Consider the following 114,453-nt stretch of genomic DNA (forward strand, 5'->3'; position numbering starts at 1 on the left):
TAGAAATACAATTATGAGTCGTTTAAAAAAACATGTTAATATTGAGTTCAATTTAGGAAATTCAGTACGTAAGTCTGCAAAATAAATACCTGAGAGTCTATGCTTTAACTTTACATAATATTTATTAATAACCTCAGGTTAAAAATATTAGAGGTAATAAATGCGAGAAACAATGCTCTTGGAATGTTCTACTGTTCATGAATATGATTTTGGAAAATTTAAAGAGTATGTAATATATGATGATGTAGATTATTGGAATTCAGAAGGAGTTTACAAGCGTTCATCCGGTAGGGTAGGGAAGAAAGCAGATGAAGTTACAAAAAGGGACAGAGGAATAGCCATTTCAAGAGCAAAGAAAACACTTCGAAGAATTGCGTTACATAACAAAATGTCTCGTTTAATGACGCTTACTACACAAGAGAATATATCAGATTTTGAGAAGCTGGACAAGCTTTTTAAAAAATTTGTTTTTAACCTCAGGTCTAAATACCCCGATTTTAAATACATAGGAACACGAGAAAGGCAAAGTAGGGGAGCAGTACATTATCATATTTTATACAATCGGTTTATCCCTTGGAAAGAAGCGATTGCAATCTGGCAAGAACTTATCAAAGGTAAAGGTACAGTTAATCTTGAAAAGATAGACGGCCTCAAAGCAATAAATTATGTTCTTGAATACGTTGGTAAATCTATGAAAAACCCTTTTGTAACTAAAAAAGGATTTAATGCAAAGTCATATCTTTGTAGTACAAATCTAGATCGTAATTACAAAATGTCTCGTTCAGTAAAAAAATTCTATGTGCAAATGGTTCAGGAATACCATGCATTGCAGAATTATTTAAAAAATCTTGAAAAGCAAATCAAAGATAAAGCAACAAAAGTAATTTTCGACAAAGTATTTCAGTTCGATTATCAGGGCGATATAAAATTCGGTCGTTCAATATTAATACAAACGGGGTGAAGAAATGTTGAATCCATCAGTATTAAAGACTGTAAAATCAAAAATTCATGTTTTGAGTGTTCCTGATTTTAAGTTTCAGCAATTTTTAAATGGTAACCATAATTATGATATTAGGGATAAAAATACTGGTTACCTGATCGGAGACTATATTCTCTATCAAGAAAAGAATATGAGTTTTAAGTACACAGGTCGCTCTTTATATAAAATCATTTCATCTGTCGTTGAGGATTCCAGAATTCTAAATGATGGTTGTGTGATTTTAGGATTTAGTCGGAGATTATGATTCCGTCAGTAAGGTAAACTTACTTTTAATAAAAAAAATGGATTAGGAGAGTGTTGAAATTATGGCAAGTGTAGCAACGTTCGGAAGCGTTAGCGGAAAAGTAGTAGGGGTTCAAGAAACCGAATACCAAGGAAAGAAAAGTGTTCAAATCACATTGTTACAGAACAAAGGAACTCGTGCCGGAATGGCGCTGGTGAAAATGCCGAATGATGGTCGAAAAGTTCCAGAAATGGGTACCGAACAAAAATATGATGGTGTAGTTTATGGCAATTCAAACGGCGTAATGTTTTTAGTGGATTAGCTGGAGGAAATTAAAACATGCCTACTGATGTGAATATTACAAATGAAGTTATCAAAACGATCGATCAATATGCAAACGTGATAAATACAGCTTCAGGAGGTCAATTCGCCGTGATCAAGTCAATTACATTCGGCGATATACTTACAGGATCATTGCTGATAATTGTTTCGATACTTCTGGTTTTTAATTTAATCTACAGCGGAATAAGACATTAAAACAAGGGGGTGAGTGAGTTGACAATTCTATCGTTAAACGATTTATTTCATAGATTTGGAAATTTACTCATCCCCTTTGTGGTCTTGATCGTGTTTAGCTGGCTTCCAATGCCTTTGTATTTTCTTCGTGGAAGGTGGCGAAGGTTTTGATAGATATGCAGATTATTAATGATTTTGGGGAATGTGCAAGAATGGTAATGTCTTTACCAAACTTGTTTAATATAACATTTGGTCTAGTTGGTTTCTTAGTTATCCTACTAGGAATAATTTCATTGATAAGGAGGGTATGACAATGACATTCACTTTCCCAGTGTCTCAAATGATGCAGTATGCCTATAACATTCTGTATTCGGGTTTGCCTGTTGTCGGTGTTTTTGTTGGCGTTGTAGTCGGATTGTTTTTGCTCGGTGGTTTAATACGAGTCTTGCGACATGAATAACCGGGGAGGGGTTTTAAATGGATTGGTCTGCATTTAACATACCGATAAATCTGACAGAATTGAAAGCTGGTTTTGTTGCTTTGTTCTCCGGTATTGCTCCAATTGTCGCATTGTTTCTCGGTATAGTCTTAGGATTTTTCATATTACGTGGATTGCTTTCCATGCACAGGTGATAAGGGTATAAGTCCCTTCACATAAAAAAAAACAGAGGAGGTATTTTAATTATGACTGGTGTTTTCACAGGTTTAACAATGGATTTGGGCGTTGAAATTTCCGATGTATTCGCAGGTGCCCAGCTATTTGTAGCTCAGTTCTGGCCTTTGATCGCTCTGGCCATTGCCATCCCTGTCGGATTCGGTCTTGGCAAAAGACTTATCCGTCTTGGCAAATCTGCACACTAATCCATTTTTTCTCAAAGCGGGGGAGGCAGGACAAATGCTTCCCCTGTCCCATTTTAGGGAATAAAAAGTAATGAATGTAATACAAAATCAGGGACGCATGACGCTGATCGGATCCAGCTGCAGCATAGTTGTGTATTACATCTGAAAGGGGCGAATGATTTTGAGAAGTAGAAACAAGAAAATATTAATTGTAGTGATAGCATTGATTTTAGTATTAACAATGGGTGTTTCTTCTGCTATGGCAACGTCTTATTACCCTCCGTGTTATGCGAATAGGTATCTTCAGGTATCGGAGACAGGTGCATTTGTTGGTGGTGGCTTTACATCAAGTGACGGAATAGATTCAGTAACAGTAAAATGGAAAAATTATAATGGTTCTTGTTGGTTTTTTGAGTACTATAATTATTCAGCTTTTGGTGAATGGCGTTATTTCGGTCATGGTTCATCGATTGATTCAAGTTCAGGTGAACAAACTTTTACGTTTACTTCAGAATACGGTTATAGGATACAAGGTGTAAAATTAGAGATGATTACACTCAGTGAACCTGATTTATCAAACCAATGGATGAGCTATGTATATATGGAAAATGCAGATACATCATTTGGAGATATGATTTTTGAAGTTCCTGATATGTCGGCTCCTGAATATCCACCAGTACCAACATTTACAAGTCCTTCTTTTAATGTCCCGGCAATTCCTAGTTTTGGTTCAGTTCCGGGAAATATTTCAGCACCTACGGATAATAGTCAGGGTGTAAGCGTCGGTATTCCGGTTTTATCTCCTGATACAGATATGCAAATACCTTCACCGGGGACATTGCCAGTTTTTAGCTCAATGGCAGATACTTTGAAAGATATATTCGGATTACCTTCAACTGAAAATACTCCTGATTCTCAAATGTCACATTCAAATGAAAATATGCCTGATTTAAGTTACGATTTGATAAACAATATTCAAGATACTGAAATGGTAAGGGATAATATTTTATCTCCGGATAATCAAATATCAGCAGATAATCAAATGATACCGGATAGCATTCCGGGAGTGAACGGAAATAATAATACCCCTGATTTTCAAATGTCACCAGATGAAGAATTAACACCCGATTAAGGAGGAAATTATGAGAAAAAAATGTTCAGTGTTATTTTTTGCTGTATTAATAACTATGTTCAGTTCATTTCCTGTTTATGCTGTAGTAACTACTGTCGGAACATTGCAATTTGATTGCAGTTCTATGACACGTAATAATGGTGCAACTGGTACTAATCAGCCTGCGATAATTGAACATAGTTCTACTTGGTATTTTTGTATTCCAACTTCGACAAGTTATTTGTTTAATGATCCTGGTTCTGCTTCGGGTAGTTATTATTATTTTAAAGTAACAAATACAGGTTCAGGTTCGTTAGTATATACCAGTGGGAATTTTGTTTATGTGAGTGGAAATAATGGTTTGTATGATATTCCTAAATCAACATTTGTATCAGGTAATTCTTATAAAGTAGAGTGGTTTAATAATTCATCCGTTTCATTAGGATATTTTACTGTTGCTGTAACTGGTGTTTCTGTTGTTCCTTCTGCTCCGTCCGGGGTTTCGTGTACTGTAACTGGTCATAGTGCTTCTTTGACATGGAATGCAAATGTTTCAGGTGAAAACGTAACATCATATAAAGTATATTTAGATTCTAATTTGTATGGTACTTATTTGAGTGTGCAGCAGGTTAATTTCTCAGCTTTGGCAACAGGTTCACATACTTTTGCTGTTTCGGCAGTTAATTCCACTGGTGAGGGGTTACAGACATCTGTAACGAAAACTGTATCCGCTGTTACTCCTTCGGTTGTTACTGGCTTGATTGGTACTGTTTCAGGTCATAATGTAACGCTTTCATGGAATGCAAATGTAAGTTCTGAGGGTGTAACAAGTTACAAAGTTTATCAGGGTGGAAATTATTTAGGTTCAACGAGTGGGACAAATTACAATGTTATAGATTTGGCTGTAGGTTCGTATTCTTTCAGTGTCAGAGCAGTAAATAGTGATGGTGAGGGAATTGCTGGTTCTTGTAATGTCACGGTTGAAAATGTAATCGGTTCTGTCCCTGTGAATGTTCAAGCGGTTTCAAGTTTTAAAACTGTAACAATAACATGGGATGTAATAGAAGATGTAACTGGTTATGTTGTCTATGTTGATAACGTTGCAGTTGGTAATGTTTCCACGAATCAATATATATTTAATGCTCCTGATTATGGAACATATAGCATACAGGTTTCTTCTGTCGGCCTTGATGGTGAGGGGAGTAAGTCTGTTCCGGTAACGGTAGAATGCACTCCTAATCTTGTAATGCCAGTTTTGAGTGTTACTGGGATTGGTGGAGATACAGCAAAAATCACATGGACTTATATACCTGAAGCAACAGGGTATAAAGTCTTTGATATAAATGGGAATTTGATACAAACTTTAGGACAAACAGCTACGTCATATAGCTTATCCAATCTTCAGTTTTTAACATCATATACCTATGGTGTTTGTGCTTTATATGATGATCTTCAGTCAGAAATAGTTAATGTAACATTCACAACGCTAGAAGAAGGTGCATCTGCTCCGATCGAGATTGATTTGGGTATAACTTCTTCTGATATTGTTCAGGGTGTTGGTGCATTCTTTAAATCTATATGGCCTGTGGTTGCATTGTCACTTGCGTTATTGGTTGCTTTCATATTATCCCGACACATGATCTCATTAGGTAAAAAAGGGGGGTATAGGTAGTGCCTTATGCTGGAAATAGCTCTACTTTGTTTAATGGCTTTGACATTGGTTTTGATGGTCAATCAATACTTGTAGGCGTAACAACTATTTTAATGAGAATTTCGCCGATACTTTTTCTTATTATTGGTTTGTTTGTGGCTGTTTTCATTGCTCATAAGCTGGTCGATTTGAGAAGGGGAGAAGCTGTCGAAGAATTAGACGGTTTACGCTCTTTATTTGATGGGTTAAAAGGTTTAGTTTCTGGTCGTTCATTTAATTCATCATCGAAACATACTGCCGATAAATATTCATTTGGTCTTACATCGAATTCCAGTGGTCGTAAACGTTCAAATACCAAAACAGGTCGTATAAATCGACGGTAGGAGGGGGAAAAGTGTCAGAAGCATTAAATGTATTGCAATCAATAATTTCATCGTGTTCATCGTCAATGGTCTTGATTATTTCTGTAGGTCTTTCGTTAGCTGTTGCATGTGGTCTGATTGACTTATTCCGGTATAGGTAGGTGGGTTATGGGTGATTTTCTTTTATCATTAATTACAAGCCTTGTAAATTTTCTCCGGGATACATTCGGCGGTTTATTTGATAGTATCACAACGTTTTTTTCTAACCTTATTCATGGGTTGGGACAGTTTATAGGAAATCTCTTTTCATGGCTTGGTAACACAATACAGACGTTATTCAGTCCAATTATAACCTTTTTTAGTGGTTTACTTTATTTTATTGGTCAGCTTTTGTTTGTGGTGGTCTTAGCCTTGCAGGTCATTCTTAAAATATTTGCTATTCCGTTTAGTTTGGTTGGTTCATTCTTTAACTTGATATTCAGTTTTCTTACATGGTCAGGCACTGGCGTGATGTATGATAGTTCATTCACCCCAGGAGTAACAATGGTTTTCACTGCTTTGAATGGTGTCGGTGGAAATGTCATAGCGGGATTATTAACGGTCATGATCTGGATAGCTTTTGTCATGACCATCATGAAAATAGCAAGGAGGACGTAAAGATGCATGCTCTTGCTGATACGATATTTGTGCCAGTAACAACCATGTTGCAAACAGTATTGAATAGTTTAAGTAATGTTCATTTTAATCTCGCCAGTGGTTTGAATATTAATAATTACTTAGGTCATTTCGTTGGTTTAGGCTCTTCATGGGTGTTTCTTATAAAAAGCCTTGTACTGTGCTTTGTCTGTATCTCCGTGTTTATGGTTGCGAAAACAGGATATTCTTTATATTTGCAGTTAAAACAGGGTGTGAAATGGTGGTAATGTAATACATATCTTGGTGTGGATCAGCTCGGCCGGTTCGTGCTGCTACTCGTTTCTGTATTACATTTAGCTATGATTTAAAAATATATGGAGGTTTGAAAGTGTTTGGATTAAAGAAAAAACAGATTAATCATGGTTCCGTAATTGCTCAAATTGAAGGTACTGAGAGAGTAGAAATTTATCCAATATTAGAGGAAAGGGATGGTTTAATTGATTGTGGTGACATGGCTTTTCCCATTGCTGTCTGTACTGAAAAATTTAGTTCTAGTGGTGAGCGGTTTTTACTGGTCAATCTGTCAAGGTTGGGTGTAGTCGAAGCACAAGAAATAAAGTCAATTCGTGAATCTCAGGTTATAAAAGGACTGTTTGAAAGTCCTGTGGAGAAAAGGTTACCGGATTACATTCCTATCGTTGTATGCGGTTTAGTTGCTCTTGTAGCATTAATTATTCGATAGGGGGGGTGTATGATCATGGAAAATTTACAGGATGTATTTGGAAAACTATTTAACGAAGAAGAAAATGCCAATACAGATTTTGGAAGTGTAGTAGCTGCTCTTGAACGTCATGGTTTTCCGCTTCACATGAAGCAGATCAGGGCGATTGCTTATGCTGAATCATTATGCCCTGATAGTATGACAGTTCGAGCATTAAAAAATAGTCTTTTGAATGGCGTAAATTATTGTATGAATCCAGAATTATTCTTGTCTGCTCTTGAGAAGTTCACCCTGGCGGATAAAGTCACAGGTAAAATTCCATTAAGCAGGGCATTTAACAACTCGGAAAATGGGGCGGTTCGTAGATGATAACATCAATACTTTTTTCCGGTCAATTAGGCTCTGGAAAGTCTGTCTCAGCCGTTTCCTGTGCTGTCTCTGCATCTGAATTATGTACACGTTCAACAGGTTACAAAGTTCCTATATTCTCAAATATAACATTGAAGCACCCGAATTTTATTCCACTTGAAAATGAGGATAGCTGGCGCCAGATTGTTCCGTATCGTGATCAAGGGGGTTCTATAGTACTTTTGGATGAAACGCAGTCCTTGCTTGATTCTCGGCTTTCTGGAAGTAAATCTAACATAAGGCTGACACAGTTCTTTTCATATCTTCGGAAATTAAAGTCTGTTTTGATTCTGACTACGCCAGCATATAACATGGTGGACGTAAGAGTGAGATTAATGCTTACGTATCATATTTACGTTCATAGGCAAAATAAAAGGGTAGCCTGGGATATTTTTCACGCTGTGGATGATTCTTTTGTGAAGTCTCGGTTGATTCCAGCTTCTTACACAGAATTCTTTAAATACTATGATACAAATGAATTGGTTATCCCGGTGTCAGTCCCAGAAAACTTACAGAGTTTTATGGAAGGTGTTATTTAAAATTAGTTGTAATAGGTCATTATCTTTTAAGATGTGACCTATTACTTTTTATACGTAATACAAAAACACGTTACCTGGTGAGTTGCTGCAGCGAAAATCGTATTACATTTTTTATTGACATTATATTCTATATGTAATACAATATCAATAGATAGTACGCTGCGGTTTAAAATATGTGTATTACACATAGAGTATTTAAAAGTTATTTTTGCGGGGAGGTATTTATGCAAATAGATTTGAATAATAAACGAGTTCAAGCATCGATGTACTATGTTAGACAATATGATGAGAAACGTTATGCAATTGGTTTTTATGATTCAATAGGAAATTGGCAGCACGTCTATGAATTTTGTTGTTTTCATGATGCAGTTTTTCAAGCTAATAAAATGAACGGATTTAGTAATTAGTAAAAGAAGCATTTTAGGAGGTTTTTGAATGGCTAAAGGACAACCAAAAACAATGCGGTTTGATGAAGAAGTTGAACTGTATATAGAAGCTTATCACGGTGAGAATTTTTCGGATAAGTTTCATAATCTTTGTAGGTATTTCATGAAAAAAGAGGAGGAACTTGATAAACAGATAAATCTATTGGAATGGCAGATTGCTTCTAAACAAATGTATCTAGAAGAATTAAAACAGGCTGTTATTAATCTATCTGGAATTAAGAATAGTATTGATGATTTTCAGCATTCGTTTAATTCTGTTGTGAAATCGGTTGATACTTATTTAGAAAAATGTAATACATGATATGGCTGCATTCGGCTCTGATCGGCTGGATTTCTCCCAGGTTTCGTATTACAAAGATTTTTTTTTAGTTGTATTTTATTTTCTGTGATATAATGATGTAGAGGAGTGATAGAAATGGCTGGTAATGAAATTTTGGAAGAAATTTTGATGGAGCTAAAAAAGCATACTGAGATTTTAAACGAACATAGTAAAGATATTAGGTCCATAAAAAAGTCTGTTGACTCGCTTGAACGTACTGTTAATAAGTGGGTTTTTGAAGAGCTTGAAAGGCTTGAGGTTAGACTAGTAAAACGTATTGAGGATATAGAGAGGAAAATAAGCTAATGGTGTATATGAGGTCTGAATAATGGCATACTTTATAGAATTACATATTATGGAATGCTCAAAATTTGAAAGGCTGGTGCGGTGAAATCGTACCAGCCTTTCAGCTTCAAAGCAAGACATACAAAAATAGTCACCTTGTTCATCTGACTCCCAGAGATCCCCCCGCAGGATTAGGAATACCCGGATTGGTTTCCCGGGTTTGGGGAGACGGGGGGACCCGGGCCCGGGAAACGCCTTGACCCGAAAACAATGCTTGCTACTAAACTTGTAAAGCTTATAAGGAATACTTATAATACAGTTATAATAATTAGTTCTAGTAATTATTATAAAAGGATGTTTCTTGGAGAAATATGTTATTTAATTTTCTTAAAAAATTATTGAAATTGAATTTTCGAAAGATTAAACCCTCAGGAAAAAAATCACTAGGTAATAAATCTATTCAAGTTTTTGGTAATGAATTATTAGGTAGTAATTCTATTTATATTGAAAACAGACGTAAATCTTTAAGAAAAGGAGAATTGGCTGAATATAAGATTCAACTTCAATTAGACAATCTTGGTTATAAAGTTTTTAATGACTTACTTGTTTTAAATCAAAAATCTTTATCCGGTTATTCTCAAATAGATCATGTTCTAGTAAGTCCGTATGGTATTTTTGTCATTGAAACAAAGAATTATTTTGGAAATATTTATGGTGTTAAGAATAATGAAAAATGGAACTGTGTTGGTTATAATAAGGAATATAAGTTTTATAATCCATTATGGCAAAACTTTGGTCATATACAGGCTTTAAAATTACTTTTGAAAGATTATGCGAATTTAAGTTATTATTCTATTGTTACTTTTACTAGAAGATGCTGTTTGTTTGTAGATTCTGAATTAAAAAACATAGCGTTAAATGAGCTTGTTATATTTGATACTGATTTGTCAGATTTCATTGAAAGAAAAATCAAATATATTTCGAGAAATATTTTAGTTTTAAATGAATTACAGATTAAACGGATTTGTGAAATTTTAAGCTTGGCAAATATTGAGAATAGGCAGGATTATCAGATTTTTATTGATATGCCAAATGTTTGTTCAGTTTGTAGTGCGAAAGTATCTCATAAAATTAAATCTTACTGTTTTGTAAATAGACGGCGTTTTGGTGGTAAGGTGTTTTGTTATGACCATCAAAAGCGTTTTTAATTTATAATTCTATTTTATTGGTTAAATTAAATCAAAATTTGTTCTTGACATGAGGTTAAAAATAAATTATATTTAATTTGTCCTATAGTAAATATTACCTGTAGATTTAAGGTATAGCTCTTAGTAGTATACTTTCTAAGGTGGTGTTTACGAATGGCTAGACCTCAGATCAGTTTAGATGAAAACTATTTGGTTAAAAGGTATTTGGATGGTGCTTCAAGTCGTGATTTGGCAAAAGAATTCAATGTTAATAGAAATACAATTATGAGTCGTTTAAAAAAACATGTTAATATTGAGTTCAATTTAGGAAATTCAGTACGTAAGTCTGCAAAATAAATACCTGAGAGTCTATGCTTTAACTTTACATAATATTTATTATCGGACTAATATGGATTTTATAAGACACATGGTGTAGCTTTACATATACATCGTCGTCAGCAATGTTTGTGGCGAACGGTATTCCTTATTATTAGGACAAAATACGATTGCCGATGTTGGCTGCGTGCTGATCGACTAGCTGTTTAGCGACTGTTATATTCCCAAACTTTTAACCAGGAATATGGATTGATCCATTTGCCATTCGGCAGTTCGATTCCGAAATGCAAATGATCAGGAGTTGTAATTGCGTCACCTGTGTTCCCCATTGTTCCGATCAGTTCTCCTTTGGAAATGCTGTTCCCGACAACCAATGCTTCATTGACCGTGTCCAGATGGGCATAGTAATAATAGTTTCCGTCCTGGCCTCTTACGCCCACCCTCTCTCCGCCAAGCCTATTCCATCCAATCCTTTCCAGTGTACCATTGCATACACTGAATATTAGCGTACCCTTTTGATTAAAAATATCTGTACCTTCATGCTTTCGCTGTCCCCCCTCCCTATCGGCACCATAGGTATCTGTATAATGCGAAGGTTCCTGAAGTGGGAACTGATATTCTCCCGGCGTAAAGAACAGATACTGATCAAGTAAATGATGGTAATATTTTACTTGTTTAAATTCTTCGCTATTTAGTCCGGACCAGTCAAGATTATTGAAGTTAATTCCATTATCCAGCTGCTGAACGAGGCGATTTGCTGTTGGATCGCAAACATGAATAATAGCTACATAGTCCTTCCATGAATCCAGTTTTACTTTCTGAAAATGAATAACAACTTCCGAGGATATATGTGAAAGATCGTTATAGGCATCTGATTTTGATTCATCATGGATGACTATTTGCTTGACAATAATGGCGGTGATAGCAATCATCACAAAAATGATCAATACGATAGAATCAGGCCATATTGTCTTTTTTAATTGTTTAATGAGTTTCATATAACAATAACCTCCATAGTTGTATATATGGAGGTTATATTAAAATATAGACTAAAATATAGACAATATAGAGACATAATTAAAGTTCGTAAGAATTGAAAGATCGTTATCGTTAATGATAAACTAAATTCTAAATTATGACCGAACCGGAATATAGATCACCTGTCCTGGTTCAATATACGTGCTGCGTAGGTTATTATAGCGCATGGTTTTGTCCACCAGTGCACTGATATCACTGCTGTAGTTGGATTCTGCAGCAAGTTCCCACAACGTATCTCCCTGTTGTATTGTGATCGCCTTATATGATGTAGGGTTGGAATTTTCAGCAGTTAGATAATTTATCACCAGAGATATTAAAAGTGCAGCAATAATTGTTAGGCACAGTCCCAATACAAATACAATTTTAGTTGAATTTCTTCTATAACGCATATAGGATCTGGATACTGCAATCATGATCATCAACCTCCATTAGATCAAACATATATTTATGTTTTGATTATAGTACGAACAAACGTTCGTGTCAAGAAAAATCACGAACATTTGTTTGCCTTTTTCCAATTTTTATGTTACGATTTAGCTAGACCAAATATTGATTCAAAATAAATAATCAGGAGGGATGTCATGACTTCGAATCTGTCCTCACGTCAGATGCAGATTTTGGATATTATCAAGAAGGAGATTGCCTTAAAAGGTTATCCCCCTTCGGTCCGTGAAATAGGCGAAGCTGTTGGGCTCTCATCAAGTTCGACTGTGCATAATCATCTGAACATTCTCGAAGAAAAAGGATATATCAGACGAGACCCTACGAAGCCAAGGGCCATAGAAGTCCTCGATTCCTTCGGCGAATATAATTCCAGAAAAATCGTTCACGTTCCAGTAGTTGGACATGTTGCCGCTGGTGAACCGATCCTAGCCATAGAAAACATTGAGGATTCCTTCCCTGTTCCGTATGATATGGTAAAATCAGACACGGTCTTTATGCTCAAGGTTCAGGGCGAAAGCATGATCGATGCCGGTATTTTTGACGATGATTTAATTCTGGTCAGACAACAGCAGAATGCCAGTAACGGTGATATTGTTGTTGCTTTAGTCTCAGACGGCCCGGAAGACGGAGCCACAGTCAAGCGTTTCTACAAAGAAAAGAACCAGATCCGGCTCCAGCCGGAGAATCAGTATATGGCGCCGATTTATTCCGATCACGTAACCATTCTCGGCAAAGTGATCGGACTGTTCCGAGATATCCACTGATACATAATACGGGGGAGAAAGCGAGGGCGCAGCAGAAATATTTATCTGCTGCGCCCTTTTTTGGCGGGTAAGACTTGAAGTATTATAAGAAGAAATTCTTGTTTGCGGTCACCTGATTAAGGATAGACTCACTTTTGGAGATGTGTTCAGGAAAGTCTTCTATCGGCATCATCCTTGAATTTTTCGAATCCAAGTCTGATCAGTTCATCAAGAAGCAGGCTGTAACTTAAGCCGCTGGCTTCCCACAGTTTCGGGTACATCGAAATTTGCGTAAAGCCAGGCATCGTATTGATTTCATTAATAAAGATTTGCTTGTCTTCAGTAACGAAGAAATCAACTCTGCTTAGCCCCGAAGCGCCGACGGCCTCAAAAGCAGTCACTGCATAGGACTGAAGCTGTTCAATCAATTTCTGGCTCAATATGGCTGGAATAATCAATTCTGAGCTATTATCCAGGTATTTAGCTTCATAATCATAAAAATCTTTGGCCGGTTTAATTTCACCGGGGATGGAGGCTTTGGCACTTTCATTGCCAAGGACGCTCAATTCAACTTCCCTTGCCTTCACACCTTTTTCGATCACAATTTTCCGGTCAAATTTTGCTGCGTAGATCAAAGCTTCCAGCAGTTGCTTATCGTCTTCAGCTTTGGAAATACCGACACTGGAACCAAGATTGGCTGGTTTGATAAAACATGGAAAACCAATGCTGTCTGAGATGCGTTTCACCGCTGCTTTGGGAGCAGCATTGATTTCACTTCGAAGCAAGGTAAGGTGCGGCACTATCGGCAGCCCGGCTTCTTTGAAAACGGCCTTCATCCGGTCTTTGTCCATTCCGAGAGAAGAACCCAGCACACCTGAACCAACATATGGGAACCCCGCCATTTCGAAAAGCCCCTGAATCGTACCATCTTCCCCTTTAGGGCCATGCATGACCGGGAAAATAATATCACATCTGCCCTGATGCGGTAGTTCGCTTCCGTCTATAGCCTGAAAGTAAGGTTTTTGCGGGCTCAAAACGACTGCGACCTGCTTGGCGCCGTTCGTGATATCGGCTTTAGCTTCCTTCCACGCTTCCGGTCTTGCCCCCCAATACCAGCTTCCTTCCTTGGTGATCCCGATGGTCTGAATCTCATACCGGTCAGCATGTAGCGCTTTGATGACTGACGCTGCAGAAATGACCGAAACTTCATGCTCCCCCGATTGACCGCCAAAGATAACAAGCACTTTCGTTTTGTTGTTCATTTTGATTGTACTCCCTTCAACTCATACCGTGTCTAAATTCCCGGTTATTTTTTTACGATAGATTACAGGTAAAATTAAGATTCCAGGTAAAATTACCCTTAATCATTCTTATTCATATGCTCCGTTCCTTACATCTTGTTAAGTAAAAATAGTACCTTGTCAATCTAAAATGATGGATCGACATGGCCCTACAACAGGATCTGAACACTGCTCAGCGGCCAGTAGCAGAATAGGGCTTTGCCTTCAATGCTCTGAACCGGAACACTGCCGAATGAACGGGAATCATTCTTACTCGCCCGATTGTCATTCAACGTAAAAACATGGTCTTCCGGCACAACAACCGTTGAAAATGTATATGTCTTTGGTGTATTGGCATAAGGTTCGTAAATTGGTTTGCTATTAATATACGTATAACCGTTTTTAATTTCTACTTTCTCACCTGGTAAGCCGATTACTCGTTTGATGCTTTCTACACCGTTATCTGAATAGAGAATGACATCTCCTCTGTCCAAAGCGTCAATGCTGCGGTAAAAATATTTTTCAACCAGCACCTGGCTGTCCAGCGAAAGTGACGGCATCATTTCCGCTCCTTCAAGATGGGCAAATCCGATCAGATAAGTTTTTAGCAGCCAGGACAAGGCAAAAACGATCAGGATAATCTCAATGATTTCCTGAAGAAATTGGCTATACGGATTGTTCATCATATCGCGTCTTATTCTTACCATATTGACTATCCCTGCTTCCGGCGCGTTATTAGCTTAGACCGTTATAACAGATGATTTTGTTCAAGCATTTGCGCAGCTGAAAGATTAGCGTTTTTCACATAGATATGAGAAATCGCGCCCTGCATATATATGGCATAAGGGGCTCTGATCGGACCATCGGCAGAAAATTCGCTCGTGGCCCCCTGAATGAAAGTTCCTCCAGCCATGATCACTTCGTCCGTATAGCCTGGCATCTCCGAAGGCAGCGGCAGAACATGTGAATCGATCGGCGAACCTTTCTGGAGACCCTGGCAAAAGGCCAGCATCTTTTCTTTGGAATTCAATTTTACCGCCTGAATGATATCCGTCCGCAGATCCTTCGGACCTGGATGGACTTCAAAACCCAGTCTTGACCAGAAGGCCGAGGAAAAAACTGCAGCTTTGATCGCTTCACTGACCGTCAGCGGGCTGAAATACAATCCCTGGTACATGAGCCGAAGATTATCGAGGGTTGCTCCGACATCGGCATTGATGCCGGGTGCGGTAAACCTGGCAGCGGCTTTCGTGACCAAATCTTCTCTGCCGGCGATGTAGCCGCCTGTCGGGGCCAGCGTGCCTCCGAGATTCTTGATTAGTGATCCTGCCAGCAGGTCTACCCCCACATGTCCGGGTTCCTGATCCTCAACAAGCTCGCCGTAGCAATTATCGACGAAGATATCGATCTCTGGAAAACGCGTTTTGGCATAGCCAACAAATTCACTGATCTGGGCAATTGAAACAGAATTTCTCCATTCATAACCCTTGGAACGCTGGATGATAAACAGCTTCGTTTGCGGAGTCACCATCGCAGCCAGTTTTTCCATTTGAATCTGACTATCAGCATCCAAAGGCAGGATATCAAAGGACACTCCCCAGTCAGCCAGGCTGCCGGAAATGTTGTTTTTGATTCCGATCACCTGCTGAAGCGTATCATACGGCATCCCGGTAACAGAAATAAAATGATCTCCAGGCCGGAGAACACCAAAGAGCGCGGATGCAATCGCATGGGTACCCGATACAAACTGGTGCCTGATGATGGCTTTTTCAGTACCCATGATGGATGCGGTCACCGTATCAAGTTTTTCTCTCCCGGAATCGCCAAGTCCGTAGCCGGTTGTTCCATTCAGATTATAGGCTGAGACTCTGGCCTCCTGGAAAGCTTTGAGGACACGTTGATGGTTCTTCTCAATGATTGGATTTATGATACAGGTTTGTTTTGCCAAAACCTGTTCAGCATAGCACAGCGCGTCTGTAATTTTCGCGGATAAATTCAAATCGGACAAAAAACTATCCTCCATTAAGTAAAGTTCTTCTAAAATACTACATCGAATTGGCTTACTTTTCAATATACGAAAAAATATAACTTAACGATCAAGGCAGAGACACATAAGACTTTATTTAGAAAAATCAAATGTATTAAAGGCTACTTTTATCTTTTCCGGCATTGGTTAAAGCTCTCCTTTATGCCTACGTGGCCAACCCTGCTGGTCATAAAATTTGTTTTTTAAGGCAAGCGCTGAATTCACTAGGCCAATCATGACTGGCACCTCCACCAACGGCCCAATAACGGCTGTAAAAGCTACGTCGGAGGCGATGCCAAATACTGCTACAGCTACCGCAATCGCCAGTTCAAAGTTATTGCTTGCTGCTGTAAAAGCCAGTGTTACCGTCTGGTCATATTGAAAGCCGCCTTTGTAAGACATAAAGAAGCTGACAAAAAACATGACTGCAAAATAGATCAATAAGGGAATGGCTATTCTTGCGACTCCCATTGGATTGGTGACAATCTCCTGCCCTTTGGTCATAAACATAATAACGATTGTATAGAGCAGGGCGATCAAAGCTAACGGTGAAATTTTAGGGATAAATACATTCTCGTACCATTCTCTTGTCTTAACTCGGATCAATCTAAAACGAGTAATAAAACCCGCTGCAAAAGGAATCCCCAAGTAAATCAGAACACTTTTAGCAACATCCCATATCGAAACATCCACGATTTGCCCACCCCAGGAAAGGCCAAGCCATTTCGGAATTAAAGTAACAAAAAGATAGATATAAACTGAATACAAGAGTATTTGGAATATGGAGTTCAGGGCCACGAGAGCGGCACAATACTCATTATCACCCTTCGCGAGCGTATTCCAGACAATGACCATGGCAATACAGCGGGCTAAACCGATCATGATCAAACCAATAGCATAACCTGGCATATCTCTCAAAAACACGATAGCCAGTATGAACATTAAAACCGGTCCGATAATCCAGTTCTGAAGCAGCGAAAAGCTGAAGACTTTTTTATTTTGTACGACTTTGCCGATCTCTTCATATTTTACCTTGGCCAGCGGAGGATACATCATTACAATGAGTCCGATGGCAATCGGCCAGGAAATCGTACCCGTGCTGAACTCACCCAACGATACAGCAAGGTTTGGGAACAGATAACCTCCAAAAACGCCAATAGCCATCGCAATAAAGATCCAAAACGTCAAAAACCGGTCTAAAAATGATAATCCTAATTGATTTGTCTTTCCCATTTTATTCCTCCGGATTTATGCGGTTATAGGCATATTGTATCTTCTTCTCGTTGATATGTAAAAGGGTAAATGCCCCCGATCAAGAAATATCCACTTCTTTGATACACATTAAATCTTCCCTGGACAGATTCGGCTGCCTGTAGAGTCTGACGGCCTGTCTGCGAATCGCTTTTTCCACAAAATTGCGCACCATCCGGGCATTACCGGAATAAGGCTGTATGGCATTCATATTCTGCAGGTTTCTTCGGAACACAATTTTTGCCTGCGGAGAAAATGTATATTGCCTACCTGTCAGCATCTGTTCACCTATAGACATCAGTTCATCTAGAGAGTAGTCCGGGAAATCGATATGGAGCGGAAAGCGCGACCGCAAACCGGGGTTTGTCTTTATGAATGCATCCATTTCAACTTTATATCCGGCAAGGATAAGGATGAGGTTATCCTTATGGTCTTCCATCGCTTTGACTAAGGCATCAATTGCTTCCTTGCCGAAATCCTTTTCCCCACCCCTTGCCAGAGAATAGGCTTCATCAATAAACAGGATCCCGCCGAGCGCCTTTTTAACCAATTCTCTGGTCTTGTTGGCTGTATGTCCGACATACTCCCCAACAAGATCTGCTCTTTCACATTCAATAATATGTCCTTTCGGCAAGACGCCCATTTCCTTGAACAATCTTCCGATCAGCCTTGCGACTGTGGTTTTTCCTGTACCCGGATTGCCGCTAAAAACGGTATGTAAGACTAAAGGCTCCGTATTCAGCTTCTCTTTTTCCCGTCGTTTGCAGATTTCTACAAAAGCATACAACTCATGAATCAGTTTTTTTACTGACTCTAAGCCAATTAAACTATCGAGTTCCGTAATGATTTCTTCAGTCTTTTTGTTACTGCTGCCGGCATAGTCCGGCAACTCAGGTTCTGATGTCATTGGCTGGGTTTGGAGTACCGGCGGAAGATTTGATCTGAAGGTTATCTTAATGGACATAAAAGAAGCACCCCCCATAAGAACGTCATTATATATATATAGCGAAGCGTGAAAAAGGTGAATCATTAATTTGGGAAAAATATAAATAATAAGAAAAATAAACATCGTGCTATGTAGGGTACACAACACGATGTTCTATTCATTTCTTTTCTTTTCTATGTCTCAGTGATATCTATCAGCTATATGGTCCCAGTCCAATTATGGCCCCAGCAGGAAATTATTCAGTCATTTCCCCGACTAAGGCATTTAAATTGACTTGTCTCATTGGCATTATGGTAGAAATGGCATGTTTATATACCATTTGTTGTTTGCCTTCGTAGTCCAGAACAACCGTGAAATTATCAAAGCCTTTGACTAATCCTTTAAGCTGGAATCCATTGACCAAATAGATCGTAACAGGTATGTTATCCTTACGGATTTGGTTCAAGAAAACATCCTGCAAGTTAATCGGTGATTTATTCATTTTATTTTTTACCTCCATCACCATTTTTCTTATTGTCTAATTTTACCTTAGTTTCCATCACTGCGCAAGTCAAGAGAATCGCAAATTTCGTCAAGAATTTGTTGAGACGAACATTCTGTCAAGTCATACCATTTGATTCTGGGATCCCTCCTAAACCAGGTTAATTGTCTTTTGGCAAAGTGCCTGGTATCTCTCTGAAGCAGACGCAGCATTTCTTTTTGAGTGACCAAACCTCTTAAAAAATAAACGACATGACGATAGCCGATGGTTTGAAGAGATTTTAGCCTTGGTGAATAACCCTCCTGAAGTAAACGTAGAGTCTCTTCGATTATACCACAATCTACCATTTTCCGGCAACGATCATTGATTCGTTCATAAATCACGTCTCTTGGAGCCGTCAGCCCTAAATAAATGACCGATTCATCCAATTCAGCATACATTTTTTCCATGTATGACCTTTGTTCAGATAATGGTTTACCGGTTAATTCAAAGATTTCCAGGGCTCTGACGATTCTTGCCGTATCGTTCACATGAAGTTTTTCGGCAGAAGCCCGATCACATTCCGCGAGTCTTAGATGCAGCTCCTTATTGCCATGCTGATTGGCATAAGCCAGCCACTTTTGCTTGATTGGGTCCGATCCTTCTTCCGGAAATTCAAATTCATCCAAAATTGAACGAATGTAAAGTCCAGTTCCGCCAACGATAATCGGGATTTTCCCTTTGGCTTGAATATTCTCAATCCATTCTCTGGCCTGAGACTGAAATCCTGCCACTGTAAACGGTTCAGCCGGATCAAGCAGATCGATCAGATGATGCGGTACACCCTTCTGTTCAGCCTTAGATGGTTTTGCTGATCCGATATCAAGCTTCCGGTAAACTTGAACGGAATCTCCGGAAATAATTTCTCCGTGCAGCCTGAGTGCCAGTTCGATGCCAAGAGCACTCTTGCCGACTGCTGTCGGTCCGATAATAACGATCAGGGGATTCATTGGAAACCCTCCCCCACCCTAGTTAAATCGATGATACCAAAATCCACAGGGCTGTATTTATTCTTCTCTTTAACATAAAAACCAAGCCGGGTAAATTCACTGCTGCCTTTTCGTTCTTTCAACACAACTCTTTTCCTGGACACGCGGCATGCCTCCCGGATCGTATCTTTATCCAAAGGATTCGGATCGGACCATTTCTTCAGCGGCCGGATCGAGGAAGATTCTTTAACCGTAACACGGAACATTGGGTCAAAATAGACGACATCTACAGATGCATCCGGCAGCCCTTCCAATATCCTGGTATGATCTGCCAAGACCGTTTTAATGCAGGAAGTGGCCTGGCTCAATTCCGCCCAGGCCTGGGCCTTTACCTGAGACAGTTTCTTGGCAGGTTTAAACTGCTTAACCTGATCCAGACCATCCTGAACCAAAAAATGGATCAGCGGTGAGCTTTCCACAGCAATCACGCTGCCTTTGCCACCTGCCGCATACGCAGCAATCAGCGTATCCGATGCAAGGCCCATGGTCGCATCAAGAAAAATGTCCCCGGCCTCAAGATTCACTGCCTGAAGAAAACGATCCGGTACGCCGCGCAGGATATTGATCATCCTTAATAACGCCATACTTGGATGGAAAAAGAGTCTTTCTCCATCATCTTCAAGACAGAGCTTCTGTTTAACGTAACGAAGTATCGGAAGACCATCAGCTTCTGATAAGGCATCCATCGGAACAATTTTTATCCCGGATTGCATACTGAGCTTTTCAAGCTGCAGTTTAAGTTTTTCATCTGACCGTTTATAGGCAATCACATTATCCATTTGATCCATGATCTTATCCGTTCTGCCATTATGTTATTTATTTGACTTATTCCCTCTCAAACTTATGATTGAGTTCTTTCTCGGATATCTGAATGATCGTAGGCCGGCCATGGGGACAGGAGTAAGGATTATCTGCTCTGCCCAATTTCTGTATGATTTCATCCATTTCCTGAACCATTAAGCGCTCTTTGCCTTTGACAGCCGACCTGCAGGCCAGCATCATGATCCACTCTTCCAGAAGTTTCTCCAAGGATGGAGAAAAAGATGTGTTCAGAATTTCATCGATAAAGACCTTGAACATCTTCCCCGGTGATTCCAGGCTATCTAGCAGCGGAATCCCCCGCAGAAAGTACGTCCTGTCTCCGAAGTGTTCAAAAATGAAGCCCATTCCATGCAGCTCGTCAAAATGCGCAAGCAGGATCTGCTCCTCCTGAACTGTAAGTTCTACCGTCTCCGGAATCAAAAGGAGCTGGCTTGCTGTCTCGCGTTGTCTGGCAAGCTGAAGCAGGCTTTCGTATCTGATGCGCTCATGGGCTGCATGCTGATCTATAATATACAGATTCTTATCGTCTGCAGCAAGAATATACATATGAAAAACTTGGCCGACAGCTTTCAATTCCAGGAATTCCGATACGGTTTCCTTATCCTGCTGCAAAGTTTGAGATACTTCAGCAATTTTGTCAGGGAGGCTATCCGTAATATTGTCCATGATGCGCTCAAGATTACGGTTCGGAGCAATCTCTGAATTACGATCAGAAATCATATCAGAAATACGCTCAGGAACCCGATCCGTTATACTTTCTCGTATACCCCCGGATAATCTGCCAGAAATGTATTCCGTCTGGTCTGGCTGCTGTTCAGACAGCTGTCCGTTAATGTATGGGTAATGATGTTCGTTTATCTTCTCTACATCTCTGAAAGACTGAGCTTTTGGGATGATTGGTTTATCAGGATCGTACGTCGGAGAGATTTGATCTGACCTATTCGGTTCCAGCGGCCGGTATAATATCTTAAGTTGTTCCCAGTGAGACGGACTGGATTCAGACGGAGCGGATTCCGATGTCCTTGTTTTTCCCGTAAAGGAATACTTTCGCATTGGAAAACTGTCCAGAAGGCTTTTTCGGATAACCTCCGCAATCTTTCTGCTTAAGTTTTTTTCTTCTTTAAATTTAATTTCCAGTTTGGAGGGATGGACATTCACGTCATAATCCGAAGGAGGCAGATTCAGCGAAATAACGCATACCGGATAGGTATTGGCGGGAATCAGCGTATGATAACCGTCTTTGATGGCCTGATTCATTAACTGGGAACGGATCACCCTACCGTTAACAAAAAAGGTAAGACCGCTGCGTGACGACCTGACATGCTCCGGCATACTGACATAACCGGAAATCTCAAGGCTTTCATCTCGGTAGGATATCGGCAGCATCTTACGGGCAGCATCATTGCCACTGACGGCTGCTATGGCCTCGAGAAGACTGCCGTTTCCGGGTGTATGCAGTAAGATAGTATTCGGGTGACGCAGGGAAAAAGCAACATCAGGTCTAGCCAGGGAAAGTCTGCCAACCATGTCGGAAATCCAGCCAAACTCCGTAACGGCTGAACGCAGGAATTTGTGTCTGGCCGGTGTATTATAAAACAAGTCTTTGACAGTTACGACTGTACCCGGCGGGCATCCGATTTCCGTCATGGAAAGAAACGTGCCGCCCTCAACTTTTAATTCCTGTCCTGCAACATCATCCGGTGTCCGCGTCATAATACTCAATTTGGATACCGAAGCGATGCTCGGCAGTGCTTCTCCGCGAAATCCTAATGTTCTGAGGTCATCGAGGTCTGTAATTGCCGATATTTTACTGGTAGCATGCGGAAGAACTGCTAGACGCAAATCTTCAGCCAGAATTCCAGCGCCGTCGTCTTTCACTCTGATTAGCGCCGTACCTCCGCCCTCTACACTGATATCTATTTTTCGGGCACCGGCATCCAGGGCATTTTCGACCAGTTCTTTGACTACGGAAAGAGGCCTTTCCACAACCTCGCCGGCTGCAATCTGGTTGATGCAATGCTCATCAAGGAGCTTAATTCTAGCCGCCAAATGGATTCACTTCCCTGCCGTCCGTCCATAAATGGACTTGATTTCTTAGTTGATTTTGCAGTAGAATGGTTTTTTCTGATTTCTGAAAAGTCTCTGCCAGATCGTATCCGGCCTGTTCGCAATCGGGACATGCTTCAAACGGAATTCTGACAAGCACCGCTTTCTGAAAAACCGACGGTTTTTGGGATATCATCAGCACCGTCCCCCCGCAATGACTGCATTTGCGGATGTATTCCCTGCGGTTCTCTTTAAATCCGTCCGTATCATAATAAATACTTTTCTCGGAATATACCCAGTCACCTGTCGGCAAAAACGGTTCTTTACGGAAAGCCCAGGAAGGCCGGACAGCCTCATTCGTTCTTTTCAGATCGGTCAGAAAAGAGCGGATCGTATCACCGCCAATTTCAGTATTCTGAGGTTTCTGCGACTCCACCACCCCGGAATAATCTTCTCCGGCCAGCGCCAAGAAAATAGCCATATTAATATAGGGCAGTGCGCCTTCAATCGCGTATCCGCCTTCCAGTACTGCAAGATCGGGCTTGATCATTTCAGTGATTTTGCCATAACCTCTGGCCGTCACATTCATCGAAGCCAACGGATCCGTGAAATGGTTGTCCTGTCCGGCGGAATTGATGATCAGATCCGGTTTAAAGACTTCCACTGCAGGCATAATCCAGTTTTCCAGCGCATAGAGAAAACCTTCATCACCGACTCCCGGCAGAAGCGGGATATTCAGCACCGATCCCCAGGCATTCGGTCCGCCTTTTTCTTCCGTAAATCCGGTTCCGGGAAATATGGTTCTGCCGTCCTGATGGATTGATATATATAAAACATTCGGATCATGATAAAAAATATCCTGCGTCCCGTCGCCGTGATGAACATCCGTATCAATGACGGCAATTTTTTTGATGCCGTATTTGGCCCGAAGGACATTAATTAAAATAGCTTCATTATTCAGGGTGCAGAATCCTCTATTTCCCCAGACTGTCGCTCCGGAATGATGGCCAGGCGGGCGCACCAGCGCAAAGCCGTTCGTAATTTCCTTTTTCATCAGCGCGTTGCCCAAAACCAGCGAACTTCCAACAGCGATCAGATGGGCATCGAGATTATGCTGTTGGAGATCCGGAAAAATCGCCTGGGTTCGTAAGACATCAAAAAGATCCGCCACCCCGGGAGAGTATTGCCTGACCTGGGGAAGGTCCATGATCCCTTCTTCAAAGATCTGTTCCTGGGTGTAAAGCAAGCGTTCTTCCCGCTCCGGATGAAATTCCCCAAGAGACCAGTCAAAAGCCGGAAAGAAGATAATTCCTGTCTTGTTCATGACCGTATCCCCCCAATGACTCCCGGCGAAACATGCATCGCACCTTTGACAATCTGGCCGACCGTATGATAATTCTCAACCAGCGGGAAATAATCAAAGATCTCTTTCTCCAGGTCGTCTGTTTCTATTCCAAGACCGACTGCCTGTTTTTGCGCTAATTTTTTCAAGAAATCTTCTACTTCTCGATGGGGTTTTTTAGGTCCGGTCCAAATGCCCTGCTCCCCGGTTTCCTCTATCCTGTAAATAGAGAACTTCGTATCCAGGTGGAGTGTCCAGGAAAAGGTTGGTTTAGCCATCGCGGCTCCGATGGCATTCGAGACTTCCGAGAATTCAGTCAGAACCGTCCGCAGCTTCATCCGGTTCTCCAGCACTGCTTCAAGCCCCGGTGCTCCTCCTCCGCTGAGCTGGATATAGAATTTAAAGTCATCATGATGATGGATGACTTCCCAGACCTTATAGGCCGGCTCGGTTTTCCATTCCTCTAGCAGCTGCTCAATGGCCCGGGCAATTTTTTCAACCATTTTCTCAACGATGATTTGTGCTGTCCGGCGCAGAGCAGATGCTGTTCTTTGGTTCTCGGGCAGGAGCATGCCAAGCGCTTCTTCAGCCCTCTGCAGATCACCGTAATCCGTCAGATTCAGGTAGCGCAGCGCATCCGTAGGTGTCGGGCTGATTCCTCCTATGCAGTAGGCAGGACCTAAGCGGTAGTCCGCCAGCATAACCTCTCCCTGCTCCAGACAGACAGCTGAATCCCCTCCAATAGAGACTGAACGTACAGCCAGCGAGCGGACATTCGTCAAGAAGGGTCCGATCTGCGCGCCGTGGGTGCTGATTAACGGAGATCCGGATAATACCAGTCCTATATCGGTCGTGGTTCCGCCGATATCGACAACGACATAGGATTCCTCCGGATTGCTCTGGGCGAGCGTTCCAAGTACACTTGCCGCCGGTCCGGAGTAAATCGACTCAACCGGTCTGATCTTTGCCAGCGGCAAGACCCCGCCATCCGCCTTTAGCACCCGGATCGGCGCCCGACATCCCCTTGCCTCAACCGCCATTTTCAACTGATAAGCAAAGTTCTGAAACAATTCTGTTGCGGCCAGGTTCAGATAAGTCGTCAGACTTCTGCGGTAGAAATTGGCCTTCCCGGACTGGCTTCCCAGAGCTGTTATAATTCCAGGTGCCTCTCTATGCAAATATGCTGCCAGCTGTTCCTCAAAGACATTGTTGCGATGGGAGAATTTGCTGACAATGGCCGTAAGCGGCTTAATGGATTGTTTGTTCAATTTTTCAGCAAGCGTCTGCCACTCTGATTGATCCGCTGGCACAACGACCCTTCCGCGATAATCCAAAACACCGGTTAAAACACTGTAATCCACCGGCCAAGGCAATGAGGAAAGCTTCATGCCGGTCCCCGGAAAAAGGATCAATTTGACCTCGGGCAATCGTTTTTGTAAAATCGCGTTCGTTACAAGCGTCGTACTGACGGTAATCATTTCGATGTTTTTAGCCTCGGAAATTTGGAGATAATCCAGGGCGCTGATAAGTGTATTCAGAATGTCATCCTGATTGGTCGGAATTTTACCCTTACGCTCGATCACGCCATTCGTGATCATGACAGCATCGGTAAACGTTCCACCCACATCGATGCCAATAAGGCTGGCCATGTTATCTCCCTCCTTCTAAAAACGTTAGTTTGTGTCAAATTAAGTCATTATTTGGGTTGTGTTGTGTCTGTTGTAAGCAGTTTTGTTATTGCTCAAATCATTTTTGTATGGGGTTGGTCTGCGCAATCAGTAACGTTTTCGGCAGTTGCGCCCTCCTTGGCGCAAAAAGCCGCGCTCCGCATCGTGCTCCGCTGACACTGTTACTGATTACGCAGACAGTATTATTATCAAGTTACGTATTATTTTAAGCTTTTTGTATGCTATACGTTAAGCGCATTCATGTTTCGAGATATTGTCAACCTTTTCTTCCATTGTAATTTTGGAATTAGCATATTGTACCTGACAATAAACTGAAACTGCTGCACCTATTAAGCCAACTAGAAAAAAAGCCAAAAAGTTGCGTAAACACCGTGTTAGACGCCGTAACTGCTAAAATGGATTTTCTTTTACCCATTTCGTAATAGCTAACTCAAGTGGATCAAGACTTGTTTGTAGAGATCTATACCAATGTTCTGCCTCATCGCCAGGTAAACAACTGGCAGCCGCTAGAAATGCTCTTTTTAACCACGGTGACATTTGATTAACAGTTCGTTTTCGACTCTTAAACCAAGAATGTTGTTGAGCACGTCCCAAGGCTAGTATTAACTTCCTCTGTGAAAATTCATCATGGTAGCTATTATACAGGCTTACAAATTTACCCTCATTGTCCCATTCACGGTCTTTAGTAAATGTGTCAAAAATCCAAAGACGATGGTACTCAAGATGAGAAACAATTGAATCATCAAGCAACTGAATAAGCTTACTTCCGATTTCATGCTTTTTAGTATTGTCCAATGCTCGAAGACTAGTAATATATGTCATTACATCTTTAAAAACTGTGTAAAGCTGGTTGATATTATTTAGTACTAAGTCAACCGAGTCCTCACTGTCTATCTGCTTTAATCTTTTTAGAATAAAACCAACTAAAGGAGTATCAATTGTTTCCTTTGAATTTACCTGTTCTTCAAGAATACCCATTAAATTTAAGCTATCTATCTGAGCTTGTACCTCTGGCTTCAAATCATTATAATCTATTTCTTCATATATATTTTCTATTCCTAAATCATCCAATATCTCATAGAATTTATCACTTAAACTATTTAACTCTTGATTGTTCTCTCTTTGGAGATAACGATCGTTAAATTCTCTTATATCAAGGATTCTTGTTTTGTGTTGTTGCAAAGTTAGTCCATGATTTTCAAATAATATATTAGCTAATAGAGCTAATTTTTCATGTGCCTCTCTTTCATTTTTACAGAAGATACGATAATCATCAACATAACGGCAATGTTTAACACCTTCGCTAAGTAGCCCCCTATCTACATCATCTATAACTAGTTCAGCTAATATTCTAGAAGCAGCCGCTCCAACTGGTATTCCGTAGGATACGCTAAAATTCCAGTTTTTTATCATCGAAGTTATAGCTAAAACATGATTATTTTTTTTAGTACATTCACTTAATGCATTTTCTAAAGGATGAAAGTAGATTCGCGGATAAAAATCTGCAATATCTGCTAAAACAACATAGCTATATTCATTGCTCTCTACAAGTTCCCTAGAGTAATCTTGAAATGAATCCCACGTATACTTAACATCATACATTTTTCCACTTACTTTTGGGGCAAATCTATGTGAAAAAGCAATATTTTCTTCCTTTGGAATTCGTGCCGCTTCAATATCTTTCCCAATTTCCAAAACTAGCGCGGTAAAAACAATTGATTCTAAAGGATCTAATTGAGTTGCTATGCGAAAGCCATATCTATGTTTAGGAGTAAGACATCTCCTATACGGTCTGGGAATCCATTGTAAGATATCTTGGCCTCTTAACCATGGCCGAATGTCCTGGTTCCATCGATTCCGAATAGCCTCAAATTCGAATGGAATTGGGAAAATATCAGTATCCCCATAATTCTCAATGTGTAACATTGCCCAATCTAAACTTTTTTCAGCTAACTTTAACAACTTTATTATCCTCTTCTTTAAATAGTTATGGCGTCTAACGTCTATATCCCACTCTAGACAGATTACTTCTAGACTGTTATGCTTTCTCAAAGATATCAGAAATCATTCATTAAATGGAATCTACATTAAGACACATTCTGGCAAGAAAACTACCCTAACATGCTTATTATCAGTCTGGGTGCCACAGTTCCGCGACAAGCGGAGCATGGAGTGCGCAGCGCGGCTTTTTGCGCCACGGAGGGCGCAATAGCCGAAAGCGGTATTGTGGCACACAGACAGGCCCCAAATGTGATTAGTTCTTTCAAAAAAGGCCACAACATAATAACTGATTTATAGAATGCACAAAGACCTCATTACGATATTACACAATAACACACAGAAATGCCGTTAAATAATCTTCGTAGCCTTAACTCGGCTAATAAGATCATACAAGTAATCCATCGCCTGACGCGGTGCAAGATTATCCAGATCCAGCTCTTCAAGCTCCTTGAATATCGGATGCGTGCTCTGGGTATCAAACAGCGACGGCTGCAGCATATTGGCATCAACAGCTTTCACTATCTTGCGCTGGGTCGGGGAATTTTCGAGTTCACCGAGAATGATGGCCGCTCTTTTTAAGAGATGGGGCGGAAGGCCAGCAATCTTCGCCACATGAAGGCCATAGCTCCGGTCAGCTTTGCCGGGAAGTATTTTATGCAGGAAAACAACGTCGTCCCCCTGTTCCCTAACAGCCACATGCAGATTAAAAACTTCAGGATAACGTTCTTCCAATTCGGTTAGCTCGTGGTAATGTGTCGCAAATAATGTTTTGGCTTTAATGTCGGGGGTTTCGACCAGGTGCTCGGCAATCGCCCAGGCCAGACTGAGACCGTCAAACGTTGCTGTTCCTCTGCCGACTTCGTCCAAAATAATTAAACTGTCCGCCGTGGCATTTTTAAGAATATGGGCGACTTCGTTCATTTCGACCATAAATGTACTTTGCCCTGCTGCCAGGTTATCGGCAGCTCCTACCCGGGTAAAAATACAGTCGGCGATCGAAATGGCGGCCTTCTGAGCCGGCACGAAGCTGCCGATCTGGGCCATTAAAACGATCAGGGCTACCTGGCGCATATAGGTCGATTTCCCGGCCATATTGGGGCCGGTAATCAGTGCAAGGTGTTTATTACGGGTAAGATGCGTATCATTCGGAACAAACGTATCACAGATTCTTTCCACAACCGGATGCCGTCCCTCAACAATATGAATGATCCCATCGGAGCGTATTTCCGGTTTGACATAATTGTTTTGAATGGCGGCTCCGGCCAAGGAGACAAAAACATCGATTTCAGCCAACGACTGGGCAGCGTTAATGATCAGCAGCGAACAAGCCAGAACCTTGTCCCGAAGCACAGAAAACAGCTGATATTCGAGATCACTGAGCCTGTCCTGCGCAGTCAGGACGCGCTGCTCGTATTCTTTTAATTCCGGGGTGATGAATCGCTCGGCATTGACCAGCGTCTGTTTTCGCTGATAATCATCCGGAATCAAATGAGCATTCGCATTGGTGATTTCAATAAAGTACCCAAAGTTCTTATTAAAGCCGATCTTCAACGAACGGATTCTGGTGCGTTCTCTTTCCTGATTTTCCAGGCGGGCAATCCATTCTTTGCCGCCGGACGATATCGCCCGCAAACTGTCAATTTCTGCTGAATAGCCGTTCTGAATAATATTTCCGTCCTTCGGAGAGTATGGTGCTTCAGGGTTTATGGCCGCAAGCAGTTCCTGCGCAAGGTCATCAAGTCCTGCCAGGGATGGCAGATATTTAGCTAACTTCTGAGAACCGTTGTCAGTGATGCAATCCCTGACCGTAGGCAGGCAGGATAACGTGCTGCCCAACGCCAGCAGATCCCGGGGACTTGCTTTGCCGAGGGACAGTTTGCCAAGCAGCCTTTCCAGGTCATACACTGTTGTCAAAGCTTTTTGTATATCTTGGCGTAAAAAAGTATTCCGTGTTAACTCTTCGACAGAAGCCAGTCGTTCATTAATGCTTTCAGGATCGCGTAAGGGTTGCTGCACCCAGTTTCTGAGCAGTCTGGCTCCAAAGGCTGTTTTGGTTAAATTCAGGGTGGAAAATAAGGTCCCTTTCTCATCGCTGGTTCGCAGTGATTCGACAAGTTCAAGATTCCTTCTAGTCCATTTGTCGAGAACCATTGCCGTACTGCTTTGGCTCACCGAAATGCGCAGGATATGTTCCTGTCCCGAGTTGGGGATATTCTGACTGATATACTGCCAAAGTCCGGCGGCAGCTTTGCAGGCAACCGGCATTTGCTGCAAAAGCTCTGCCTGCTTCTTAAATCTTTCACTAAGTTCAGCCGTCCTCAGGAACAAATTTTTTTCGATCGCTGTCAAATAATAATCCGTAAATAGTTTGGACAGCATCGCAACGTCCTTGGACAGGATAAGTTCGGAAGGTGCAATACGGTTTAATTCTGCCTGCAGGATCTGAATGGAAGGCGTCTCCATGATCCGGAAATCACCCGTTGTGATGTCGAGATAAGCGAGCGCCCACGTTTTCTCCTTATAGACACACGCCAGAAAGTTGTTCTTTGTTTCCGAGCTGATACTGTCCAGCGTACCCGGCGTCACAATCCGGACAATGTCTCTTTTGACAATTCCTTTACTGGCTTGAGGATCTTCCATTTGTTCACAAATGGCAACTTTAAATCCGGCAGCGACCAATTTCAGAAGATAACCGTCCACGGCATGATGCGGAACTCCGCACATGGGTATTTTCTGGCCCTTGCCTGCGTCCCGCGCCGTTAGCACAATTTCCAGAACCGGAGCAGCGGTCTCGGCATCCTGGCCAAACATTTCATAAAAATCGCCAAGCCTGAAAAACAGGATCGTATCCGGTACCCTGTTCTTTATCTCTTGATATTGCTGCAGCATGGGTGTATTCATGGTTCACTTAGCTCCCCAAAAAGCGTCCAGGAATTTGCAGATCTGATTGTAACCGAAACAAGTGAACCAACCAAGTCCTCCCTGCTTTCGAATACAACAATCTCATTTCCTCTGGTACGGCCTGTTAAATATTTAGGATCCGACTTACTGGGTCCTTCCACCAGAATTTCATAGCGGTTGCCAATCATTTTCTGGCGCCAGCTCAGACTCTGAGAATTTTGAAGCGCCATCAGTCTCTGCAGACGGTTTTTCTTGATATCGAGCGGAACCTGATCCTGAAGCAACGCCCCCGCTGTCCCGGACCGTTTGGAAAACATGAAGGTAAAAGCCTGGTTGAAAGGCACTGTATTGACAAGATCAAGCGTCAGTTCAAAATCTTTTTCCGTTTCTCCGGGAAACCCAACAATAATATCGGTTGTCAATCGGGCCTCGGGCACAATTTCCAGAATACGCGCAATTCTTTCCAGATAATATCCCCTGGTGTACCCTCTGTTCATTGCCGCCAGCACTTGATTGCTTCCGGCCTGGAATGGCAGATGGAAGTGTTCACAGATATGCTCACCGCGGGCTACCGTCTCGATCAGCTTATCACTGAAATCTTTCGGATGAGAGGTCATAAACCGGATTCGGTAAAGCCCTTCGATTTGATCGATTTCAGTCAGCAAATCGGAAAAATCATAGGCAAAACCGTCTTTTTTCCCGTAGGAATTGACATTCTGGCCAAGCAAGGTCACATCACTGCAGCCATTTTCAACAAGTGTCCTGATTTCGTCCAGAATGACGTCCATCGGCCGGCTGCGTTCCCTTCCCCTGACATAAGGAACAATGCAATAGGCACAATAATTGTCACAGCCATACATGATGTTGACATTGGTGCGAAGCTTTCCTTTTTCAGCCAAAGGAACAACCTCAGTGGTTTCACAGGCCGCCTCGGAAACAAGCGAGGCTTTTCCGCCCTGATCCGCTGTTCTCAGCAAACCTTCAAATTGATGATGATCAAAGGTCCCTGTCCAGATATCGACATGAGGGGCTCTTTTTTGGAGTTTTTCCAGAAGGCCGGGCTGTTGAATCATGCATCCGGCAACCGCAATCTTGAGCTGCGGTTTTTTTTCTTTCAGTTTTTTCAATTGACCGATTTTGCCAATAATTTTATTTTCGGCGCTTTCTCTGACGCAGCAGGTATTAATGATAATCAAATCGGCTTGTTCAGGGTTCTCGGTGCGCGCGTACCCGTTTTTTTCCGAAATGGCCGTCAAGGTCTCGGCATCCCGCTCGGACATTTGACAGCCATACGAAATCGTACACACTTTCTTATTGATTTTGTTCGACATGTATTCAATCAATCCTCTATTACATCTTCGGAACGGACTGGTAGTAAAGTGCCAGCGTTCCCGGTCCGACATGACTGCCTACAACACAGCCAATATCACTAATAATTACGTCTTTGACCGGCAGTGTATTTTTGATTTCTTCAGCCAGGGCTTTGGCTTCTTCCAAACATGCCGAATGAGAAATTCCGATCACTTGCTTTTCTGCTTCAACGATCTCATTTTTCATGATTTCAATAAGCTTGCGGATCGCAGCTTTTCTGGATCTGACTTTGTTAAATACGTCAATTTTTCCTTCCGTATTCATGTGCAGGATCGGTTTGACATCCAAAAGTCCGGCGACGAATCCGGCTGTTTTGCTTAATCTTCCGCCCTTCACAAGGTACTCCAGCGTATCAATGGTAAAAATGTACCGCATTTTATTTTTAATCTCCATGATTTGCGGTTCAATCTCCTGCCAGGTATCGGTATGCTTCAGTATTTCTGACGCAAGTATGGCCTGCAGTCCAAATCCCAAAGATGCACCAAGGCTGTCGATGATATGTATTTTCTCCGAAGCGCTGCACATTTCCCGCACCATCACTGCCGTTTGACAAGTTGAGCTTAAGCCGGAAGACAGGTGTATGGCAATGACCTCTTTACCTTCAGCCAATACTTTTTCGTAGGCGTCCTTTAAGAGATTCAAATTAGGCTGCGAAGTCTTCGGGAGTTCTTTATAGTCTTTGAAGTTAGCGTAAAACTTGTCCGGAAAAATATCGATCCCTTCAGCATAGGTAACCCCATCAATATTTACCGGCATCGGGACAACAACAATCCCAAGTTTTTCAGCTAGATCTCTTGGCATATCTGAAGCGCTGTCTACTACGATCTGAAATGGCATGCTATCACTCCATCCAAAAAAAGATATTATAAATAATCCTACCAATTACATCCTATTTGTCAAGTTTTTTAGAAAACTTAGGTTGCACTTCGATCTATCGGAAAATGTACAGCTTTTCGATAACCTAGACAGTTAAAAAAAATAGCGCTTGTCCAAGCGCTATTTTATTCCTGTTTTAGAGATAGTTCAAAGGATTTACAGTACTGCCGTTAATGATTACTTCAAAATGCAAATGTGATCCTGTTGAATTGCCGGTTGAGCCTACATTGCCGATGTTTTGGCCTTTCGATACAGTTTGTCCGACACTGACAAATAGTTTGGATGAGTGACCATACCGGGTAGATACGCCATTACCATGATCGATCATGATGCAGTATCCATATCCGCCATCCCATCCTGCTTCTACAACGGTGCCGGAAGCAGCCGCATAATAGGGCTGGCCGGTAACTCCATCAATGTCGATTCCAGTATGGAAGCTGCCATGACGAGAACCATAATAGGAGGTAATACCTCCGCTGATGGGCCAGCTTAAACCGGAGATACTGCCGGATCCGCGGGATGTCCCAACATAGACAATTGAGCGGCCAGGTCCTTTAGCAACAATCTGATTTACAGGTTTATTGACGACTTCTTCCTTGACAACCTGCTTTTCGATCATTTTACCATTTTCCTCAACATACGAATATGTAACGGCCTTTTCACCATCTTTACCCGCCTGCTTGATGATACTCTTGCCGTAGCCGAGACTGCTGTCCGTCTTGGAAAGCACATCAAACGGAACAACCTCACTGACTACTTTCGTACCTTCACTTCGTACTGTAAGGTAAGGCTTTGTTTGAACAAGCTTGATTTTCTGTCCTGGCTGAATTACTGAGTCTTCAGTAAATCCCGGGTTAGCAGCAATCACTTCGTCTGTCAGCATATTGTTCTTACGGGCAATCAGCCATAAAGAATCATCTTCTTGAATGGTATACGTGGTTTCTGCCACATCGCCTTTAACCAAGATTTCCAAAGCGGCATCAACTGTCTTGACTTCACTCGGGTGAACCTTTGATGCAATTTTGGAGACCGGTTCGACAATTTTAACTGAAGAAACAGTATTATTTTTCGAAGGCTTCGTCTGATAATCCTCATACTTTTTCAACAAAGTATTGATGTCTTGTTCGTTGGCTAAAACAACCACGACTTTGCCATTCACCTGTAGCCCATAGCCATTGACGTACGGCTTAATGGCATTTGCCAAAACATCTTTAGACACCGGCCCGGTATAATCTTCATTCTTTAATCTTAGACTTTTATATTCTATGGTATCGCTGGTCTGAGCAACGGTTCCGGCTGCGTTCCCCTGCTGGGTAAGAATCTCTTGAACCAGTCGTTTAGCCTCAGACTTACTTGCTGCATAACCAATGTTTTTACCGTTTACAACAATACCTACTGCCGGAGTTGTCGAGCTAAAATAAAAACAACCACTGAAAATCACTGCCAAAGCCAGCACGGTGATCCCGATCGTCTTTGGAGATTTCCAGGAAATATTTTTAATCTTTGCTGCCGTCTTCGAAAAAATTTCTTTATATTCGATTTTATTTGCTAAGTTCACGATGCCAAATTTTATTTTTTTTGCTTGCTTAGCCAAAGCCTCTGCAGTATTCACTTTTTTAAATTTTTGTATGATTTTGTCCAGATAATTTTTGTTTATCTTTCTACTAATCATTCTCGCCTCCCTTAGCTTGTCATTCGTACACTGCTATATCATACCATTAATTAAGCCTTAAGAAAATACAGGAATTTTCCAATTCATTGGCTCACACGTTTATTCCTTGAGAAATTCCTTATATTCTAGGCAAAATTTCTTTTAATTTTATTGATAAAGGACAAAATTCCCGTGGACCTTTCATGGGTGACTCTTTTCCCAAGAAGCGTTTTGGCGATGCTGAGGACCTGAACTGCATATTCAGAATTAGGCTGGGATAAAAATAAGGGGTTTTGACTCTTTAAGGATTTTGTGACTTTTTTGTCATCGTAAATCCAGCCAAGCAGTTCCGGCTGCAGCTTGAGATATTTGGACGAAGCTTTCTTAAATGTTTCACAGCACTTTATCGCTTCGGCTTCATCTTCACAGCGATTGATCACCAGGTAAGGACGGATATTCGAATTGCGGTACGCCAGCGCTTTGGTCAGTCCGTATGTATCCATCATCGCGTGCGGTTCTGTGGTGGTAACCAGCAGCAGGTCATCCGCAGCCTCCAAAAATTTAAGTACGACTTCCGAAATACCTGCTCCGGTATCGATCAGAAAGATATCGCATTCACCTTCCAGATCCGCAAATCCGGATATGATACGGTTAAACTGAAGAGGACTGAGATTTGTTAATGATGAAATGCCACTTGAACCCGGCAGAAGCTTAATTCCTCCCGGACCGGGAGTCAGAATGTCCTTTAAGGTGCACTCGCCTTTCAGGACATGGGTAAGGTTCAGCGGATTATTCAATTTCAACAATAATTCGACATTGGCCATCCCAATATCGGCATCAAGGATAATGACTCTTTTACCAAGCTGGCTTAAAGCCATACTCAAATTGATAGCGAGTGAAGTTTTACCAACTCCTCCCTTACCGCTGCCGATCGCAATGACTCTGGATTTTTTTTGCTGTCTCTGGACAGTTGGAATCGTAACGCACCAGCTCTGCTGAGCCGGCTGCCGGGAAATCACTTCGGATGTAAGGACGATTTTCGAATCGGAAACCAGCCAGCGTATCACGGTACCAATCGGGATCAGCAGCAGATAACCTTTATGTAAAGTGATTGCCAATTCCAAGCGGTCAGGGAATACATTCTTTATTTCTGCAGTATAGATGTCGTGAAACAATTCGGAGTTAGTCGTAAAATTAAGTTTTTGTCCTGCAAAGAATTGTGGCTGATTCATTAATTTCCTCCTGAATTCTGAACTGCTATATAATTTTCTACAACGAAGGACAAGTTCCCTTCTGCGCAGATAAAAAAAATGATTGCGAGAGATGGGCAATCATTACATATTACCATTTTTACCTCTTTCTGATATGATAGTTACAAAGTAGCATTAACTGGATCATACAGGAGGATTATTAATGAGTACGTATGGTTTAATCGGAATGGTTTTCATTTCTTTAGCTTTACTGATTTACAGCATCGGCGTCTGGAGCGAGCATTTTCAACGCAGACTGAAATGGTGGCATGTCATAACCTTTTATTGCGGCCTGATCTGCGATACCATTGGAACTGGGGCAATGGGACTTATGGTAGGAGGCCTGCTTCAATTCACTTTTCATGGTCTCACCGGTCTCGCGGCGATTATCATTATGTTTTTTCATGCCATTTGGGCAACAGTCGTCTTGATGAAAAACAATGAGCAAATGATTGGTAAATTTCATAAATTCAGTATTCTTGTGTGGGTTATCTGGTTGATCCCGATGATTACCGGTGCAATATTCGGTGCTAGCGTATAAGAAAAGTAATGCTCAGGGAGAAGTAAGCGTGACTTTTACACCATATTGTTCAATTCTTTTTATTTGTTCCGGAGAAGCTCCAGCATCTGTGATAAATTGATTCACTTTTTCCCATTTAGCAAATGTATGGTAGAGAATATGACCAAGTTTCGCACTGTGAGCGACAAGAATAACTTCCCTGGCCGAAGTAATCATGGCCTGTTTGACTTCGGATTCAATCATGCTCGATGTCGAAAGACCTTTTTCCGTGCTGATGCCTGTCGCCGACAGAAACAGTTTATCCGCATAGAAACCATCTAGATTTTCCCTGGTCATCGGCCCCAGCAGCGAATAGGTCGTGCTTTGCACTTCCCCGCCTGTTAAGACGGTCGTGATATCTTCACGCATACTGAGTATTTCGGCAACGGCAAGGGAATTCGTTACAACCGTGCATTTTATGTCAAGGGCGAGCGCAATCGCCAGTGTCGTCGTTCCGGAATCTAGAATTACGGATTCTCCTTCATTAATCAGACCAGCAGCTGCTCGGCCAATGCTAAGCTTTTCACTTTGGGCTTCGCCGATCCGCGTAGTAAAGACGGTATTCTTAATTTGAGGGTTTTGAGGATAAACGGCTTTGCCGTGTTCCCGCTGAATCAAGCCCATCAAAGCAAGCTGTTTAAGATCACGGCGTATGGTCATTTCGGAAACATTAAACTCAGCAGCCAGTTCCGCTACCGTCAAATGCCCGTGTTTTTGGAGCAAATATCTGATTTTTTCCTGTCTGCCCGCTGTCAACTGCCCACCTCCAGCTTTATATATGCATTTCATGCTATTGCCATATTAAAGTTTATTTAAGTATGACAAGGTATTAGATCTGCCAGTTCTTTGTTTATAGTATTGCAACGGAACCCTCATAGACAACGCCGGACAAGGCGTCTACAGTAATTAAAACACCTTCCTGAATCTTCTGTACAGCATCATCCGCTCCGACGATTGCCGGAATCCCATATTCCAAAGCAACGATGGCTGCATGCGAGGTCAGTCCTCCGCGTTCAACCACAACTGCACCGGCTTTCGCCATAACCGGCAGCTGCTCGGCATCGGTAAAAGGTGCTATAAAAATATCCCCTTGGCTGAATTTCTCCGGATCGCTAGCTTTGCTTGCTTTCCCCGAATAAGCTCTTCGTCCGATCCCTGTACCTCTTGCCAGCACATTCCCGACCACCTGGACTTTGATCAGATTGGTCGTGCCAACTTTACCGACCGGGACACCCGCAGTCAGCACAACAACATCGCCGGTTTGAATCAATTTCTGATCCAAAGATCTTGTCACGGCAACGGAAAGCAGTTGGTCCGTTCCTGTACTTTCCGGGACAATGATGGTATGAACACCCCAGCTGAGGGTCAGGCTTCTCGCTACTTCGGGATAAGGCGTTGTTGCGATGATCAACGACTTCGGCCGGTAACGGGAAATCATTCTGGCTGTTTTGCCGGACTGGGTCGGCGTAATGATTGCGGCCGCGTTCAGATCCGCTGCTATGGTATAACTGGCATGACCGATCGCGTCGGCAATATTGCGTCCTTTTTCCAACGGGGCACTGGTCTTAAAAAATATCCCTTCAGCCTTGTGCGCTATTTTATCCATTGTCTGTACCGCTTCGACCGGAAATTCACCGGCTGCAGTCTCACCGGAGAGCATGATCGCGTCCGTGCCGTCTAAAATTGCATTGGCAACATCACTTGCTTCTGCTCTGGTCGGACGCGGCTGGTGCGTCATCGATTCCAGCATCTGCGTCGCTACAATGACTGTTTTGCCCAACGCATTGCATTTGCAAATAATCTCTTTTTGAAAAATTGGGACTTCTTCCACCGGGATCTCCACGCCGAGGTCTCCCCGGGCTACCATAATACCGTCGGCAACTTCCAAAATACTGTCGATATTACGTATGCCTTCATGACTTTCAATCTTGGCGATAATCTTTACCGCAGCGTTCGCTTCCTCGACAACCTTCCGCACTTCCAGAATATCCGAAGCCTTGCGGGTAAAGGAAGCCGCGATAAAATCAATCCCGTTTCGCAGCCCAAACTGAATATCTTCGATATCTTTCAGCGTGAGAGCCGGCAGCTGAATGCTGGCGCCGGGAACATTGACCCCTTTTTGGGATTTTAGCAGGCCCCCGTTCCTGACGATCGTCGTGATTTGTCCATTCTCAGCTGAGGTGACTTCCAGGTCAAGCAGCCCGTCACTCAGCAGAATATGATTTCCGGGCACAACCTCGCTCCAGAGATCCGGATAGGTCACAAAGACCCGCTCAGCTGAACCGAGGCTTTCATCCTGATCAAGCATAAAGCTGCTTCCGTTTTCCAGATGGACCCCTTGCTCAGGAACCAAGCCTGTACGAATCTCCGGACCTTTGGTATCCAGCAGGATCCCCAGATTAACACCGGTTTGTTCTGCAGCAGCTCTGAGGTTCACAATTGTTTTTCCATGCGCCTCATGACTGCCGTGAGAAAAGTTAAGTCTGGCCACATTCATGCCGGACTGAATCAGCTGTCTGATCTTATCCGGATGCTCACTGGCGGGACCGATCGTACAAATGATCTTGGTTCTTCGCATCATATCGCCCTCTCTTACTGAATTTGGCTAACACGACATACTTAATTTGCCTACGAAAAATAAACTGTCATGCAAAGATTCATCTACATTACTCCAGATTTTGTCTGCGTGCCACAATTCCAGCGTCAAGCGAAGCAGGACGCGTAGCGCAGCCGTTTGTGTCAAGGAGGACACAACGGCTGGAAGCGGAATTGTGGCATGCAGACAGGCCCGAGATACTAAAAATGTTATTTACCCAAGATATTAATTAAAACCCGCGGGCAGCCATCATCTTGATCACATCGATCACCCTGTTCGAATAGCCGGATTCATTGTCATACCAGGCCAGGACTTTGACCATCTTATCCCCGATAACCATTGTGGACAGTCCGTCAACAATCGAACTGGCATTATTGCCGTTATAATCGCTCGAAACAAGGGGGAGTTCGTTATAGGAAAGGATTCCTTTAAGCTCACCTTCTGCAGCCTGTTTAAGCTTGGCATTGACTTCTTCCTTCGTCGTCGCTTTGCTGACATTCACAACAAAATCGACCAAAGACACATTCGGTGTCGGGACTCTTACTGCCAGACCATTCAGCTTTCCTTTGAGTTCCGGCAAAACAAGGGCCACAGCTTTTGCCGCTCCTGTGGTTGTCGGGATCATTGATTGGAATGCAGCTCTGGCTCTGCGCCAGTCAGAATGCTCAAAGTCTAGAATTCTCTGGTCATTGGTTACGGAGTGCGTTGTCGTCATCATTCCGTGCTCGATGCCAAATTCTTTCATAATCACTTTCGCAACAGGAGCCAGGCAGTTGGTGGTACAAGAAGCGTTGGAAATGATATGATGTTTGGCCGGATCATATTTGTCGTCATTGACACCCATCACAATCGTGAGATCTTCATCTTTCCCGGGTGCCGAAATAACAACCTTTTTAGCCCCTGCTTTCAGGTGTTTACCTGCGCCTTCCCTGTCCACAAATCTTCCGGTCGATTCAATCACGACATCGACGCCCAGTTCTTTCCAGGGCAGCTCTTCCGGGTTTTTTTCGGCCAAAAGTTTGATGGTGCTTCCTTTGACCTTCATCACACCATCTTCGACGATAACATCGTAAGGCAGTGTACCGTGGGTAGAATCGTATTTCAGCAAATGCGCCAGCATATCTGCTTTGCCAAGATCATTGACTGCAACGACTTCCAAATCCCCTGAAGATTCAAGGAAAGCTCTCATACAAAGCCTTCCAATTCTGCCAAAACCATTGATTGCTACTTTAACGGACATAAATATCATCCTCCAAATGTTTATTTAAACATATATATTCCGTGTAAATGAACATATTCCTGCTTTAAAATGTTAATTCGCACATTTTTGTTTTGAAATTGCATATGAACATAGCGTCCCCAGAAAAGAACAAATCTTTCAGGAAATTTCAAGGATTACTGCATGAAAAAACCAGGATAACCTAATGAGATACTATCCTGGTTTATTATTTTCTCTCTAATTGTGGTTAGTGATCATCAACGTTTTTAAACAATCCTTCCTTGCTATCGCCGATCTTGGAATAATGATTTCAAACAGTGCGCAGTATTTATCTGCGAAGGCGACAACAAACGATTCCGTATAGCGCGGCAGTTTCACAGTTAAGGGCCACATATGCTTGACAATAATGTCCTTTTCCACATCATTCAAAATAAAATACTTTCCGGCATTTTCCAGGGCAGCTGACGGATGGGTAAATCCGTGCAACCCCTTTTCCGGTTTCGTCGTATGCCAGTCATACAGAAAAAAGTCGTGCAGGAGTCCGCCCCGCGCCGCAGACCGGAAGTCGAGCCCCAGTCTACGGCAAAGAATAAAACTGGTGTAGGACACGGAAAAGCTGTGTTCCAGACAGGTAATATGCTTATGATGAATATACTTCTCCATGACATACAGTTTTTCGTTAATGATCAATTCCTGAATACAGTCCCGGTATTCATCGAAATCACTGAAACCTGTCTTTAAGTTCGATCTTAATTTTGTTAAGCCTTTCATTCAGGATGCTCCTTACATCACGGTTAATGATACCCGCATTCAAAACCATCAGGAGTGGAAAAGCCAGAAAAAACCGTTTGTATTTCAATACCTTTTCTCGATATTTGATTACGGGGACGTTGGCATAATTCAGAATGACTTCCCTGAGATTCAGCGCATCGCCGACAGATTTCACTGTATCTGCGAAAAAGTAGACAACAAACGCAATGACCAGATACGCCTTGACTTCCACCGGTATCAAGAATACCCTTGCAGAAATGACCGGATGAACATACTGGAGCAGCACAAAGGCCAGCAAACCCCAGAGTACAGAATATTCCAGACAGATATACCCCTTTAGATTGGCGGTTTTATTGCTGTAGTCCCACCATTTGTAGTGAAATATTTTTTCCAGAAGAAACCCCGTCAGATATTCCAATCCGGTAACAACCAGGACAGCCATCAAAATACTGATCAGTACTGCGGCCGGTGAGCTTCCAAAGACGGAACTCGCCCATTCGGAAGAAAGAAGCACTAAAACAGCGCTGAAACCATAAAGCGGACAAAAGAATCCGGCTAAAAAGCCCCTGTTGATAAATTTTCCATGGACGATGCAGGCAAACCCCGATTCCAGCATCCAGCCTAAAAAAGAATAGATTGTAAAGAATAACAGAATATCCATTCCGCTGCTTCCCATGATTCCCCCTCCTTCCTCCATTTAAGACTAAGATAATTATCGCAATAATTTTACAAATTCTTTTATTTTTTAGGTCTGGTTATATTCCCGCCTGATTAATCAGCGAAGCCAGATACCCGGCTCCAAACCCGTTGTCAATATTAACAACGCCGATTCCTTCCGAGCAGCTGTTCAGCATGGTAAGCAAAGGGGCGAGTCCGCCAAAATTCGCGCCATAACCGACACTTGTTGGGACCGCGATGACCGGACTGGCGGCCAGTCCACCGACAACACTTGGCAGCACGCCGTCCATCCCGGCGACAACAATCAGCACCTTGGCCTGCTGCAGCCGCTCCGATTGGGACAATAGTCGGTGAAGACCTGCTACGCCTGTATCATACATGCGTTCGACCTTATTGCCCATAGCTTCCGCGGTTACAGCTGCCTCTTCGGCAACTGGCAGATCTGAAGTACCTGCACTCACAACGAGGATATTGCCAACAGACCTTTGAACCCCTTTTCTGATCACAATCGTGCGGGAGGTTTCATTGAACTCAGTCGACGGGATCTCCCGGCAGACGGCCTCATAGACTTCCCTGCCGGCCCTTGTTGCGAGTACGTTCTGATCGGAAACCTCATGCAGTTTTTTGGCAATCTGAACAATTTGGTCTGTCGTTTTGCCCGGACAAAAGATTGCTTCCGGAAACCCCTTACGATACTGACGGTGAGTATCCAAACGCGCATAGCCCATGTCACAGCTGTACATCTGCTCAAGCTGCTGCAAGCCTTCATCGATTGAAATCTGACTGTCCTGAATCTGATTCAGGATTTGTTTGATTTTATCTTTCATGTTATTCCTACTCTCTCTTATTCAAGTAAGGCAAGCAACAGCGATATACCGGATCTAATATCGTTTTTAGACGCAATTTCCCCTGGCGTATGCAGATGCCGGACTGGAACAGCCAAGCCCCCGGTAGGGATCCCGCCTTTGGTCAGGTGAACTGGTCCGGAATCGGTACCTCCTTTTGTAATGATTTCCCATTGATAGGGTATCTCGTGCTGTTTGGCGATTTCGGCCATCCAGTTTTTAATTTGGGGAGATACGACGATCGATCTGTCCATCACTTTAATCGCAATACCTTTATTCAGAGAAGTCCGCGGCACCTCGTATTCCCTGGGCATATCAAAACTGAACGTCGTATCGATATTCAAAGCGAGATCCGGTTCCAGCGCGTAGGCGGCTGTTTTTGCTCCGCGCGCGCCTACTTCTTCCTGGGCAGTAAACACAAAGTACAAATCATTCTGGCTGCTGACTCTTTTCAATACTTCCAAGGCGATAAAACAGCCTGCCCGGTTATCCAGCGCTTTGGAGATCATACAGTCTTTGGTCTCATGATAAGCTCCGGAGAATACGGCCATATCGCCTTCCCGAACCATCGTTCTGGCCTCTTGTTCACTGGTTGCTCCAAGATCGAGGAACAGCCGTTCCGGTGAATTTTCATCCGGCTTCTTTTTCTCTTCACGGCTGACGACACCTACTGTTCCGTTGGCAAAAACAAAGCGCTGCGCGAGCAGAACATGATCTCGTAAACCGCCAACCGGTGCAAAATACAGATAGCCCTGCTTATTGATATGGGTAACCATGATGCCGACTTCATCCATATGGCAGGCAATCATCATTTTCTTTCCCTGGCCTTTTTTTCTGACAATCAGATTACCCAACGTATCCGTATAAGCGGTATCAGCATCATTTTTTGTCTGGTCTAAAATCAGCGCCGCAACGTTATGTTCTTGGCCTGAAGGACCAAAAGTCTGGGTGAGCTGCTGAAGTAAGGTGAAATCTAAAGAGTCTAAAGGTTTTGTATCTGTCATAAAGAGCCTCCTACTTCTTATCAGGGATTCCATTAGATGTATTTTCTCGGGTAAGTTCGAGGCCCACAATACCGCTTTTCGGCTCTTATGCCATCCTTGGCGCAAAGAGCCGCGCTCCGCATCCAGCTTCGCTTTTCACCGAACTGTGGTCCTCAGACTATATTAAGAAATATTAAAATTTAAGAAATCGTGAATGTCGTTTAAAATGCATTGAAGAAGCTGTATACAGTGCTGATAGTCTTTTAGGCAAATAATGGAGCTCATCGTATGGATATTCCGGCACGGTACACTGAGTGTAATCGTAGGTATGCCGATACCGGCCTGATGGATATTTCCTGCATCATTGGCCGCGGCAGCCCCTTGTCTGAATTGGAGCGGAATATTATTTTTTGCAGCTGCAGCCATCACTTTTTGGACGAGTCCAGGTCTATAGACGGTTGCGGAATCCATCAGCGAACAGGCTGGACCGTTTCCTAGTGTGACAATCCAGTTTTCCCGTTCGGATTCAGTAAAATCTGCAGCGCCTGTCGCCTCAACAACCAGGGCCAGATCTGCCTGAAGATAATTGCTTACCACTTTCGATCCGCGCAGGCCAACCTCCTCCTGTACTGTGAATACAGCTGTCAGATCACAGGGATAATCCTGTTCTAAGAGCTCTATGACCGCCGCGCAGCCTACCCTGTCATCAAGGGCCTTGCCTTTGTACAGTCCTGAACCAATCTCTTCAAATACTGTTGGGAACGTGACGTAATCGCCCAGTTTCACAACATTTTCTACTTCTGCCTTGGAAGATGCCCCGATATCGATGTAGAGATCCTCGATATCCGGGATTTTTTTTCTTTCCTCCGTTTTCTGCAAATGAACGGCTTTCAAACCGATGACGCCTTGCAGACCGCTGTCGAATACGACGGTCTTGGCAATCAAAATTCCCGGTTCAACACCGCCGACGGTCTGAAACTTCAGATAGCCATCCGTAGTAATTTCCGTAACCATCAGGCCGATTTCATCCATATGGGCGCAGACCAGGACTTTTGGCAAATTTTCACCGAATTCTTTGCCGGCCCCTTTCTTCTCTACCAGCAGGTTTCCTATATGATCCGTCCTGCACGAATTCAAATTTTCTTGGAGTCGGTCTTTAAGATGTTCCAGGATAAAATCCCTGACAGTCTTTTCATTACCGGATACGCCGTTAAGCTCAGATAATTCTTTTAACAGCATGTTAGATTTCCTCCAATTCTTCCGGCAACGATGTAATGAAATACGCCAGCAGCTTGCCGCATTCAACAATATCCTGCAGCGAGGCCGTCTCGACGGATGTATGCATATACCGGAGAGGTATGGACACCAACCCGGTCGGTATGCCGTAACCGGTCAGCTGAATCACTCTGGCATCGGTGCCTGTCGCTCCTGGAACTGCCTGCCGCTGACAGACAATCCTGTTCTGCTGCGCACTGTCGGAGAGCCTGGCGTAGACCCAGGGATGGATATTCGGGCCTAGACTGATCACCGGTCCTTTCGCCAGTTCAGCGGAAACCTGACTTTTGGTATCCAGCGTTTGGGCATGCGTCACATCAACGGCAACTGCCAGCGACGGCAAAAGCCGCTCCGAGCTGGTAAGCCCTCCTCTTAAACCCACTTCCTCCTGAACCGTAGCGACCGCTACCACATCATGCTGATGTTTCATACCCATCAGTTCGTTCAGGCATACCGCCAGTACTGCGACTCCAGCTCTGTCGTCAAGCGCTTTGCCGGATATTCTGTCGTTAAGCAGCTGCAGCGGGCCCCTTTTGATGCTGGCGATATCTCCCGGTTTAACCATTTGAGCTGCCGCTGCATCATTAAAACCGATATCGATCACCAGGTCCTCTATATCGAGGGTCTGCCGCTTCTTGCTGTCCTTGTGGGAAGATCCCAGGCAAACTACGCCACGCAGATCTTCCTTTCCGTGTACCAGGATTTCCTGATAAAGCAAGGTTCTCTGGTCAATTCCGCCGAGCGTGGCAAAGTGTAAAAATCCTCTTTCATCAATATGGGTGATCATCAACCCGATCTCATCGATATGGGCAGCGAGCATTACGGAATGTTTCCCGCTGTGCTCTCCTTTCTTAACCGCATAGAAATTGCCGATAAAATCAGAGAAAGTCTCTGTCGATAGTGGCGCAAAAATATCCTGAAGTGTTGTTTTTAAACCCTGTTCATATCCGGAAACACCTGTCATTTCCGTCAACGAACAGGTAAGTTCCCGCGCAAGCTCGAAGGAATTTTTTAACACGTGCATCTTCCTTTCCTTAGTACCCTGTTAGCCCTCAATCGAAGCTACTCACCTGTCCCAAACAGAACTTCGATCGTATCTCCCCGATTGACAACTTTGCCGGCCTCCGGTGACTGCTTATAGGCGAGGCCGCTGCCGCCAAATTCATAGCGCAAATCCAGTTTTCCTAGTAATTCGCCGGCTTGTCTGATGGTCAGTCCTTTCAGATCTGGTACAAGCACTTCGCCTTCTCCAGCCTGTCTGGCAGGGGGACTGTTCTTGTCTGCTTCCGTATTACCATTTTTCGCGGCCGCTTGCTCCGCCAGAACGTCAGGGTCAACCTTGGTAAGATCACTCGGGGTCTCAGCGGAAACCGGCACGCCATAATATTGTAAAGTGCCCTCGATAATATTTTTAACGCGTGGTCCACCGAGTGTTCCCCCCTGGATGACCGGTGCATGCGGTGTATCAATAACGACCAGTACGGCGATCTTTGGATCGTTGGCCGGAGCATAGCCGACAAAAGAGACGATATAATCGGTATCCGAGTACTTCCCGGTTTCAGGATCAATTTTCTGGGCTGTTCCCGTTTTGCCGGCAACTTTGATACCGGGAATTTTAGCCCGGCTTCCGGTACCGCTGTCTACGACACTCACGAGGATATCGCTCATGGTCTTGCTGGTTGTCTTGGAAATAACCTGACGGACAATCTTCGGCTGGGTTTTACTGACGATCTCCCCGTCCTTATTCTTAATGTTTTCTACAATATACGGCTGCATGAGCTGGCCTCCGTTGGCCACCGCACAGATCGCCGTTAAGAGCTGGATCGGGGTGACAAGGTTGGCCTGACCGAACGACATGGTCGCCAGTTCAAGGCTTTTGACCCTGCTCTTGTCAATCAAAAGGCCCCTTTCTTCACCGGAAATATCAATATCTGTCAGACTTCCGAAGCCAAAAGACTTTAAGTATGTATAGAATAGGTCTCTGCCTAGTTTTTGTCCGACCTGGGCAAGTACAACGTTGGAAGACAGCTTCATGCCATCGACGAAAGTAATGTTGCCATGCGCCTTTTTGTCGGAATCCCAGTTTGTGATCCTGCGGCCCCCGACAACCCAATAGCCCGGATCTTTGAAGAGTTGGGTCGTATTAATGGCATTTTCTTCGAGTGCTGCCGATCCGGTGATGATTTTAAACGTGGACCCGGGTTCATAAATCATGCTGATGGCCAGGTTTTTCCTTTGATCCGGTTTGGTGGAGGCATAGTTGCTCGGATCATAGGACGGTCTGGAGCCCATACCGAGTATTTTGCCGGTCTTGGGATCCATGGCCAGGATAACCGCTCTCTGTGGCTTGGTTTCTGCGACAATATCATCCAGTTCGTGTTCAATGAGATGCTGAATGGTGGAATCGAGGGTCAGGGTTAAATTGTCCCCTGACTGTACATTATCCTGAATCTCATTGTTTTGATCCGTTTCTACCGGATTCTCTAGATTTGCTTCCCCTTTAAGCTCGGCGTTGTAGGAATACTCCAGACCTTCAACCCCGTCTCCAGCCATATTGACAATACCAAGGATCGCCGCTCCCATCTCCCCTGCCGGATAGCTTCTTTTATAATTATCACTGAAGCCGATCCCTTGAATATCAAGTTCTTTAATTTTTTCCGCCGTACTGATATCTACCTGCCGTTTCAGGCTGACCCATGCCAAGTCTTTTCGCAGTAGGGTAAGAATATCATTTTTATCTTCCCCCAAAATGGCCGCAATATTTTCAGCGATTTTTTCTTTTTTTTGTAATATTTGTTCGCTTGTCAGCGTTTTATCCTTGGCAATGGATTTATCCAGCATTCTCGGATCGGCATAGACATCCTTCACCGGCACACTTTTCGCCAGCACATTGCCCTGTGCATCCATAATGGTTCCCCGCTCATAAAGCATGGTCTGTCTTATCGCCTGGAAATCCGCACCTCTGGCCTTTAACTCTGCGGAATTGATAACCTGGAGGTAAAACAGTCTTCCTAATATTAAAACGCTCAAACCGATGAGCAGGCCATAGATAACCCACTCCCGGTAAAAATACTGCTTCGTTTTTTTCACGGTGTTGTTCCTTTCCTGTCATGATGCTCTGCTTCTATTTTACCATATGTTTTCAAGTTGATAAGATCCAAAACATCAAAAGCTCACATAATCTTAACTATCGATGGCAATTAAATAAAAACCACCTTGCTAAGATCTGTGAGCTTGAATCTATTCTCCCCCAATTAAACGAAAGCATTCAATGTAAATTTTGTCTTTGGCGCTGCAAGAAGAGGAGAAGCGCATTCTTCCTTATATGTCGTATTCATTCCATCCACCAATCATCATAATGATTAAAAATGCCCATGTTTATCGGCATTCACTAGAAAATTCATGAGAAAGACGGCAGCCGGAATGTGTGCACCTTAAGAGCCCTGAATGTGTATCCGGCTGCCGGTTTTGTCCTCCGCACCTGACGCGGGAACATGATTCACTTAATATCTGGGAGGAATAAAAAGTCTTTCACCGGGATAGATAAGATCGGGATTGCCTAGATGGTTATACCCAGCAAGTTCACGCCAATCCAGTCCATATCTCTGCGCAATTTTGTAAACGGTATCCCCTTTTTGAACGACATAAACTTCCGGCAGCGGCTTATGAACCTCCATGTGTTCATAATAAGGTGTACAGCCGCATGGATCGCAGGTATACCCTGACTGCGTCTGCTCCGCATACATGCCTTCAGGACCCATCTGTTCATACTGAGACATCATTTCCGGGTTCATCATGCCCATCATATCCTGCTGGTTCATCATACCAGTCATCTCAGGCTGATTCATCATACCGGTCATATCAGGCTGATTCATCATATTTACAGCCGGCGGCTGATTCATATAGCCGGATTTTCTTCCGAAGTACATCTCCATACCTCCTTTTTGTTATAGGATATGGAGAAACACTGCTAAAGTGTCTGTACATGGTAATAATTGTCTGATTATTTTTACGTGTTTCTATTCCATTTTCGCCAGAAACTTTTCAACCTGAACTGCCGCAAGCGCTCCATCCCCGACTGCGGTTGCAACCTGCCTCAAAGGGGTATTACGGATATCTCCGGCCGCATAGACCCCAGTAATATTTGTTTTCAGCAAAGCATCTGTGATAATATACCCATATTGATCGACTTCAAAGTATTCTGACGTAAACTTGGTATTTGGTTCGGTGCCGATATAAATAAAGACACCGTCAACCTCGATTTCTTCCACAGCCCCGGAACCGGCATTCTTAAGAATTATTTTTTGTACTTTATCCTTACCGGCGATCTCCTGGACAACACTATCCAGGACAAACTTAACCTTCGGGTTTTCTTTCGCCCTCTGGGCTGCGATCTGCGAAGCTCTGAATTCTTTTCGGCGATGAACAATATAGACTTCAGATGCAAACTTTGTCAGGTAGACACCTTCCTCAAGCGCGGCGTTTCCGCCGCCGATGACAGCGACTTTCTTTCCTTTATAAAACGCCCCATCACAAGTGGCACAATACGATACGCCGCGTCCGTGAAAGGTATCTTCTCCCGCTACGCCCAAAAAACGCGGCTTGGATCCGGCAGCAATGATCATCGCTTTCGCTTCGAGGGTTTGCTGTCCGGTCACAACCGTCTTCATTTCTTTCTGAAGATCCAGTTGCAGGACCGGTTCGAAAATGAATTCGGCGCCCTGATTCATGGCTTGTTTATAAAAAGCATTCATCAAATCGAAGCCGGTAATCCCTTCCGGAAATCCCGGATAATTTTCAATTTTTTCTGTTGCCGCTGCCTGCCCGCCCGGCATCATGGATTCGACAACTGCTGTTTTTAATCCGCCCCTTGCCGCATAAATGGCCGCCGTAAGCCCTGCGGGGCCGCCTCCGATAATAATCAGATCATACATTGCTGCACCAACCTTTTGTTTTATTCTCAGGTTAATTTCTTGTTTATTAAAAGTATAGCTCAGAAATTTATTTTCAGGAAGCCAATAAGATGAATTTTATGATAAACTATGAATATATTGCCAACAACAAAAAATAAATGAAGCAGAAGTTTACATATATTTTTTGTGATTTGAACAATTTAACTCAGGAGGGAAATATGCGCGGAAAATCTATTTTTAAACCTGTTCTCAAGGTACTCGTTTTACTCATCATTATTATTGCTGTGCTTTCGGCCTTGAGCGGATTCTACGAAGACTGGCTGTGGTTTACCGACTTAGGGTACGCAACTCTTTTCTGGACACCGTTCTTCAGCAAAGTACTCATTCAGGCCATTAACGGAACGATGTTGTTTTTAGTGATTTTCGTGACACTGATGTCGGGAAGACATGCGTTTACTACGTTTTACAATGAAAGATTCCGCAAAAGGATCAGACTGGTCGAAGAGGTCAATCTTCCGCCTGCTGTCAGTCCGCGCAGGGTTACCGTTTCCCTGCTTGTCTTATCTGCCGTGGTCAGTATTATTGTGAGTTTCATCGTCGGTTTTACCGGCTGGCTTGATTTTCTGTCCTTTGTGAATGCCTCTTCCTTTCATTATTCCGACCCGCTGTTTAATCAGGATCTTGGTTTCTTTGTGTTTAAACTTCCTTTCTTTGAGACCATTTATAACGCGTTTTTCTCCCCAATCCTTATTTTAACCCTGTTTACCGCGCTTTTTTATATTATGACCGGGGTCGTCCGCTTCCATTCCATCCGGTTTTGGAAGAAAGATGCTGTTGTAATCAGTCCCACAGCCAGAAGGCATCTTGGAATCCTTTTAACCCTTCTTTTTGCGCTGAAAGGCTTTGGCTACTATATCAGCGCCTATGAAATCGTTTACTCGCATCGAGGTCACGTCGTCGGTGCCGGATACAGCGACATTTACGCTTCGCTTCCAGTCTTTAAAATCCTCGTCGTTGTGAGCCTGGTCTGTTTCCTGTTTTCCCTTATCGCTTTTTTCCGAAAAGATTCCCGTTTGTTGACCCTGCCGGTCTCGTTTTTGATTGTCTTTTCGTTTTTCACTTCCGGTATCTTTCCTAGCATGCTCCAGTCCCTGGTTGTCGTTCCAAACGAGTTGCAAAAAGAAGCGCCGTATATTGCCAGTGAAATCCAAATGACCCGCTACGCCTACGGTTTGGATAAAATTAAGGAGCAGGATTACACCGGGGTTGAGACGGTTACTGCACAAGACTTAAAAAACGAACTCGGAACGCTGAATAATATCCGCCTGAATGATCCCCGCCCCATGCAGCAGATCTACGCGCAAAAACAAGGGATACGCCAGTACTATAAATTTAATGATATTGATGTGGACCGCTACAAGATTGGTGATACATATCGCCAGGTAATGCTCTCGGCGAGGGAAATTTCGCTTCAGGACCTCGATCCGAAAGCCTTGACCTTTGTTAACACCCGGTTTAAATACACGCATGGTTTCGGCTTAACCGCTTCGTTCGCCAATGCTGTCACCACCAAAGGGCTTCCTGCTTTTGCAGTAAGCAATGTGCCGCCGCAAACAGACTATACGGAACTGAAGATTACCGAACCGCGAATCTACTTTGGCGAACTGACGAATGACTGGGTCGTCGCCAACACCAAATCCAAAGAATTTGATTATCCCCTAGGCAATGAAAATGCGGAAAGCAGCTATACCGGCAAGACAGGTATCCCATTTACTGCCTTTAACAAACTGATGCTGTCTCTTCATCAGATGACCCCGCGTTTTTATCTAGCCGGAGAAGTAACTTCGGAAAGCAAGCTTCTTCTGTACCGGAATGTTCTGGAGCGGGCCAAGAAATTGGCGCCGTTTCTGACCTATGATAACGATCCTTATACAATCATTGACAACGGCAAGATTAAATGGATCATTGATGCCTATACGACAACGAACAGCATTCCTTACTCCAGCAAATACTCCACCCAGGATTTTAATTATATCCGCAATTCCGTTAAAGTCGTTGTCGATGCTTATGACGGGACTGTTGATTTCTACGCGGTCGACAAAGAAGATCCTATTCTTCAGACCTATCAAAGGATTTTCCCGGGTGTATTTAAAAGTATTTCGGAAATGCCCTATTCTATAAAATCGCACCTGCGCTATCCGGAAACAATGTTCAAAATCCAGTGTGACATGCTGAACACGTTTCATATGACCAACACCAAAGTATTCTATAATAAAGAAGATGCCTGGAACGTTGCAAAGGAAATTTACGGTTCATCGGAACAAAATGTGGAACCCTATTACGTGATCATGAAACTGCCCGGGGAAACGAACGAAGAATTTGTACTGATGCAGCCTTTTACCCCGGCCTCAAGTACTACGAACAGTCGGAATAATCTTGTCGCTTGGCTCGCCGCCAGGATGGACGGCGAGAATTACGGCAAACTCGTCTTATATAAAATGCCTAAAAATATGGAGATTGACGGTCCATTCCAGGTTGAGTCCAGAATCGATCAGGATCCCGTAATTTCCCAACAGTTTGCATTATGGAACCAAAAAGGATCGAGCGTTCTCAGGGGAAATCTCCTGGTATTGCCGATTGGCGGGAATTTCCTGTTTGTGGAGCCCATTTATCTGCAGTCCACGACCAACAGCAGTATTCCTGAGTTGAAACGCGTGGTTATCGTCTATGAAGATAAGATTACGATGACCGAAACGCTTGAAGAAGGACTGAAGGAAATCTTTGGCCGTTATATCCCATCTTTGGATACGCTGCAGGAAACGCCTGTTGATAATGCAGGAAATCCTGATCAGACAAATGCAACAGATACCACGAAAACAGAGCTGCAAAGTGTACTGGACCAGATTAAGCAGATTAGGGAAATGCTTGACGCCTTGGAAAATCAGCTCACAACCATCAATAACAAAGGCCTTACTGTGGACAGCGGATTGGATACCAGCCAGGCGCTTCCAACGGATGATAATGCTGGTAATGCCTCCGCCGGCTCTGCTAAAGATACAGCTAAAGCTACCGTGAACGCGGGCCGATAGGCACATCCACATTTGAAAGGTAGTGCGTATGATATTCAATCTGGATCAATGGCTGATTTACAAAGGAATTGAAGAAACGGCTGCAGTCCTGATCGCGAATGCTGCAGCGGTGGTTATGATTCTGTTGATCAGTATTTTGGCCTTCATCGTTACAAAGCAAGTTTTCCTGCGAATCCTTGCTTTCTACATCCATCGAAACAAAATCCTCTGGGATGATAAGCTTCTTGGCAGGAAAGTCTTCAGACGCCTGGCGCATATGATCCCGGCAATTGTAATCTACGCCGTAGCCGGACTGTTCCCGGAATATTCCGTTTCCATTCAAAAAATAGCGATTATTTACATCATCGTGGCCGGCACATTGGCCATGCTTGCTTTGCTTGACGCGATTGACGATATTTATCAGACTTTTGAAGCTTCCCGTTTCAAACCGATCCGCAGCATCGTCCAGGCCCTGAAAATAGTCGTCTGGATCATCGGTGGCATCTGGATCATTTCTACGATTATTGACCGTTCCCCTCTCCTTCTGCTAAGCGGAATTGGAGCAGTAACGGCAATCATTCTCTTGATCTTCAAGGATTCTCTTCTGGGTCTGGTAGCGGGGATTCAACTGTCTTCCAATGATATGCTCAGGATCGGTGACTGGATAGAGATGCCCAAGTACGGTGCTGACGGTGACGTTACGGACATTTCCCTGAACACCGTCAAAGTCAGAAACTTTGATAATACGATTACAACGATTCCATCGTATACCCTGATCTCCGATTCCTTTAAAAACTGGCGTGGTATGCAGGAATCCGGCGGCAGAAGAATTAAGAGGTCCATTTTTATTGACAGTTCCAGCATCCGTTTCTGCACCGATGATATGCTGGAGAAGTTCAAGGAATTCCGATATCTTTCTGAGTATATCAAGAATAAAAAACTGGAACTCGAGAAATACAACCTGGAACATAACATTGATCCTGCTCAGCTCGTAAACGGCAGAAGACTTACCAACATTGGTACATTTCGGGCCTACCTTCAGACCTATCTTGAAAACCACCCGGAAATCCACCCGGAAATGACCCGGATGGCACGTCAGCTTCCGGTGACCGAGTACGGGATTCCGATCGAAATCTATGCGTTTACCAAGGATACATCCTGGGAAAGCTATGAAACCGTCCAGGCCGATATTTTTGACCATATCCTGGCCATTGTCCCGGAGTTTGAACTGCGGATTTATCAGAGCCCCACCGGCTACGATCTGCGGCATATGGGGCTGTAACTGCTTTTTCTTATCTTTTTAAAAACGATATGAACCACACGGCATGGTTCTGCTCATCAGCGGCGGCTCTTTTGAATTGTTCCTTAATAAAAGGATCCTGGGTTTTTTCAGCCACATCCAAATAGAAATCAACCGTCTCCTGCTCATCCTTAAAAGAGGACTTCAAACCTTCCCTGTAAGCAGCAGGACATTTCTCCGTAATCTGAGGGTTTGGGTTTACCCCTGTGATTTCAGTAAATATCTGCGAGAATATTTGATAATGGCGCACTTCATCCTGGCGGATCTCCATGATCCGCTTTTTTTCTTCGTGATTCGGCGCTTTTTCTGCCAGCTTCGCATAACAGGCAATCGCACTATACTCTCCGTTGATCGCCTTGGCTAAATCCTGAGCTAATGAGTTCATACCCGGAACCATATTGAATACCTCCCCCAACTTAATCATTGTTGGTTTATTTTATCTGATTAATTCAGGGGAAGTGCCTGGCTATTATTTTCCTGATCGGAAAATTTTTAAGCGTCCAGGATTAAGCGTCCGGGAAGGCTGTTTACAGTATTCGGGCTAATTCTTTTACACTTTCCGCCAGGGCACCCATTAGACGGTGAAATCCAGGGCCATTTTGAGCTGGAACCCGGTAATGTTTGTTGATCTCTATCTGTACTGCCGGAATTCCCAGTTCGTGTGAGACAAAATGGGAGACGGTATTCGCGCCGGAAGCGGCAAAAAAGTCCGTCGAAACTCTGGCTAAGCCGAAATCCCGGAAGTTTTGTTCCAGGATTTCCAAAATATTCACCTTGCCAAGCAGGTTCTTCTTTTGATTCGTGCCCAGGTCCACATCGAAATCTCTCTCCCGGGCAGCCCCGTGAATGTCCAGAACGACCTTTACTTTCTTTTCACAGCAGAAGCTGGCGATCCGGTCTTTATACATGCAGGGATTGTCGGCATTTGGGTCTCCACCGTAGAGCTTTGTTGCTGCTATGGCATGGCATCCCGTCAATTTGTTTAACAGGAAGACAACGGAGCCTGTGAACTGATCCGACATCAGGATCTTTTTCTGCCTGTAATGCCTGACCGCATGCGGGGCGGACACCAGCACCGGAAGTTCCCCGCGCGTTAACAGGAACGGCTCTTCCTGCCGTGGATTGACGCGTTTGTCTGTTTTATAGAAATATACTTTTTCTATATTGACTGCTTCTTCATTTAAGCGGGCCCGGTTATATTCATTTAAAACCTTTTCAGGCATATTCTCCATCATGGTACCTCGTTAACTTTAAAATTGACATGAACTATACTTCCCTCCAGTAATAAACAGACTTCTCGTTTCCCGGCAAAAGCTCCAGGTACAAATCACCCGTTGGAGCTAAGATGATGACCGTATTGGATTTTGTGGCGGACACATCCGGTAATCTCAGCCATTGATGTTTACCGTTAGCGGAAATGACGTCCAGGCGTCCCTTGCTTTTGATCATGACCTGATTCGTATTGCTGATTTTTGTTTCTGTCTCCGCATACGGAATCTCCCCTTGCCAGACCACGGTTTCCGTCATCGCCGGGCCGGATGGCTGTACTTGATAAACGGTCACCTCCTGAAGAATGTTCCCGCTGATTTTGCCAACATAGATTTTGTCGTCACGACAGCCAAGCAGCGTATCTTCAGGATCAACAGAAATATGATTCTTACTGCCGGCCTGATAAACATCAATCGTCTTGTTCATCCCCATTCTGCTCTCTGCATAGATGCTGCCGAATTTATTGGAAACCGCAATGTTTAGAATTTCTTCTCCCTGCTGATTCACCCTGTTCAGGGTCTTCATAATATCCATTGTAATCAACTGGTGAGTCTGATTGTCATCCTTAAACAAGATAAATAGCTTGTTCGTATACGTCGACATTTCAATTTGCAGCACCTGATCGACCGCAAGACTTAATTCCCTGTCCAGCATCGGTTTAAAGCTGTTCAATTCAGAAGAGCCGGTGCTGAAATCCACTGAATATAAGCTTGTTACGGCGTTCTTGTTCTGCTCCCTGATCAGATAGACCATACCGTTCCGGTCCGGAAGCCAAGCGAAGCCAACAATCTTTGCCGTGTCCTTTTCCGGACTCTCCGCAAAAATTTTCGTGTTGGTCGTCAAGTCAATGACTTCAAGATAACGTCCAGTTTGATAAGCCAAAAACTTTTTATTGTATGACAGCATGAAACTATCAGCCTGACTGAGATCCGTCTTCAAAACATAAACCTGATTAATGTGCAAAGAAGGGTTTAACAGCTGATCTGCTTTCCAGTTCAGCAGCGCATAAACAGCAAGCTGTAAGACCAGGGAAAGCATTATCAGCCAGATCATCCATCGTCTTTTCAATTCTGCCCCACCCCACTCTGATTCTTTCCTGGCATGACCACAAAAGCTGTAGGCATATAACGTTCACCGTAGATGTTCCACAGTTGATTGATAATCCGACCTTGATAGAACAATTCCGTTGAAGAACCGCCGTCAAGATTCACTGCATTTTCAGCCCCGTATTCTATAAATACATTCATCAGATCCCGTAGTGTGGCTCCCATACTCCATTCAGGCTGTCTGCCGTCGATCACAACAAAAACAACCGTACCATCGGCTTTTTGCCCGATTCCTGTTCTGGGAGCAAGGCCCTGACCTCCGTCACCTTTGATCTGAGGCTCTCCGTTCAGGATAAGGTTTGGCTCGAAGCTGACAGCCTGCTGAATCCCTAAGTTCCCGATCAGTCCGGACGAGAGTTCCTGGGCAGATACTGTCCGGAGGATCAGCTTGCCTTCCTTATTAAAACCGATCAGATTCGCACTACTTTCTGCGTTCAGGTTTTCATGAATGAGCTGCCCATCCCTGACGGTGATCCCATCCGGATAAGCGCCGTTCCCCTGAGAATTCGGATCATAAAAGCCTCCGCCATTTATACCGGCTACCGCACCCTCCGCAGTGACCAGTTCTGATAAGCGTTGTCCGGCTACGCCAATCTCTTTGGTAGCCGCTACTTCAATCTGAAGAGGATTACGTACGAGCATGACAATGCCTTTAAAATATTTACCTTGAATATTCTCTAGCCTGATCCCGTTTTCTTCATCCACAATTTGATGGTCAATATGCTGGATGACAGGTTCCACGGTAACTGATGTATTTCCATATTTCTGAGTGATCTCAGCAATTTTTTGATCCGCTAAAAAAAAATCCGCGACTTGAGGATGGCGGGACGACAGAATCGTACTGACTGTAACATAAGTCAACGAATGAAAAGGACCGTAAAAAACAATGAAAGGTCCTAAGAGGATGAACAACAACATATTCCCAACGATGAACCGGATCAGAAATTGTTTTTTTGTTATCAAGGTCTCCACGTTCCTTTTACGACTTCGGCAGCGATTGCCCGAATTGTTTTTCTTGAGGTCATCGCTTCTGTTCGAATCGAGGCATAGGCTGTTTCTTCATCCGTCCCGGCTGCAATCAGGATTAAAATTGCCTGATACACCAGTTTTCTTGTTTTAAGTTCATCATTTAATTTATTCATTTCTTTGCGCAGTTCTATTTCTCTGTTAAACCGGTGTTCAGCCTGGGCAATCCCGGAGACGACATCTATCGCTCTGAGCGGAGCCGTCATGATATGGTGGACATTGGTTTTCAGCGCAAAATCCAGGTTCACATAATCCTTTTGATCAAGCACGAAAATAACCGGACAAATATTGGCGTGTACGAGATTCTGAACAAGATCAAGCGGCGAAATCCCATGGATATCCCCTCCGCAAATGATCAGGTCAGGCTCAACCCGCTGCGCTATGCGCAGAGCCTCTATACCGCTGTCGGTCCTTGCAATCGCCTGATAATTGGCTAAAGGCAGGATGGCATTCAATTCATTAATTTGTTTTTCCTGGCTAATCAGTATGGCTCTTTTCATTTAGTCTCTTTACTCCATCAAGAAATCGGTCAACAGTTCTATTATACTATTTGGCAAGGCAAAAAAAAATAAGTGCTTTGTACCAAGAATTTTTTGGATAACAAGGTACCAGGCACTTAATGATACTATATTTATAAGCTTCTAAGCAATGATTTTTCCTTACACTTTGTTTTACTACGGTTACATGGTTCGATAAAGTCAGGACTTTATTGACGAATCGACATTGAAAACCACCCTGGCTTCCGTATTTTGAGACGCACCGCCTTCAAGATTGGCTTTGATCGCCAGTACCATCTCATGCTGGCCTGCCGTCGCACTCTTACCGGTTGCATCACCTAATGCTTCAATATTTTCAAAGGCAATTTTAGCTGTTGCTCCGGGTTCCAGTGTCGGTATAATCCCTTCCTTGCTGATCTGTTTGTTTTTATCTTCCAGGGACTGAATGGTCAGGACAACCGGCACATTGGTCATCGTGTTCTCGGTCATGTTTTGAATGATCGCAGAGACTTTAAAATGACTTGCCGGTAGGATCTGAACTCCCTTAAACATTTCCTCCCCATAAGTGATGTCCCGGATGACAATTTGAGGATCAAAATCAATACTTACAATTTTAATCTCAGGTTCTGTTTGTTCCGGAGTGGAAACGATCTCCGTATTTCCGATCAAGCTGCCCATAAGGCCAATAAGAGCAACCAATATGACCAGTCCTCCGACAAACAAATACCTTCTTTTAATAATGAAGAATTTAGCCAAGTGTCTGCACCTCCATAAAACCATTTCTAATAGAAAACCTATGCATGCTTTTCATGGACATGCATAGGTTTATACCCGAAAAATCCTTATGGTTTGAGGAAATTCGCCTTAAGCAGACAGCTTAGGAAAATATCTTAGCGTTTTTCTGATTGTACTCTTATTTTTTATCCTTTTTTAATCCTTCCCGTTTTAAATAATTCTGCATCCGGATGTCCTGCGGTGCAGACAAGCGGAAAATCCTGCACATCTGAAGAAGCCGGGAGCAGGTCCGTTCTCCCAAATAATGATCGATCTCATCAAAATCAAGATTGGTCGTAATGACAGTCGGCAGCTGCTCGTTCATACGGTAATTCAAGATAGAGTAGATCCGGTTGCGGGACCATTCGGTATAATTATGCGCACCCAGGTCATCGAGAATCAAAATTGGTACGGTTCTGGCAATATCCAGCAAGTCGTATTCCGTATTTTCACTTTTATTGCTGAATGTAGCGCGCAGTTCATCCAAAAGGTCCGGGACAATCAAAAAGAGCAGCTTGTGATTATTTTCCAGAATCTCATTCGCGATGGAAGCTGCCAAAAACGTTTTGCCACTTCCGACGGAACCCGTGAAGAGCAGCCCGACTTCATGGGGATTTGTCCGGACATTTTTTACAAACTCCCTGGCGGCCCTCAGTGCTTTTTGGGCATTCAGGTAATCTTCCTGATCCTGCTGGGTGTTCCGATAGTATTCTAGGCTGAATTTTTCAAAACGGCAGTTCATCAGCTCCCTGGACAGACGTGCATATTTAAAGCTGTTTACAATCCTCTTTTTCTCCATACACGAACAGGGTACCGCAGTATCCCCGTTCAGGATGATCCCCCTGTCTCCGCAGAGCGGGCATACGGCACCAGACTCGGTATTCATTTCAGGCTGAATATTTAACTGAACCTTTGACTCCGTTTTCTGCTGATTGACTGGATTTAGATCCGTTGTAGTCTGGATTCCAGTCCGATCTTCAATGTTCGCGTTTCCCTGATTCGGCAGCACTCTCTCCATGATACGATCCGTTCTTTCCAGATCAAATCCCTCCTCTGACAACAATCTCGTTACCTTTCAATGATCTCTATCTACTTATGTTTCAAATACCATTTTAACATGCGAGAAAATGTTCTTAAAATAACCCCACAAATAATGAGATACATTCCGACGATCAGACCTGCTTGTCTAAGCCAATAATCAGTCTGGGGATCACAGCCAAGCCCTAACATGCTTGTTATTAGTCTGCGTGCCACAGTTCCAGCGTCAAGCGGAGCATGGAGTGCGTAGCGCGGCCTTTTGACGGCCACGGATGGCCTAATGTCGCAATGCCATGGATGGCAAGGAGCGACGCGTCACGGAGGACGCAACGGCCGAAAGCGGAATTGTGGCGCGCAGACAAGCCTTAAGAAATTATGTTAGTCTGTGGCCTACAGACTAACCCTAACATAATGGACAATATACAAAAGGTTAATTCAATAATTTGTGCATGTAATTTAAGAACACAGTACTAAAGATAAATATTATCATATTTGCTTTTCGTTTTTGGTAAGCCTTTCAACGGCTTGACATTTTTCCTGTTTTGTCTGGACTGGAAATTCTGATCCTCAGCCTCGACTTCCAGACGCGTTTTGATCCCCTTCTTCTCCCACTCTCTTAAAATAGAATCGAGATAGCGGAAACTCCGGATCCCGGCGCCAACGCCTCTTCGTAAAGCCTCAATTATCAGTTCTTCGGAATACGAGGCCATCAGCCATTTTTCAATATGTTCACACTCCAGACCGGTTAACGGCCTCCCTAATTCCTGTTCAAACAGCGAAGTCAGCTTAGCCTGAGAAAGGTCCGGCATATTCTCTGTGTTCGTTTTGCCATTACGTTCACTGCCTGAGGACATCTGCTTAAACTCATTGATTCCCCATAATTCCAATAACTGATCGATCAGCCCGCTGAAATCATATTCACGGTTCGTGCCTTTTTTCGCTTTGCGGCTATTGACAGAAAGCAGTCCCCTGGTCTGAAGATTCTGGATCATGATATTGTATTCTTCAAGCGAGAGTCCCATTTTCTTGGTGATCTGTTCCTCAATACGATCACTGTTCGTACTTGACTCAGTCATCATATGAATTATCAGCATCATTTCCTTGTGACCGATTCCAAGTTCCGTATAATGATTAAGAATAAAATCAGGAATTGAAACAGAACCGGAAAATAAAAGAGCTTGACAAAAGCCCCCGTATACCTTGTTTTTTGACAATGCTACCACCTCATACCATTCATTGATGTTAGAAAAAAATTATTGGCATTATTGCTACTATTCTATATATTACACTATTACTGTCCTGAAATCCTAAAGATTTTAGGAAGAAAAACAATTTTTTTGACGACATTTTTTCCATGTATTGGAAGGACTTTTGCGTTTTTTTGCCGTAATACTTAACAGAAAGGTGGTGCAAGATATGGATATCTCCAAAGAACTATTTCAAATTATCAACCAATCCGGTGCCCATCCGGCTCTTGGCTGGAAACACTGTCAGCGGGTCTATCATTTATCCAAAGAATTATCTCAGCATCTCAACCTGAATGATGAAGTACTTTATATTTCTGCAATGCTTCACGATACGGGAAAGTACCCGATGTACGCGCTTCCCAACGTCGATCATACCCTCAGATCAAAAGGCGTCGCGATGAACCTGTTGAAGAGCTATCACTTTGAGCAGGAAAAACTGGCAAAAATTCTGGACGCCATTGAATGCCACATGTATTATTCCGAGCCGGGGAACAGTGACGAGGCTATTTATTTAAGGGACGCCAATATCCTCGATAATCTCGGAAACATCGGATTAATGAAACTACTGAGCCTTGTCGGACAGGACGAGCTGATCCCGAGTCCCGATGAGGCTTTAATGCGGGCGCAGACCTTTGCTGAAGCACTGCCCAAAAAAGTGTACTCCAAGACCGGCAGGAGAATTGCTGTCAAACGGCGCGAAGAGATCATGCGTTTTCTGTCAGGGATTAAGCGTCAGACCTCGGAGTATGCCTGGATCTGATTCGTTTTACCGTTTCATTCTTGTTTTTAAAAGATCAGAAATGCTCTCAAAGGTATCAATCAGGTTTTCATAGTCTTTGCGCTCATTGCTCCTATCAATGAATAGTTTCAGGTCTTTGCGTAGTTTTGTATAGGCTCTGTTTGCTTCGGAAAGCAGAACTTTTCTCCGGCGTTTGAAGGCTCTTCCCGCTGATCCTTCTTCTGAAGATCTTTGCTTAACAGATTTGGACAGATGTGACTGCCATTCCTGAGGCGCAGGATAACCCATCCTATCTTCAATTTCCTTTAGCCAGGGCTTGGAAGGCTTCAGACGCTTGATTTCACCGTCCGCTATCTCCAGGCATTCACCCAGTTCCGGAATGATTGATGCAATCCCGAATTTTTGCTGGACCAGAGATGAAAACGCCTGAATCGCATCATCTTCGCCATGGACCAGGATGAGATGCTCTGCGTTGCCGCCGGCGGCTTTAAGCCAGGCCAGCAATTCATTCTGGTCCGCATGCGCTGAAAAACCTTGGAACGCAACGATTTCGGCGTTGACCGCCACTTTCTCCCCATGGATGGTCACTTCTTTGGCACCGTCAGTTAAAAACCGGCCAAGTGTCCCTTGAGCCTGATAACCGACAAAGATGACCGTGGCATCGTACCGCCACAGATTATGTTTTAAATGATGCTTGATTCTTCCGGCATCAGCCATCCCGCTAGCCGAAATAATAATCGCGCCGCCCTGTATCGCATTCAGCCGGATCGAATCCTCCGCGGTTTCACTCAAATGAAGATTCGGCATGGCAAACGGGCTTTGTCCCGCCTCCAGCAGCTGCTTGGTTTCCTGATCAAAATTCCGGGTATTCCGCCCAAATATTCTCGTCGCTGCAACAGCCAGCGGACTATCGATGTAAATCGGCATTACCGGAATTTTTTTGTCATCTTGAAGTTTGCGCAGGTAGTACAAAAGATCCTGTGTCCGATTTATGGCAAAAGCCGGAATGATAATATTGCCGCCTTTTTGGTGGGCATTATTAATGACCCTGGCCAGGTTTTCCATTCGATTGGTTTTATCCGGATGAATCCGGTTGCCGTAGGTTGTTTCCATCACAATCATACAGGCATCTCGTATACCATCAGGATCCTTAAGCATACACGCTTCTTTAATCCCTTCAGGATCTTCGACATAAGGCTGACCGGAAGTCCCGATATCCCCGGAAAATGCAATGGTTTTCGTCGTGTTGTTTTCTTTGACGCTGACAATGACATGGGCCGAGCCCAAGATATGCCCGGCATCGGCAAACTGAAAGGACAGCGATTGCGAGATCGCGGTCTTTTGATTATAGGCCGCCCCGACAAAGTGCTTTTGAGCATTCACCGCATCTTCAACCGTGTAAATCGGTTCGATTAATGGAGCATCCGTCCTGCTGTGCTTGCGGTTTTTTCTGGTGACCTCCATTTCCTGGATGTGCCCGCTGTCCGGCAGCATCACAGAACATAGTTCTATGGTTTCCGTCGTCGCATAGATCGGCCCGCTGAAACCTTTTTTGATGAGCTTCGGAATAAGCCCGGAATGGTCAATATGGGCGTGCGTTAAAATCACAGCGTCAAGAAGGTTGGGATCAAAAGGAAACGCGCCGTAATTCAGTTCTTTCATGATCTTGGAACCCTGAAACATTCCACAGTCAATCAGGATTCTGGTATCTGTTGTTTCCAGCAAATAACAGGACCCCGTCACAGTCTGACTGGCACCATAAAAACAAAGCTTCATTCGTATTCCCTTCTGCAGCCTTCTGAAGCCACAAAAAAATTTATTCCAGAGTAATAAGTTTCGTCTTCACTGCTTTCAAAGCAGCCTGGGTGCGGTCTTCAACCTCTAGTTTTCTAAAAATACTGGAAAGATGATTTTTTACTGTTTTTTCACTTATAAACAGAGTTAAGCCAATATCTTTGTTTGACGAGCCTTTGACCACATAGGTAAGTATCTCCATTTCCCTGTTGCTTAATCCGAAATGATCTTTTGGACTGTTCGGATTGGAAAGCTGGCCAAGCAGTTTGCCTGTTACCGACGGGGACAGAATGGGTTCTCCAGCATATACTTTGCGGATGGAATCAACCAGGGCTTTCGGTATAACGTCTTTCAGCAGGTATCCAGCCACCCCAAGCTGTAATACCTGGAACACCTTTTCATCCGAGTCATCAACAGTGAGAATTAAAATCCCAATGTTCGGGAATTCCCTTCTGATGACTTTACAGGCTTCAAGACCATTTACCCCAGGCATATTCAAATCCATCAGCAGAACATCAAACGGCGTCTTCCTCGCCATATTAATTGCCCCTTGACCATCTCCAACTTCGGATACAACCTGAATGCCTTCTTCAAATTCCAGAATTCTTCGTAATCCTTCCCTGAGAAGCGGGTGATCATCGGCAATTACAACCCTTATCATCTTGATCCTTTCCTCCTTTATTCAGAATATGGAATGTTAAACGTAACAACAGTGCCCTTGCCCAGTTCTGATTGAATTGATAATTGTCCGGAGTAAGCCTGAATTCGCTCATTAATTCCAATCAAGCCGAAATGGGCACCGGAATTATCCAAGCCATTGCTTATATCAAATCCTTTACCATCATCGATAATCTGACCGACAATTCTGTCATCCTGAAAATTCAAATGAACCCTGCACTTCGGGGATTCTGCATGTTTGGCCACATTGGTCATCCCTTCTTGAACCAGTCGGAAAAGGGCCACTTCTACGGAAGAATCAAGCTCCCTTTCTTGTCCTTCCACGATAAGTTCACAGGTCAGCCCATACGTTTTTTCAAAATTTTTCATATAATGATTGATGGTATCAACAATTCCCGCCCCATTTAAAGGAATTGGCCTGAGTCCGAAAATGATTCTGCGGATATCCTTCAGATTATCCCTGACCAGCATATTCAGTTCTTTCAATTCTTTTTTCACCTGGCGGTGATCAAGTTCCAGAAGCTTCTCGGCTATTTCCAGACGCAGAACAATGTTGGCCAGACTCTGGGCGGGACCGTCGTGGACTTCACGGGCGACCCTCAGGCGTTCTTCTTCCTGGGCCTTGATGATCTGAAAAGCGGTTTCTTTTCTCTGGTCACTGCTATAGAACTGACTAATCTCACTGATTCCTTCTTTTAAAAGCCGCAGGGCAAGACTGACCTGGCTCATCAGGTCCTCAGCCTTAATCACTGTGATATCCAAATTTTTTAACGTTCTTTCGATTTCATCCCTGCGGGAACGCAGCTGAAGCTCTTTCGCCTGGAGCAGTTGCAGTTCTACCTGTGCATCCTTTGTTTCTGAATACGCTTCGAGCATCTGCTTCTCATTGAACTTATCGAAGTTCTTGTTGACTTCCATCAGCTTCCGACGGAAGCGTTTTTCTTTCATAAACTGGGTATCCACCATTTTGATGGTGTCTTCGATTTCCCTGCGCATAAATTCCAGTTCTTTTTTTAACCGCTGTATTTCGTTGCGGGTCATCTCATAGATGTTAAATATTTCTTCTTTACCGTTCTCGATTGCGTTGAGCGTTGATTCAAAGACAACAGTTAATTTATCCATAGCGTGACTCCTCAATAATCATTTAATGAGTCAATTAATATCTCATTCGACATTTTCTTAATATTTCCTACTTAAGGCGGACAAAAATAAAACTATCCACGGTATTCCGCTAATAACAAGCGAGTACTTCTTGAATCGTACTCGCTTTCAATCACAGAAACTATTATATTGAAATCAACAGCATCATTTTTTCTACCTCGCAGTTTCTAAAAGCTTTACAATTTCCTTAGGTTTTAGAACTTTTCCAAAGGATACCACCTTTTCGTCAATAACCAAGGCTGGCGTGGACATCACACCATAGGCTATGATGTCTTGAATATCGGTAACTTTGATTACTTCGGCAGCAACGCCCGTCTCTTCCAAAGCAACTTTGGTATTTTCAGCAAGGGTAACGCAATTTTTGCAGCCAGATCCTAAAATTTTGATAATCATATTCAATGTCTCCTTTTACTTGAAAATTTAAAGATTATAACCTCTTATATGAGCAAATATCCGAAGGCATTAAATGTATAACCGATGATAAGAATACCAATGGTTACAATCCCTGCAAATATGATAAGCAGTTTCATTTTTACAACTTTCTTGAGCATGATCAACGACGGGAGAGAAAGTGCAGTTACAGCCATCATGAAGGATAAAGCAGTTCCCAGACCAACTCCCTTGGCCACTAACGCTTCCGCAATCGGCAGCGTCCCAAAAATATCCGCATACATTGGAACCCCTGCCAATGTAGCCAGCAATACCGAATACCATTTATCCTGACCCAGAAGCAAGGAAATCACGTTTTCAGGAATAAAATTGTGAATCACGGCACCTATACCGACACCTATTAGAATATAGACCCACACTCTTCTCACAATATCACGAACCTGATCTTTAGCAAAGTCCAGCCTTTCCCGGGCTGTTAACTGCTCCGGTTCTATTTCCGGCATTTTATTGCTGAATACAAACGGTTCTACATACTTTTCCAGCTTTGCTTTGCTAATCACGGTTCCGCCGATCACTGCCAGAATCAAGCCGACGACAACGTAGGCAATGGCAATGGTCCAATTAAAGATACTTGCCAGCAAAAGCACCGAAGCCAAATCCACCAGGGGGGATGATATTAAAAACGAGAAAGTAACACCGACGGGAAGCCCCGCACTAATAAAGCCAATAAAAAGCGGAATAGAAGAACAGGAGCAAAAAGGCGTTACCGTACCGAGTAAAGCGCCAATAATATTTCCTGAAATACCGTTAAACCTGCCGAGTATTTTTTTTGTTCTCTCCGGCGGGAAAAAGCTTTGGACATAAGAAATGACAAAAATCAGGACGGCTAGCAAAATAAATATTTTAAGAACGTCATAGATAAAAAAATGGAGACCGCCTCCCCAGCGATCCTGGATACTAAACCCTAATACATTCTCAACCAAGCGCTTTACCAAATTTGAAAGCCATTCCATCCTGAGCAATTGGTTGTTTAGCCATTCAAATACCATCTAAGTCACCTTCTTGCTGTTTATTTGTTTAATTCAATAGTTATTTTTTTTACTTTTTGTTACATTGATTTTTGTAACCTTATTAAAAAGCCGGCAATGACTTCAAGTTTACTTTCATTGATAGAATACCGCATCCAGATGCCATCCCGCCTGCCATTCACCAGACCGCTTTCACATAAGATCTTCATGTGATAAGAAAGCGTGGATTGGGTTATGTTGAACGCTTCGAGTATCTTACAAGCACATAGTTCCCCATTGCCCAACATGTCAAATATTTTCAATCTTGTTTCATCAGATAATGCTCTCATCGCTAAGGCATAAGCTTGATAATTTTGTTCCAATTCAACCGCCCCTGTTGTAGGTTTATATATTGATAAACATCAATATGTTTATATATTAGTCAAGACATTGATACTTGTCAATGTCTATGGTATATAAATATTCGGCAAATCGCAGAAAACCTAAGTAAACCTAAAGCACTGGTGAACTGGAAACTTGTAGCGAGTAGCAAAGGTCGAGATTAAACGATGATCACATACTTTATAAATAAAAGGGGATGTAACGAAACTTTATGTTTCAGTTACGTCCCCTCTCACTTTTATGGAGAAATTTTTTAAAAAGTAAGTTTCTACTCTGTACTCAGCGCCATCTTCCTCATATTATGAGCGATGCAGTGTAATCCCCACTCGATTTTAACCTTTTCTAGCCCTTTTAACAGGAATCTTCGCATACCGTGATTCCCTTTAATGTCTCCAAAGACGCTTTCAACCTCGACCGGCCTCAAGCTCCTCATGCGCAAACCTTCTTCTGAACATAAATTCCTGCGAGCCTGTTCTCTATAAGCATTCAGTCTCCGATTGACATATATTCTTCTGTTGGCGTGTGGATCCGACGACTTCACGCACTGGTTCTTATGAGGACAACCGGAACAATTCAGGCATTCATAGATTCGGATTAAACTCCTGTAGCCGTTATCACTTTTTTGGTGCCGCTCATATAAGAAATTAAGTGTTCTCCCATAACCGCAGATATATTCATCGTTTTCATGATCGTAGGTGAAGTTCTGCGGCTTCATTATGTCGTCTTTCCATTTCTTACTGGCTTCTTTGTGGAAGGTATTGTATTTGACGTAATGCTTTAACTTTTTCTCCTGCAGATAGTCATAGTTTTCTTCGCTGCCATACCCGGCATCGGCAATAATGTTTTCTGGTAATTTGCCATGGAGAATCGATTTTAATTCTTCCAGGTGGTCTTTCATACAGCTGGTATCGCCTGGCCTCTGATGAATACTGTAACCGACCACAAACTGGTTTTCTGTCCCGATCTGAACATTGTAACCCGGCTTTAACTGGCCATTTTTCATATGGTCTTCTTTCATCCGCATAAAGGTGGCATCATGATCTGTCTTGGAATAACTGTTTCTTTCCTCCAAGATATGCTCTTGCTGCTCATATTTTTGCATGCGGGGCAGATAATCTTTCGTAAGGGTATTTCTTGTTTTCTTTAACTTTTTGGTTTCAGCGTCTGTTTTCTCTTCTTCCGATTTTTTGGCCAGTCTCTCGTCGATCTTTCTGACGGCTTCCTCAATCGCCTCTGTGTCGATTGGTTTGCCATTGCCCAGTTCTTCTAAATCCTTCCGCAAATACATCCAGGATAACCTCTTTCATCCGCTGAGACCGAAAGCGGTTGATCGCCATAAAATCCGGCTTATTGCCGCCACAGAGCCACATATACATAATATTTTCACGGGCTGCTTTCGCTATCCTGCGGCATGAAAAAACCCTGTCTGTATACGCATAAACCAATAATTTGGTCATCATGACAGGGTGAAAGCTGGAACGGCCGCCTCCAGGATATTTGGCAAACAAGGGTTCAAGATTCATGCGATCGATGGCGCGATTCACAACGCGGACGACATGATTTTGTGGGATCAGGCTGTCGATGCTTAAAGGCAGGGTTTGTTGTTCCTGCACATAAGGTTTGAATACTTTCTTGGTATGTACTTTCTGTCCTTTCTTAGACACTCAAATACCTCCCAATATGGCAATCTTTATATCTATGAACATTATGCCACATTCATACCAAAATATCTCCATATATCTTATTATTTCTTCAAATATTGCAGGGTTGCATAGATTTACAAGCGAACGTTAGTGGGAGTAAGCGTTAAGAAACCAGAAATTCGAGCGTTAAGACCTGCCAACGGTTAACTTGCTGTAAGCAGCGGGGTTTTGGCAGGTTAGCGCGGATTTCTGGTTTTAGCTTGCGGGAACGGGGGAGCGGAAAATCTATGCAACCCTGCAACACCCCAAAAAGAATAGACGCCATAATTGACGTCTTTCGCTTGGGGCTAAGTTTCGTTACAGCCCCCCATTTTAATCAATTTCTATAGTATATTTTACTACTTGACAGCGTTTGTATTTCCCTTTGTTCAACCCTTTACTCCGTTAGAAGCGGCCTGATATTGTTTCGGATAATTAGTCTTATAACAGGTTAATTAATTCAATTAAATGTAGACGAAAGCCAATGTCAAACCTACAGCGGCAATTAAAATAAATAACCCCCAATAAAGTTTATTGAATCGGTTCTTTGTGAGTTGGATCATCACCCAAAAGAGTGCGAAACCTCCAATGCTCTTGATTAACAATGGAAGGCTAAAATCAACAAGTGTCCAAACATAGCATCCTGTTAATACTGCGAAGCCAAAGACAACATACATGATTTTACGGAGTTTTGTTTTTAGGTTTTGGTCATCACTAAAAGTAGCGATAAAAAATAAGACCAGGAGCACACATGCAGCCAGAAAATGCCAGGGAGTATGATTCATTATTTCTATAGGACCTAAAGCTATCAAAGAAAATCCCTCCTAAAATATAATTATGATTTATTATAAGGTGATTTATGTTTCTAATACTGTTAAGTATTTAACAATTAATAAAAAAATTTGAAAAGTTGAATTTCCATACCTAAAAATCAGAGAAGTAGCTGCTTGACCCTATTATTTAAATATGTGCGTACTAAGACAAGGGTCATCTTTTAATATGTAATATCTGTTAGTGCGGTCGACTATTTTGGCTTCTTTTAACTCATTAAGGGCCTGAATGACCATTACCCGTGAAGAACCAATCATATCAGCTAATTCCTGCTGCGTAATTATTAAATCGATCATTGTCGCGTTTGGCAGCTTTTTCCCATATTGGTTGGCAAGGTTATAAAATAGACCTAATAATCTTTCTTTTACAGTTCGTCTAGTTTCCTTATCTGAATTCATATTGGCATAACGCTTTTGCCCAAGGTAATCAATTATCCTTAAGGCAAAAGAAGGATCTTTCTTAATTAACATTTCAAATTGCATTTTACTAAAGCAACAGATGCAAGCCTCTTCCATGGCTAACGCGCTAGAACATTCCTTTTGTTCTTGATATAGCGACAACTCACCTAGTACCTCACCGGGACCACAGATATCCAGAATTGTTTCATGTCCATCTTCAGCACTTTGCACAAGTTTAAGTTTTCCTGATTTCACAAGAAATATAGTACTTGTAATATCCCCTTGATAAAAAAGATAGTGTCCTTTGGACAGCCGTTTTTTATTTGTACATTGACACAAGTTTGTAATCTGTTCTTTTTCCAGACCCCGAAACAGATCCAATTCTTCTAGGCAGATGAGGCAACGTTTCATGCAATTCCCCCTATGTTTATAAAGAAAATATATCAAAATAGATTCAACTTTTCAACAAAGTAAAAATAATCCCGCTTTACGAGCCAGATTATTATTTGGAATTATCAGCACAAAACCTGATCAATCTTTTATTTTCCTCGAAAGTGTCCCCTCTTTTAAGAAAAGTTATTGTCAAACAAAGGTTAGCTATCGCTCAATAACAAATATTCAAAGCATTTTATCCTTGACATGAATTCAGCCTTTTGTTATGATTTTATTTGTTCTTTAAAAGAGACATCGGGGCGTGGCGCAGTTTGGTAGCGTGCTTGGTTCGGGACCAAGAGGCCGCAGGTTCGAATCCTGTCGCCCCGACCATTGAAACTCAAAAGAAACTCCGGGTTTTTACCCGGAGCTTATTTTTTATATTTATATATTTGACCCACTTTTGAACCTCTTTATGAATTGTCATATTTAGGTTAAATGTTAAAAACTTACTGAACTAAAATAAACTACCTGTGTATTTTATTCCTATATGCAGATACTACAGATAAATAAATAATAAATAAAAAGGAGGGATATTGAATGGCTAAGTATAAACTGCCGGTTAACAAACAAAGTGTTGCCAGCGAGCTTAATGTTAACCTAGGCCCAGACACCTCCGCAAGACAGAATGGCTCTGTTGGGGGCAGTATGGTTAAGAAAACTTTTGAATATATTAACAGTAGAATCTAGTCATCAAGCCAATAAAAAATAATTTACTCCGGGTTTTTGCCCGGAGTAAATTATTATATAACTCAAAATATGACTCAAAACTCTTCCGCAGTACAGACACCATTTTTGATGCTTTCTTTTTTCAGTTCCTGATAGAAATTTGTAAACGTAATTTGCATGTAAGGCATCAGCCAGATATAGCCAAGACAGAACGGGATCGTGGCCAGGATCGCCCAGCCAATGAAGCTGAGCGTAAGCAGGAATAGCTTGCCGCGATAGCCATAGCTGATTTTTTTACTGAGATCAAAGGCCTTTCTGATACCCATATCAGGATTATCAGCATAAATATAAAAGCTCATCATATAGCCGTATGCTTTAACGATCCCCGGAATAATCAGTAGCAGTGACCATAAAAGTGTCCACAGCATATACCAGAGATATAGCCCGGCGCAATTAATGGCATTTTTAAATCCAGAAAGGACCACTTCAACATTCGGGTCTTCCGCACGGCAGAACTTTAAGGTAAAGGTCACCAGACCAATCATGAGCGGGCCCGCAATTAAAATCGTAATAATCGGACCAACACACGGGATCCAAGACAGGATGAACACGATTACGGCATAAATCAGACAGGCCAGGATTGGTCTCAGCCAGTGCCCTTTTAACTGGATGCGGGCCATGGCTCTTAATTCTTTGTTTTCAAGCATTTTCTAGTCCCCTTTCAAAATTATTAATGATGACTCCAGATGAATAATTTCATCTTAACGAAAGAAGCAACAAAATTCAAGCATTTTTGCTATATTTTACCTAATTTTGCAATTGCTTCTCCTTCTACTTGATCTTATTTCTCTACATGCTAAACTATGATTACTTAAACGCATTTTTGTTTGGAAGGTGACTGCCATGTTAAACGGCAAATTAACCCGAATCCGTCCGCTCGAAATTGATGATCTGGACACCTTGTATGAATGGTATAATGATCACGACTTCTCTTACTGGATCAGCGGCAATTGGCCGCTTGCAACCTTGCTGCGCCGGGAAGATCTGGAGAGCAAACTTTTTGAAGAGGATACCAACCGCTATGCGATTACGGATTTACAAGGCAGCCTTATCGGTACAATTGGTTTCGATCAGGTCAATATTCCGGCCAGATCGGCCCGCATCTATATCGGAATTGGTCTCCAAGATTACTGGGGAAAGGGTTATGGGACCGATGCGCTGACTGCTTTTATCCGCTACCTGTTTGGCCAGTGGAATTTCCGGAGACTGACCGCCGAAACCTGGGTCAATAACACCAGAGCTCTCTCCTGCTATGAAAGGCTCGGCTTCATTGCCGAAGGCAGGCTGCGTGAAGCCTATTATGTGGAAGGGCAATATTATGACGCAATCATCTTAGGTTTATTAAAAAAAGATTATGCCGAGGTCGTCCGCCTTTAGACTCTCTTGATCTCTGTGCAAAATGGTTGCATTCTTGACAGGATTGCAGTATGATAATTGCAGCTTGACCGATCTATGCAGTAAAACTGAATACGTTCTTTACTCTGGGGATAGGTGTAATTCCTTACCGGCGGTACAGCCCGCGAGCCTTATGGCAGATTCGTTGAAATTACGAAGCCGACAGTTAAAGTCTGGATGGAAAGAGCAAAACATGGTGTGATCGTGCACGTGCTTGTCGTGTTTGTCGCGTAGCCTCTCACCTGCTTGTTTTGAATGACTGTTGATCTGAATGATGACGCCCGGAGTATTTCCGGGCATTTTTATTATTTTTTCTATGATTTATCAATGATTTATATTTTCATTTGTCGTTGACACGCTAATGACTGGAGGGTACATCCATTGCCTGATCGTTTTACCGCAGAAGATAAAAACTACATGGAACGCGCGCTGAATCTTGCCTTACTGGCAGCAGGCAGAACCAGTCCAAATCCGCTTGTGGGCTGTGTCATTGTCCGGGATGGGCAGATTGTCGGGGAAGGCTGCCATAGGAAAGCCGGTACGCCGCATGCGGAAGTCCATGCCTTAAATGCTGCAGGATCAAGCGCAGAAGGTGCCGATGTCTATGTCACACTGGAACCCTGCTCCCATTACGGCCGTACACCTCCCTGCACCGATGCGCTGATTGCAGCAGGCGTAAAGAAAGTGATTGTCGCGATGACGGACCCGAATCCGCTGGTCAGCGGTCAGGGTGTGAAAAAGCTGCAGGATGCCGGTATTCTTGTCGAAACCGGTCTGCTGGCTGAAAAAGCTCGAAAAATTAATGAGCCTTTTCTGAAAGCGATTATCACAAAAATGCCCTTTGTACTGTATAAAGCTGCAATGACGCTCGATGGCCGGACTGCCGTAGAATCAGGAGACTCCAAATGGATCACTTCGGAAGAGGCCAGACATTTCGTTCATGGGTTAAGAAATACTTTTGACGTCATTATGGTCGGCAGTCAAACAGTCCTTCAGGATAACCCGCTCTTAACCTGCCGCAATATTGAGAATGGCCGGGACCCGGTCCGGCTGATCGTCGATGGTTCCCTGTCTGTTCCTTTAAACGCTCAGATCCTCCGGAACGAATCCGCCAGCCGCTGCATCATCGCGACAACAAAGGCTGCTGACGAGAATAAACTGCTGCGGATGCGTGAAACATTTGCTGCCGACAAGGTTGAGATCTGGCAGTATGATACGTCCAGGCAGGTTCCCTTGCCGGACCTGCTGAGAGATATCGCGGCCAGAGGCTTAAACAGCATCTTATTGGAAGGCGGCGGCACGCTCGCCGGTAAAATGCTGGAATCCAGGCTGATTGATCAAATCATGTTTATGTTGGCCCCGAAACTGGCCGGATCCGGCTTCTCCCCGCTCTCAGGCCTGCACCTCGCCAGCATGTCCGAGGCAGTAACTGTCAGTCAACTGGTGGTCTGCGAACTGGGAGGAAATTATAGTTTTACCGGGACAGTTGACTATAACCATACCAACAAAATGGGAAGTGACAAATGATGTTTACAGGAATCATTGAAGAACTGGGCATAATAAAGAGTCTAGATCTGCTGAAAGACTCCGCCAGATTAACGATTGAAGCTTCTTTCGTACTGAAGGGATCCCAAATCGGAGACAGCATTGCCGTCAACGGGGTCTGTCTTACAGCGACCGCCATCGGTTCCGGAAGTTTTTCTGTCGATGTTATGTACGAAACGCTCCAGCGAACAAACCTTCAAGAATTAAAGCAGCATACCAAAGTCAACCTGGAAAGAGCACTGCAGCTGCAAAGCCGTTTGGGCGGCCATCTGGTGAGCGGCCATGTCGATGGCATCGGAAAAATTACTGCAATGACTCCAGTCGGCATTGCTCAAACCTATCGAATTCAAACGTCCCCGAAGATAACCTCCTCCCTGCTGCCGAAAGGGTCAGTGGCCATCGATGGAATCTCGTTAACGGTCATTGATGTCGGGGATGACTTTTTTACGGTCTCCCTGATCCCCCACACCTTTCAGCATACGACACTCGGCTTTAAACGCATTGGTTCTACGGTGAATCTGGAAACCGATATCATCGGAAAATATGTGGCCAGATTCCTGCAAAAGGACCACAGCCCACCCCAAACCAAAAAAGATATATCCGTTGAATTCTTAACTGAAAATGGTTTTATCTAACGTTTAGCAAACGTTTTATCTAACGAAAGGAGCTTAAACAGATGACACAACAAGAAAATATTTTTGCAAGCATTCCGGAAGCCATCGAAGATATTCGTCAGGGCAAAATGATTATCGTCGTCGATGATGAAGACAGGGAAAATGAAGGCGATATTATCATGGCTGCTTCCAAGGTGACTCCCGAAGGGATCAATTTTATGGCCACCTACGGCCGGGGATTGATCTGTACTTCCCTGACTGCTGCACGGCTTAAAGAGCTGAATTTGGATCTGATGGTCCAGAACAACACAGATCCCCACGGCACAGCTTTTACGATAAGCGTCGATGCCGCAACCAGTACCACCGGGATTTCAGCGTTTGAAAGAGCCGATACGATTCAGGTTCTGATTAACAAAGACAGCAAACCGCAGGATTTGCGCAGACCGGGTCATATTTTTCCGCTGCAGGCCCGGGAAGGCGGTGTCCTGGTCAGAGCCGGCCACACCGAAGGATCGGTCGATCTGGCCCGGCTGGCCGGTCTTGAACCGGCTGGTGTCCTTTGTGAAATCATGAATGAAGACGGGACCATGGCCAGGGTGAACGACCTGCTGAAATTCAAGGAGAAACATAATCTGAAAATGGTAACGATCAAAGACTTGATCAGTTACCGCCGCCTGAACGAAAGACTTATTGAAAGAGCCGAAAGTATTGATTTTCCAACAGAATTTGGGACGTTTAAAGCAGTCGGTTTTAAAAGCAAAATTGACGGCAAGGAACATCTGGCCCTGGTCAAAGGCAATGTCGACGACGGGGAACCCGTTTTGGTCAGAGTCCACTCCGAATGTCTGACCGGAGACGTTTTCTACTCGCGAAGATGCGACTGCCGGGACCAGTTAACGGCAGCCATTCAGCAAATCGAACGCGAAGGGCGCGGCCTACTTCTCTATATGCGCCAGGAAGGCCGCGGAATCGGACTTCTGAATAAATTGAAAGCGTATAAACTTCAGGAAGAAGGCAAAGACACTGTCGAAGCAAATCTGGCGCTGGGTTTCCCTCCTGATCTGCGTGATTATGGCGTCGGCGCCCAAATATTAGCTGATCTCGGTATCACCAAAGTCCGTCTGATGACGAATAATCCTAAGAAAATCGTAGGTCTGGAAGGCTACGGCATTCAAGTCACCGAACGCGTCCCGATCGAAATGCCCGCGAAACCGGAAAATGAATACTACCTGACAACCAAAAAAGAAAAAATGGGCCATTTTCTGACCAATATTCGCTGACCAGTGATAATCGGCAATCCTTAATTGACGAATGACAAAGACATTAAAGAAAATAGAGAACGAAAGAGACCAAATAGCATAAAAGAAATAAGACCAAACAGGCTGTAAAAGAAAGGAAGGATATCATTTGAAAACCATTGAAGGAAAACTGTTGGCCGAAAACCTCAAATTTGCGATTGTTGCCGGAAGATTTAATGAGTTTATTACGAATAAACTTATTGGCGGCGCTTTGGATGCGCTGAAAAGACATGGCGCTGATGAAGACAATATCGAGCTCGTCTGGGTCCCCGGTGCTTTTGAAATTCCGCTGGCCGCCAAAAAAATTGCTGAACAAAAACGGTTTGATGCGGTCATCTGCCTTGGTGCAGTGATCAGGGGGGCTACGCCGCATTTTGACTATGTCAGCAGCGAAGTCAGCAAAGGTGTCGCTAATGTCGGTCTGGAAACAGGCGTTCCTGTGATCTTCGGCGTTCTGACCACCGACACGATTGAGCAGGCCATTGAACGGGCAGGCACGAAATCCGGCAATAAAGGTTTTGATGCTGCCGTAACCGCGATTGAAACCGCGAATCTGTTTAAGCAGCTTGCGTAGTAGATCGATTCTTAAAACAAGGCAAATAAAAGACGGGAAGGATATACCGCTATATAACCTTACCCGTCTTTTTTACGCATGGATCTCCACTTGCTAACAAATAATCTTAGATCGATCCTCCGGATTTTTCAATAAGTTTTCCCAGACGTTCATAGACTTTGCTTGCTTCATTCGCCAGCTGAAGATAGCGGTGCCGGATTTCATCATTCGAGGCTTTGGTGGCAAATGTCATATACCCGGAAGCCGCTGCCGAGACATCTTTTTCGTAGTCATACATCATATCTAGATCCGAAAAATTACTCATAAACTTAATAATCCCCTTCCTACATGATTTGAGCAAGTTTACTTTTAAGGAAGCCGGTTACTCCCTCGAGTGCGCTTGCCTGATCCTTAAAAAATGCTTTTACTTCCCTGTCGTGAGCCATTTCACTGAACATTTCACATTTCCTCATCGATACTTCGCTTTCAACTAAAGATCTTGTTATCATTCCCTGATCGAGAATTTTCTTGATTTCGCTTTGACTATGCTGCATGATATCCCACCTTCCAAAATTCTTAAGTATTTTAGAATTAAGTATTTTCAGGATATACAAAAAGAGCTGAATTTATGCATTATTCCCTGTCATAATAATAAAAACAACATGGGTTTAACAGATAAAACCCATGTTGTTTTTTTATATTAATGTTTCAGACTCGTTCGATCGTTTTTTTGTTAAATCTTCTTAAACTGATAGTCCTGGTCATAATCCACGAGGATTTTGGTGCCTTCTGGAAATTCGCCCTGCAGAATCTGTTTAGCCAGCGGATTCTGGATTCGCTGCTGAATCACTCTCTTCAGCGGTCTGGCCCCGAATACGGGATCATAACCTTCCTCGGTGAGCATGTACAAAGCCTTATCGGATAAAGTCAGGGTAAGTCCTCTTTCTTTCAGCCGTTTCCGTAGCAGGTCAAGCTGAATTTCCACAATCCGGACAAGATCTTCTTTCTTTAACGGATCAAAGATGATCGTCTCATCAAGCCTGTTGATAAATTCCGGCCGGAAATACCGGCTTAACTCGGCTTCAATGGTTTTACGAATCAATTCCCGACTGCTGTGGTTTTCATTCATTTCCCGGATCTCCTGTCCGGCAATATTGCTGGTTAGGATCACAACCGTATTCTTGAAATTGACAATCCTGCCCTGGCCGTCTGTGAGTCTGCCGTCATCAAGCAGCTGCAGCAGAACATTAAAGACATCACCATGCGCTTTTTCAACCTCGTCAAGTAAAATGACGGCGTACGGTTTTCTGCGGACTGCTTCCGTCAGCTGTCCGCCTTCATCATAGCCGACATAGCCGGGAGGGGCCCCAATCAGCCGGGCCACGGAATGCTTCTCCATATATTCCGACATGTCAATCCGGATCAGGGCTTGTTCATTATCAAACAGAAATTCTGCCAGGGCTTTGGCCAGCTCTGTCTTCCCTACTCCGGTAGGGCCGAGGAACAGGAATGAACCCAGTGGACGGTTAGGGTCCTGCAAACCGGTACGAGCTCTCCGGACCGCATCAGCTACCGCTTGGACAGCTTTGTCCTGACCGATGACCCGTTGATGCAGGTTTTCCTCCATCGTAATCAGTTTTTCGGCTTCACTTTCCAGAAGCTTGGAGACTGGGATATGCGTCCATTTGGCAACGATCTCAGCAATATCGCTTTCTGAGACTTCCTGCTTCAGCAGCGTATTCTCCCGGCCCGATACGAGCTGTTCAAGTTCGGCCAGCTCTTTCTCAAGCTTTGGCAGTACGCCGTACTGAAGTTCGGCAGCCTTATTGTAGTCGTATTTTTGCTGGGCATTTTCAATCTCCACCCTCGTCCGGTCAATATCTTCCTTCAGCTTGTGAATATTGCCCAATTTTTCGCGTTCTTCCTGAAGCTGGGCCTCTAGGGCACTTCTTTTTTCCTTCAGGTCCCCAAGTTCCTTTTCAATATTGGCCAGTCTTTCCTGACTCGCTTTGTCTTTTTCTTTTTTCAGAGCTTCCCTTTCAATCTCGAGCTGCATGACTCTGCGTTTGATATCGTCGAGTTCCTGCGGCTCACTGGTGATTTCCATCCGCAGCCTGGCTGCTGCCTCATCAATCAGGTCGATCGCCTTGTCCGGCAGGAACCGTTCACTGATATAGCGGTCGGAAAGGATACTCGCTGCGATGATCGCACTGTCGGTAATCCTGACGCCATGATGCGTCTCATAACGTTCTTTCAAGCCCCTCAGGATCGAGATCGTATCCTCGACTGTCGGCGGTGCAACGATCACCGTCTGAAAACGTCTTTCCAGCGCCGCATCTTTTTCGATGTGCTTGCGGTATTCGTTCAAGGTCGTTGCCCCAACCATCCTGAGCTCCCCGCGGGCCAGCATCGGTTTCAGCATATTGCCGGCATCCATTGCGCCTTCGGCAGCTCCTGCCCCGACGACGGTGTGCAGTTCATCAATAAACAAAATAATATTTTCGCGGCTTTCAACTTCCTTTAAAACAGCCTTCAGCCGCTCTTCAAACTCCCCGCGGTATTTGGCCCCGGCAATCAGTGCGCCCATATCAAGGGAGATTACTTCTTTATTCTTAATCGCTTCAGGAACATCACCGCGCACGATTCGCTGGGCCAGCCCTTCGACAATAGCCGTCTTTCCTACGCCTGGTTCGCCAATCAAAACCGGGTTGTTTTTCGTCCGGCGGGACAGAATCTGCAGTACTCTGCGGATTTCCTCATCCCTGCCGATAACTGGGTCTAGTTTTCCTCTTCTGGCCAGTGTCACGAGATTTCGGCCGTACTGTTCCAGGGCAGCATAGGTTCCTTCCGGATTTTGACCGGTAACCCGCTGAGATCCGCGGATTTCCTTTAGAACTTTCAACAGGGCTTCCCGGGTAACTCCGGCTTCTTTCAGGATCTTTCCGGCATCTCCGCCGGCCTGATCAGCAACGGCCAGTAAAAGATGTTCCGTGCTGACATAATCATCTCCAAACGGCTCCATTTGATCATGAGCGTTAACCAAAACGGTTCTCATTCTCGGAGAAATGCTCAACTGAGAAGCCGCTCCCATCATTCTGGGCAGTCTTGCGATGCTGGATTTGGTCTTCTCGCTGACGCTAGCTAGCGAAATATTTAATTTATTCAGGATTTGAGGCACAACGCCTTCATTTTGTTCCAATAAGGCTAGTAGCAGATGTTCGGGTTCCACCTGACTGTTATGGTTACTTTCTGCGTTGTTTTGCGCAGCGATGATTGCCTCCTGGGATTTTTGGGTAAAACGGTTGGTATCAAAAGCCATGCGTATCACTCCTTTGAGTTAACATACCGGTATTTGTGGTAGGTCAACGGAATATATAGCCGTTTTCGGCAGGTTGCGCCCTCCATGGCGAGTCGCTCCTTGCCATCCATGGCATCGCAACATTAGTCCATCCGTGGCTGTCAAACAGCCGCGCTGCGCACTCCATGCTCCGCTTGACGCCGGTAATTGCGGCATGCAGACCTAACTCTGGAGTAATCAGCTGTTTCTTTCCTGGCTTAATTCCTGAAGCATACTAATTTCTTTCTCAGACATCTCTTCGGGCAGGACAAGCGTAATCTTTGCGTAAAAATCGCCAAAATGGCCGGATTTATTGAGAATAGGCATTCCTTTCCCTCTCAGACGGAAACTTTTTCCGGTTTGGGTGCGCGGAGGAATCTTGATGGATATTTCTTCGCCTAATGTTTTGACTCGGGCTTCTCCGCCAAGTACAGCCTTGAAGAAATCGATTTCGATGTTGGCGGACAAATCATCTCCGTCCCGGGTATAGACAGGATGTGGAACGATTTTTACCGTTAACAGAAGGTCTCCTTTGTTTCCGTCTTTCGCTCCTGCTTGTCCCTGTCCGCTGAGCCTAATTTTATTGTTATTCTTAATACCTTTCGGAACAGTGGCTTCAATTCTCCGGCCGCCGACTTCAATCATCCGTTTGGTTCCATGATAGGCTTCTTCAAGCGTAATACTGATTTCACCTTCAATGTCCCTGCCGGCCTGCGGTCTTCTGATCCTATTCGAATAATAATCATCGGACTCATCAGCATAGTCTGCTCCCATGCCAAAGATAGAGGAAAAGAAATCAGAAAATCCCCCCATACCCCTGCCGGCACTAGAGCCAAAACCTCTGTCCCCAAATGTTTCCGCGAACTCTTCCGGCGTCATTGTACGGGTATAGCGGTTGCTCCCCGGTGATTCCTGCCAGGCCGACCAGTCAAAAGAATTCCCTCTGCCGCCGTGCGACTGCCATTGCTGGTAGTTTGCCCTTAAATCATCATATTTTTTTCTTTTGGCAGGATCGGATATCGCCTGATAGGCTTCATTAATTTCCTTAAATTTCTCTTCTGAGGCTTTATCACCCTGGTTTAAATCAGGATGATACTTTTTGGCCAGTGCCTGGTATGCTTTTTTGATGGCCTTATTGTCTGCATCCGGAGAAACGCCTAAGATTTGATAATAATCTTTAAAATCCACTGTCCTCACCACCTCAAAACTGCTTTCCTTACCCATTAATTGTATTATATGCAAAATCCTTTTAAAGGTCAATATTGGTCAGACATATATTTGTCTTCAGCTGACCTTGCAGAATCTTCATCTATATGCGTATTCATCCGTATGGTTTTAACGTTAACGGAAACTTATACCCATAGTTTCAAGCACTTAGGGATTACCCGGTATGCCTTCGGACATACCCCCGGGATCTCCCCGTCGGTTTCAAAAAGTATGGAATCCGGCATATGCAGTTCAATTTCCTTACAGCGGAACACTTGGACTTCAGGAAGATGGATATGTTGCCCTTTATAAAGCAGCGGAAAGCGTGAAAAGAGTCTGGACAGCTTCATTTCTTTTATCACAACCAGATCGAACAAACCATCATCCAGGCGGGCATCAGGCGCAATACGCATTCCGCCGCCAATATATTGACCGTTGCAGACCATAAGCCCCCAGATATTCCCTTCCCAGAATGTATCCTGGTCCATTTTCAGAGAAACACAGACGCTCTTGTACGATAGAACGGCTTCTAAAGTACTGGTCAGATAAGAGAGCTTGCTACCCATCGCTTTACTCCGGCAATTGGTCCTGTGGACCGCTTCCGCGCCGACTCCGACATTGGATGCATTCAGAAAATAACGTGTCCGTTCTTCCCCTTCAAAATTCAGAAAGTCGACTCGGCCAAGATCAGAAAGAATAATATTGGGCTCCTTCAGCATCCTGATCAAGGCGTTCAGACCTTTTTCTTTGCCTGTTTTTATTGTCCTTACAAAATCCCCGCCTGTTCCCTGTTCAAAAACAGCCAGTTCGATATCGTCCGCGACAAGCCGGTCATTCTCAATAAGACCATTAAGCACCTCATTGACAGTTCCGTCTCCTCCGACCGCAATCATCCTCCGATACCCTTCGTCCAGAGCCATACGTGTTATTTCTGTTCCTCCCCCGGAGCGGGAGGTCAGCGCATAATCGACCTGTATTCCCGCCTGCTGAAGCTGCTGGTAATACCCTGGCCAAAGTCCCTGCGTTTTTCCATTTGCTGACCGGGGATTCACAACAGCAAACCATGATTTCTGCGATTTCTGCTGGCTCATTCTCATCTTCCTATCATCTTAGTTTTTCTCGGTCATTTTCTCGATCATTTTTCTCTGTTCATCCACTGGCATGGTTTAGTTTTAAACATATTGTTTCGCTAATTTTTAGAAATCCCCTTTACACGCGAAAAATTATTTTTTCCTGCCATCGTTCATGCAGTACTTTCTTCACAAATATTCCTAGGATCAAACTGCAAGGCTTTCATTCTGTCACTATACTTGCCAAAAACCTGCAGCATATTCATTACCTATTTCATTGATTTGATTTCCTTCCCTCAGATTTGCAACCATCATAAATCAGGTACAAATGGTACAAGATATTGATGACAATGGTTTAATCAAAAAAATAGTTTTCAAAACTAGGATTTACTTTTTTAATGGCCTAGAAAATCCAAGAGAATATAAAAGGAGGTAACTAAAAATGATGCGAGGCTGGTATGGACCAGGTGGAGACTGGATGATGGGAGGCAATTATTCCTGGATGGGATTTGCAGTCATGATCATCCAATTGCTTTTCTGGCTGGGAATTATTTTTCTTGCAGTCAGGCTGATTAGAAATTATCTGGACAGACAGAACACCTCCGGTAAACCGGAAGACCACGCTATGGCCATCTTGCGCGAACGATATGCCAAAGGGGAAATCGATCTGGAAGAATACAATACCCGAAAAAGCGAGTTAGGGAGATAAAATTTTACACAAATCAAAAGATATAAAAAGTTTTATTAAAGCATATCATCAATCGAGTAGGAGGGGGCGTCTCGCCCCCGGCCTCTCACACCACCGTATGTGCGGTTCCGCGTACGGCGGTTCAATAGTTTAAGTGCAGTACCTCGTATTTCTTGGCTATGTCATCATAGCCGAGGGATTCGAGGTATTTGTCAGTCAACGTATGATTAAGTATCCCGCTCCCGGCTACTCTCCAGTAGCCTTTGCCAGTGTACCCATTCTTGTGTGCCCAGTAAACCGACATGCCGAGTGCTATCAAGTTCCCGATTCGGGTTTTTGGTTTCTTCCACTGCTTCCAGATATACATCCGTATCCGTCGTTTCAGCCACCTGTTCAGTTCCTGAATTCTGCTCTTCATACCGGCAATAGCGTAATAATTAAGCCACCCCGTTGTATATAGCTTCAGTTCCTTCAGAATCTGTTGAATGGCCCTTCCGCGATTCCGTTTTGTGATGCCTTTGAGCTTTTCCTTGAATTTCTTCATTGACTTTTCATGCACCCGTATTCCCGTACCTTTGCCCGTCCTGTACAAGGCAAAGCCAAGGAACTTAAGCTTCAGCGGTGATCCCGCTTTACTCTTTTCCGAGTTCACTTTCAGCTTTAGTTTCTTCTCAAGGTACTGCTTACAGCTTTCTAATACACGTTCTGCTGCTCTGCGGCTCTTGGTGTAGACAGCAATGTCATCCGCGTATCGCAAATGCTTGTGCCCCCGTCTTTCCATTTCCTTGTCGAATTCATTGAGGTAGATATTCGAAAGTAACGGAGATAACGGGCCTCCCTGTGGGCTGCCTTCCTCCGTCTTGCTTTTCACTCCATTCTCCATGACTCCGCTTTTCAGAAACTTCTTGATGAGGTCTATAATCCGCTTATCTTTTACTTCTTTGCGTATTATATTCATCAGCAGTTCATGATTCATCGTATCGAAGTATTTTGACAGATCGATATCCGCTGCGCGGGTATATCCCTGTTCGTAGTACTCTTTCGCTTCCTTCATGGCTTGCTGTGCGCTGCGCCCCGGTCGATAGCCGTAGCTTGCCTCCGAAAACAGCGGTTCAAAGATTGGTTGCAATATCTGCACCAATGCCTGTTGCACCATCCGATCAATGACCGTTGGCACACCAAGTTTTCGTACTCCTCCATCCGGTTTGGGTATCTCTACTCTCCTAACCGGTTGAGGCCTGTACATCCCGTTTCCTAAACTCTGTAGCAACTCCTCTCTGTGTTTCCTGAGCCAGGGCAGCATTTCATCCACGGTCATTCCGTCGACTCCTGCTGCTCCACCGTTTGACTTAACCCTTTTGAAAGCCCTGTTCAGGTTTTCTCTGTCCAGAAGTCTTTTCATTAGGTCGACTGCACCGTCTTTTTCCTTGGTTTCTCGTTCAACGATGCTCCGCGCTCCGCCGTTGTCTTCGGGTTCCACCCTATCTTCCGGGCGGCAGCCAAGGTTTCCCTCGTATTCTGCCTTCTTCACATCGTCCACCTTCTTCCTTCTTCAAAAGACTACTACTGTTCAGCCCTTCCCGCGTTTCCGCGGTACTATAGCTTCTGCTGACTTCTCATGCCTCAGCTACACATCACTGCGCGGTTTGCTCCTGTGGGTCGTCGAATGCGTCCCTCTTGTCGGGAGCGTGGTATGAGATCTCCCCGGGTAAGAACAACAACCTTCATCCCATGTAACCGCCGCATTTACTGTACAGGGTTCGGGTAGTATTGGACTTTGTTTTATTAAGCAAACTCGTCCACCCTGATTCAGCCTTATATGCGGTTTCTGTTCGTCGGTTCAGGACTTTGCTTACGGCTTCCTTTAGATTCCACCTCACGATGGACACCCTTGCCGTTCGGCTAGCACTTCCTACTACCAAGCGTGCAGCGGACTCTCACCGCCGAGTTGTTGCCCATGCCGGGCGCACTTATAAAATATCAAGGGACAGATCCCTTGATATTTTACATTACCCCTGCCGCATTTTTAATGATCAGGTTGATTTAATAGGTTAATTCCTCATTTGCAATAAGGTTACATAATTTATTGAGATCGTAAACCTTAATGACTTTTCTATTCTTTTTTATAATGCCTTCTTTACTAAGATAAGTAAATAATTTACAAACGGTCACAGGATGGGTTCCTGTTATTTTGGCAATCGTCTTTTGTGACACATTCTCAACCGCTAACTCATAATAGTCATTCACCCGATTTCCTTTTGTCAGACAGAGGTTATATAGAAAAGAGAATACCCTAGCAGAAGGACGGCTTTGATAGAAGTCCCTTGATTGATACATAAAGTATTGCGTTTTTTGTATAAGATTCAAGATAAAATTTTTTAACAAACGAGTATTCTGCGATAATATTGCAACCATCATGTCCAAAGGAAAAAAACAGACAGTGCAATCTTTTACTGCAGTAATTTGGAATTCATGATCATCATTTTGGTTAAAAGCCACCGCTATGCCGTTCTTAAAAACTTCAAGCAGATACTTCTCCTCACCATTCCGCGATACCATACTCACATCAAGTTGTCCTGAAATCAAGAAAATAACATTACTAAAAGGTATGCCGGGCGAAACGATCTTGCTTCCCCTTGCAAATGTATGCAGGCTTCCAAGAGAAGTATACATGTTTAGCTCTTCAATGGGATCAAATGTTGGAATAATAGGCATCTTTATTATACAATCTGGTATTTTCCCGTTCTCCAAAGTTATCCCCACCTTTTAAAAGAAAATATAAACTATTAGGCTTAATACTGATTATTTTCAAATACCGCTTCAAATATGCTGTTAAGAAGTTATGCCGAATTATAGAAATTTCTCGAAGCGGATATTATCAATGGGTTAATATAACATTACAATAGGTTGTGCGTAGCTATTTGCTGAAACCAAAAAAGTCATTAGAAAAAAGAAGTAAGATTCTTTTCAAATGACGACTGAATCTCTGCAATATTTCTGATAAAGACTAAAGACAGGAAAACATAATCTAAGACCAATTGCAAGTAATAAACATCTGTTTTCGTATATCTTTAAGCGGCAAGATAAGACCTCGGCCGCTTAAAGATATACCTAATGAGAAAACTGAACTGATTATTGCTTGGCGGCTAATACCTCTCAGGCCATTCCAGCCACCATTTGTATTTCTCAATTTGTTCCGTACCGTAACCGAACATATCATCGATTGTTTTCAACAGACTGGAAGAAGCTTCTCCATGGCTACCAATCCAAGTGCCTGCCTCGTGAAACCAGGACTGCTCTTTAGAGTCCCAGGGGCATACCTTCATACACCTGCCGCAGGAAGATCCTTCTTTGTTCGTTGAGCGGAATATTGTGCATTTTAGAGAGTCAGTGTTCCATCGCAAGTATCCATTATGCTCGGCTGGCTCATCATCAAATGTAATAGCGCCCCCTGGACAGTTATCAGCACATTTTTTACACACCCGACAAAAATCCTGTAAGCCAAAATCAATGGGATTATCGGGAACGAGCGGCAAATCCGTGGTTACAGCTGCACACTTATGGCGGAATCCCAGCCGGGGATGAGCTACGCAGTCTCCTGTTCTGGATAGTTCACCCAATCCCGACGCTATCAGGCAGGGACCCATGACTGCTTCATAGTTGGAAATATGATTTGCTCTGGCATTATAACCCAGGTTACGAATATAACTCGCTAAGATGACAGCAATAACACCGGAGGCATGATATGAACGGAAGGATTGACCGGCACTGATACCATCATATCCGGTCGAACCCAACATCGTTTCCAAATGCTGGTCAACCATAAACGTAATGACATAAGGCATCCTCTCCGTGACCGGAATTGATTTAGACAAATCATCCCCATTCTTAAACAAATTATCCTGCGAAGGGGACCTGTAACTATAATAAGCATAAGCGGGCATCTTGCCGATTCCAACTTCGTCAGCCCGCAAAAAATACGCGCAATCCTTAATGTGTTGGGACATTTGTGCAGGATCTGGAATCGGCAGCTTTTCAGGAGCCGGTTTCCCGCCGCACAGTGCGTCTGGACCGATAACACCGACGAATCCCATAAGAGCAGCATTAAGAGGATGTTTACCAACAAAGTGATAGTGGAAGGATTCTTTTTGAGCTTCGGGGGTTAGTTTACCACGAATAGCATAATTGAATCCTGCGTCTGCTGCATGGGTGTTTTTAATAGGACCGACGATCTTTGAAGTTCCGAGCCATTGGTCGTTATTCTCAACAAATCGGACACTGGCACCACCATAATTTGCATTGGGATGCAGCTTGGATTTGGCTCCGTTTTTGGGACCTGTCTGGCTTGCCATAGCTTCTGACGGCAAAACTCCGATTGCGCCAACAATCCCTGCTGCCAGTGCAGAAGCAGCCCCTGCTTTTAGAAATTTACGCCGGTTCATCTGAAATTTTTGTCTCTGCTGTTTTTCTTCTTGTTCCAAAGATTTTGACATTACTTTTCACCTCTTAACTCGTCAAATTAGAACTTTTCTGTTTTTTACCTAGACCTATCAATCCCACTAATCTTGCTAATACTATTCCGATGACGACAGATAATCCGAAGAAGAGAAAGATTCCGGTACTGGTAGCTTTGACATGACCAATCTGAGCATTCAGCACAATGAAAGATAATCCGATACAAGTAATCATAAACCATACCAAATACAGAGACCAATTAAGCACAGTTTTCTTTTTGTCCGCCTTGTTTGCGTAAGGTCTCAGGGCTAAAATACCTGCTAAAAAAAGCATTCCGACAACAAAAATGAGAACCACATTCAACATTTTAACACCCCCTTTCCATACTTTTTCACATCAAGTCTATAGAATAAACTCAAGTCACTCGCATTATATCTCTGTAATACGTAATATCTCTTAGTAGCTACTAATTAGCGATTATTTTTCTAATTACAGGAACTTCTCCGCTTTTTAAAAGACATTTATAAAAACAATAAAAAGCTAGGATGCAGCGTCGTACAACAACATCCTAGCTTTTTCATCGATCGTTTGGTTTAAATATATGTTATGGCAACTCATAATTGATGCTTATGGGAAATAGGAACTAATGAATATCTATATTACCGATGGTATTTAATGAGTGGCACAATGATTCAGGTATAACCACTGCATTCTGATAAAGGCTTTATTCTTCATCTTCCTTTCGTCTAAAGCTTTTCTCCGAAAGCATCCTGCGTTTTTTAATGATCCGATAGACCAGCCAGATCAGCAGCAGGATCACCAATACCGGCAGCGCATAGCCGATGAAGACCAACACATAGTTGAGCGCATTCCAGAGGAAGCTTACAGTCTTGATCAAAGCATTCTTTACGGCAATCAAGGTATTCTTCAGCGATATCGGCTGCCAGGGATCCTTAACCGTCAAGTCACTCTGGGCTTGCTCAATATTGATGGTAACCGTTGAGTATTCCACCCGGTTGTCATAGTATTTGAGCTGCCCTTTCAGGCTTTCGATCTCTTGACGGACTGTAACCAGGGAATTTTCAATTTTCAGAATGTCCTCGACGGAATTCGCTTTTTCGAGAATTTCCAAGTACCGTTGTTCCTGAGCCTCCCAAGATCTCAAACGAGTTTCGGTATCAAAATAAGCTGTCGATACATCTTCGGTATACTGGTGTTGATTGACGATGGTGCCGAACTGGGGAATACTGTCTTGAAACGTTTGGAATTGTTTGGCCGGTATTCTTAAGGAGAGAAAAGCCATCACACTGTTGTCATAATTACTGCGGGTTGATTCGGCGATATATCCGCCAAGGGCCTTGGTTTTCTCCTCGATAGCCTTTGCCGCAGCGGCGACATCATCTGCCTTCAGGAAAACATCGAGCGAATAGATGATTTTCTGCCGGGAAAAATCGTAGGCTGCAGATCCACCCGGAACCGAATTCTCCGAACTTTTTTTCTGAGCAGCAGATCCTGCAAACGAGGGAGAAAGCGTGTTACGGGAGTCAGCTACTCCTCCTCCAGATTCAGCCGCAACACCAGCATCAGGGCTCGCTGCAGGTTCGTCAACCATGTCCTTTGCGGCATTCACTGAAGATGCTTGCTGCCAATTAACCTGTTCATGCCAACCATCATCCATCAGGATTCCATTCACGCCAAGACCAACGGCCAGAACGATAACAGCGGCACAGCCGATCAACACAAACGCTTTTTTATTGCCATAGAGAAGTTTGTTTCTTATCCGGGCTACCAACGTTCCAAATCTGTTCGCCTTTAAAGCTGCTTGCTGAACCGGAGTACTCTTTTCGGTGCTGGCTTCCTTATTGGTTTCATTGTTGATTCCCGTGCTTGTTTCAGCAGCCACGAACGTCATGTTTTCCAGCGGCTGATTTTTAACAGAATCCAAAATTTTTCCTCGGGTTTTATCTTTGATCCGCTCCTTAAGACCATCGTCCTGATAGACATAACCGAAAAATTTCTTAAGACGCATGAGATCACCATCTTCTTCCCACATGGCTTTTATTTTATCTTCAGACATTAGCATTCACCTCCAGCCACTTCCGCCTGATAGGCTGTCCGGAAACTTTTTTTGGCCCGGTAGAGCAGGCTATCCACCGCCTGTTGCGTGGTACCGAGAATTGTCGCCGTTTCGGATGCGCTGAATCCATCGATCAGCCGTAATTGAATCACAGCTATTTGATGTTCTGTCAACTGGGAAAGGGTATTGCTTACTGAAAGGACAGTACCCAGGTCCTCCCCATAATCCCTGCTGTTATCTGCATCCTGGATCTCTTCTGTAATCGGAATCATATTAAACTGTTTCCTGCCCCGGTAAAAATCCGCAATATAATTCGAAGCAATTTTTAACGCCCAGCTTTTCAAAGAGCTTCTTCCTTCAAAGCCGGCCAGTGATCTCCAGACCTTAGCCATGACTTCGGAAGTAACATCTTCAATTTCTGATGAAGGAATCCTCAGACAGACAAACCTGTAAACAGACGGGAATAGTTCCTCATAGATTTCATCAAATGATACCTCGGTTTGATTCATACCCAGACCCACCCCCTTAAACCGAAACATTGAATTCTACCCGGGCAACAGTATAGACGGAAATATCCGTGTTTTTCTGATTCGTATTTTCCTTATTTAGAAATATTTTCTGATTCAAACTTTTTCTTAAAAATGAATATCCCCAGAATCATGGAAATGACAACCAGAAATGCCGGATTCAGTCCGGGCCAAATCAGCATCATGGCAAAAGCTGCGATCCCCAGGACCCAGGTCGCTTTATCCTTAAAGGCACTCTGACCCATCTGCAGTGCCGATTGAGCCAAAAGCACCACAACGACAGGTCTGACCCCTTTCAGCATAGCCTGCAGTGCAGGTGAGTCAGCATAGTTAATCAGCAGGTGACCCAAAAATATCATGATCAGCGCCGTTGGCAGAACAGCGCCAATGATTGCAGCCAGCGCCCCGCTCCAACCCTTGACTCTATGTCCGATCATTCCGGCCAGTTTCGTCGCGATCGGTGCCGGCATAGAATTGGATATGGCCACAACGTTTGTAAAATCTTCATTGGTAAGCCATTGATATTTTTGCACCGTTTCATTCTGGATAATCGGAATCATGGCTGGCCCGCCGCCGAAACTAAAGTTACTGGCTCTGAAAAAAGCAATAAATAATTCCCAAAGCACTTTCATGTCATACTCCCAAAATCTGAATTTGAAATGTTGAAACCGGGCAAATCAAAAGATCAGGTAACCGATGACCATGGAAAGGACAATCAGCAATACCGGATGCAGTTTTAAAAAATACAGGGCTGCCGCGGACCCGACCGCGATCAGCACGGTGGCGTAATCCAGGGGTACCTGGATTTGAAAAGCATCAACAGCCATCTCATAAGCTACGATGATCAGCAAAGCAGTAACAATGGGTCTCACACCTGTCAGTGCGGCCTTTAGATTACTGGAATTCGCATATTTTTTTAAGATACCGCCTAAGACAATCAATATAAGCACCGTGGGCAGGATCGTTGCCAGTAAGGCGACGATCGCTCCCGGCCAGGAAGCAACCTGATAGCCGAGATAGGCCGCTACTTTGGTTCCAAGCGGCCCGGGAAGCGCATTTGCCAAGGCAATGGTATCGGCAAACTGAGCATTGGTCAGCCAGTGATAATTATCAACGGTCTCTGCCTGAATCAACGGAATCATCGCCGGCCCGCCGCCAAAGGACAAGTTGCTCGCCCGAAAAAAAGCGATAAACAAATTCCACAAATCGGTTGCCATTTGTTCTCCTTCTATTCCTGTTCCTATCTTGTCATGATGCTTTAACCCAATTCAATTATAGCAAACGTTTTTGGTCTTTTAAATCAATTCAAAAGTGCCCTTTTTCATCCAATAAGCTGTTGTCATGTTGACGATGAAATGACATAACACGGGAACCCAGAGTGTCAAAGAAACGGCATAGGCAACTCCGAGAAAGGTTCCCATCAAGAAGACCTCCACAAGGATAAACACCTGGCGCCAATATCTGTAGTGAATCAGCGTAAAGACAACAGCCGTCAACCATAACCCTAAAATTGGCTGAATCATGCCTCTGAACAGGAATTCCTCACTGAAAGCACCGAGGAAAAATATTGGAAATAGCTCTTTCAGTGAGAATTTGTCCATCAGGATAAGGTTAATCTCATCAAACAGGCTTTCCTTCGGCAGATATTTCAAGAAGAAAAATTGAAGCGCAATCAGTACGGCGGAGCCGACGGCCAATGTAATGATGGCTTTACTTAAGCTATCCATTTTAAACATTTCCGCCAGCACGATTTCTCTGTCCAATGATTTCAGTATGACCCAGAGGCCCAGGGCAATAACAATCAGGATCACCTGCGATAACAGGATATTCAAACCCAGCATCTTTTTAGATATTTCCATCGCCGTTACATCCTTTCCAGCAGTCCGAGCGCAGAGCATGCCAGAACCCGGGTTCCTATGCTAAGCGCCTCTTCATCAATATTAAAGCACGGATGATGGTGCGGATGGCTGATTCCTTTCTTCTTATTCCCAGCCCCGATGAATATCAGCATTCCGGGTAAGCGATGAAGATAAGCGGAAAAGTCTTCGCCCCACATCACCGGATTGGCTTTAACCAATGCTTTTGCTCCGAATTCTTCTTTTAGTATTTCCGTTACTTTGCCGACAACGGAACTGCTGTTAACAACAGGATCATAACCGAGCTCGTAATCGAAGGTGTATTTTGCGCCATAAGCAATACAGATTCCTTTAATGATATTTTCCATTCGTTTTGGAACTTCCAAACGGGTGTCCCTGTCAAATGTCCTGACGGTTCCTTTCAGGTCTACCCGCTCAGGTATGATATTAAAGGCCGAGCCCCCTTGAATATTTGTAATAGACAAGACTACGGATTTCAGAGCGCTGGTCTGACGGGATACGATATTTTGCAGAGCGGTAACGATCTGTGCACTGATTAATATCGGGTCGATGGTATCCTCCGGCATCGCGGCATGACCTCCTTTACCCCATATCGATATTGTAAAGTTATCCGGGGCAGCCATTAAAGGGCCCGAGGCTAAGCCGATCTTGCCAGCAGGCAAAGACGTAAAGAGATGAAGAGCAAGAATCGCATCGACCCCGTTCAGGAGACCAAGTTTGACAAGATCTTTGGCTCCGCCGGGATGTTTTTCTTCAGCATGCTGAAAGATGCAGCGGATTTCTCCTTTCATGTCGGATCTTAGTTCCGCAAGAACTTTTGCAGCCCCGACCAGCATGGCCGCATGTCCGTCATGACCGCAGGCATGCATGGTTCCAATATTTTGGGACCGGTAAGGCAGATCGTTTTCTTCCTGGATCGGCAGCGCGTCAATATCACTCCTGAGCGCTACCATTTTTCCCGGCATACTTCCTTTAATGGCAGCCAGAACACTGGTCTCTGTCGGTCTCGACACCTCAATGCCCGGAACTTCATGCAATCTGTCGAAGATCATATCTGCTGTATGATACTCCTGAAAAGATAATTCAGGATAGCGATGAAAGGTCCTCCTCAGATCGATGATTTCTTCGTTCCTTTCGGCAACAAGTCCGCTAATAGCTGTGATTCGTTCATTTTCCGGCATATCGTCAACTCCTGTATCGGATAAGTATCACCCATTAATTCTCCAAAAATGTGCATAATCCTTGAAACGCCGGACTTTAATTGGCCGATCGGCAATGAATACAAAATTCTTTGGTTAAATTTCTTGCATTATGCCGGCATTCTGCTACGATAGATTCAGATAAATAGTAAACACGGACAACGATGTCCTCGGGATTTAATCCCGGGGACTATTTTTTTTGCAAATACTGTTTATCGAAAATAATTGATCAAAGAGGTGGATAAAATGAAAAAAATTGAGTGTATTATTCGTCCAGCCAAATTGGAAAATGTGAAAGAAGCCCTCGGAAAATTTGGTATCAAAGGAATGACGGTCACCAACGTAATCGGCTGTGGACTGCAGCAGGGAAAAACAGAAGTATACCGTGGAAATGCCTATACCATCAATCTATTGCCCAAATACAAAATCGAAATTATTGTCCCGGACGAATCCGTGGATAAAGTTATCGAAATCATTACCGAGACTGCCAGAACGGGAGAAATCGGTGACGGAAAAATCTTCGTCTATGATGTGCTGAATGCCGTACGGATCAGAACAGGAGAATCGGGAGAAAAAGCCGTCTAAAAGACATAAATATAAAAAAATTATATAATGAGCTTTTCCAGATATGTTACTTCCTAAAATATAAGCAAACAATTACCGGGGTTAAGAAAATCAAATTCACAAATAATAAGAACGACTCCCAAACAAAAAAAAACTTATATTTTAAGGAGGAAAATGACATGGCTGGTGAAAGAAATTCAAACACGCCTGCCGTCCAGGGCGTAGGAAAAGGATTGGATCAACTGAAATACGAGATCGCTAATGAAATGAACGTTACGCTGGGTGCAGACCGCACTTCCCGTGAAAACGGAACTGTCGGCGGTAATATGACCAAACGCATGATACAATTTGCTGAGCAGCAGTTGAAAAACGGACAGAGAATCTAACTTCTCTTTGTTCACTTTTAGAAGCAACGTATAAGAAGCATTCCTTAATCGGAATGCTTCTTTACTTTCATAAAAACAAAAAATTCTCACCATGTTTCCAAGATTATTTCCAAGATTATTTATTCATCTTTGCCCAGCTGTCCCGCAGTCCGACGATCTGGTTAAAGACCGGATGATCACTGGAATGGTCTTTCAAGTCCGCACAGAAATAACCCTGTCTCAAAAATTGATATTTGCTGCCGGGATCAGCTTCTTTCAAACCCGGTTCAATTTTGCATCTTTTTAGAATCTGCAGGGAGTCCGGATTAATTCTGGCAAGGAAGTCGTCGCTCTCTGCAGAATCATCCTCCGTATACTGATCATCCCTGATCAGATAATCATACAAACGTATCTCGGCATCTTCGGCATGAGCCGCCGAAACCCAGTGAAGCGTCCCTTTTACTTTTCTCGAGCTTGCCGATCCGCCGCTTTTGGTGTCCGGATCATACGTACAATGGATTTCTATAATCTGGCCATCTTCATCTTTCAGGACTCTTTCACATTGAATAATATAGGCATGTTTTAGCCGGACTTCATTACCGGGGGAAAGACGGAAGAATTTTTTGGGCGGCTCCTCCATAAAGTCCTCGCGTTCAATATAAATGGTTCGCGAAAACGGGATCAATCTGATTCCTGCCTCCGGATGCTCCGGACTGTTCTCTGCTTCCAGGAATTCATCCTGGTCTTCCGGATAATTGATCAGGACAACCTTGATTGGATCCAAAACAGCCATGACCCTCTTGGCTTTGGAATTCAGATCTTCACGCAGGCAATGTTCCAGTAAAGCAACATCGACAATGCTGTTGGCTTTAGCTACCCCGATACGATCGCAGAAATCTCTGATCGCTTCCGGCGTATAGCCTCTGCGCCTTAAACCGGAGATCGTCGGCATCCGGGGATCATCCCATCCCTGAACATAGCCGCCTTCAACCAGCTGACGAAGCTTTCTTTTGCTCATGACTGTATTCGTCAGATCCAGACGTGCAAACTCATATTGCCGGGGCCTGTCCTCTTCAATCAGCTGTTCTGTCAGCCAGTCATAGAGCGGCCGGTGGTCTTCAAACTCCATCGTGCAGATCGAATGGGTAATATGTTCAAGCGCATCCGATAAAGGATGAGCAAAGTCATACATCGGGTAAATACACCAGGTGTCTCCGGTCCGATGATGCGACGCATGCATGATGCGGTAAATCACTGGATCGCGCATATTTAAATTCGGAGAACTCATATCAATTTTTGCTCTGAGCACTTTCGTGCCGTTCGGGAATTCTCCGGCTCTCATTCTTTGGAACAAGTCAAGACTTTCTTCGGCGGAACGGCCCCGGTAAGGGCTGTTCGTTCCAGGCTGGGTCAGCGTCCCACGGTATTCCCGTATTTCCTCTGCCGACAAATCACAGACAAAAGCCTTGCCTTTTTCAATCAGCTCTACGGCAAACGCGTATAGCTTTTCAAAGTAATCGGAAGCATAGTACATCCTGTCCTGCCAGGAAAACCCCAGCCATTGGACATCTTCCTGAATCGACTCGACAAACTCAGTTTCCTCTTTGCTCGGGTTGGTGTCGTCAAACCTAAGATTGCAGCATCCGTTAAATTCCAGCGCGGTGCCAAAATTCAAACAGATGGATTTGGCGTGTCCGATATGAAGATAGCCGTTAGGTTCAGGAGGAAAACGTGTATGTACCCTGCCGTTGTTTTTATTCAGCTTTAAATCTTCCCGGATAATATTTTGAATAAAATTGGATGATGAATAAGAAGAATTTGATGTATTTGATGTATTAATAGCAGTAACCCCCTACGAAAACACTTATATTATCTTAGTATAGTAGATTTCTAAAAAATTTCAAATACCTATTTTCGGCCCCCTGTCAATAGCAAGCAGCCTGTCCGTCAGCGCTAAGAGTTCATCTCTTCGCGAGAGCTTCTCCAGCCACCTGGAAGGTATGTTCTCTATGCCATAGCAGGCTCCGGCCATCCCGCCGGTTACTGCGCCGATCGTATCCGCGTCTCCTCCGAGGTTTACGGCCATCACCAGCGCTTCTTCCAGAGAATTGGTCTGAAAGACACAGTTTAAAGCAGTTTCCAATGTATGGACAACGTAACCGCTTGTTTTCATTTGATCAGCACTTAAGTTCATTTGCAGGGCAAACGGAGCATCCGCCTGGGCCTTTTCCAGCACGATGCGGAGTTCTCCGCCTAAAAGCAATTCCCTGACAATTTTACAGTAAAAAACCACACATGCTCCAGCCAGTGGATCATAATGGGTCAGAGCCGATAATCTTGCCGCCAGATCCGTCATTTTCGCCAGGTTATTGTGATAGGCAATGACCACCGGGACCGTTCTCATCAGCGAACCATTGCCGCCGCTTCTCCCGCCGCTGAGTCGATGGGCATTCTCAGCGATTTGCAGCCATTCCTGTTCGTTATCCGCTTCTGTCCGGATTCCTTCCTGCAGAACCATCCGGCAGATATTTCCGATGCATTTGGGCTCTTGCCGGGACCATTCCCGAAAATGACGGGCGACGTGCTTTACCGGGTCTGCAGGGTCTTCAAGAATCCCGTTGGCCGCCGCAAGGGTCATTTCTGTATCATCGGTAATTTCTCCGGGTGCCAATTTCCAGAATCCCCCGCCGGTCATATCCCGGTGTCGGCCATAGGTATGAACAATTTCTTCGCGGTTCATAAATTCAAGGGTTGCCCCAAGCGCATCCCCAGCTGCCACCCCGAGCATTGCTCCCCTTGCTCTGGAAATGAGATCTTCCATTTTGTTTTCCCCTTATACATCATCGCGTAGTTTCTTGGTTTGAACCATTTAATGGCTATACCGTTATCATACACTTTTATTCTAAAAACAACTATCAGATTTTAAGATGACTTCGCATCCAAATAATTTGCATTTGTACTTTTTACAAATTAATTTTGTTTTGCTTGAAATACTGAATAATCTGTTCCTTCTCGGCTTCTTCCGCATGGTTGGTTGTGAGGATTTCCCCGCCTTTCATACCATTCCATTTGATATACAGCGTTTGTTCAAAGCTTTCATTGATGATCGGGTCTTCATATCTCAAAACAATTACGAAAAAATACGGAAGCACATCTTTTAATGTCTTTTGTTTGTTGATGCCTTCGAGACTAATCAGTAAGGTGGCCGAAGCATTTTTGGGAATATCATTGACGAGCGCATATTCGTCAATTGTGACCGGTTTTTCCTTTAAGCCGGCCTGAAAAACTATAGACTTGCTCCAAAGACTAACAGCCGGATGCTCGCCGACATTGGTAAAAACCATCTCAAATTCAGGTGATTCTCTCAATACCACTTCGGGAGAATCCTTGAACGTAAAGTACGGACGGTTGGCTTCTCTCTCCTCATTCCAGGCAGATACGGTGATATAGACGGTGATCAATGCCGTCACAGCAAGTATGGCTGTCCCAACAGTGGCAATCATATTGGAATAACTGATTAGTTTGTTTTTTTTCTTTGACAATTTGCACACTCCCAGCTATCGTTAAACAAAATCATTATTTGCAGGTTCACAGAAATCTAAACGAAATGCAGAATGCAATTTTTTCATTTTAATATATTATTGTCTTTTCGTTGATATGTTTTATTTTACACAGGCCGGTACCATGTCAACCCTATATCTATATAATTTTAGGATTGACTAGGTACTAGCTTCGCTCTGTTTAAGAATATATATAAAATAAATGGAAAAACTAGGTTTACAAAAGCCACTGTAAAAAAGTAAAATTATAAATGTATAGCTACCTTCAATGATCTTTAGACAATAATAGGTTGCTGGAAAGGGGAAGTTATGATGCGGATACTTTTTCTTCCGTTCCTTCAAATCCCTACGGGTCATCATACCGTAGCCGATGCAATGATTCGTTCCTTAGGAAACCGAATCAGTAATCTTGAATGCTCAAAGATAGATTTCTTCAGTTATGCGGACAAACGGCTGGAGAAAGCATTTCGGTTAACTTACCTGACCTGGATCGACCATTCTCCCCAAACCTTCGTCTGGATTTACCGAAACTTTGTGTACCCTACCAAATCAACCAAGCACTTTAACTGGTATGAATATAAATTTCTTGACAAAATGAATAGCCTGCTGCAAGAGGAACAGCCTGATTTGATCGTATGTACCCAGGCTTTCCCTTCCTTCTTAATCGACAGGCTTAAAAATTCCGGTATCGCAACTGCGCCCGTAATCAATGTTTACACTGATTTCTTTGTTAATAAGCTTTGGGGAACAGAATACATAGACTACCATTTTGTCCCTGATCAAAATATTAAGGCGCAATTAACCTCCCAGAATAATATTGATCCGTCTAAAATATTTGTGACGGGTATTCCTGTTGATGAGTGCTTCCTGCCTCGGACAGCCTCCGAGTCAACGCTTCCTTACCATATTCTGATTTCCGGCGGAAGCGGCGGTCTCGGTGATATCGAGCATTTGCTTTACAGCCTGCCGGGTAAAAAAGAAAAATCCTACACTTTTTCCCTGCTATGCGGCAAAAACAAGAAATTGTATAAAGATATTCGCTCCCTGAAACTTCCTAACTTAAAGCCCCTGTCCTATATTTCATCCAGGGAAACCCTCAACTCACTGTATGACGAGGCCGATGCCATTATTACCAAACCCGGTGGCGTAACCATCAGTGAGACCCTTCATAAAAAATTGCCGATTTTTGTCCATTCCGCACTTCCGGGACAGGAACAAATCAATAAGAATTATCTCAGCGAGAAAAAGTTAATCTATGATTTAGATTTGAATTATCCGGTCGCCAAACAGTTAGACGCCTTTTTTAAAGATCAAAACGAACAAATACTTTGGCAAAACCGCGTTGACAGCTACTTATCGAAAATAGAGTGCCATGCCTGGGAAAAGATTTTGGAACTAGCCCTAGGTCAATCCGTAAAGCCCCAGATCTACAAAGAAACGGTCAATATTTCCCAAGTCCCGAGCTGATTTCGCGGACCTCAAGGATTCGGATAAAACTTAAAGTCAACTTAAGGAAGTGAATCTGCAGTGTCCACAACCTTGCTGTATACCTTCATCGTCGCAATTTCAGTCTTTGCGGTCTATACCCTTATTCCCGAATTGTTTGTGCATTTTTTCGGTATTGGTTCCTGGAAACGTCATTATTCTCCAGGTGTCACCTTAACATTTGATGACGGACCCGACCCCAGATACACTCCAAGATTCCTGACAGTTTTAGCTGAGCAAAACGTTCGGGCCTGTTTTTTTCTGGTTGCTGAAAAGGCTGAAAAACAGCCTGAACTTGTCAAGAGCATCCTAGACCACGGTCATACCGTCGGCAGTCACGGCTACCGTCACCGGCACGCTTGGCTGATGCCCCCGCTAAAGACCTGGGACTTGTGGAATAAAGCGATGGAGGAGATGCGCCGTCTGACCGGTCAGGAGCCCGTCTATGTCAGAGCTCCCTGGGGAGGGGTTAACCTTTCCTTTTTATTGTGGTGCCATTTCAAAGGCAAAAAGCTGATTAGTTGGAGTGCCGACGGCAGAGACTGGCGCATTGAAAGAACTCCGAATCACATTATGCAAAGAATAACCGGCCGAACCAAAGAAGGAACGATTGTCCTGCTTCATGACAGCGGCGGCGATGAGGGTGCTCCTGGAAATACCTTAGCTGCCCTGAAACCACTGATCATAAAAATACAAAAAGAACTCAAGCTTCCGCTCGTTCCGCTTCAGCTTCCCGGCTGGTCACTGCCGAAAAGGATTGGTTTCCGCGTTTGGGAGAAATGGGAGCATTTTTACGGGCGGCGTAAACAAATTACCAGAATTGATGAACGCAATATTTTTCGCCTGGGTCTTACCCGCTACCATGGCCCTGAACTGTTTAATGAAAACGGTGAATTAATCGCCTCAGCAGGTGATATGATCGGGGAAATACACTTAGACAATACCCGCTTCCAGAGCTTTGGTGCCAATATCCAAAAAATTGGCTATAATGCTTTAAAACAAGCCCGGCTCTCCCTGCCTGCTCTGGCAAGCTACATCTCTTTGAATCCGGGTTATAAAGATATCAAGGTTTTCCTGGGTGTTACACTCATCAACCGTGGTGTCAAAGGCCTTGGGTTTAACGTTACTGAATATACGAATGGTAATGCCGGATTCATTGGTTTCATGCAAAAAATCGTTTACCGGGTCTATAACCCGTCCGCGAAAAAAGATACAGAAAAACTTGGAACGAAGCCCAAAGTCGTCTGGATCAGTAAAGACGCTCTGCTTGAGAAATACCTGACAAAAAAGTCATCCACGCAAGGATGACTTTTTTCATTGAACAATTCTGTTCACTTCACTCTCCAGTTATTTAATCGTCAGTAGCTCCGCCATCTCCAAATACCGGTATTACATCCCCTAAATAGGTCGGCTTGGGCTTAATAATTTTAGCCCATAGGAAGTCTTTATTTCGGGCTAAAAGTTCCCTGAGCTGATAGTAGGCCATTGCCTGTCCGTAATCATGCCGGTCTGAGGCAACGCCATAAGCTTCAAGCCCTAAAGACCTGGCGACAAAGACTGCCCGTTTTAAATGATATTCCTGAGTCACGATGATGACTCTTTTGACAAGGAATATATCTCTCGCTCGATATAAGCTTTCATATGTGCTAAAGCCCGCGTGATCCATAAAAATATTCTCACCCGGGACCCCTTTCTCCTTAAGGAAACTCTTCATAGCATTGACTTCATCATAATCTGTCCGTCCATGATCACCGCTCACAAGAATTTTGGGAGCCTTGCCTTGCCGGTAAAGCTCATAACCGACGGTCAAGCGGTCGGCAAGCATGGATGAAGCGGTTCCATCCGGGAATACATAGGCACCTAACACCAGGATCGCGTCAGCCTCCGGTACATGATCCATATCGCCGATGTATTTCGTACCAACCCGCTCCACATAGTGATTAATGATCAGCATAGAAATAATCATAACAACCGATATCGCCAGGAGGCAGCCAATCAGATATTGAATACGTATTCTCAAGCGCTTCTTCATTTTTCATACCCTGCCTATTCCTATATTCTGCTGGCAGCATCAACGATGCGTCCGTCTCTTGCTATTACCATATATCAATTATATAATAAATTTAGTTTTTGGGGGTGAGAAAATGCAATTTGACGCCGGCATACTGGTTATTCTAATCATTAACCTGACTTTGATCTTAGCCGTTTCCTGGGCCAGTATCAAACTTGTGCATTCTTCTTCCATCTGTATCAGATTTGCTGATACTTATCTTTCGAGTTGTCCAATCAGCTCCTCATCTCCCCAAAATATTAAGGTGAAAAAGCATTTGATATTTAGAAGAAAGATCAAAACTGACCAGGATGATGACTCACCTTATTCAAACCTCCTTGTTTTATAAGAATTAAAACTTTGGAGGATGTTTCAATGAATATGATTAGCACCGTCCTTTCCCAGTTATTAGCATTCCTTGTCAGTACTACGGGCGATTGGTTCATTGCGGTTGCTCTGATTACATTAGGGATAAAACTCTTGTTATTTCCCTTGTCAATAAAGCAGCAAAAAGTACAATTATTAACCGCAAATCTGACCAAAGCCAGAACAATTTTATCTGGAAAATTTCACAATCAAATTAAAAAAGTTAATTCTGAATCAATGAAAATTGCATCTAAATATAAAATCAATCCACTGTTTACGTTTGCAACACTTATTATCCAGGCCCCGGTTTTTTTCTCCTTGTACGTTGCTATTACGCATCTGAGTATACCAGTTGGCAGTATTCTTATTCCGTGGGTATCTGATCTCCATATGGCAGATCATCTTCATATTTTGCCGGTTATTGCCGGTTATTGCCGGTCTGCTTCAGACGCTGAGTGTATTTACAGCAGAAAACAAAAATTTACTGATGTTCATATTCCCGGTTGCTATTGGCGTCGTTTTTCTGTGGAAAGCACCTGTTGCCCTGAGCGCTTACTGGATTGCCAACTCGGTCCTTCGGTTTGTAGAAGTCCAGATCTTTCATCTAGGCCCTATCCAGCGAAAATATTTGAATATCCCTTCTCCGGAAGAGATGGTCCAAAGACTTTAAGCAAAGAGGACGCCTTGAAAACTTAGTTTCGCGGCGTCCTCTTCACCTATCTAACCCTATTTTATTAGAGCTTTTTATCTAACGGCATGTTAAGCACGGACACGTTCAATAAACCTTTTGATTTTATCTGGATCTTTCCGTCCCTCCGTCTCGACACTGCTGCTAACGTCCAGGCAATACGGATGGAATAAGGAAACCGCCGACGCAGCATTCTCTTCATTTAAGCCTCCGGCCAGGATCATCGGAATATCCCGGCCTTTGTTTTTATCTGATTGGCCGTTCTGATCCCTTTGCAGAAGGTTCCAGTCAAAACGCTCCCCGGTCCCGCCATAAGCCTCAGGGTCAAATTTATCGTAAACAAAACCGTCAACTAGGCCCTGATACGCTTCCAGGTTCAGCACTGTCCGTTCCGCACGTCCTACCCTGACAGCTTTCCAGATCGTTACTTGACGATGCTCCTGGTATTTTTCCCTGATCCGTGCTTGTAATTGACGTATATATTCCAAAGGCTCATCACCATGAAGCTGAAGCACTCGCAGGCCGGTTTCCACGGCGCACAGCAAGACGTCCGGATCCTGGTTGACGAAGACCCCAACTGGGATGATCTTTTTGTCCAAGGAAGCAATCAATATTTTCAGTTCGCTGAGCGAAACCTGTCTTTTGCTCGGAGCTAGGACAAAGCCGGCAAAATCCGGTTTCAGCTCATTGATGATCCTGACATCCTCCAGGGTACGAATCCCACAAATCTTAACTTTTGGCGTCTGCCCAGCATAGATGCCTTTTACGTTCTCTTCCATCCTTGCCATATCAACTCCTAAATCACGCGTTATCTGTATTCGATTGTCAGTATGTCCCTATACCTTGTCAATCCTAAAATATCAATATCTCCTGGCCTGATACAACGATGCCATGGAAGGATGGAACTGCCAGACAACGTTGTATTAAACGAAATCTGCCGCTAGGATATATTTGATTTAGGGTCTGGATGGTACCTGAAGGAGCTCAGCAAATTTTCGTTCAAGACTGTCTACCTTCATGAAAGCCTCTCCGACCAAAACAGCATCAAATCCCCACGCTTGCACCGTCAGGATATCCTCGCCCGTATGAATCCCGCTTTCTGAGACCTTGATCAGATGATCCGGGATCATCGCGCCGATTCTGCGGCTGTGGTTCAAATCCACCTCAAACGTTTCAAGGTTCCGGTTATTGATTCCGATGATGCCGGCTCCTGCTGCCATGGCCCTTTCAGCTTCTGCTTCGTCATGCACTTCCACAAGACAATCCAGACCGATCTGTTCAGCTATCCCCAGGAATTCTTTCAACTGCTTATCATCCAATATTTTTACGATGAGCAGAATAGCATCCGCCCCCAAAATCTTTGCTTCGTAAATCTGGTAGGGGTCAATCATAAAATCCTTTCGCAGCAGCGGAATCTTGACGGATTCTCTAATCTCCCTCAGATAATCCGGACTCCCGAGAAAGTAATCCTGCTCTGTTAAGACGGAGATTGCCGCAGCCCCCAGCTGCTCATACATGCTGGCTATTTGCAGATAATCGAAGTCCGGAGCTAGAATTCCTTTGGATGGAGAAGCCTTCTTGACTTCCGCAATTATGGAAATCCCTGCTTTGTCTTTGTTCCGGCGTCCCGCAGTCAGGGCTGAGGCAAACACGCCTGCAGGCCGCTCCACGTTAACATCTTGCTTAAGATTATCACGATCATCATTGGTTTTCAGCTTTTTTGTCAGCTTTTCGATGAGCTCTTCACCGGGAATTTTTTTCTTCTGCTCGTCAATCCGCTTTATTTTGGCCTCTACAATTTTATCGAGGATCATTTTTATCCCCCTTCTTCAAACTCTCCATAGGTGCAAGCCCCTTTATGGCACGAAACTGAGATCTGTACTTAAACTCAGACTTGATAAAGCCGTTTTCTACCGAATGCTAATGCTGTCTAGTCACAGCGATAAACTCGTTAAGGACCGGCAGCGCTTTCTTTTCCCGGACTGTGGCCCTGGCCATCTCGATCCCCTCCTGCAAACTTGCAGCTTTGCCTCCGACGTAAATTGCAGCTCCGGCATTTAGGATAACGGTGTCTGCTTTGGGGCCCTGATCTCCTGCAAGAATATCCAGGGTGATCCGCGCGTTTTCCTGCGGCGTTCCGCCTACAAGGTCCTGCGGCGTACAAAGGGAAAAACCATAATCTTCCGGATGAATGACAAATTCGGTTACCTCTCCATCCTTGAGTTCCGCTGCGTAAGTCGGCCCTGTCAGGGTGATTTCGTCGAGACCGTCACTACCGTGGACAATGAGCGCGTGTACAGCCTGATGTCTGTTCAATACTTCCGCGGCCACGGGCACAAGATTCCTATCGTAAACGCCGATCAGCTGCCTTGGGGCCGTTGCCGGATTGGCTAATGGGCCGAGGACATTAAAGATGGTTTTGAAGCCAAGCGCTTTGCGCACCGGCATTGCATATTTCATTGAAGCATGGAAATGCGGAGCGAACATAAAACCAAGCCCGACCTGGTCGATACACTTCCCGATTGTTTCCGGTGTCAGCGCAATCTCGATCCCTAACGCTTCGAGGACATCCGCAGCCCCGCTCTTGCTGGTAATACTCCGGTTACCATGCTTGGCAATTTTTACACCACAGCTGACGGCAACGAACATTGCCGTTGTGGAAATATTGAACGTATGAGCACCATCCCCGCCTGTTCCACAGGTGTCCACCAAATTTTCTGATGCGCACGCAACTTTGAGGGCTTTTTCCCGCATCACCTTACTTGCACCATAAATCTCTTCAACGGTCTCTCCTTTCAGGCGAAGCGCCGTTAAAAAAGCTGCTATGGAGATTTCACTGGCTTCACCGCTCATAATCTCCGTCATGGAATCATAGGCCAGCTGAGCACTGAGATCCTCTCTATTGGAAAGTTTTTTTAAAGCTATCTCCATTCCCATCATTCATTCCTCCTTATTCACACGCGCCATACCGCGCAAGAACTGATCCAGACCGGACAGCCCTTCAGTCTCCAGCACCTGCTGGATCTTACTGCCAATGATTGCTATATCGGCTGTTCCAATTAAACGGGCGACATCTTCCGGGCCTTGAATCCCAAAACCTACGGCGATTGTTTTGCCGGTCTCTTTCTTTGCTTTTTGGATTCCGTCCAGAATATCAGAGCCAAAATTTGTTTTACTGCCGGTTACTCCTTTGCGGGGAACGTAATAGATGAATCCGCTTCCGATATCGGCAATTTCCTGCAATCGTTTCGAATTGGAATAAGGTGTCGCTATACTTACTGCAGCCAATCCCTGTTGGTAGGAATAATCGTAGTAGGCTCTGGCCTCATCAAGCGGAGCATCCGGCACGATGGTTCCCTGGACGCCAATCTCTTTGCACCGGTCAATAAATGCTTCGACGCCGTATTGGTACAGAATATTGTAGTAGGTCATGACCAAAAACGGGATCGGGTATTTGCTGGCCATTCTCTCAATAAACTCCAGGCAGTCGCTGACTTTAATCCCTTTTTCCAATACGGCCTGGTTAGACTTGGTGAATACCGGGCCGTCGGCAATCGGATCAGAAAAAGGTATTTGCAGTTCAATCAGGTCGACCCCGTTGTTATAAAAGCATTCAATCACTTTTTCATTGGTGGCAAAATCAGGATAGCCAATAATTTGGTGGGTCATCAGCAGTATTTTCTTCTCTTTTCTCATAGCTTCGATTTGTTTTTCAATCCGCATATGCCTTACCTCTTTCCGTGACAAATGTTTTCCAGCCCTGATCCTGCAATGCTTCCCCAATATTGAAGATATCTTTGTCTCCCCGCCCGGACATATTGACAACAATGACATCTTCCGGTTTGGTGTCAGCAATTTCCCTGAAAAGTCCGGCGAAAGCATGTGTGGATTCAAGTGCCGGTATCAGCCCTTCCTTGCTGATGATCAGTTTAAAGGCCTCAATGACTTCGGCATCTGTGGCGGCTAAAACCCGGACCCTCTTGGTTTCCGCCAGATGAGCCAGGATTGGTGATACGCCGACATAATCAAGTCCAGCCGAAATGCTCCAGGTATCCAGCATCTGTCCGTCACCATCCTGGAGAAACAGTGTCTTGTAGCCCTGAGAGACGCCGGTTTTGGCTTTGGCATAAGCGATTCGCGAAGCATGCTTTCCGGAAGCTTCGCCCTTGCCGCCTGCCTCGACGGCAACAAGTTCTACACCGGGCTCCTGCAGAAATTCCACAAAAGCGCCCATCGCATTGGAACCACCGCCCAGACAGGCATAGATCCGGTCCGGATTCTTGCCGCAAATCTCATTAATTTGTTTTTTCATCTCTTTACTGATTACGGACTGAAAGAAAGTGACCATCTCCGGGAATGGCCTTGGTCCGCACGCCGTGCCAAGTGCATAATGCGTGTTGTCAAAATTTCCTGCCCAGTCGCGAAGTGCTTCGTTAATGGCATCCTTAAGCGTTGCCGTCCCGGTTGTCACGGGAATAACTTCAGCTCCGAGCTGTTTCATCCAGAAGACATTGGCATATTGCCGTTCAGCGTCTTCAGCTCCCATATAGATCGTCGCCTGAAATCCCATTTTTGCTGCCATGATCGCCGTTGCCACACCGTGCTGGCCTGCGCCGGTCTCGGCAATGACTCTGGTCTTGCCCAATTTTTTCATGAGCAGGCCTTGCCCGAGCACATTATTGATTTTATGGGCGCCGGAATGATTTAAATCTTCCCGTTTTATATAGATTTTGGCTTTGCCAAAATACGCACTAAGCCCTTCAGCATACGTTAGCGGCGTCGGCCTGCCTGAGAAATCCATCAGGAGATTATAGTATTGCTTATAAAAGTCCTCGTCCCGTAATATTTCCTGAAAAGCCTGATTCAGTTCGTCGACAGCCGGTATCAGGATTTCCGGGACAAATCTCCCGCCATAGGCACCAAAATAACCATTTTGTCCTAGATAATTAATCGTTTTGTTCTTCATACCTGCACCTCACTTTGAAAATGATCATAGATTCGGATCAGATCTTCGCCAGCCCCCTGGATACTATAGACAGGATGCTGATTAAAAATCCCCGTCAAGAGCTGCTTCGGACAGTAGCCCCAGGAACGTTCGTTAGCATCATGGGTGTAGTAATCATTAATCAGCGCCAGTACAGGCTTTAAATCATAATTGTCCTTACCGACATAGGGTAAAAGACATTCCAGCGGACAGTTGCCGGCACCCCTTCCCATCCCGTTGACACTCGCATCAAGGAAGTCAGCACCGCTTTCAACCGCCGTAATGGTGTTGGAGAAGGCCAGCTGCATATTGTTATGCACGTGAATTCCCACATTCATACCGTTTAATTCTTCCTTGTACAGCGATACCAGCTTTTTGACATCATCCGGATAAAGCGCCCCGTAACTGTCTACCACATAGACTGCTGCTGCAGGGATTTGCGCTTTAATTTTTCTTAAGCCGCAAACAATTTCCGGGATTCTTTCTCTGGAAATTGCCATGATATTCAGCGTTGTTTCATAACCTTTATTTTGCAGAAAGCGGACATCTTCGACGGCCTCTTCAATCTGGTTTAAATAGCAGGCAACCCGGCCCATGGTGAACGGTGAAACTGAGGCATTTTCAACCAATCGCCGGTCAAATCTGCCGACATCCACCATAAAAGCCAGTTTGGGAAGCCCCGGAATTCCTTTGATGATGTCACGTATCTCGCTGTCATCACAGAATTTAAGTTTGCCGTAGGCTGTCCGTTCATAATACGCGGGATCTGCTTTATACCCAAGTTCAAGATAATCGACCTTCGCTTCGGAGATCTTTTGAATATGGTCTTTGATATATTTTTCTGGGAACCGGAAGTTGTTGGTCAGTCCTCCGTCTCTGAGCGTACAATCCAGAATGGTCAGATTACGCACCGTAGGCACCTCCTCGTATAGACAAAATATTGGTGATGATCCGGAATCCTTGATCCTCATCCATCGACATGATGGATTCAGGGTGGAACTGGACTGCTAGAATGTTTTTATCTTTGCTTTCTACTGCCATAACCACACCATCTTCAGTCCAGGCCGTAATCTCAAGTTCCGGCGGTACTTTTTCAGCAAACAGTGAATGGTATCTGCCTACTCTTAGATTGGCCAATTTTTTAAAGATTACTGATTCCGGGGATATTTTTAACGCCGATTGTTTGCCATGCACCGGTATATCCAATACGCCGAGCTTTCCGTTAAAATATTCGACAATCCCCTGCAGCCCCAGACAGACCCCAAAGAGAGGAATTCCTTTGTCCAGACAGAGCCCGATTGTTTCCCGGAGTTTAAAATCAGACGGTTTGCCCGGGCCCGGAGACAGCACGACCAAATCATACCGTTCTTTCTTTAAGGCTTCTCTGGCCAGATGGTGCCGCATCGTGACCACCTGACAGCCGGCTTTACGGAAATAACTGGCCAGTGTATGCACGAAGGAGTCTTCATGATCAACCAGCAGCACTTGAAAAGGATCAGCGGCATTTTCTTGCCGTGGTGAACAAGCTGTGAGCAGATCGTTTCTATTTTCAGTCATACCGGCTTTCGCATCACCCAATACTTTGAGAAGGGCTTCAGCCTTGACAATCGTTTCTTTTTCTTCCTCTTCGGGAATGGAATCATACAGCAGCGTTGCTCCGACTCTGACCCCAGCGATCCCGTCTTTTAAGCGGATGGTTCTGAGTGTGAGTCCTGTATTCATCCGGCCGTCAAAACTAAGGATTCCGACTGCCCCGCCGTACCACATCCGGTTGGACTCCTCATGGTCTTCAATCCATTGAACGGCGGCTTTTTTGGGAGCCCCGGTCACGGTTACCGCCCACATATGCGTCATAAAAGCATCCAAGGCGTCATACCCATCGGCCAGGATCCCCTCCACATGGTCCACAGTGTGGATCAGGTGCGAATACATCTCAATCTGGCGCCTTCCCAGCACCTTCACTGTACCCGGCACACAGATCCTGGATTTGTCATTGCGGTCAACATCCGTGCACATCGTAAGTTCGGACTCATCCTTATGGGAGTTCAGCAGCTGACGAATCCTTTCGGCATCTTCCAACGCATTACATCCTCTTTGGATTGTGCCGGATATCGGACAAGTCTCGATTCTTCTGCCTTCGACCCTGACAAACATTTCCGGCGAGGAACCAATCAGGTGCTCATTGCCAAGATGAATCAGGAACCCATAAGGACTCGGATTAATCTTTGTCAAGTTTTCAAATATTTCCGAAGGCCTGATCTCACAGCTCCGATAAAAGGTATGAGACGGAACGACCTCGAAAAAGTCACCGCGTTTAAAGTACGCTTTAGCAATCCGGACTTTTTCCGCATATCGTCCTTCGGTATCGTTTGATATTTCCTGCGCCGGAATAGTCCGGCCATCATTTTTTATTCTCCCGGCAGCTGACAGCATCGTTTTGGCCTGACCCAGACTGGAAAGACCGCCGAATTCAAAATCATACCGAATACGGAAGCAGTCATCCTTCTGATGGTCAATGACAAAGATTTCATCGGGGATAAACAAGATCATATCGGCCTGCACTTCATCCCGCGGCCTTTTCAGATGGATGCTTTCAAACTGAAAGATCAGATCATAGCCGAAGCTTCCATATAGACCGAGAAAAGCGTCCAGATCAGAGTAAAACGCTTCCAGCAGGCTGCGGACCACAGAAAAAACGGATTTTTGCCTGCTTCTTTGCTCTTCCGGAAAAAATTCCTGACTTGGGGCAACCCTGCCCGTTATTTTGTACTGCCCGCGGATCAGTGTTTCCAAATATGTTTCCCGCTTCAGAACGTCATAGATAAATTCCAGCAGGATCAGCCCTTTTTGATCCAACGCCGTTATTTCAATATTTCGGCCAAATGTCCGGATCTCGATCGGAGGATTGATAAATCCGATGTCCCAGCGGGTATACCTGCCCGGATATTCAAAGCTGCTGCAAAAGTAAGCGCCCTGAACGTCATTCAGCTCCATGATGATTTTCTCACGATAGGACTTATCAATTTCTTCCGTTACGGAATGAATCAGAAGTCCGCTGCTGGTGTAATAAGATTTTATTGAAGTATTCATATCGATTAACCTCCCTCGAGCTTGCTATAGAACGCCGCTCATCCGTAAACGTCAAAAAGCCCCTTATCCCTAGAAAGGGACAAGAGGCTATATCTCCTGCGGTACCACCCAAATTGGTATATTACTATACCCGCTCAAACATGTACGATCATACACGTCCTGATGATAACGGGTAGGATTCCCGACGACGCCTACTATCGATGATTTCGGGTCGTACTCATGAGGCCATTCGTCATAAACTTCCCTGCCGCAATCACACCAACCTGCGACTCTCTGTAATTTTCCGTTCATGGTTACTATTCTCAATCTTCGCTTTAAAGCTATGCAGTTATTGTAAATCATTATATACAAATGCTTTTTATTTGGCAAGTGAATTCACGGAAATTATTTTGAAACATTCGGTTATAACGGTCATATATATAGTATTAGGTGATACCAGTTATCATTATTTTATTATTTAAGGAGTGAACAGCTTTGTGCGGAATTACAGGCTGGCTGGATTGGACGCAGGATATGTCCGAATCCGGCCCTGTCATTGACAGAATGGTCGACACCCTTACTCCCCGCGGTCCTGATACTCGGGGAAAATGGCTTTATCCCGAAATTGCTTTGGGCCACAGCAGGCTGGCGGTTGTAGATATTGAAGGAGGAAAACAACCCATGACCCGCTGGCGCGGCGGCTGGGCCTATACGATTACTTATAACGGAGAATTGTATAACACCGAAGAAATCCGCCAGGCTCTCTCAGCGAAAGGGTATTCTTTCCAAGGGCATTCTGATACGGAAGTCCTGCTTCTGTCTTATCTGGAATGGGGCGTGGATTGCGTTCAGAAACTCAATGGCATTTTCGCGTTTGGGATCTGGGACTGCCGGGAAAAATCTCTCTTTCTGGCCCGGGACAGAATGGGCGTTAAACCGCTGTTTTATTATCATAAATACCCGTCGTTCATTTTTGCTTCAGAACTTAAAGCGCTACTTGCCCATCCTGATATCCCTGCGGTCATTGACCGTGAAGGCCTCGCCGAACTTTTTATGATTGCCCCGGCCAGGACTCCGGGTTTTGGTGTTATTAAAAACATTTGTGAACTGAAACCCGGATACGCGATGCTGGTTAAGTATGAGGGAATAAGACAGTGGCCGTACTGGCAGCTTGAAAACAAACCTCATACAGATGATATCCGAACAACGGTTGATCATGTTCGCGAACTGGTCATCGATGCCATTTCCCGTCAGCTTGTCTCCGATGTTCCCCTAGGGACTTTATTGTCCGGAGGTCTGGATTCCAGTATCATAACGGCTATCGCTGCTAAGAAGTATCAGGCTGAAGGGAAAATCCTTCCCACGTTCTCTATTGACTACATCGCTAACGACAAATATTTTCAAGCAAATGACTATCAGCCGGATCCGGATGCTCCATGGGTGCGTAAAATGGCCAATTACTTCAACACCAACCACCATAACCTGTTTCTGGATACTGCAGAACTGGTCGAAGCTCTGACAGACGCTGCCGCAGCCAGAGACCTGCCGGGTATGGCCGATGTTGATTCTTCCCTGCTGCTGTTCAGCCGGAGAATCAAAGAGTCGGTAACGGTCGGACTTTCCGGGGAATGCGCAGATGAAGTTTTTGGCGGATATCCGTGGTTTCACCGGGATGATCTTAAAAATGCAGATACCTTTCCGTGGTCAACGGACCTTCAAACTCGCCTCCGGATCCTATCACCGGAAATTCTCCAGATCATCGCACCTTTAGATTATGTAAGAGAGCGCTACCGGGAAGCCGTTTCAGAAGTTCCCGTTTCGGGGACCGGGGACGCCAAAGTAGACAAAGATAAACGAATCAGTTACCTGACTTTGACCAGATTCATGCCCACCCTGCTTGACCGCAAAGACAGAATGACGATGGCTTCCGGTCTGGAAGTCCGCGTGCCTTTCTGTGACCACCGGATTGTTGAATATGTCTGGAATATTCCGTGGGAAATGAAGTACTGGCAAAATCGCGAAAAAGGGCTTTTGCGAACCGCCCTGGAAGGCATACTTCCTGAAGATGTTCTCTGGCGGCGCAAAAGCCCTTACCCCAAAACCCACCATCCGCAATTCCTGGAGATGGTCACCGGCAGACTTCGTACTGTTCTGGAAGACTCTGCCTCACCGCTGTATGATTTAGTGAATAAAAAACAACTTCTGGACTTAATGGCCAATCCGTCGTCCGATGCCAATCGACCGTGGTTCGGTCAGCTGATGGACACACCCAGACTTTTTGCCTTTCTGCTGCAGCTGGATTTCTGGTTCAAAAAATATAAGATCAGTATCATCTGATCTTCAGAGGAAATTATACAAATCCCATATTCAGCATAGGATCGCTTAATACACGCGAAATTTAACGTCATGTAGTCTATCCGCGGCCAAGCGTAGCCCGGATGGCGAAGCGCGGCTGTTTGTGCCAGGGAGGGCACAACAGCCGAAGAGCGGTTAGGGTACATGACGTAACCCCAAATATTGTATTAACAAAATAATTAACTGCCCCGCGGAGAACATTTTGCTTTATTCCTCTCCGGAGGCAGTTTGGCTTTTTCGGACAAATTCAATCACTTTTTCATCATCTTCTTCACCGATGACATTGGTAAGCAGGAAGTCAAGACCAGGCAGTGAGGTCTTGGGCCTTGCCTCACCGGTCTGCAGCAATTCTTCCACGCGTACGAGGTCGAAATCCACCTCGGGTCTGGGATTTCCCCTGCCCTGAGGAATACCGTTCATTAACGGCCGCATGGCTTTTTCATCCGCAGCAGCAATCGTGTTGTAGCCCAGCTCCTCCATGGCCACCTCATTCATCACCGGGCTTTGACCGGCGCTCTTATCAAGCCGCAGAACGTTATTTTGCCTTGCCCAATGATCCTGAGAATTCCGGGCTTCATTGTTTTGAACAATCGCCGTTTTCAGGGCATTTTTGACAAAAGCGGACCGTTCCTCCGGAGGGATCTGGGAAAGAACCCTCCAGAGCTCAAAATCTTCATTTTCAGAAATATAGAGTACAAGATGACCTGTTGTTTTCATTATTCAACATTTACTTTCCTGGTAAGATTATTGACCAGGTTTGCGGCCATAATCCGGAAACCTGCTGCATTCCCAAACTGAGGATCGTCAATCAGAACCTTATTTTCCAGATTCAGATATTCGAAGATCATTTCCCCGACTTTACCGGCGACAAGGATTGTATGAATCCTGCCGGCCATCGGCTTCAGCGTCTTCATAATTTCCCTGGAAATATCAGCGGCCAGTTGGGCCAGCATCTTCTTCATGACAGGATTAAGGTCAATTGCTCCGTTATTCCACGGATATAATCCTTTATTCACTCTGAAAATTTTATCAAGTTCCTTGTCATCCGTCTCGATCGGGTTGGTATGGTTCATGGTCATTTCTTTGAGTTTTTCAGCTACGCCGGCATAGGCCCATTGCAGCCCCTTCTCAATGCTGAATGAATTCGGCGGATCAAGCATAATGCCATCGTAAAATGTGGCAATATCCGTCGTTCTGAAACCAGGATCTATAACAACGACATAACCGCCGAAAAGCTTCGGATTGGTCGGTTTGCCGTCTTCAGTCAGTGTTTCCTTGATGAATACGCCGTAACTTTGAGGCAGCACTCGCGAACGGAGAATGTTCATACTGCGCGTTTGTCCTTTGAATGTGCCGGACAGAAAAGTCACAGAAAAAGAACCCTTTAATTCTGCCTCATATTTGTCTTTCAGAGAGGCGTAGAATTTGACAGGAACCCCGGTTCCGAGATAGATGTTCGTCTTAGGATAAGGCTGGGCCAAAGCTAAGCCCACGATCAGCAAAGACATCGCTTCTTCGTCCATAGATTTATCTTCATCCCAACAATAATGAGCTTCTTTGGGATTCAGACTCTCGGCCAGGCTTCCCATAAAATAATGCCGTTCTACGCCGCTGGAATTATTTCTGACAATGACATCAAGAGAAGCGATTTGTTTATCGAGATCCGATCCTTTTTCAAGCTCAGTTCTGCCCAAGGTTGAGAAAATTCTCTCATTACCATTACAGATGAGTGCAGGAAATAATATCTTCGTATCGCCAATATCGAGCTTTATGGCGCCAAAACCAGGATCTGCACCAGCAACCAGTATGTCGTTTTCGAACACGGGCTTTCCTCCTCGTATAATTGATTTAGTTCCACCCCACGAGTCCAAAAAACTAATGGAACGTGGGGTATTTAAATGACCATAGAAAACTGGAAATTCAGTTAGTATGGTTAACATCAACAAGATGCGCG

112 protein-coding genes, 1 tRNA gene, 1 pseudogene, 1 riboswitch and 1 other annotated feature are annotated in these 114,453 nt (G+C 44.1%); of the genes and pseudogenes, 37 read left to right on the forward strand and 77 right to left on the reverse strand.

Features of this window, described 5'->3' with window-relative positions; all coding sequences use genetic code 11:
* The first annotated feature begins 160 nt into the window (after positions 1 to 160).
* The 18 genes from OKX56_RS01330 (at position 161) to OKX56_RS01415 (ending at position 10,601) form a co-directional block, all read left to right on the forward strand.
* A complete protein-coding gene (locus tag OKX56_RS01330; protein WP_287895388.1) occupies positions 161 to 961 on the forward strand; it encodes a rolling circle replication-associated protein in 801 nt (266 codons plus the stop codon).
* Between the two features lie 4 nt (positions 962 to 965).
* Positions 966 to 1,244, forward strand: a complete 279-nt coding sequence (locus OKX56_RS01335; RefSeq protein ID WP_287895390.1) for a DUF3850 domain-containing protein — start codon at positions 966 to 968, stop codon at positions 1,242 to 1,244.
* 61 nt (positions 1,245 to 1,305) lie between these two features.
* The gene (locus OKX56_RS01340; RefSeq protein ID WP_287895392.1) at positions 1,306 to 1,545 is read left to right on the forward strand and encodes a hypothetical protein; all 240 of its coding nucleotides are present in this window, start codon (positions 1,306 to 1,308) and stop codon (positions 1,543 to 1,545) included.
* A 507-nt stretch (positions 1,546 to 2,052) separates the two neighbouring features.
* Positions 2,053 to 2,199 (forward strand): hypothetical protein, encoded by a 147-nt coding sequence (locus OKX56_RS01345; RefSeq protein WP_287895393.1) that lies wholly within the window; start codon positions 2,053 to 2,055, stop codon positions 2,197 to 2,199.
* A 17-nt stretch (positions 2,200 to 2,216) separates the two neighbouring features.
* Positions 2,217 to 2,372, forward strand: coding sequence for a hypothetical protein (locus OKX56_RS01350; RefSeq protein ID WP_287895394.1), 156 nt, complete (start codon positions 2,217 to 2,219; stop codon positions 2,370 to 2,372).
* 51 nt (positions 2,373 to 2,423) lie between these two features.
* On the forward strand, positions 2,424 to 2,600 hold the full coding sequence (locus OKX56_RS01355; protein WP_287895395.1) for a hypothetical protein: 177 nt from the start codon (positions 2,424 to 2,426) through the stop codon (positions 2,598 to 2,600).
* Positions 2,601 to 2,760: 160 nt separating this feature from the next.
* Positions 2,761 to 3,711, forward strand: a complete 951-nt coding sequence (locus OKX56_RS01360) for a hypothetical protein (RefSeq protein ID WP_287895397.1) — start codon at positions 2,761 to 2,763, stop codon at positions 3,709 to 3,711.
* Between the two features lie 10 nt (positions 3,712 to 3,721).
* Positions 3,722 to 5,362 carry a fibronectin type III domain-containing protein gene (locus OKX56_RS01365; protein ID WP_287895398.1) on the forward strand — a complete coding sequence of 547 codons (1,641 nt, stop codon included), beginning with the start codon at positions 3,722 to 3,724 and terminating at the stop codon, positions 5,360 to 5,362.
* A complete protein-coding gene (locus OKX56_RS01370) occupies positions 5,362 to 5,724 on the forward strand; it encodes a hypothetical protein (RefSeq protein WP_019225389.1) in 363 nt (120 codons plus the stop codon). Before OKX56_RS01365 ends, OKX56_RS01370 begins: the two co-directional genes overlap by 1 nt.
* Before the next feature lie 147 nt (positions 5,725 to 5,871).
* Positions 5,872 to 6,360 carry a hypothetical protein gene (locus tag OKX56_RS01375; RefSeq protein ID WP_019225388.1) on the forward strand — a complete coding sequence of 163 codons (489 nt, stop codon included), beginning with the start codon at positions 5,872 to 5,874 and terminating at the stop codon, positions 6,358 to 6,360.
* Between the two features lie 2 nt (positions 6,361 to 6,362).
* On the forward strand, positions 6,363 to 6,626 hold the full coding sequence (locus OKX56_RS01380) for a hypothetical protein (protein WP_019225387.1): 264 nt from the start codon (positions 6,363 to 6,365) through the stop codon (positions 6,624 to 6,626).
* A gap of 101 nt (positions 6,627 to 6,727) precedes the next feature.
* Complete coding sequence (locus OKX56_RS01385) at positions 6,728 to 7,081, forward strand: hypothetical protein (protein WP_019225386.1); 354 nt, start codon at positions 6,728 to 6,730, stop codon at positions 7,079 to 7,081.
* Positions 7,082 to 7,096: 15 nt separating this feature from the next.
* Positions 7,097 to 7,429 carry a hypothetical protein gene (locus OKX56_RS01390; RefSeq protein WP_156804681.1) on the forward strand — a complete coding sequence of 111 codons (333 nt, stop codon included), beginning with the start codon at positions 7,097 to 7,099 and terminating at the stop codon, positions 7,427 to 7,429.
* Entirely contained in the window at positions 7,426 to 8,007 is a 582-nt protein-coding gene (locus tag OKX56_RS01395) for a zonular occludens toxin domain-containing protein (protein ID WP_019225384.1), read from the forward strand. Before OKX56_RS01390 ends, OKX56_RS01395 begins: the two co-directional genes overlap by 4 nt.
* A 435-nt stretch (positions 8,008 to 8,442) precedes the next feature.
* The gene (locus OKX56_RS01400) at positions 8,443 to 8,754 is read left to right on the forward strand and encodes a hypothetical protein (RefSeq protein ID WP_019225382.1); all 312 of its coding nucleotides are present in this window, start codon (positions 8,443 to 8,445) and stop codon (positions 8,752 to 8,754) included.
* Between the two features lie 114 nt (positions 8,755 to 8,868).
* Positions 8,869 to 9,078, forward strand: a complete 210-nt coding sequence (locus OKX56_RS01405; RefSeq protein ID WP_019225381.1) for a hypothetical protein — start codon at positions 8,869 to 8,871, stop codon at positions 9,076 to 9,078.
* 350 nt (positions 9,079 to 9,428) lie between these two features.
* A complete protein-coding gene (locus tag OKX56_RS01410) occupies positions 9,429 to 10,265 on the forward strand; it encodes a nuclease-related domain-containing protein (RefSeq protein ID WP_019225380.1) in 837 nt (278 codons plus the stop codon).
* A gap of 153 nt (positions 10,266 to 10,418) precedes the next feature.
* Positions 10,419 to 10,601 (forward strand): hypothetical protein, encoded by a 183-nt coding sequence (locus OKX56_RS01415; RefSeq protein WP_019225379.1) that lies wholly within the window; start codon positions 10,419 to 10,421, stop codon positions 10,599 to 10,601.
* A gap of 185 nt (positions 10,602 to 10,786) precedes the next feature.
* On the opposite strand, the gene OKX56_RS01420 is transcribed toward OKX56_RS01415, so the two are convergent.
* Positions 10,787 to 11,578 carry a M23 family metallopeptidase gene (locus tag OKX56_RS01420; protein ID WP_019225378.1) on the reverse strand — a complete coding sequence of 264 codons (792 nt, stop codon included), beginning with the start codon at positions 11,576 to 11,578 and terminating at the stop codon, positions 10,787 to 10,789.
* A 135-nt stretch (positions 11,579 to 11,713) separates the two neighbouring features.
* The gene (gene yneA, locus OKX56_RS01425; RefSeq protein WP_019225377.1) at positions 11,714 to 12,031 is read right to left on the reverse strand and encodes a cell division suppressor protein YneA; all 318 of its coding nucleotides are present in this window, start codon (positions 12,029 to 12,031) and stop codon (positions 11,714 to 11,716) included.
* A gap of 168 nt (positions 12,032 to 12,199) precedes the next feature.
* Here yneA and lexA point away from each other — a divergent pair, with 168 nt between their 5' ends.
* The gene (gene lexA, locus OKX56_RS01430) at positions 12,200 to 12,826 is read left to right on the forward strand and encodes a transcriptional repressor LexA (RefSeq protein ID WP_019225376.1); all 627 of its coding nucleotides are present in this window, start codon (positions 12,200 to 12,202) and stop codon (positions 12,824 to 12,826) included.
* Between the two features lie 146 nt (positions 12,827 to 12,972).
* Here lexA and OKX56_RS01435 read toward each other — a convergent pair whose 3' ends face one another.
* The 17 genes from OKX56_RS01435 to OKX56_RS01515 all read right to left on the reverse strand — a co-directional run bounded on the left by OKX56_RS01435 (position 12,973) and on the right by OKX56_RS01515 (position 35,747).
* The gene (locus tag OKX56_RS01435; protein WP_019225375.1) at positions 12,973 to 14,067 is read right to left on the reverse strand and encodes a D-alanine--D-alanine ligase family protein; all 1,095 of its coding nucleotides are present in this window, start codon (positions 14,065 to 14,067) and stop codon (positions 12,973 to 12,975) included.
* 188 nt (positions 14,068 to 14,255) lie between these two features.
* The gene (lepB, locus tag OKX56_RS01440) at positions 14,256 to 14,792 is read right to left on the reverse strand and encodes a signal peptidase I (RefSeq protein ID WP_019225374.1); all 537 of its coding nucleotides are present in this window, start codon (positions 14,790 to 14,792) and stop codon (positions 14,256 to 14,258) included.
* A gap of 41 nt (positions 14,793 to 14,833) precedes the next feature.
* The gene (locus tag OKX56_RS01445; RefSeq protein ID WP_019225373.1) at positions 14,834 to 16,108 is read right to left on the reverse strand and encodes a methionine gamma-lyase family protein; all 1,275 of its coding nucleotides are present in this window, start codon (positions 16,106 to 16,108) and stop codon (positions 14,834 to 14,836) included.
* 150 nt (positions 16,109 to 16,258) lie between these two features.
* Entirely contained in the window at positions 16,259 to 17,344 is a 1,086-nt protein-coding gene (gene arsB / locus OKX56_RS01450) for an ACR3 family arsenite efflux transporter (protein ID WP_019225372.1), read from the reverse strand.
* Between the two features lie 79 nt (positions 17,345 to 17,423).
* Positions 17,424 to 18,326, reverse strand: coding sequence for an AAA family ATPase (locus tag OKX56_RS01455; RefSeq protein WP_019225371.1), 903 nt, complete (start codon positions 18,324 to 18,326; stop codon positions 17,424 to 17,426).
* A gap of 217 nt (positions 18,327 to 18,543) precedes the next feature.
* Positions 18,544 to 18,789, reverse strand: a complete 246-nt coding sequence (gene hfq / locus OKX56_RS01460) for an RNA chaperone Hfq (protein ID WP_015045117.1) — start codon at positions 18,787 to 18,789, stop codon at positions 18,544 to 18,546.
* A gap of 47 nt (positions 18,790 to 18,836) precedes the next feature.
* Positions 18,837 to 19,778 (reverse strand): tRNA (adenosine(37)-N6)-dimethylallyltransferase MiaA, encoded by a 942-nt coding sequence (miaA, locus tag OKX56_RS01465; protein WP_019225370.1) that lies wholly within the window; start codon positions 19,776 to 19,778, stop codon positions 18,837 to 18,839.
* The gene (locus tag OKX56_RS01470) at positions 19,775 to 20,605 is read right to left on the reverse strand and encodes a class I SAM-dependent methyltransferase (protein WP_019225369.1); all 831 of its coding nucleotides are present in this window, start codon (positions 20,603 to 20,605) and stop codon (positions 19,775 to 19,777) included. Before OKX56_RS01470 ends, miaA begins: the two co-directional genes overlap by 4 nt.
* A gap of 37 nt (positions 20,606 to 20,642) precedes the next feature.
* A complete protein-coding gene (gene mutL / locus OKX56_RS01475) occupies positions 20,643 to 22,688 on the reverse strand; it encodes a DNA mismatch repair endonuclease MutL (protein WP_019225368.1) in 2,046 nt (681 codons plus the stop codon).
* Positions 22,678 to 24,009 (reverse strand): histone deacetylase family protein, encoded by a 1,332-nt coding sequence (locus OKX56_RS01480; protein WP_019225367.1) that lies wholly within the window; start codon positions 24,007 to 24,009, stop codon positions 22,678 to 22,680. Before OKX56_RS01480 ends, mutL begins: the two co-directional genes overlap by 11 nt.
* Complete coding sequence (locus tag OKX56_RS01485; protein WP_019225366.1) at positions 24,006 to 25,676, reverse strand: hydantoinase/oxoprolinase family protein; 1,671 nt, start codon at positions 25,674 to 25,676, stop codon at positions 24,006 to 24,008. Before OKX56_RS01485 ends, OKX56_RS01480 begins: the two co-directional genes overlap by 4 nt.
* A 429-nt stretch (positions 25,677 to 26,105) precedes the next feature.
* On the reverse strand, positions 26,106 to 27,677 hold the full coding sequence (locus OKX56_RS01490; protein WP_019225365.1) for an RNA-directed DNA polymerase: 1,572 nt from the start codon (positions 27,675 to 27,677) through the stop codon (positions 26,106 to 26,108).
* Between the two features lie 387 nt (positions 27,678 to 28,064).
* The gene (mutS, locus tag OKX56_RS01495) at positions 28,065 to 30,617 is read right to left on the reverse strand and encodes a DNA mismatch repair protein MutS (RefSeq protein WP_019225364.1); all 2,553 of its coding nucleotides are present in this window, start codon (positions 30,615 to 30,617) and stop codon (positions 28,065 to 28,067) included.
* Positions 30,614 to 31,948: a tRNA (N6-isopentenyl adenosine(37)-C2)-methylthiotransferase MiaB gene (gene miaB / locus OKX56_RS01500; RefSeq protein ID WP_019225363.1), complete on the reverse strand. Its 1,335-nt coding sequence runs from the start codon at positions 31,946 to 31,948 to the stop codon at positions 30,614 to 30,616. Before miaB ends, mutS begins: the two co-directional genes overlap by 4 nt.
* A 19-nt stretch (positions 31,949 to 31,967) precedes the next feature.
* Positions 31,968 to 32,825, reverse strand: a complete 858-nt coding sequence (locus OKX56_RS01505; RefSeq protein ID WP_019225362.1) for a DegV family protein — start codon at positions 32,823 to 32,825, stop codon at positions 31,968 to 31,970.
* A 175-nt stretch (positions 32,826 to 33,000) separates the two neighbouring features.
* Complete coding sequence (locus tag OKX56_RS01510) at positions 33,001 to 34,536, reverse strand: peptidoglycan DD-metalloendopeptidase family protein (RefSeq protein WP_019225361.1); 1,536 nt, start codon at positions 34,534 to 34,536, stop codon at positions 33,001 to 33,003.
* Between the two features lie 125 nt (positions 34,537 to 34,661).
* On the reverse strand, positions 34,662 to 35,747 hold the full coding sequence (locus tag OKX56_RS01515) for a MinD/ParA family protein (protein WP_019225360.1): 1,086 nt from the start codon (positions 35,745 to 35,747) through the stop codon (positions 34,662 to 34,664).
* A 181-nt stretch (positions 35,748 to 35,928) separates the two neighbouring features.
* On the opposite strand from OKX56_RS01515, the gene OKX56_RS01520 reads away from it, so the two are divergent.
* A complete protein-coding gene (locus tag OKX56_RS01520) occupies positions 35,929 to 36,306 on the forward strand; it encodes an HsmA family protein (RefSeq protein WP_019225359.1) in 378 nt (125 codons plus the stop codon).
* Between the two features lie 12 nt (positions 36,307 to 36,318).
* Here the strand turns inward: OKX56_RS01520 and OKX56_RS01525 are convergent, their stop codons facing one another.
* The 12 genes from OKX56_RS01525 to trxB all read right to left on the reverse strand — a co-directional run bounded on the left by OKX56_RS01525 (position 36,319) and on the right by trxB (position 49,625).
* On the reverse strand, positions 36,319 to 37,080 hold the full coding sequence (locus OKX56_RS01525) for a DeoR/GlpR family DNA-binding transcription regulator (RefSeq protein ID WP_019225358.1): 762 nt from the start codon (positions 37,078 to 37,080) through the stop codon (positions 36,319 to 36,321).
* A 94-nt stretch (positions 37,081 to 37,174) separates the two neighbouring features.
* A complete protein-coding gene (pyk, locus tag OKX56_RS01530) occupies positions 37,175 to 38,902 on the reverse strand; it encodes a pyruvate kinase (RefSeq protein ID WP_026071839.1) in 1,728 nt (575 codons plus the stop codon).
* Between the two features lie 247 nt (positions 38,903 to 39,149).
* On the reverse strand, positions 39,150 to 40,160 hold the full coding sequence (gap, locus tag OKX56_RS01535) for a type I glyceraldehyde-3-phosphate dehydrogenase (RefSeq protein WP_019225356.1): 1,011 nt from the start codon (positions 40,158 to 40,160) through the stop codon (positions 39,150 to 39,152).
* A gap of 216 nt (positions 40,161 to 40,376) precedes the next feature.
* On the reverse strand, positions 40,377 to 40,910 hold the full coding sequence (locus tag OKX56_RS01540; RefSeq protein ID WP_019225355.1) for an HD domain-containing protein: 534 nt from the start codon (positions 40,908 to 40,910) through the stop codon (positions 40,377 to 40,379).
* A complete protein-coding gene (locus OKX56_RS01545) occupies positions 40,861 to 41,586 on the reverse strand; it encodes a putative ABC transporter permease (RefSeq protein WP_019225354.1) in 726 nt (241 codons plus the stop codon). Before OKX56_RS01545 ends, OKX56_RS01540 begins: the two co-directional genes overlap by 50 nt.
* A gap of 79 nt (positions 41,587 to 41,665) precedes the next feature.
* On the reverse strand, positions 41,666 to 42,415 hold the full coding sequence (larB, locus tag OKX56_RS01550; RefSeq protein WP_019225353.1) for a nickel pincer cofactor biosynthesis protein LarB: 750 nt from the start codon (positions 42,413 to 42,415) through the stop codon (positions 41,666 to 41,668).
* Between the two features lie 17 nt (positions 42,416 to 42,432).
* The gene (locus OKX56_RS01555) at positions 42,433 to 43,437 is read right to left on the reverse strand and encodes a M42 family metallopeptidase (protein ID WP_019225352.1); all 1,005 of its coding nucleotides are present in this window, start codon (positions 43,435 to 43,437) and stop codon (positions 42,433 to 42,435) included.
* A gap of 162 nt (positions 43,438 to 43,599) precedes the next feature.
* Entirely contained in the window at positions 43,600 to 44,655 is a 1,056-nt protein-coding gene (locus tag OKX56_RS01560) for a M42 family metallopeptidase (protein ID WP_019225351.1), read from the reverse strand.
* A gap of 1 nt (position 44,656) precedes the next feature.
* Positions 44,657 to 45,715: a zinc-binding metallopeptidase family protein gene (locus OKX56_RS01565; RefSeq protein ID WP_034361939.1), complete on the reverse strand. Its 1,059-nt coding sequence runs from the start codon at positions 45,713 to 45,715 to the stop codon at positions 44,657 to 44,659.
* Positions 45,716 to 45,753: 38 nt separating this feature from the next.
* Positions 45,754 to 47,781 carry a PASTA domain-containing penicillin-binding protein gene (locus OKX56_RS01570; RefSeq protein WP_019225349.1) on the reverse strand — a complete coding sequence of 676 codons (2,028 nt, stop codon included), beginning with the start codon at positions 47,779 to 47,781 and terminating at the stop codon, positions 45,754 to 45,756.
* Positions 47,782 to 48,194: 413 nt separating this feature from the next.
* A complete protein-coding gene (locus OKX56_RS01575) occupies positions 48,195 to 48,620 on the reverse strand; it encodes a LysM peptidoglycan-binding domain-containing protein (RefSeq protein ID WP_019225348.1) in 426 nt (141 codons plus the stop codon).
* Between the two features lie 90 nt (positions 48,621 to 48,710).
* Positions 48,711 to 49,625, reverse strand: a complete 915-nt coding sequence (trxB, locus tag OKX56_RS01580) for a thioredoxin-disulfide reductase (protein WP_019225347.1) — start codon at positions 49,623 to 49,625, stop codon at positions 48,711 to 48,713.
* A gap of 197 nt (positions 49,626 to 49,822) precedes the next feature.
* On the opposite strand from trxB, the gene OKX56_RS01585 reads away from it, so the two are divergent.
* The gene (locus tag OKX56_RS01585) at positions 49,823 to 52,693 is read left to right on the forward strand and encodes a UPF0182 family membrane protein (protein ID WP_019225346.1); all 2,871 of its coding nucleotides are present in this window, start codon (positions 49,823 to 49,825) and stop codon (positions 52,691 to 52,693) included.
* 28 nt (positions 52,694 to 52,721) lie between these two features.
* A complete protein-coding gene (locus OKX56_RS01590) occupies positions 52,722 to 53,954 on the forward strand; it encodes a mechanosensitive ion channel family protein (protein WP_019225345.1) in 1,233 nt (410 codons plus the stop codon).
* 10 nt (positions 53,955 to 53,964) lie between these two features.
* Here OKX56_RS01590 and OKX56_RS01595 read toward each other — a convergent pair whose 3' ends face one another.
* The 8 genes from OKX56_RS01595 to OKX56_RS01630 form a co-directional block, all read right to left on the reverse strand.
* The gene (locus OKX56_RS01595) at positions 53,965 to 54,369 is read right to left on the reverse strand and encodes a ferritin-like domain-containing protein (protein WP_019225344.1); all 405 of its coding nucleotides are present in this window, start codon (positions 54,367 to 54,369) and stop codon (positions 53,965 to 53,967) included.
* A gap of 130 nt (positions 54,370 to 54,499) precedes the next feature.
* Entirely contained in the window at positions 54,500 to 55,207 is a 708-nt protein-coding gene (locus OKX56_RS01600; RefSeq protein ID WP_019225343.1) for a hypothetical protein, read from the reverse strand.
* Positions 55,208 to 55,238: 31 nt separating this feature from the next.
* The gene (locus OKX56_RS01605; protein WP_019225342.1) at positions 55,239 to 56,309 is read right to left on the reverse strand and encodes a hypothetical protein; all 1,071 of its coding nucleotides are present in this window, start codon (positions 56,307 to 56,309) and stop codon (positions 55,239 to 55,241) included.
* Entirely contained in the window at positions 56,306 to 57,310 is a 1,005-nt protein-coding gene (locus OKX56_RS01610; RefSeq protein ID WP_019225341.1) for a phosphodiester glycosidase family protein, read from the reverse strand. The genes OKX56_RS01605 and OKX56_RS01610 overlap by 4 nt, the downstream gene beginning before the upstream one ends.
* Entirely contained in the window at positions 57,307 to 57,873 is a 567-nt protein-coding gene (locus tag OKX56_RS01615) for an ANTAR domain-containing response regulator (RefSeq protein ID WP_019225340.1), read from the reverse strand. The genes OKX56_RS01610 and OKX56_RS01615 overlap by 4 nt, the downstream gene beginning before the upstream one ends.
* 198 nt (positions 57,874 to 58,071) lie before the next feature.
* A complete protein-coding gene (locus OKX56_RS01620; protein ID WP_019225339.1) occupies positions 58,072 to 58,626 on the reverse strand; it encodes a hypothetical protein in 555 nt (184 codons plus the stop codon).
* Positions 58,627 to 58,783: 157 nt separating this feature from the next.
* A complete protein-coding gene (locus OKX56_RS01625; protein ID WP_336570953.1) occupies positions 58,784 to 59,707 on the reverse strand; it encodes an ATP-binding protein in 924 nt (307 codons plus the stop codon).
* A 445-nt stretch (positions 59,708 to 60,152) separates the two neighbouring features.
* A complete protein-coding gene (locus tag OKX56_RS01630; RefSeq protein ID WP_019225338.1) occupies positions 60,153 to 60,896 on the reverse strand; it encodes a DnaD domain-containing protein in 744 nt (247 codons plus the stop codon).
* A 202-nt stretch (positions 60,897 to 61,098) separates the two neighbouring features.
* Between OKX56_RS01630 and OKX56_RS01635 the strand changes: the two genes are divergently transcribed.
* Positions 61,099 to 61,689: an HD domain-containing protein gene (locus OKX56_RS01635; RefSeq protein ID WP_015042643.1), complete on the forward strand. Its 591-nt coding sequence runs from the start codon at positions 61,099 to 61,101 to the stop codon at positions 61,687 to 61,689.
* Positions 61,690 to 61,695: 6 nt separating this feature from the next.
* On the opposite strand, the gene OKX56_RS01640 is transcribed toward OKX56_RS01635, so the two are convergent.
* The 9 genes and pseudogenes from OKX56_RS01640 to OKX56_RS01685 all read right to left on the reverse strand — a co-directional run bounded on the left by OKX56_RS01640 (position 61,696) and on the right by OKX56_RS01685 (position 70,422).
* Positions 61,696 to 63,444: an MBL fold metallo-hydrolase RNA specificity domain-containing protein gene (locus tag OKX56_RS01640; RefSeq protein WP_019225337.1), complete on the reverse strand. Its 1,749-nt coding sequence runs from the start codon at positions 63,442 to 63,444 to the stop codon at positions 61,696 to 61,698.
* A 40-nt stretch (positions 63,445 to 63,484) separates the two neighbouring features.
* Complete coding sequence (locus OKX56_RS01645) at positions 63,485 to 64,123, reverse strand: response regulator (protein ID WP_015042641.1); 639 nt, start codon at positions 64,121 to 64,123, stop codon at positions 63,485 to 63,487.
* Positions 64,124 to 64,140: 17 nt separating this feature from the next.
* Complete coding sequence (locus tag OKX56_RS01650; protein ID WP_287895402.1) at positions 64,141 to 65,262, reverse strand: sensor histidine kinase; 1,122 nt, start codon at positions 65,260 to 65,262, stop codon at positions 64,141 to 64,143.
* A gap of 192 nt (positions 65,263 to 65,454) precedes the next feature.
* Positions 65,455 to 65,694 (reverse strand): thioredoxin family protein, encoded by a 240-nt coding sequence (locus OKX56_RS01655; protein WP_287895404.1) that lies wholly within the window; start codon positions 65,692 to 65,694, stop codon positions 65,455 to 65,457.
* 44 nt (positions 65,695 to 65,738) lie between these two features.
* Complete coding sequence (locus OKX56_RS01660; protein ID WP_015042638.1) at positions 65,739 to 66,740, reverse strand: permease; 1,002 nt, start codon at positions 66,738 to 66,740, stop codon at positions 65,739 to 65,741.
* A 59-nt stretch (positions 66,741 to 66,799) separates the two neighbouring features.
* Positions 66,800 to 67,081 carry an ArsR/SmtB family transcription factor gene (locus OKX56_RS01665; protein WP_025205616.1) on the reverse strand — a complete coding sequence of 94 codons (282 nt, stop codon included), beginning with the start codon at positions 67,079 to 67,081 and terminating at the stop codon, positions 66,800 to 66,802.
* A gap of 287 nt (positions 67,082 to 67,368) precedes the next feature.
* Positions 67,369 to 68,764, reverse strand: a pseudogene (locus OKX56_RS01670) (transposase).
* A gap of 482 nt (positions 68,765 to 69,246) precedes the next feature.
* A complete protein-coding gene (locus OKX56_RS01680) occupies positions 69,247 to 69,594 on the reverse strand; it encodes a hypothetical protein (RefSeq protein ID WP_015262315.1) in 348 nt (115 codons plus the stop codon).
* A gap of 144 nt (positions 69,595 to 69,738) precedes the next feature.
* The gene (locus OKX56_RS01685) at positions 69,739 to 70,422 is read right to left on the reverse strand and encodes a Crp/Fnr family transcriptional regulator (RefSeq protein ID WP_015262316.1); all 684 of its coding nucleotides are present in this window, start codon (positions 70,420 to 70,422) and stop codon (positions 69,739 to 69,741) included.
* Between the two features lie 277 nt (positions 70,423 to 70,699).
* Between OKX56_RS01685 and OKX56_RS01690 the strand changes: the two genes are divergently transcribed.
* A tRNA-Pro gene (locus OKX56_RS01690) sits at positions 70,700 to 70,776 on the forward strand.
* 207 nt (positions 70,777 to 70,983) lie between these two features.
* Positions 70,984 to 71,133: a small, acid-soluble spore protein, alpha/beta type gene (locus tag OKX56_RS01695; RefSeq protein ID WP_019226900.1), complete on the forward strand. Its 150-nt coding sequence runs from the start codon at positions 70,984 to 70,986 to the stop codon at positions 71,131 to 71,133.
* A gap of 74 nt (positions 71,134 to 71,207) precedes the next feature.
* On the opposite strand, the gene OKX56_RS01700 is transcribed toward OKX56_RS01695, so the two are convergent.
* Positions 71,208 to 71,819 (reverse strand): DUF975 family protein, encoded by a 612-nt coding sequence (locus OKX56_RS01700; RefSeq protein WP_015042632.1) that lies wholly within the window; start codon positions 71,817 to 71,819, stop codon positions 71,208 to 71,210.
* Between the two features lie 196 nt (positions 71,820 to 72,015).
* Here OKX56_RS01700 and OKX56_RS01705 point away from each other — a divergent pair, with 196 nt between their 5' ends.
* From OKX56_RS01705 to ribH, 5 genes are all read left to right on the forward strand, one after another.
* A complete protein-coding gene (locus tag OKX56_RS01705) occupies positions 72,016 to 72,549 on the forward strand; it encodes a GNAT family N-acetyltransferase (protein WP_015042631.1) in 534 nt (177 codons plus the stop codon).
* A gap of 96 nt (positions 72,550 to 72,645) precedes the next feature.
* Positions 72,646 to 72,760: riboswitch (FMN riboswitch) on the forward strand.
* Positions 72,761 to 72,948: 188 nt separating this feature from the next.
* A complete protein-coding gene (ribD, locus tag OKX56_RS01710; RefSeq protein WP_015042630.1) occupies positions 72,949 to 74,094 on the forward strand; it encodes a bifunctional diaminohydroxyphosphoribosylaminopyrimidine deaminase/5-amino-6-(5-phosphoribosylamino)uracil reductase RibD in 1,146 nt (381 codons plus the stop codon).
* The gene (gene ribE / locus OKX56_RS01715; RefSeq protein ID WP_025205606.1) at positions 74,094 to 74,747 is read left to right on the forward strand and encodes a riboflavin synthase; all 654 of its coding nucleotides are present in this window, start codon (positions 74,094 to 74,096) and stop codon (positions 74,745 to 74,747) included. The genes ribD and ribE overlap by 1 nt, the downstream gene beginning before the upstream one ends.
* Positions 74,748 to 74,788: 41 nt before the next feature.
* On the forward strand, positions 74,789 to 76,006 hold the full coding sequence (locus tag OKX56_RS01720; protein WP_015042628.1) for a bifunctional 3,4-dihydroxy-2-butanone-4-phosphate synthase/GTP cyclohydrolase II: 1,218 nt from the start codon (positions 74,789 to 74,791) through the stop codon (positions 76,004 to 76,006).
* A 127-nt stretch (positions 76,007 to 76,133) separates the two neighbouring features.
* Positions 76,134 to 76,598 (forward strand): 6,7-dimethyl-8-ribityllumazine synthase, encoded by a 465-nt coding sequence (ribH, locus tag OKX56_RS01725; protein ID WP_015042627.1) that lies wholly within the window; start codon positions 76,134 to 76,136, stop codon positions 76,596 to 76,598.
* 106 nt (positions 76,599 to 76,704) lie between these two features.
* On the opposite strand, the gene OKX56_RS01730 is transcribed toward ribH, so the two are convergent.
* The 5 genes from OKX56_RS01730 to OKX56_RS01750 form a co-directional block, all read right to left on the reverse strand.
* Positions 76,705 to 76,902, reverse strand: coding sequence for a spore coat protein (locus tag OKX56_RS01730; RefSeq protein ID WP_015042626.1), 198 nt, complete (start codon positions 76,900 to 76,902; stop codon positions 76,705 to 76,707).
* Positions 76,903 to 76,921: 19 nt separating this feature from the next.
* A complete protein-coding gene (locus OKX56_RS01735; RefSeq protein ID WP_015042625.1) occupies positions 76,922 to 77,131 on the reverse strand; it encodes a hypothetical protein in 210 nt (69 codons plus the stop codon).
* 179 nt (positions 77,132 to 77,310) lie between these two features.
* Positions 77,311 to 79,896, reverse strand: a complete 2,586-nt coding sequence (gene clpB / locus OKX56_RS01740; protein ID WP_015042623.1) for an ATP-dependent chaperone ClpB — start codon at positions 79,894 to 79,896, stop codon at positions 77,311 to 77,313.
* A 216-nt stretch (positions 79,897 to 80,112) separates the two neighbouring features.
* Positions 80,113 to 81,102 carry a DnaJ C-terminal domain-containing protein gene (locus tag OKX56_RS01745; protein ID WP_015042622.1) on the reverse strand — a complete coding sequence of 330 codons (990 nt, stop codon included), beginning with the start codon at positions 81,100 to 81,102 and terminating at the stop codon, positions 80,113 to 80,115.
* A gap of 164 nt (positions 81,103 to 81,266) precedes the next feature.
* The gene (locus tag OKX56_RS01750) at positions 81,267 to 82,211 is read right to left on the reverse strand and encodes a diacylglycerol/lipid kinase family protein (protein ID WP_015042621.1); all 945 of its coding nucleotides are present in this window, start codon (positions 82,209 to 82,211) and stop codon (positions 81,267 to 81,269) included.
* A 421-nt stretch (positions 82,212 to 82,632) separates the two neighbouring features.
* Between OKX56_RS01750 and OKX56_RS01755 the strand changes: the two genes are divergently transcribed.
* Entirely contained in the window at positions 82,633 to 82,899 is a 267-nt protein-coding gene (locus OKX56_RS01755; RefSeq protein WP_015042620.1) for an SHOCT domain-containing protein, read from the forward strand.
* Between the two features lie 121 nt (positions 82,900 to 83,020).
* Here OKX56_RS01755 and ltrA read toward each other — a convergent pair whose 3' ends face one another.
* The 10 genes from ltrA to OKX56_RS01805 all read right to left on the reverse strand — a co-directional run bounded on the left by ltrA (position 83,021) and on the right by OKX56_RS01805 (position 92,995).
* The gene (ltrA, locus tag OKX56_RS01760; protein ID WP_021315531.1) at positions 83,021 to 84,409 is read right to left on the reverse strand and encodes a group II intron reverse transcriptase/maturase; all 1,389 of its coding nucleotides are present in this window, start codon (positions 84,407 to 84,409) and stop codon (positions 83,021 to 83,023) included.
* Positions 84,410 to 84,921: 512 nt separating this feature from the next.
* Positions 84,922 to 85,629 carry a Crp/Fnr family transcriptional regulator gene (locus tag OKX56_RS01765; protein ID WP_015042618.1) on the reverse strand — a complete coding sequence of 236 codons (708 nt, stop codon included), beginning with the start codon at positions 85,627 to 85,629 and terminating at the stop codon, positions 84,922 to 84,924.
* Between the two features lie 395 nt (positions 85,630 to 86,024).
* Complete coding sequence (locus OKX56_RS01770; protein ID WP_015042617.1) at positions 86,025 to 87,371, reverse strand: reductive dehalogenase; 1,347 nt, start codon at positions 87,369 to 87,371, stop codon at positions 86,025 to 86,027.
* Between the two features lie 13 nt (positions 87,372 to 87,384).
* Complete coding sequence (locus OKX56_RS01775) at positions 87,385 to 87,699, reverse strand: hypothetical protein (RefSeq protein WP_015042616.1); 315 nt, start codon at positions 87,697 to 87,699, stop codon at positions 87,385 to 87,387.
* A gap of 358 nt (positions 87,700 to 88,057) precedes the next feature.
* A complete protein-coding gene (locus OKX56_RS01780) occupies positions 88,058 to 89,410 on the reverse strand; it encodes a DUF4349 domain-containing protein (protein ID WP_287895410.1) in 1,353 nt (450 codons plus the stop codon).
* Positions 89,410 to 89,919: an RNA polymerase sigma factor gene (locus tag OKX56_RS01785; RefSeq protein WP_287895412.1), complete on the reverse strand. Its 510-nt coding sequence runs from the start codon at positions 89,917 to 89,919 to the stop codon at positions 89,410 to 89,412. Before OKX56_RS01785 ends, OKX56_RS01780 begins: the two co-directional genes overlap by 1 nt.
* Positions 89,920 to 90,011: 92 nt before the next feature.
* The gene (locus OKX56_RS01790; RefSeq protein WP_287895413.1) at positions 90,012 to 90,569 is read right to left on the reverse strand and encodes a chromate transporter; all 558 of its coding nucleotides are present in this window, start codon (positions 90,567 to 90,569) and stop codon (positions 90,012 to 90,014) included.
* Positions 90,570 to 90,614: 45 nt separating this feature from the next.
* Entirely contained in the window at positions 90,615 to 91,154 is a 540-nt protein-coding gene (locus tag OKX56_RS01795; protein ID WP_287895414.1) for a chromate transporter, read from the reverse strand.
* Positions 91,155 to 91,232: 78 nt separating this feature from the next.
* Positions 91,233 to 91,796 (reverse strand): CPBP family intramembrane glutamic endopeptidase, encoded by a 564-nt coding sequence (locus OKX56_RS01800; RefSeq protein WP_025205591.1) that lies wholly within the window; start codon positions 91,794 to 91,796, stop codon positions 91,233 to 91,235.
* Between the two features lie 5 nt (positions 91,797 to 91,801).
* On the reverse strand, positions 91,802 to 92,995 hold the full coding sequence (locus tag OKX56_RS01805) for an amidohydrolase (RefSeq protein WP_287895416.1): 1,194 nt from the start codon (positions 92,993 to 92,995) through the stop codon (positions 91,802 to 91,804).
* Between the two features lie 264 nt (positions 92,996 to 93,259).
* Here OKX56_RS01805 and OKX56_RS01810 point away from each other — a divergent pair, with 264 nt between their 5' ends.
* Together OKX56_RS01810 and OKX56_RS01815 are read left to right on the forward strand one after the other, a co-directional pair.
* Complete coding sequence (locus OKX56_RS01810) at positions 93,260 to 93,598, forward strand: P-II family nitrogen regulator (protein ID WP_025205581.1); 339 nt, start codon at positions 93,260 to 93,262, stop codon at positions 93,596 to 93,598.
* A gap of 158 nt (positions 93,599 to 93,756) precedes the next feature.
* A complete protein-coding gene (locus tag OKX56_RS01815; protein WP_019225516.1) occupies positions 93,757 to 93,963 on the forward strand; it encodes an alpha/beta-type small acid-soluble spore protein in 207 nt (68 codons plus the stop codon).
* Between the two features lie 115 nt (positions 93,964 to 94,078).
* On the opposite strand, the gene OKX56_RS01820 is transcribed toward OKX56_RS01815, so the two are convergent.
* From OKX56_RS01820 to OKX56_RS01830, 3 genes are all read right to left on the reverse strand, one after another.
* Entirely contained in the window at positions 94,079 to 95,782 is a 1,704-nt protein-coding gene (locus OKX56_RS01820; RefSeq protein ID WP_287895430.1) for a glutamine--tRNA ligase/YqeY domain fusion protein, read from the reverse strand.
* 60 nt (positions 95,783 to 95,842) lie between these two features.
* Positions 95,843 to 96,763, reverse strand: coding sequence for an ADP-ribosylglycohydrolase family protein (locus OKX56_RS01825; RefSeq protein WP_287895417.1), 921 nt, complete (start codon positions 96,761 to 96,763; stop codon positions 95,843 to 95,845).
* A gap of 142 nt (positions 96,764 to 96,905) precedes the next feature.
* The gene (locus OKX56_RS01830; RefSeq protein WP_242837061.1) at positions 96,906 to 97,493 is read right to left on the reverse strand and encodes a DUF8453 domain-containing protein; all 588 of its coding nucleotides are present in this window, start codon (positions 97,491 to 97,493) and stop codon (positions 96,906 to 96,908) included.
* A 321-nt stretch (positions 97,494 to 97,814) separates the two neighbouring features.
* Here OKX56_RS01830 and OKX56_RS01835 point away from each other — a divergent pair, with 321 nt between their 5' ends.
* Together OKX56_RS01835 and OKX56_RS01840 are read left to right on the forward strand one after the other, a co-directional pair.
* Entirely contained in the window at positions 97,815 to 98,969 is a 1,155-nt protein-coding gene (locus tag OKX56_RS01835; RefSeq protein WP_423779582.1) for an MGDG synthase family glycosyltransferase, read from the forward strand.
* A 60-nt stretch (positions 98,970 to 99,029) separates the two neighbouring features.
* A complete protein-coding gene (locus tag OKX56_RS01840; RefSeq protein ID WP_287895419.1) occupies positions 99,030 to 100,295 on the forward strand; it encodes a polysaccharide deacetylase family protein in 1,266 nt (421 codons plus the stop codon).
* A gap of 43 nt (positions 100,296 to 100,338) precedes the next feature.
* Here the strand turns inward: OKX56_RS01840 and OKX56_RS01845 are convergent, their stop codons facing one another.
* On the reverse strand, positions 100,339 to 101,019 hold the full coding sequence (locus tag OKX56_RS01845; protein WP_287895420.1) for a SanA/YdcF family protein: 681 nt from the start codon (positions 101,017 to 101,019) through the stop codon (positions 100,339 to 100,341).
* A 393-nt stretch (positions 101,020 to 101,412) separates the two neighbouring features.
* On the opposite strand from OKX56_RS01845, the gene OKX56_RS01850 reads away from it, so the two are divergent.
* Entirely contained in the window at positions 101,413 to 102,099 is a 687-nt protein-coding gene (locus OKX56_RS01850; RefSeq protein ID WP_287895421.1) for a YidC/Oxa1 family membrane protein insertase, read from the forward strand.
* Between the two features lie 63 nt (positions 102,100 to 102,162).
* On the opposite strand, the gene OKX56_RS01855 is transcribed toward OKX56_RS01850, so the two are convergent.
* From OKX56_RS01855 to OKX56_RS01885, 7 genes are all read right to left on the reverse strand, one after another.
* Positions 102,163 to 102,879, reverse strand: coding sequence for a phosphoribosylanthranilate isomerase (locus OKX56_RS01855; RefSeq protein WP_287895423.1), 717 nt, complete (start codon positions 102,877 to 102,879; stop codon positions 102,163 to 102,165).
* Between the two features lie 168 nt (positions 102,880 to 103,047).
* On the reverse strand, positions 103,048 to 103,905 hold the full coding sequence (trpC, locus tag OKX56_RS01860; RefSeq protein ID WP_287895424.1) for an indole-3-glycerol phosphate synthase TrpC: 858 nt from the start codon (positions 103,903 to 103,905) through the stop codon (positions 103,048 to 103,050).
* 106 nt (positions 103,906 to 104,011) lie between these two features.
* Positions 104,012 to 105,031 (reverse strand): anthranilate phosphoribosyltransferase, encoded by a 1,020-nt coding sequence (gene trpD, locus OKX56_RS01865; RefSeq protein WP_287895425.1) that lies wholly within the window; start codon positions 105,029 to 105,031, stop codon positions 104,012 to 104,014.
* Positions 105,032 to 105,814 carry a tryptophan synthase subunit alpha gene (gene trpA, locus OKX56_RS01870; RefSeq protein WP_287895426.1) on the reverse strand — a complete coding sequence of 261 codons (783 nt, stop codon included), beginning with the start codon at positions 105,812 to 105,814 and terminating at the stop codon, positions 105,032 to 105,034.
* Positions 105,804 to 107,057 carry a tryptophan synthase subunit beta gene (gene trpB / locus OKX56_RS01875; protein ID WP_287895427.1) on the reverse strand — a complete coding sequence of 418 codons (1,254 nt, stop codon included), beginning with the start codon at positions 107,055 to 107,057 and terminating at the stop codon, positions 105,804 to 105,806. The genes trpA and trpB overlap by 11 nt, the downstream gene beginning before the upstream one ends.
* Positions 107,054 to 107,986: an aldolase catalytic domain-containing protein gene (locus OKX56_RS01880; protein ID WP_068883354.1), complete on the reverse strand. Its 933-nt coding sequence runs from the start codon at positions 107,984 to 107,986 to the stop codon at positions 107,054 to 107,056. Before OKX56_RS01880 ends, trpB begins: the two co-directional genes overlap by 4 nt.
* Entirely contained in the window at positions 107,979 to 110,165 is a 2,187-nt protein-coding gene (locus OKX56_RS01885; RefSeq protein WP_068883352.1) for an anthranilate synthase component I, read from the reverse strand. Before OKX56_RS01885 ends, OKX56_RS01880 begins: the two co-directional genes overlap by 8 nt.
* Positions 110,166 to 110,237: 72 nt before the next feature.
* Positions 110,238 to 110,484, reverse strand: a binding site (T-box leader).
* Between the two features lie 155 nt (positions 110,485 to 110,639).
* Between OKX56_RS01885 and asnB the strand changes: the two genes are divergently transcribed.
* Positions 110,640 to 112,481 (forward strand): asparagine synthase (glutamine-hydrolyzing), encoded by a 1,842-nt coding sequence (gene asnB, locus OKX56_RS01890; protein WP_068883350.1) that lies wholly within the window; start codon positions 110,640 to 110,642, stop codon positions 112,479 to 112,481.
* Between the two features lie 225 nt (positions 112,482 to 112,706).
* Here asnB and OKX56_RS01895 read toward each other — a convergent pair whose 3' ends face one another.
* Positions 112,707 to 113,216 carry a hypothetical protein gene (locus OKX56_RS01895; RefSeq protein WP_068883348.1) on the reverse strand — a complete coding sequence of 170 codons (510 nt, stop codon included), beginning with the start codon at positions 113,214 to 113,216 and terminating at the stop codon, positions 112,707 to 112,709.
* A complete protein-coding gene (locus tag OKX56_RS01900) occupies positions 113,216 to 114,322 on the reverse strand; it encodes a ParM/StbA family protein (RefSeq protein WP_287895428.1) in 1,107 nt (368 codons plus the stop codon). The genes OKX56_RS01895 and OKX56_RS01900 overlap by 1 nt, the downstream gene beginning before the upstream one ends.
* Between the last annotated feature and the right edge of the window lie 131 nt (positions 114,323 to 114,453).

The sequence above is a fragment of the Dehalobacter sp. genome, assembly GCF_030063005.1.
GTDB classification, from domain to species: domain Bacteria; phylum Bacillota; class Desulfitobacteriia; order Desulfitobacteriales; family Syntrophobotulaceae; genus Dehalobacter; species Dehalobacter restrictus.

Excerpts from the sequence above, each read along its gene's own strand:
- OKX56_RS01330 (WP_287895388.1), top strand. The coding sequence starts at position 161 with ATGCGAGAAACAATGCTCTTGGAATGTTCTACTGTTCATGAATATGAT.
- OKX56_RS01335 (WP_287895390.1), top strand. The coding sequence starts at position 966 with ATGTTGAATCCATCAGTATTAAAGACTGTAAAATCAAAAATTCATGTT.
- OKX56_RS01340 (WP_287895392.1), top strand. The coding sequence starts at position 1,306 with ATGGCAAGTGTAGCAACGTTCGGAAGCGTTAGCGGAAAAGTAGTAGGG.
- OKX56_RS01345 (WP_287895393.1), top strand. The coding sequence starts at position 2,053 with ATGACATTCACTTTCCCAGTGTCTCAAATGATGCAGTATGCCTATAAC.
- OKX56_RS01350 (WP_287895394.1), top strand. The coding sequence starts at position 2,217 with ATGGATTGGTCTGCATTTAACATACCGATAAATCTGACAGAATTGAAA.
- OKX56_RS01355 (WP_287895395.1), top strand. The coding sequence starts at position 2,424 with ATGACTGGTGTTTTCACAGGTTTAACAATGGATTTGGGCGTTGAAATT.
- OKX56_RS01365 (WP_287895398.1), top strand. The coding sequence starts at position 3,722 with ATGAGAAAAAAATGTTCAGTGTTATTTTTTGCTGTATTAATAACTATG.
- OKX56_RS01375 (WP_019225388.1), top strand. The coding sequence starts at position 5,872 with ATGGGTGATTTTCTTTTATCATTAATTACAAGCCTTGTAAATTTTCTC.
- OKX56_RS01380 (WP_019225387.1), top strand. The coding sequence starts at position 6,363 with ATGCATGCTCTTGCTGATACGATATTTGTGCCAGTAACAACCATGTTG.
- OKX56_RS01390 (WP_156804681.1), top strand. The coding sequence starts at position 7,097 with ATGGAAAATTTACAGGATGTATTTGGAAAACTATTTAACGAAGAAGAA.
- OKX56_RS01395 (WP_019225384.1), top strand. The coding sequence starts at position 7,426 with ATGATAACATCAATACTTTTTTCCGGTCAATTAGGCTCTGGAAAGTCT.
- OKX56_RS01400 (WP_019225382.1), top strand. The coding sequence starts at position 8,443 with ATGGCTAAAGGACAACCAAAAACAATGCGGTTTGATGAAGAAGTTGAA.
- OKX56_RS01405 (WP_019225381.1), top strand. The coding sequence starts at position 8,869 with ATGGCTGGTAATGAAATTTTGGAAGAAATTTTGATGGAGCTAAAAAAG.
- OKX56_RS01410 (WP_019225380.1), top strand. The coding sequence starts at position 9,429 with ATGTTATTTAATTTTCTTAAAAAATTATTGAAATTGAATTTTCGAAAG.
- OKX56_RS01415 (WP_019225379.1), top strand. The coding sequence starts at position 10,419 with ATGGCTAGACCTCAGATCAGTTTAGATGAAAACTATTTGGTTAAAAGG.
- OKX56_RS01420 (WP_019225378.1), bottom strand. The coding sequence starts at position 11,578 with ATGAAACTCATTAAACAATTAAAAAAGACAATATGGCCTGATTCTATC.
- yneA (WP_019225377.1), bottom strand. The coding sequence starts at position 12,031 with ATGATTGCAGTATCCAGATCCTATATGCGTTATAGAAGAAATTCAACT.
- lexA (WP_019225376.1), top strand. The coding sequence starts at position 12,200 with ATGACTTCGAATCTGTCCTCACGTCAGATGCAGATTTTGGATATTATC.
- OKX56_RS01435 (WP_019225375.1), bottom strand. The coding sequence starts at position 14,067 with ATGAACAACAAAACGAAAGTGCTTGTTATCTTTGGCGGTCAATCGGGG.
- lepB (WP_019225374.1), bottom strand. The coding sequence starts at position 14,792 with ATGGTAAGAATAAGACGCGATATGATGAACAATCCGTATAGCCAATTT.
- OKX56_RS01445 (WP_019225373.1), bottom strand. The coding sequence starts at position 16,108 with ATGGAGGATAGTTTTTTGTCCGATTTGAATTTATCCGCGAAAATTACA.
- arsB (WP_019225372.1), bottom strand. The coding sequence starts at position 17,344 with ATGGGAAAGACAAATCAATTAGGATTATCATTTTTAGACCGGTTTTTG.
- OKX56_RS01455 (WP_019225371.1), bottom strand. The coding sequence starts at position 18,326 with ATGTCCATTAAGATAACCTTCAGATCAAATCTTCCGCCGGTACTCCAA.
- hfq (WP_015045117.1), bottom strand. The coding sequence starts at position 18,789 with ATGAATAAATCACCGATTAACTTGCAGGATGTTTTCTTGAACCAAATC.
- miaA (WP_019225370.1), bottom strand. The coding sequence starts at position 19,778 with ATGAATCCCCTGATCGTTATTATCGGACCGACAGCAGTCGGCAAGAGT.
- OKX56_RS01470 (WP_019225369.1), bottom strand. The coding sequence starts at position 20,605 with ATGGATCAAATGGATAATGTGATTGCCTATAAACGGTCAGATGAAAAA.
- OKX56_RS01480 (WP_019225367.1), bottom strand. The coding sequence starts at position 24,009 with ATGAACAAGACAGGAATTATCTTCTTTCCGGCTTTTGACTGGTCTCTT.
- OKX56_RS01485 (WP_019225366.1), bottom strand. The coding sequence starts at position 25,676 with ATGGCCAGCCTTATTGGCATCGATGTGGGTGGAACGTTTACCGATGCT.
- mutS (WP_019225364.1), bottom strand. The coding sequence starts at position 30,617 with ATGAATACACCCATGCTGCAGCAATATCAAGAGATAAAGAACAGGGTA.
- miaB (WP_019225363.1), bottom strand. The coding sequence starts at position 31,948 with ATGTCGAACAAAATCAATAAGAAAGTGTGTACGATTTCGTATGGCTGT.
- OKX56_RS01505 (WP_019225362.1), bottom strand. The coding sequence starts at position 32,825 with ATGCCATTTCAGATCGTAGTAGACAGCGCTTCAGATATGCCAAGAGAT.
- OKX56_RS01510 (WP_019225361.1), bottom strand. The coding sequence starts at position 34,536 with ATGATTAGTAGAAAGATAAACAAAAATTATCTGGACAAAATCATACAA.
- OKX56_RS01515 (WP_019225360.1), bottom strand. The coding sequence starts at position 35,747 with ATGAATCAGCCACAATTCTTTGCAGGACAAAAACTTAATTTTACGACT.
- OKX56_RS01520 (WP_019225359.1), top strand. The coding sequence starts at position 35,929 with ATGAGTACGTATGGTTTAATCGGAATGGTTTTCATTTCTTTAGCTTTA.
- pyk (WP_026071839.1), bottom strand. The coding sequence starts at position 38,902 with ATGCGAAGAACCAAGATCATTTGTACGATCGGTCCCGCCAGTGAGCAT.
- gap (WP_019225356.1), bottom strand. The coding sequence starts at position 40,160 with ATGTCCGTTAAAGTAGCAATCAATGGTTTTGGCAGAATTGGAAGGCTT.
- OKX56_RS01540 (WP_019225355.1), bottom strand. The coding sequence starts at position 40,910 with ATGAAAGGCTTAACAAAATTAAGATCGAACTTAAAGACAGGTTTCAGT.
- OKX56_RS01545 (WP_019225354.1), bottom strand. The coding sequence starts at position 41,586 with ATGGGAAGCAGCGGAATGGATATTCTGTTATTCTTTACAATCTATTCT.
- larB (WP_019225353.1), bottom strand. The coding sequence starts at position 42,415 with ATGAAAGATAAAATCAAACAAATCCTGAATCAGATTCAGGACAGTCAG.
- OKX56_RS01555 (WP_019225352.1), bottom strand. The coding sequence starts at position 43,437 with ATGACAGATACAAAACCTTTAGACTCTTTAGATTTCACCTTACTTCAG.
- OKX56_RS01560 (WP_019225351.1), bottom strand. The coding sequence starts at position 44,655 with ATGCTGTTAAAAGAATTATCTGAGCTTAACGGCGTATCCGGTAATGAA.
- OKX56_RS01565 (WP_034361939.1), bottom strand. The coding sequence starts at position 45,715 with ATGCACGTGTTAAAAAATTCCTTCGAGCTTGCGCGGGAACTTACCTGT.
- OKX56_RS01575 (WP_019225348.1), bottom strand. The coding sequence starts at position 48,620 with ATGTACTTCGGAAGAAAATCCGGCTATATGAATCAGCCGCCGGCTGTA.
- trxB (WP_019225347.1), bottom strand. The coding sequence starts at position 49,625 with ATGTATGATCTGATTATTATCGGAGGCGGCCCCGCAGGGCTTACGGCG.
- OKX56_RS01585 (WP_019225346.1), top strand. The coding sequence starts at position 49,823 with ATGCGCGGAAAATCTATTTTTAAACCTGTTCTCAAGGTACTCGTTTTA.
- OKX56_RS01590 (WP_019225345.1), top strand. The coding sequence starts at position 52,722 with ATGATATTCAATCTGGATCAATGGCTGATTTACAAAGGAATTGAAGAA.
- OKX56_RS01595 (WP_019225344.1), bottom strand. The coding sequence starts at position 54,369 with ATGGTTCCGGGTATGAACTCATTAGCTCAGGATTTAGCCAAGGCGATC.
- OKX56_RS01600 (WP_019225343.1), bottom strand. The coding sequence starts at position 55,207 with ATGATGGAGAATATGCCTGAAAAGGTTTTAAATGAATATAACCGGGCC.
- OKX56_RS01615 (WP_019225340.1), bottom strand. The coding sequence starts at position 57,873 with ATGAAAAGAGCCATACTGATTAGCCAGGAAAAACAAATTAATGAATTG.
- OKX56_RS01635 (WP_015042643.1), top strand. The coding sequence starts at position 61,099 with ATGGATATCTCCAAAGAACTATTTCAAATTATCAACCAATCCGGTGCC.
- OKX56_RS01640 (WP_019225337.1), bottom strand. The coding sequence starts at position 63,444 with ATGAAGCTTTGTTTTTATGGTGCCAGTCAGACTGTGACGGGGTCCTGT.
- OKX56_RS01645 (WP_015042641.1), bottom strand. The coding sequence starts at position 64,123 with ATGATAAGGGTTGTAATTGCCGATGATCACCCGCTTCTCAGGGAAGGA.
- OKX56_RS01650 (WP_287895402.1), bottom strand. The coding sequence starts at position 65,262 with ATGGATAAATTAACTGTTGTCTTTGAATCAACGCTCAACGCAATCGAG.
- OKX56_RS01655 (WP_287895404.1), bottom strand. The coding sequence starts at position 65,694 with ATGATTATCAAAATTTTAGGATCTGGCTGCAAAAATTGCGTTACCCTT.
- OKX56_RS01660 (WP_015042638.1), bottom strand. The coding sequence starts at position 66,740 with ATGGTATTTGAATGGCTAAACAACCAATTGCTCAGGATGGAATGGCTT.
- OKX56_RS01685 (WP_015262316.1), bottom strand. The coding sequence starts at position 70,422 with ATGAAACGTTGCCTCATCTGCCTAGAAGAATTGGATCTGTTTCGGGGT.
- OKX56_RS01695 (WP_019226900.1), top strand. The coding sequence starts at position 70,984 with ATGGCTAAGTATAAACTGCCGGTTAACAAACAAAGTGTTGCCAGCGAG.
- OKX56_RS01700 (WP_015042632.1), bottom strand. The coding sequence starts at position 71,819 with ATGCTTGAAAACAAAGAATTAAGAGCCATGGCCCGCATCCAGTTAAAA.
- OKX56_RS01705 (WP_015042631.1), top strand. The coding sequence starts at position 72,016 with ATGTTAAACGGCAAATTAACCCGAATCCGTCCGCTCGAAATTGATGAT.
- ribE (WP_025205606.1), top strand. The coding sequence starts at position 74,094 with ATGTTTACAGGAATCATTGAAGAACTGGGCATAATAAAGAGTCTAGAT.
- OKX56_RS01720 (WP_015042628.1), top strand. The coding sequence starts at position 74,789 with ATGACACAACAAGAAAATATTTTTGCAAGCATTCCGGAAGCCATCGAA.
- OKX56_RS01730 (WP_015042626.1), bottom strand. The coding sequence starts at position 76,902 with ATGAGTAATTTTTCGGATCTAGATATGATGTATGACTACGAAAAAGAT.
- OKX56_RS01735 (WP_015042625.1), bottom strand. The coding sequence starts at position 77,131 with ATGCAGCATAGTCAAAGCGAAATCAAGAAAATTCTCGATCAGGGAATG.
- clpB (WP_015042623.1), bottom strand. The coding sequence starts at position 79,896 with ATGGCTTTTGATACCAACCGTTTTACCCAAAAATCCCAGGAGGCAATC.
- OKX56_RS01750 (WP_015042621.1), bottom strand. The coding sequence starts at position 82,211 with ATGAGCCAGCAGAAATCGCAGAAATCATGGTTTGCTGTTGTGAATCCC.
- OKX56_RS01755 (WP_015042620.1), top strand. The coding sequence starts at position 82,633 with ATGATGCGAGGCTGGTATGGACCAGGTGGAGACTGGATGATGGGAGGC.
- OKX56_RS01770 (WP_015042617.1), bottom strand. The coding sequence starts at position 87,371 with ATGTCAAAATCTTTGGAACAAGAAGAAAAACAGCAGAGACAAAAATTT.
- OKX56_RS01775 (WP_015042616.1), bottom strand. The coding sequence starts at position 87,699 with ATGTTGAATGTGGTTCTCATTTTTGTTGTCGGAATGCTTTTTTTAGCA.
- OKX56_RS01780 (WP_287895410.1), bottom strand. The coding sequence starts at position 89,410 with ATGTCTGAAGATAAAATAAAAGCCATGTGGGAAGAAGATGGTGATCTC.
- OKX56_RS01785 (WP_287895412.1), bottom strand. The coding sequence starts at position 89,919 with ATGAATCAAACCGAGGTATCATTTGATGAAATCTATGAGGAACTATTC.
- OKX56_RS01790 (WP_287895413.1), bottom strand. The coding sequence starts at position 90,569 with ATGAAAGTGCTTTGGGAATTATTTATTGCTTTTTTCAGAGCCAGTAAC.
- OKX56_RS01795 (WP_287895414.1), bottom strand. The coding sequence starts at position 91,154 with ATGGCAACCGATTTGTGGAATTTGTTTATCGCTTTTTTTCGGGCGAGC.
- OKX56_RS01800 (WP_025205591.1), bottom strand. The coding sequence starts at position 91,796 with ATGGAAATATCTAAAAAGATGCTGGGTTTGAATATCCTGTTATCGCAG.
- OKX56_RS01805 (WP_287895416.1), bottom strand. The coding sequence starts at position 92,995 with ATGCCGGAAAATGAACGAATCACAGCTATTAGCGGACTTGTTGCCGAA.
- OKX56_RS01810 (WP_025205581.1), top strand. The coding sequence starts at position 93,260 with ATGAAAAAAATTGAGTGTATTATTCGTCCAGCCAAATTGGAAAATGTG.
- OKX56_RS01815 (WP_019225516.1), top strand. The coding sequence starts at position 93,757 with ATGGCTGGTGAAAGAAATTCAAACACGCCTGCCGTCCAGGGCGTAGGA.
- OKX56_RS01825 (WP_287895417.1), bottom strand. The coding sequence starts at position 96,763 with ATGGAAGATCTCATTTCCAGAGCAAGGGGAGCAATGCTCGGGGTGGCA.
- OKX56_RS01835 (WP_423779582.1), top strand. The coding sequence starts at position 97,815 with ATGCGGATACTTTTTCTTCCGTTCCTTCAAATCCCTACGGGTCATCAT.
- OKX56_RS01845 (WP_287895420.1), bottom strand. The coding sequence starts at position 101,019 with ATGAAGAAGCGCTTGAGAATACGTATTCAATATCTGATTGGCTGCCTC.
- OKX56_RS01850 (WP_287895421.1), top strand. The coding sequence starts at position 101,413 with ATGAATATGATTAGCACCGTCCTTTCCCAGTTATTAGCATTCCTTGTC.
- OKX56_RS01855 (WP_287895423.1), bottom strand. The coding sequence starts at position 102,879 with ATGGCAAGGATGGAAGAGAACGTAAAAGGCATCTATGCTGGGCAGACG.
- trpC (WP_287895424.1), bottom strand. The coding sequence starts at position 103,905 with ATGATCCTCGATAAAATTGTAGAGGCCAAAATAAAGCGGATTGACGAG.
- trpD (WP_287895425.1), bottom strand. The coding sequence starts at position 105,031 with ATGATGGGAATGGAGATAGCTTTAAAAAAACTTTCCAATAGAGAGGAT.
- trpA (WP_287895426.1), bottom strand. The coding sequence starts at position 105,814 with ATGCGGATTGAAAAACAAATCGAAGCTATGAGAAAAGAGAAGAAAATA.
- trpB (WP_287895427.1), bottom strand. The coding sequence starts at position 107,057 with ATGAAGAACAAAACGATTAATTATCTAGGACAAAATGGTTATTTTGGT.
- OKX56_RS01885 (WP_068883352.1), bottom strand. The coding sequence starts at position 110,165 with ATGAATACTTCAATAAAATCTTATTACACCAGCAGCGGACTTCTGATT.
- OKX56_RS01895 (WP_068883348.1), bottom strand. The coding sequence starts at position 113,216 with ATGAAAACAACAGGTCATCTTGTACTCTATATTTCTGAAAATGAAGAT.